We start from the raw sequence: 115,343 nt of genomic DNA, 5'->3' as shown, positions 1-115,343 counted from the left end.
ATCGTACAGTACTAATGACTTAAGAATGAATGGGTCAGCTACTAGCATTTCTAGTTAAATACCGCGCATTCTTCATCTTTCTATTTCTAGAGTTGATATGCATCTCGCTTATTGTCTCAAACAATGACTATCAGCGAAGTGCTTATCTTAAATCATCTGCAAACGTTATAGGTTCGGTTACCGAGTCTTCCGATAACATTGGCGACTACTTTGGACTCAAACGAGTTAATCGAGAATTGGCTGAAGAAAATGCTAGGCTCCATGAGTTATTACTTGCTCAACCTAGGATTCCCCTTGATTCGTTAAGCAGCTACAGCATTGAGGCTGACACAGCAGACTCTATGGAGTACATCTTAAGATATGCTGAAATTGTTAGGAACAATGTTCGGCTGGCCAATAACTTCTTCATGATTAACAAGGGCAGTAAAGATGGTATTACAGCTGAAATGGGAGTGGTTAGTCCATTCGGAGTTGTTGGAAAGATCAGATCCGTTTCAAAAAACTATTCTGAAGGCATTTCATTGCTTAATACTAGGAACTCTTTCTCTGCAAAGCACAAAGGCTCAGATAGGATTGGTACTGTTCAATGGGATGGTCGTAACCCAAAGATCGCAAAGCTGCTTTTTATTACTCCAGATGTAAATGTCCAAGTAGGAGATACAATCGTTACCTCGAGCTTCAATGCAATCTTCCCAAAAGATATAATGATCGGTACAGTTGAAAGCAGTAAACGTGACGCAAACAACACCTACCTCAATATTGATATAGACTTGAGTGTAGATTTTGGCCGACTGTCATATGTCTATGTAATCGAAAATGTGCGCAAGCAAGAACAGGATTCATTGAGTAATTCTAACCCAATAGATATCCAATGAATAGGAGCATCATCACATTGATCGTAAGTCTAGCTGTATTAGTGCCTTTACAGGTATTGGTGTTTAGAAACTTTGTGTTCTTCAACATGGGGTTTTGCTTCATCTATCTTCTGTTCTTATTGAGTCTTCCTAGAGAAGTGAGTATCGGCCTAGGAATGGTCATTGCCCTAATCATTGGGATAGTAGTTGACCTTTTCTACCAAACCATTGGCATACATGCAGCTGCTGGTGTTCTTATCATGTTCTTAAAACCTTACTGGCTTAACCTCAACGTGCCTAGAAGTGGCTATGAAGTAAACCACCTTCCCATAATCCCAAATTACGGCCTTGGATGGTATATGATTTATTCGTTACCTCTGGTTTTAGTCTATTCATTGACTGTACTTTTCATCGAGGCAGGAAATACTGGGCTTTTCTGGATCATATTATCCAAAGCACTGATAACTACTGTAGTTACACTTTTTTTTGTGGTGATTCTGCAATATCTTTTCTATTCAAAAGCGAGGTAGGCCATGTTGGAGAATAGACGATATATCATACAAATTTTCTTCATCTTCATTGGGCTGGTATTTCTTGTGCGATTGTTCGCCCTTCAAGTGGCTGACGATACCTACCGCACTAAAGCTGAGCGAAATATTCTTCAAAGAATTGTTGAATACCCTTTTAGAGGTTTAATCTATGATAGAAACCAAGAACTCATAGTTTACAATGAGCCTATCTATGACCTAATGGTAGTCCCAAGGGACGTCCACATTCCTGATACCACAGAGTTCTGCAACCTCTTTGACATTACCCGCGAGGAATTTGATGAGAATATTAAAAGAACAAAGCGCTACTCTCGGGTCAAACCATCCGTGTTTTTGAAGAAAATCTCACACGAGAAATATGCTCAAATTCAAGACCAACTTTATAAGCTCAATGGGTTCTATGTTAACCCAAGAACAGTCCGGAGATATTCTCAACCCATACTAGCTAATGAACTTGGTTACATTGGTGAGATCAACCCTTCACAGTTAGCAAAAGACTCTTCTGGCTACCAAGCGGGAGACTATATCGGGGTTACGGGTCTGGAAGAGTACTATGAGCCAGAATTGAGAGGAGAAAGAGGTGTTAGCTATAAGATGGTGAACGTTCGGGGAATTGACAAAGGATCCTATAAAGACGGAGCCATAGATACATTATCCATTCCTGGGAAAAATTTGATTAGCACAATTGATCTCGACCTACAAGCATATGCAGAAAAGTTATTAGCGGGAAAGCGAGGTAGTGTGGTTGCCATAGAACCATCTACAGGAGAAGTACTTGTAATGGCCTCTGCCCCTACTTATGATCCTAACCTATTAACAGGGAAGTATCTGGGGGATAATTTTGAGAAGATCAGATCTGATACCACCTCCCCACTATTCAACCGCCCCATTATGGCGACTTATCCTCCCGGCTCAATCTTCAAAACTGTACAAGCGCTGATCGCATTGGATGTGGGGGTTACTACTACAGATGAAAAAGTTAAAGTAGACCTGACGAAGATTGGAGACCATGCTCCTGCCGGAACTTATGATGTTAGGAAGGGGCTTCGCTATTCTTCCAATAATTATTTCGTTGAAATAATGAGACGCTTAATCACCAGAGGTGAGTCCCAAAGTTATTTTGTCGATAGCAGGTTAGGCATGGAAAAGTGGACCAAAGCAGTTCGGCAGTTCGGCTTTGGAAGTAGGTTGGGAATTGATGTTCACGGAGAAGTGGCCGGTAAAGTTCCGGATGTTGAATACTATGATGGAGTATATGGAAGGAATCGTTGGGCCTACAGTAATATACAGTCATTGGCTATTGGCCAAGGCGAAATGCTTGTCACACCCTTACAAGTGGCCAATCTAGGAGCCACAATTGCTAACAGAGGTTATTATATAAAGCCACATCTAATAAGAGCCGTTGAGGATAACGGAGTCATTACACCTTTTGAACATGAGAAGGTCTACGTGGGTAATGGAAATGAATATTATCCTGAAATTATTGAGGGCATGGCCCAGGCCGTGAAGCAAACTGCACCTCGAGCTATAATTAATGACATCGAAATTATTGGTAAAACAGGTACTGCCGAGAATGGCGTTAAAGACGAAAGTCTTGATCATTCAGTCTTTATGGCTTTCGCACCTCGAGACAATCCTAAAATAGCCATAGCAGTATATGTTGAAAACTCAGGAATGGGAGGACGAGCAGCTGGAATGACAGCAAGTCTTATCATCGAAAAGTTTTTGCGTGGCTACATCAAAAAGAATTGGTGGAATCGAGAAGCGTATGTCTTAAAGGGTGACTTTATAGACGAGGACGAGGAGGTCAATTGAGTAGAGAGGGTGGCTTTTTCGCGAACCTAGATTGGCTGACAGTCTTTTTGTATTTCATACTAGTTACGCTAGGTTGGTTCAACATCTATGCCTCCATATACGACCCGGTTGCTGACCTGAGCATACTCGATATGAGTATCAATTCTGGCAAGCAAGTTCTTTGGATCGGCACTTCCATAATTCTGATTATAGTCATTCTTCTCTTAGACTTTAGGATTTATGAGTCTGTGGCTCCATTGCTTTATGGCGTTTTCATTCTTTTACTTATAGCTGTGGTTATAGTCGGTAAGGAGATTAATGGTGCAAAGGCCTGGTTTCAATTTGGATCATTCAGGTTGCAGCCGTCAGAGTTTACCAAGTTCGCCACAGCTCTGCTATTAGGCAGGTACATTTCTACCAATAGTGTAAAGCTCACCGAGTTCAAAAGTCAATTGACCGCATTTGTGATAATGCTCTTTCCGGTGTGTCTCATTATGCTACAACCAGACCTAGGTTCTGCGCTCATCTTCTTTTCATTTGTCATTCCAATTTTTAGAGAAGGGCTCCCTCCCATTTATCTGGTTGCAGGCCTGTCTTTAGTTATTATTGGTGTTCTTACCATTGTCTTACCCATTCATATCATTGCTATAATACTCGGATCTGTAGGAGTGATTTGGATTTTACTGACCTCAAAATCCCTAAAGAATATTCTACTCACCCTGCTCATCGTTGGAGCCGGAATCGGCTTTTCTTCAGGCTTTAACTATGCATTTGACGAGGTGTTGCCTAAGTATCAACGAGACCGCATTCTGGTAATTTTCTATCCAGACACTGTCGATCCACAAGGGGCCGGTTATAACCTGAACCAATCCAAGATTGCTATCGGTTCAGGAGGGTTTTCAGGCAAGGGGTTTCTGGATGGTACACAGACGAAATTTGATTTCGTTCCTGAGCAAAGTACCGATTTCATCTTCAGTACGCTTGCCGAGGAGCACGGCTGGTTAGGATGCGCCTTCATCATTGCCCTCTTTATAGCACTGATGATGAGAATAGTATTCATTGCCGAGCGACAAAAGTCACAGTTTGCAAGAATTTACGGTTATAGTATTGCAGGGATAATCTTCTTTCACTTCACCATTAATATTGCGATGACGATTGGGCTCTTTCCAGTGGTAGGAATACCTCTTCCTTTCTTTAGCTATGGTGGTTCTTCTTTGTGGTCCTTTACCATTATGCTCTTTGTGCTGCTGAAGATAGATATGCACAGAACACAAGTACTAATGAGGGGTTAGTCAGGCAAAACGTCTTTCTAAAACGTTCATAAAGGCTTCCACCTCTTCACTATCCATATCCCAACCCGTGTTGAATGCATTCGCCCGATTTAGAGCATCAGTAAGATCCACGGCTTGGTCAACACTAGCAAAGGCCTCCCGCATTTGAGCATTATCGCCACCGAATAGGTTGTTTTGGAACATGAACTTTTCATTCAGTGTTAAGGTCGCTTCAATAGACTGATTCATTTTGCGTTGCAGCTTCTCAGCCAAAGTCATTCCCTTCTGTTGTGGGTCAAATTTGTCGTTGATGGTAACAGGCTGGTCAGGGTCAGTAGGCTCTTCGCTATCAACAATAGTCTCGACTTCTACCACAGGCTCTACAATAACAGGTTCGGGTTTTGGCTCTTCAATCACCTCGAACAGTTCATCCATTCGGCCTTCAACTCCAAGTTTTTGCAAAAACTCATTAGCGTCAACTGATTCAAGTTGAGTAAAGTCTAACTCATCATATGAATGCATGATGCTCGCCTTAGTATCAAAATCACCGATCTTATCTACTAATACTTTGAACAAGTCACGATTGGTCTTAATGTATTTGAACTGTAATCTAAAATCTTGAGGCTTCTCTATTCGATCCAAGATACTTTCCAAATAACTCTTAGGTTGGAAAGAGATTAGTATAGCATCTTCAATTGCCTTTACCAGCAGTGGCGTTAAATGCGCCTTATCAATACTGATATGGTTTGAAAGTACATTCATGAAAGCCTTCAGTGCCTCTTTAACTCTTTCATGGTTAAAGTCGAAGTAGGGACTTTCGAGTCTTTCAACTTCGTTTCTCCATTGGTTGAAAAGCGATCGAATAATAAAGGAATTTACCTGCCTCGAGTTGGTCAGTGAGATCAACCTTTCCCCATCAATTTTATCAAAACTCTGGAAGGATTGATCAACTATGTCTTGGCCAATTAATTCACTTATTTCACTAACTGCTTCGTGCTTTAACTTGTAGCGCATCGCTTATTTCTTTTGATTTGTAAATTAAGCATTATGCCCAAAATCCTGATTCGAAATCTGAACAATAAAGTCATCATTGCTAACGACAGTTCGTCCAGCATATTGAATGCTATTCATAATGCCGATGTAGATTGGATGCATGCTTGCGGTGCCAAAGGTAGATGCACAACTTGCAAAATGGTTGTACATTCAGGAATAGAAAGCTTTGACCCTGATTCTGAAGCCGAGACTAAATTCAGAGCACTGGGCAAATTGAAAGACAATGAGAGATTGTCTTGTCAGAATAAGCTAAAAGAAGACGTAGAAATCAGTGTTGCTGAAGTCAACAAGTTTCCTCACATGAACTATACCGACTGAAATGTTTCTAGAACCACAATCGAAGATATCAGGTGAACATACCTCAGGCAGCATTGAGGTGATATGTGGATGCATGTTTTCGGGAAAGACTGAAGAGCTTATCCGAAGGCTCAGACGTGCCGATATTGCCAAACAAAATGTGGAAATCTTCAAACCAGCCATAGACACTAGATATGATGAAGAAGATGTGGTGTCCCATAATAAAACAGCAATTCGCTCGACACCTGTCCAATTTGCTTCTGACATTCTACTGCTAGCAGGTGACAGTGATGTCATTGGCATAGATGAGGCGCAGTTCTTTGACGATCAAATTGTTGATGTGAGTCGAAAGCTGGCCAACAGTGGAAAAAGAGTAATTGTAGCTGGTCTCGATATGGATGCCAGTGGTAAACCTTTTGGCCCTATGCCCTATCTCTTGGCCATTGCAGAATTCGTCACAAAGCTCCATGCCATTTGTACCATAAGTGGGTCATTGGCTTCGTTCTCATATAAACTTACAGATTCTGAAAAGACAGTTGAGGTTGGTGAAGCCGATATCTACGAAGCACGCAACAGGAAATATTTCTATGAAGGACAGAAAGAAAAGCTGGATAAAAAGGAGCACTAGTTTCCTACTGGCTATTTGTCTGTCGCTGGCTTTTTTAAGCCAAAAGTCAATTGCCCAAAGTAGTATACCCATTCTTAGCTGGAGGACTCACTTTAGTTATTCAGATGTAAGAACTGTCACCAGCGGTGACAATAAAGTCTTTGCCTCCACCAACAATGCTATTTTCTTTTATGATTTAGAAGACAACAGCCTCAACTTAATCAACAAAAACAATGGCCTTTCTGGTGTTGGCATTGGCACCATTTTGTTTGATGCAGACACTGACCAGCTGATTGTCGCTTACCAAAATGGTAATATAGACTTCTGGTCAAATGGTAACGTGAAAACAATCGGTACAATCCGTGAATCGAATATCTCCTCAAGTAAACGCATACTTCATATTGAGAAAGTAGGTGGTCAAATCTATTTTTCAGGAGATGTAGGCATCGTTGTTTATGACATTGCAAGGGACGAAATCACAGAGGCCTATCAAAACCTTGGTATCAATGGTGATGAGTTAATCGTATACAAAACAGCATTTACTAATGATAGTATTTATGCTGCTACGGAAAGCGGTATTCTCTCGGCAAGTCTCGCCACCAATATAAATCGTCAAGATTTCAATAATTGGAGGCGAACCTTAACTGGCATTCCATTTCAGCACATTACTCATCTGAACGGCCAAATTTACGCCACCTCAGATTCAGATTTATTTATGTATGATGCTGGCCAGTGGAATTTCAGTCAAAACTTTAATCGACCAATCACTGATCTTGGGCTTTCTAATACAACCGAACTATTTCTATTAACTGAGAACGAACTTTGGCAGGGGAACAACAATGCTCTATCAAAGCAACTCGATGCCGAAAGTGGACAAGTCTTTAATGAATTTGAGCGATTCAACAACCAGTTTTGGTTGGGGAGTTCCGACCAAGGACTTCTTCAGTTCAATAGCTTAAGTACTCCACCCAATAGTCTTAAACCGGCTGGCCCGGCAACAGATGTATTGTTAAAACCAACGGGTTTTGACCAAAGCGTCTATTGGCTTGACAATCAAACACCCTCAACTATATCGAGGTTGAATTTGGCTAACAAAACTTGGTCTTCATTTGAGCCCAGGAATGAAAGCGGCCTGCCAATCAGCAACTTGACTGATCTTGATTTTGGTATAGTCAATGAGAACAATATTTCGGCTCCTGTATTTTCCTCATTCGATCAGGGCTTGTTTTCAGGGGGTAGCACTATTGACAATTCAACAGATTTGATTCAAGCGTTTAACCAAGGATCGATTCCCAGTTTTTTAAACGGATCATATAATGTCTCGTCTATGGCTAGTCAAGACAGAGACCTTCTATGGATCACCACACCGGATAGGTCAAACTCCCTCTACTCTCTCAATACTTCGTCTAATGAATGGACAGCATACTCGCTTCCAGCAACCTTCGGAAGATCCCCAAAGGACCTGTTTATCACACCGGATGGGAATAAGTGGATGAGTATCGATCCGGCAAGAGGTGGGGGTATTGTAGTTTTTGATGAGACAACAAATAGGACAAGAAGCCTCAATACTAATGGTGGACAGGGAGGTCTTCCCGGCTCGGAAGTGACTGATATGGCCATCGACCAGAATTTCTTTCTCTGGGTGGGCACCAATCAGGGAATTGCCTTCTTTCCGAACCCTTCAATAGTTCTTGAAAACAGAGCGTTGACTGCCAATGTGCCCATCTTTGAGAATAGATTATTACTTCGTGATGAATTTATCACTCAAGTGGTTATCGATCCTGCGAATCGTAAGTGGTTCGGAACAAAAAATAATGGCCTTTGGCTTTTTAGTGAAACAGGAGAAGAGCTCATTTATCACTTCACTGTTGACAATAGTCCACTTCCCTCGAACCAAGTGAATGCCTTGTTTCTGGACCCACCGTCAGGCGAACTTTTTATAGGAACTGACAAGGGAACTGTCTCTTTCAGAAGTGACGCTACATTAGGAACAGAACAACATGTGAACGTAGAGATTTACCCTAACCCTGTAAATCCATCGTTCCAGGGAAACATAGTGATCAACGGACTGGCCAATAATGCCTTTGTAAAGATTACGGATGTTTCAGGTAAACTGGTAAGGGAAATTCGATCAAATGGAAGCACATCTCTTTGGAATGCCAGAGATGCTAACGGAACGCGGGTTAAGTCTGGTGTTTACTTATTGTTTAGTTCAAGTGCCGATGGGTCAGAAACATTTGTAGGCAAAATTGTGGTGATCTGATGCTCTATCATACAAAAGGAATAGTCTTCAATGCAGTTAAGTTTAAGGAGACTTCCATCATTGTGAAGATTTACACCCGTGACTACGGTATGCAGTCATATATAATCAATGGTGTAAGAAGTCAAAGATCAAAAGGCAAAATCGCTATGTATCAACCCCTCTCCTTACTTGACATGGTGGTTTATCAAAAACCCGGGAAAGATATCCAGCGAATATCAGAAGCCAAGTTTGCCAAAACCTATTCCCAAATCCCATTCGATCCATTAAAACGAACCATTGGGATTTTCTTAACAGAGATTTTTGGCAAAATCTTAAGAGAAGAATCTGAGAATTCAGACATGTTCGACTTTCTATTCCACTCACTCGAGCTCTTTGATCATCTCAATGAAAACACGACAAACTTTCACCTTCAACTACTTTTAAAAGCCACTCAATACTTAGGCTTTGGACCAGGAAGTGCTGAGGACTTTATCCATCAACTAAGTGAATCAGGCTTTCATTTCAGTACCCTTTCTGGTGAAAAAGAATGCATTAATCAACTGATTAGTGATAACTATGGCAGTCAGATTGAAATGAGCAATGACTTTCGAAGGGAAGTGCTAGACCATATTATAAAGTTCTATCGAATACACTCTGGTAGTCTTCGTGAAATCAAATCTCTCAACATACTCAAAGTGGTTTTGAGTGATTAATTCTCCCATATAATTATTAATTTCGGACTAAACCGATAGAAAAATGAGTACGAAGCTATATGATGAAGTCCCCTCGTTGGACCTTGCAGATTTCACAAGTGGAAATCCCGAAAAAAAAGCCGCCTTCGTTCAAGCACTTGGCGAAGCATATAATAATATCGGTTTTGTAGCCATAAAGAACCATGGTCTGACTGATGAAATGACCACTAAGCTATATAGTACTATTCAAGAGTTCTTCGGGTTAACTGATGAAGTAAAACAACAATATGAAGTTCCAGAATTGGCTGGACAAAGGGGCTATATTGGCAAGGGAAAAGAGCATGCCAAAGGGAGAACTACAGGTGATTTAAAAGAGTTTTATCACGTAGGACAAGAGGTGACTGATGGCGATGCTATCAAAAATGAATACCCCGATAACATTTGGCCTGCGGAGCTCCCAGAATTAGAAAAAGTAGGCTTAAAAGTTTATCAAACTTTAGAAGCCACAGGGGTGAAAATGCTTCAGGCCATTGCCATATACCTAGGCCTAGACGAAAACTACTTCGATAGCAGGGTCCACAATGGGAACAGTATTCTCAGACCTATTCACTACTTCCCAATTGAGAACCCAGATGAAGTTCCTGCTGATGCTGTTAGAGCAGCTGAGCATGGCGACATTAATTTGATCACCCTCTTAATGGGTGCCAGTGCCGATGGATTGCAAGTGCTTAGACGTGACAATAAATGGATACCTATAACGGCCCTACCAGATCAAATCATTGTGAATGTAGGTGATATGCTATCCAGACATACGAACAATAAACTGAAGTCTACAATACACCGAGTGGTGAACCCTCCAAAGGAACTAATGAAGACATCAAGGTTCTCTATTCCATTTTTCATGCATCCGAGGTCGGACATGGACTTAACAGTTCTGCCAAGTTGCGTAGATGAGAACAATCCTAAATTATATGATGATATCACAGCCGGGCAATTCTTGCAACAGCGTCTAGCTGAAATAGGGTTAAGCAAAAAGTAATTCTTAATCATGGCGATTAAGAGAATCAGATACTTCATTTTCCTTAAGGACGTGATGCTTCTTGCCGTCAGTGCCTTTGGTGGGCCGCAAGCTCATGTGGCAATGTTTATCAAGGTGATGGTTGAGAAAAGAGGTTATCTAACCGAAGCTGACCTCATAGAATTAAACGCTCTCTGTCAAATTCTACCTGGGCCTACCTCCACACAGACAATTACAGCGATAGGATTTAGGATCGGAGGAGCCAAATTGGCCTATCTCACGCTTCTAGTCTGGATGATACCAGCCGTAACCGTTATGACTACGGCCGCAATACTCATCAACTCATATCAGACAAAAAACCTTAGCCTTGAGTTCACAAAGTTTATTCAACCCATGGCGGTAGGATTTATTAGCTATGGTGCCTTTACAATTGCCAAGAAGGTGATCAATACCAAAACTGCCATCGTATTGATGATTCTATCCGCGGTTGTCACCTACTTTATCTCTACACCGGCAGCCCTGCCAATCGTATTGGTCATTGCCGGTTCCATCACAGCATTCAAGTACAAAAAGCAGGAAATCGCGGTTAAAGAAAAGGTCAAAATCAAGTGGGGAAATTTCACGCTTTGGGGACTTGTTTTAGTAGCTGCTGCCTTGCTAGGTGCCTTCACCCAAGATCGTTTTGTGTTATTATTTGAGAATTTCTACAGGAATGGAAGTTTGATTTTTGGTGGTGGGCAGGTCCTAATTCCCTTCCTCAATACTGAATTTGTTGAATTCAAAGGCTATCTATCTTCAGAAGAGTTTCTTTCCGGATTGGGTTTGGTACAGACTGTTCCAGGACCCGTTTTCTCCGTAAGTTCATTTGTGGGTGCACTATCGGTTAGGGACCTAGGCATTGGAGGCCAAATACTTGCTGGTTTCATTTCTGCATGTGGTATATTCTTACCCGGTACATTCCTGATCTTCTTTGTGATCAGATTTTGGGATAGTCTAAAGACCTATCGCGTAGTACGCGCATCACTTGAGGGAATTAATGCGGCTAGCTCCGGAATGGTAGCCGCTGCGGCCTATATTCTTTTTCAGCCTATACAAGGTTCGGTTATGGACGTTTCGGTGGTGATTGGAACCTTTCTATTATTAACTCTTACCAAAATACCTCCTCCATTTATAATTCTAGCAGGTCTCTTGGCTGGTTTTCTTATTTGATATAAGTAATCGAAAGGGTTTTTTCAGAAACCTCTAACTCACAATTCATACCTATAATCAAGGGGTAGTTTCTTTTTTCGTGCCCCGCTTCTAGGCCAAACACAAGAGGAATATCTAAATGTGAAAAATATGACAATAGCATCTCCTCAACGCTCTCTTCAAAATAGGATTTCTCATCAGAAATAGAGCTAAAACTACCAATAATCACACCTGAAAGATAATCCAACTTGCCCGATCTTTTGAGTTTAGTCATTAGCCTATCTACACTATACTTTGCTTCGCCTACTTCTTCCAAAAACAGAATATTTCCTGTCGTATCTATTTCATTCGATGCACCTAAAGACTCACAGATCATATAGAGATTACCACCTACGATTTTACCTTGGCAGCGGCCTGAATTCGTATAAGTTGATTCAACTAAAGGTAGAACTGAATTGCCGTGTCCAAAAAGAAGATCCCTAAGTGCCAAATCTGATTTTCCGTCTTTGCCGATAGTGACTCCTACTGGGCCATGGATACAGGGAACCTCAATCACCGCAGACTTAAGTAGAATACTCGTCAGATCGCTAAACCCTACAAGCCATTTTGGTTGATTTAAGTAGTTGGAAAAATCTAAGCCATCCAAAATTCTGGTTGTGCCATAACCTCCTCTTGCAAAGATTATTGCCTTAACCGAAGAGTCATCAAGAGCTCGTTGTAAGTCATGGATTCTTTCCTCATCAGTCCCAGCAAAATAGCCAAATTGGTTATGAACATGTTCACCAACACTCACTTCTAAACCCCAGTCTTCTAGGGCCTTAACACCATTAGAAATGTCGCTTTCTAACCGTTTAGCCGTGGCAACAATAGCAACCTTGTCTCCGTCTTTCAGAAAATATGGTACGTTCATAGACCTAAAATAAAAAAACCTCTTCCAAGGAAGAGGTTTAGATATGAATTTACACTAATTCTTAGTTTCCGTTTCCGCTGTTTGCCGTAGCCGGATCTGAAGGGCTCGGAGTAGTTGGCATAGGAACACCTAACTTCTCAAAAACCTTCTCGGTAATATTTAAGTCTTCCTCAGCAGCTAGCACAATACCGTCATTTGAAGATGTCCTCATGTTCAGAATAATCTGATAACCCAACTCCTTACGAACCTCATCAATGGCAGTCTGAACTTTCGAAAATACAGGGTTCATCAAATTCGATTCTTTTGCCGCCAAAGATTGCTGCGCTTGAGCAGTCCAAGTTTGGAAGTCCTGGTCCATTTTTCTCACCTCAGCATCTTTCGCCTGAAGTGCTGCCTGACTGGCATTAGGCTGTTGTGCCATTTGCTGTAGTTCGTTGACCTTCGTTTGTAGTGTAGCTCTTTTGGCTTGTGCTTGTGATGCCAATTGATCTTCAAAAGTCTTTAATTCTGATCTAATCCCAACCATCTCAGGCATGTTATAAACTATAAAATCGATATACGTATATCCAATTTTAAAATCCTGAGCCTGAGCAGCACCATACACAAAAAGTGCTGCTACCATCACCAATAATTTACGATTCATGATTCCTCTATTTTAATGTTTCAGTTTCTTATTCTTGTTTTAAACCTAATTCTTCTAATACGAACTCGGTGTAGTCATGTACCGGATTTGTATAAATCATGCCGATACTTTCGGCCTTGTCAAAAATGTAATCCAATCCATACCTTCTAGCCACTACCTCCACGGCTTGACTTACTTTATTTCTTAGTGGAAGTACCAGCTCATCTATTTTCTTATAGTAGAGTCCGTCATATCCAAAGAGCTCGGTGTATTTCTTTAACGCTTCTCCTTGCTTATCCTGAATAGCTTTTTCCCTATCTTTTTTCATTTCTGGGGTTAGAAGTACTTCGCTAGCTCTTAGTTCCGCACGCATCTTTTCCAGCTCATCATACAAACTCCGTACCTCTTTGTCATAAGTGCCTGCCAAAGCCTCTATTTCCTTCTGCTTTTCGGCATAATCGGGCATTTTATTTAAGACAAATTCCGAGTCAAAATGCCCAATTTTCTGTGCTGTCGCATTTTGAGCAGCGGCAAAGTTAAAGATTAATGCTAAGATTACTACGCTGGGAAAAATTTTGTGCATACTACCTAATTTGTTGTCCAATTGTAAAATGCACTTGGTTTCCACCGACAATTGCTGGTGAAAAAGAAGGGTCTTGATCAAACCCGTGGGCCCAGTCAATTCCAAGCAAACCAAATGCAGGCAAGAAGACTCGAGCACCTATACCAGCAGATCTAAATAACTTTCGAGGAGAATATTGTGAAAAATCAGTCCATGTATTCCCTGCTTCTCCAAAAGCCAACAAGTAGATTGTAGAAGAAGGTTTTAATGAAATAGGATACCTCAATTCCGCGACAAACTTATTGTAGACTACTCCACCTCTGAAGCCAGTATTTGGATCAATTGGATCAATTACGTTGTCTTCATATCCTCTTAACGCAATAATATCCTGTCCAATTATAAAATTATTACCTCCATTTAGACCGTTTCCTCCTAAGAAAAACCTTTCAAACGGACCTGAATCTGTTTTGCTGGAGTACGTACCAATAAAGCCCATATGCGCTCTAGCATTAATGACTAACTTCTTACTCAAAGGCACAAACAAAGAGAAATCCATCATCCACTTATGATATTCTACAAATCGATATCGCTCTTGTTCAGTCAATTCACCCTCGAACCTCCCTGGGTTTAACAATGACCAAGGTGGTGTCGCATTGATGGCCAAAGTAAATTGAGAGCCATATCTAGGGTAAGTTGGCTGGTCAATATTACTCCTTGAAATTGTAGTATTAAACGTCAAACTATTGGACTGGCCTGTAGAAAAACCAAGGGTGTTTCCAAAGTTGAATACGTCATAAAGTTGGTATGAAAGAGTATTTTGTATTTGGAAATAATCATCTGGCCACCTCAATCTTCGACCCAAACCTACAGTGACACCCGTGGCCTTAAGGAATCCTAACAGATCGTTATTAGTAAAGTTGATCGTTCTATTAGAGGTTCTATTCAAACTAACAGTAAAATTGTTGGGCTTTCGTCCGCCTAACCATGGCTCGGAGAACACCAAGCTATAACTTCTAAACCTTCGTCCATTTGACTGAAGCTGTAGCGACAGCTTCTGACCATCACCACTTGGGTAGGGTCTCCATTTATCCCAATCTTTTATATTCCTAATAGAGAAGTTATTGAGGGACAGCCCCACCGTACCCACAAAGCCAAATGGTCCACCAAAACCACCTGATAATTGTATTTGGTCTGAAGACTTTTCAACTAGATCAAAAAGAATATCTACAGTCCCATCAGCAAGATTAGGCACTGGCTGGGGATTAATTTGCTCAGGATCAAAGTATCCTAATTGACCCAGTTCCTGTATAGTTCTGATCAGCTCCTTTCTACTGTATTTTTGACCAGGCAGGGTTCTGATTTCACGTAAAACCACATGGTCACTCGTCCGGTTATTTCCTTTGAGAATAATTCTTTTAATGACGGCTTGCTCTCCCTCATACATTCTCATTTCGATATCTACAGAGTCATTTTGAGCTCTTACTTCGACTATATCAATCTTAAAGAAAAGATATCCATCATCTGTGTAAAGGGAGCTGATATCATCACCAGTCCTTCCGTCATACTGCGTTCTTTCATCAAACTTCTGACGGTTATAAACATCTCCCTTTTCAATGCCTAGCTTCTCAGTCAGAAATTCATCCGAGTATTTGAAGTTACCTACCCAATCAATATTTCTAACGTAGTACTTAGATCCTTCATCGACTTTAACCTTTAAATCGATATAGTCATCATTCACTTTAATTACCTCGTCATCTACAACTTCCGCATCTCTGAATCCTCTTGAGTTATAGAAGTCAATGAGGGATTGTTTATCATCACGAAATTGATTCTGAATGAACTTCGACCCATTCAGAAAATTAAGCTTTACGTTATCATTTAGAAACTCCTTGAACTTTTTATCGGAAACGGTATAAGATGAGTCCACATAATTTCTAATGGACTTCGGATTAGTCTTAAATACCTCATCAAATAATTTTGAAACCAACCAAAAACGAGGCTTCTCATTGGTTTTTCTAAAAGTTCTTTTTAATCGTTTGGCATCGAAAGAGTCATTCCCGTCAAAGTAAATTTTGTTAATCTTAACTTTCGATTTTCTATCTACCTCGAATCTTAGCCCAACGCCATCGGTAAGAACCGTATCTCTATCTTGTATGGTCTTTACAGTAGTGTTTAGAAAGCCCTTTTCAATGAAATATTTGCGAATTACTATTTCTGAGTTCTTGATTAAGGCGGGACTGGCAACTTTACCTATAATACCAATTTGTTCTTTTATCTCCGTTTGCTGAGTCTTATTGATACCAGTAATGTCAAACTGCCGAATTCTAGGTCTTTCAACAATCTTTACTTCAATAAAAGCTCTATTACCGTCCGTTCTGGTCAACCAGAATTGGACATCAGCAATGATACCCTCTGTCCAAAGTTTTTTAATTGCATCGGAAATTTGTTGACCCGGTATGGGTATTTGATCTCCTACTTTAATTCCAGCAAAGGATATCAGTGCTTTCTCGCTCAACCCACTTAAGCCAGTAAATTTGATGTCTGCTATTTCAAAAACCTTTGGGTTAGAATAATCTATTTGAACGCCCTCTCCAGCATTCACACCATATCTATTCTGCCCGAATACACTCACACAAGTAAATATGGCTATGACAGCTACCAATAACTTTCTCATCCGCTTTCTCAACTCTTTAATTGTTCGCTTGTCATTCCGAATCTTCTTTCTCTTTCCTGATATGATATTAAAGCCTTGTACAGATCTTCTTTTCTGAAGTCTGGCCAAAGTGTATCGGTTATGAAGAATTCTGTATAAGCCATTTGCCAAAGCAAAAAATTACTTATGCGCTGTTCTCCGCTAGTTCTTATCAACAACTCAGGATCAGGAATACCTGAGGTGTTCAAATACTTATCTATTAAATCTTGACTAATATTTTCAGCATTCAATTTTCCCTCGGCCACATCTTTAGCGATGGCCTTGGTGGCTTGTGTCATATCCCAACGACCGCTATAGCTTAAAGCCAAAACAAGGGTCATTCTGGAATTTTTAGAGGTCTTTTCCATAGCCTCTTTCAATTCTCTCTGGCATTTCGCAGGCAAACTTTCAGTATCACCGATAGTCTCCAGCCTAATGCTATTGTCCATCAATGTTTTCATTTCCGAGCTTAGAGTAGACACTAAAAGCTCCATAAGAGCGGTCACTTCCAATTTTGGTCGAGACCAATTCTCTGTAGAAAATGCATACAAGGTTAAATACTCAATACCCAGTTCGGCAGAGCCTTCTGTGACATCACGTACAGCCTTAATTGCATTTTTATGCCCAAATACACGCGCAGCGCCCTTTTTCTTCGCCCAACGACCGTTGCCATCCATAATGATCGCCACATGTTTTGGGAGGGATTCTGCTTTGATTTGTTCCTTCATTCTACCAGCTTCTCAAAAATCAACCGCGAAGGTACAAAAATGGAATTGGTTTTTAAATGTCCTAATCAACTCTTTATCAGAGATTAAAAGAATGGTTTTGGGCAGACAATTCTAAAGAATGTATAGCTTAAGGAGAATCCAGTAAAAAACATGACGTCATCGTCATTGGGATTCCCACCTCGATAGTCTTTAATATTGGGTGTGGCCAAGGACACGTTGTCCAAAACATCAGAGTTTGTCTTGATTACAGAAGCAGACATTCCCAAGGTCCATCGTCTATCCAGTTTTACTTTAATACCTACTCCTACAGGGATTCTAAATTTCAAACCCGAAGAGTACACATTAGACAATTGATCTTGACCTTCGAACCTATAGGCACCAATACCAAATAAAATATACGGTGTCCAATACTGGTCTAGTTTTGGGTTGCGATAGTCTAGAAAATGATATTCAAAAAGCATGTCAGTATTGACAAAATCTCCTTGAAAAGAAGCTCTTCTATTTGCTGAAAATACGTCAAAAGCTTCATCATCTGCACCTTCCAACTGGCCTGCTCCGACTGAAAACCGGACACTCAAGCCATTGTCAATATGCTTTCTGATAAAAAACTGACCTCCTAACGAATTATTACTGAATTGATAACTCCGAGCAACATCGCCTAAATAGCTGTATCCGCCAAGTTCCATTCCTATCTCAGTATTCTGAGCTTTCAGGTTAGTCCAAGACAGTCCAAGACATATCAGTATCAACCAAAATACAGGTTTGATCAGTTTATCCGTATGATATGAGTGCAAGCTAGATAACAATGTAGTAACGTTTTTCAGGGTGCGAGTTAAATATTGTTAACTCAATTTCTGGCATCCAAACCCCAATTTAATTTGTGGCGCAAGGTATCAAAATACTTATGGTTGTTAAAACGAACGAGTTTTGCCTCGAATTCTTCTCTCCTAACGGAAATTTTTACACTATCGTCTACACTCTGAGAACGAGAGTCCAAAGAAACCATGAATTGTCTTGATCTACCCTCTATTTCAAAGGTGATAACACTCGTGTCGGATACTATAATTGGGCGGACATTGAGGTTATGAGGGCTAACCGGAGTGATTATGAAATTCTTCATGCTCGGATGCACCAAAGGACCTCCACAACTCAATGAATAACCAGTAGAGCCCGTTGGTGTGGCTACAATGATGCCATCGGCCCAATAAGAGTTTAGGTAGTCTCCATCTACGTAGGTATGGACCACAATCATCGAAGAAGTTTCTTTCTTGACAATAGTCAGTTCATTAAGGCCAAAATTATGAGGTTGGAATAGGCCCTGATTTGAATCCACATGTACCAATGAGCGGGATTCAATACTTAAATCGTTAGATATGAGTCTATCAAAAATCTCGCTTATCTCATTTCTAGGTGTTGTAGCCAGAAAGCCCAAACGCCCAAGGTTAATACCAATAATTGGTACTTCAGCCTTGCTCGTATAGGTGATGGTGTCAAGTATAGTCCCATCCCCACCCAAGCTAAAAATGTAATCAAACGCAGAAAGGTCATCGCCCAATTGAAAAGTACTCAGCTTACCAGAATCGAAGTTCTTTTCATTGAGGTCTAATTGATAACTACTCGAGATAGCTGCCTCAATATTATGCTTTTCTAATAGCTCGAATACATCACGAATGCAGCCTTGCGCTTCAGGACCGGTACTTTTACCATGTATTGCAATTCTCATGAATGAATTAAATATTGAGATAACGCATCAAAAGATCAAACCTCTCCTGATCATTAGACTTTATCTCCTCTTCCTGAAACCTACCAATTATGCGGTAAGCAAATCTTTCCAGTGAGGCAGTAATATGAGAAATCTCTGTTTTATTGAGTTTGAGCGTCACTCGAAGCATAGCCATGTCCTTTGGGTCTGGATTGACTGTACTACTCAGTATCCTGGCGCCTTCGGCTTCAACCAACCTGCTAATTTCCGCTAAAGAGTAGTCTCTCTGGTTCATTAAAAGTACCAGAATAGCTCCTGGTTCTTGGATTGCAGTAGATTCAGCAAAGGCATTAATAGTATCTTCGATAGCAATTACACCTTGAAACACTCCTGTTTGGGACAAGACAGCCACCATTTGAAAATCGTGTTCTGTAGCGATCTTGATGACATCATAGAAGTGTTGGTGCTCCATAACAAAACACTCCTCACCATCTAGATAATAATCTCGAATCGGCTTTTTAGAGTCATTCTCTTCCAGAATTATATCCTCAGTGATGAAACCTAAAAATTTGCCTTTCTCAATTACTGGCAGCTGATTGGTACGAAGTTCTTCCATCCACACAATCGCCTTATGACCATCATCAGATGGTTTCAAAGGTGGGATCATATGATTTATTAATTCAACTGCTACCATTATCATTGGGCTTTGACGTAAAACGATGCCGTCAGCCATTTAGTTCTTAAAACTATTTCTACAGGACTAAACAATATTATAAAATGTCACCCAATTTCTAAGCATTTCTAATCCATATTGTGTCAATATAGCCTCAGGGTGAAATTGTAGCCCCCAGACCATTAAATCTTCATCACTCTCAAACGCCATCAATTCACCCGACTCTGTATATGCCGTGGGATTCAACACATCTGGAAGTTCTTCCACCAACAGCGAATGATATCGCACTACCTCAAACTGAGTTGGCAGGTCTTTGAAAGCCTCACTTCCTCGAGTGACTAATTTTGAAATCTTGCCATGCATAGGGTAATCAGCCTTGGCCAACTTTCCTCCCAGAAACTCAGCAATGGCTTGATGCCCCAAACATATGCCTAACATTGGGCATTTTCCTATGTAATGATTAACTACATGCAGCAAGTTTCCTGCAAGTGAAGGGTTCTCAGGCCCAGGTGAAAGGACTATACCACTATAATCGAAATGCTTAATTTCTTCGATTGGAAAATCATTTCTGAACACTTTAGACTCAATACCTAATTGACCAAAGTAGTCGACCAGATTGTAGGTAAAAGAGTCATAATTATCTAGCAACAAGATCAAACCGGAGAGATTAGCTCTTTAATAGAATCAATCATTTCCTCGGCAAAAGGCAGGATGATATCTAAAGAAGTAATTAGGTTAGGCCCTAGCTCAGATAGAAATGGATAGAGTACCAATTCTTCATTTTGACCTGGAAGTTCAATTCCAAAGTTATTTGTTAGCCATAGCACTATACTCAGGCCGATTGCCCATTTCACTATACCTACAATTGCTCCAGCAAACTTGTCTACCCCGCCCAGAAGTGTCATATCCACCATCTTCTTCAACAGTTTTCCCAACATATTGACCAACAGTATGATGGCAATAAAAATCACCAGAAAAGATATAAACGGCAGCAAATGGTCAACACCTTCCAAATAATCAGATAGGTAAGACATACCCAGTTCCATTAGTTTGAAGCCTCCGATTATTGCCAAAATGAACGCAAGAATACCGAAAAGCTCTAACAGGAGACCTTTTTTATAACCCATTACAGCTCCAAAAACCAGTGGGATAATCAATATGATATCCAGTGTTTTCAACCTAGCCTACCAAAATTGACTTGACGATTCCAGAAATGGTTTTGCCATCAGCCTTACCAGCCAAAGCTTTCGAGGCCATACCCATAACCTTACCCATATCTTGAGGTCCGGCAGCTCCGACTTGAGCAATTATCTTTTCTAATTCTGCTCTTATTTCTTCTTCTGACAATTGTTTAGGAAGGTATTTTTCGATCACGGCAATCTCCGTCAACTCTGTCGCCATAAGGTCTTCACGCCCCTGATCTTTATATATCTGAGCAGAATCCTTTCTCTGCTTCACTGCCTTCATTAGTAATTTAAGCTCTGCATCCGCAGAAACAGACCCGTCATTTCCTTTTTCTGTTTCTGCCAATAGGATCATTGACTTAATAGCTCTCAGTGCCTGTAACTCGCTCTTTTGCTTCGCCAACATGGCTGTTTTTATGTCCGACTCTATTTGTTGTTTTAAGCTCATATCAGAATAATTTCGATTTTTTTAATCGCTAACTTGCGCACAAAGTTATGCAATAAAGGGAATTTGAATGACTAGACTGAGTGTTAACATAAACAAAGTAGCTACTCTGCGAAATGCACGTGGTGGAGATAATCCCAATGTGGTTAAAGTTGCAATTGATGCCGAAAGATTCGGTGCCGAAGGAATAACTATTCACCCGCGGCCTGATGAAAGACATATTACCACTAAAGATGTATACGACCTGAAAGAGGTAGTAACTACTGAGTTTAATATTGAAGGATATCCAGATGAAAGGTTTCTAAAAATTCTAAAGGATGTGAGGCCTGACCAAGCTACGTTGGTGCCAGACCCTCCACACGTGCTTACTTCAAATGCGGGTTGGGACACCGTTCGGCATGAGAACAAACTAAAGGGCATTATTGATGAAATTAAGTCAATGGGTATTCGGACTTCAATTTTTGTGGAGCCAGGTACTTCGATTATCGAAGGCGCTGCCAAAGTAGGTACAGATAGAATAGAACTATATACTGAGATGTATGCCACTGGATTTATGCAAAACCAGGAAGTTGCCATTTCTCACTACAAAGAGGCTGCCGAAAGAGCTCATGACTTAGGGCTCGGAATTAATGCTGGCCATGACCTTGATTTGACGAATTTGAGCTATCTAAAACAAGGACTAATCCACTTAGATGAAGTCAGCATTGGGCATGCTTTATTTTGTGATGCCTTATATTATGGACTCGAGAATACAATACAACTATATTTACGCGAACTGAAATAAATGCTACTCAATTATAAATCCTTTGGTGAGGGGCAGCCTCTTATTGTTCTTCATGGACTTTTTGGTTCTCTAGACAATTGGGTAACCCTAGGGAAAAAGTTTGGTGAGAGACACAAAGTCTACTTAGTTGACCAAAGAAACCATGGACAATCTTTTCATGCTGATTCATTTTCTTACGAAGTAATGGCCGAAGATCTCTGCCAGTTTATGGGCGAACTTGGCATTTTAAAAGCACATATCATTGGTCATTCTATGGGCGGAAAAACGGCCATGGAATTCACTAGACAATACCCTGAAAAAGTGGATAAACTGCTTGTCGCAGATATTGGCCCTAAATTTTATCCTGTTCACCACTCTCAGATTTTAAAGGCTTTCTATTCCGTACCAATTGCTTCTCTTTCTTCAAGAAAAGAAGCTGATGATATACTGGCCAACTCCATTTCAGACTTTGGCATAAGACAATTTCTACTAAAGAATTTAAGCCGAGGTGGGGAAGGCTTTAGTTGGAAAATGAATTTAGATACCATTGCAAATAACATTGAGGAGGTGGGGAAAGCACTAAATCAAAATGCACTTATCAAGAATAAAACACTCTTTCTTAGGGGTGGTAATTCAGATTATATTTTAAACGATGATTTTAATCTAATACACTCTGTTTTTCCCAATAGCAAGGTAGACACAATAGATGGCGCTGGTCATTGGCTTCACGCAGAAAAGCCAAGCGATTTTTATCAAAAGGCATCTGAATTTCTTTCATAAATGAGTGCAGGAAAAGTCTATTTAATTCCGAACGTCATCTCTGAGAACACTCAGGAAGAAGTAATCCCTAATCAAATCCGTCAAGCGATTCTGGCCTGTGATATGTTCCTTGTCGAAAGTGTTAGGACTGCTAGGAGATATATCAGTTCCTTGAAGCTTGGTTTGGTAATTGAAGACTTAAAGTTTGAATTACTTGATAAGAACACTTCGTTCGAAGACTGCATAGACCTTATTCAACCAATCTTAGAGGGAAAAAACGCGGGCATAATATCAGAGTCCGGTTGTCCTGGAATTGCTGATCCAGGTGCAAGGCTAGTCCATATTGCGCATCAATTTGGGATTGAATGCCAACCTATTGTCGGACCATCCTCAATTCTGTTGGCCTTGATGGCAAGTGGTATGAATGGACAATCCTTTGCCTTTCATGGCTATTTACCCATTGATAAAAAAGAGCGTCAGCAGAAGATTAGAGCACTTGAAAAGGAATCCAAAGAAAAAGATCAGACTCAGATATTCATGGATACTCCTTATAGAAATGAACAGTTGCTTTCTGACATTCTAAAAGTGGCCAGAAAAGACACTTTTCTATGCGTTGCACGTGATGTCACTGGACAAAAAGAAATTGTTTTGACCAAGTCTGTGAGCAAATGGAAGGTTGGAGAAATAGACTTGAATAAAGTCCCCACCATCTTTCTGATGTACTCCAATTAGGACACAACAAAATAAGTTTTCTTTATTCCAGTCATACTTCTATTTTTGTGCCCTCAAAACATTTGAAGTATGCCTTATTTATTTACGTCAGAGTCAGTTTCGGAAGGTCACCCAGATAAAGTGGCTGATCAAATATCTGATGCCCTTATCGATAACTTCTTAGCCTTTGATGCTGAATCAAAAGTGGCTTGTGAAACCCTTGTTACTACTGGCCAGGTAATCTTGGCTGGAGAGGTTAAGTCTAACACTTATCTTGACGTACAAAGAATCGCCAGAGAAACGATTCAACGCATCGGATATACTAAAGCTGAGTATCAATTCGATAGCAAATCATGTGGTGTGCTTTCGGCCATTCATGAGCAATCAGATGATATCAACAGAGGTGTAGATAGAGCTTCTAAAGAAGAGCAAGGAGCTGGTGACCAAGGAATGATGTTTGGTTATGCTTCTAAAGAAACAGAAAACTATATGCCCTTGGCATTAGATCTTTCGCACAAAATACTTCAGGTATTAGCAGATTTAAGAAGAGAAAACTCTGACATCACATATTTGAGACCAGATGCCAAATCTCAAGTAACCATTGAATACTCTGATGATAACACTCCTCAGAGAATAGAGGCAATCGTTGTTTCAACCCAGCATGACGACTTCGATACTGACGATGCAATGCTTTCAAAAATCAGAGAGGATATTGTCAAAATTCTTATCCCTAGGGTTAAATCACAACTTCCTACTCACATTCAGTCGTTATTTAACGATCAAATAAAATATCACATTAACCCTACAGGCAAGTTTGTGATCGGTGGACCTCATGGAGATACTGGCTTAACAGGCAGAAAAATTATTGTGGATACTTACGGTGGTAAGGGTGCACATGGTGGGGGTGCTTTTTCCGGAAAAGATCCATCAAAAGTTGACCGTTCGGCTGCATATGCAACGAGACATATTGCCAAGAATCTTGTCGCAGCTGGAGTTGCAGATGAAGTATTGGTACAGGTCTCCTATGCTATCGGAGTGGTTGAACCTATGGGCATTTTCATTGATACTTATGGCACCGCCAAAGTAGACATGAGTGATGGAGAGATAGCAGAAAAGGTGTCTCAAGTATTTGATATGAGACCATTTGCTATAGAAAGTCGTTTAAAACTAAGAAACCCAATGTATACCGAGACTGCCGCTTACGGCCACATGGGTAGAAAAAATGAAACTGTCAGCAAGACATTTATTAACTCTAGCGGACAACCTGAAACATTCCAAGTAGAGTTATTCACTTGGGAAAAGCTGGACTACGTTGATAAGGTAAAAGAATCATTTGGACTATAATAAAAAAGCCCCGACAAGTCGGGGCTTTTTTATTAGTGCGATACTAGTTTGTCCTTATGCTTTTTGATTTGCCGCCTCAAAGCTTCAGCGCAATGATCAGTCGCGGCTTCAAACGAACCATTAGTTTTATTTGCAAAAAGCTGATCGCCCGGTACGTTAAGTTTAATCTCGACTGTCTTATTCTCAATCCCCTCATTATTGAGTTTAAGTATCACTTCAGCATCAATAGTCCTATCATAGTAGGTATCCAACTTGTCTAATTTTCTCTGGATGAAATCAATGAGTTTAGCATCTGCATCGAAGTGGATTGATTGAACTTGTACTCTCATAATTCTAAAATTTAAAGGGTTAAACTTATGCTTTTGGATGAGCCTGATCGAAAACAGACTTCAATTTCTCTAATGAATTGTGTGTATACACTTGTGTTGCGGCCAAACTACTATGACCGAGCAAGTCCTTCACGGCATTTAAATCGGCTCCTTTATTTAGTAGGTGTGTCGCAAACGTATGTCTAAGCGCATGGGGGCTTTTCTTATCTAATGACGATACTTCATTTAAATACTTCTTAACCGTTCTATATACCAACATCGGATATGCCTGCCCTCCATCCTTGTTTACGATCAAAAATGAATTTTGGTCGTGAGAAAACTCATGATTTTTCTCATGAATGTAAACATTTACGATTTCCAACAAAGATTGGGAGATAGGAATTATCCTTTCTTTATTTCTCTTGCCAAGCACCTTGATAGTAGACTGGTTCTGATTAATGTCTAAAGCCTTCAATCCAAGTAATTCGGCAAGTCTTATCCCAGTCCCATAAAGCATCTCCAATATCACTTGATCTCTTTTTCCTTCGAAGGAGTCAGGAAAACGAATATTGTCAAGGAAAGCCGAAAACTCTTGTTCATCAGCAAAGCTGGGTAGCTCTTTGCTCGTTTTAAGCGATCGAATTTTTGAAGTTGGATCTTTGGTAATTACTTCCCGCTTCAATAGATATTTGAAGAAGGATCTTAGGCTAGCAATTTTACGATTCACAGTTCTGGACGATAGAGAATCATCCATTAGTGATAAGACCCACGAACGAATCATCAACTGAGTAGCATCTGCCAACTCACTTGCTTGAAAATTTACGCGAATAAATGTTTGAAATTGATCGAGATCGCTTTGATAGGAACTAACAGTGTGCTTGCTGTAACGTTTCTCGAATGATATGTATTTCAGGAATGAATTTACCATGCTAGCACTGCGTATTACACACAGTACTAACATAGCAATTTAAAGGCAAAATAAGAATGCCTTAGTAGTTATCTTTGGCGTACATCTTTTGCTTGTATGCCGCCTTAATCTTTTCAGTTCTTCGACTGACAGAAGGCTTTTCGTACGCAGTTCTAGATCTAAGCTCTTTTAAGACTCCAGTTTTCTCGAATTTCTTCTTGAAACGCTTAAGGGCTTTATCAATAGACTCGTTTTCTTTTACATTAATGATGATCATAATATATTAAACACCTCCTCTCAATTCGGACGGCAAAGGTACAACCTTTTCGGAAATACAATAACTATCTGAGAAAGAAAGAATAAGCGTTTTAAGTTTATCTTAAAATTTGTCTAGCGATCACTAGTTTCTGAATTTCAGAAGTGCCTTCTCCGATTGTACAGAGTTTAGAATCACGATAGTACTTTTCCACTGGATAATCCTTCGTATAACCATACCCACCAAATATCTGAACGGCTTCGGTTGCACATTCAACCGCACATTCGGAAGCATGATATTTGGCCATAGCAGATTCCTTAGTCATTGGTTTACCCTCATTCTTTAATTGGGCCGCCTGATGTGTGAGGAGCTTAGCTGCCTCGAGTTTGGTAGCCATATCTGCCAGTTTGAAGGAGATTCCCTGAAAATTAAAGATGGGTTGATTGAACTGCTCTCTTTCTTGAGCGTATTTCAATGCCTCATTAAAAGCACCTTCCGCAATACCTAAACTAAGAGCCGCAATAGAAATTCTTCCGCCATCCAAAACTTTCATTGCCTGAACGAAGCCTTCCCCAACATTACCCAACATATTTTCTTCTGGAACTCGGCAGTCCTCAAAAATCATCTCTGCTGTTTCCGAAGACCTCATTCCGAGTTTATCTTCTTTCTTCCCAGCTTTGAACCCTGCAGTTCCTCTTTCTACAACAAAGGCCGTCATCCCATGTGAGTCGCCAACTTCTCCAGTTCTTACAATCACAACCGCAACATCACCAGATTTACCATGCGTAATCCAATTCTTTGTTCCATTGATTACCCAATCATTACCATCCTTTTTAGCGGTTGTTCGCATATTGCCAGCATCAGAACCTGTATTTGGCTCAGTTAAACCCCAAGCTCCAATCCATTCGGCAGAGGCTAACTTTGGTAACCACTTCTGCTTTTGAGCTTCAGTCCCGAACTGCAAAATATGCCCCGTGCAAAGAGAATTGTGTGCGGCAACCGATAGACCTATCCCTGGATCTAACTTAGCTACCTCAGATACAGCAGTGATGTATTCGTGATACCCAAAACCCGAGCCTCCATACTCTTGTGGTACCAAAACACCCATCAGACCTAGTTCACCAAACTTTTTGAAGATATGAACAGGGAACTCCTGATCATCATCCCATTGATTTCTAAATGGCGTTATCTCTTTCTCACCAAAGTCTTTGATCATATCTGCGATCATCGATTGGTTTTCATTCATCTCAAAATCCATTCCTATTATAGTTTGTCGAAAATTAGTCAAATTACATTTCCAAACAAACGTTTGTTAGGTAGAATGGTTAACCCAAAATTCGAACAACTTATCCCATTAAAATAAACAGTGGGCGAATGTCGCTTTCAGTGGGAAACCTTAATTTTAGCTTTGAGTAAAATCGAAACATGAAAAGTATACTGATAACCGGAGGAGCCGGATTCATAGGTAATCATGTGGTAAGGCTATTTGTCAATAAATACCACGACTACCAAATCGTGAATTTGGACAAGTTGACCTATGCAGGCAACCTAGAAAACCTAGAAGACATTCACGACAAGGATAACTATACTTTTGTAAAAGGTGATATCTGTGATGCACCATTCATTGACGATCTTTTTATCAAGTATCAGTTTGAAGGTGTAATCCACCTAGCTGCCGAATCTCACGTAGACAGGTCTATTGCTGACCCTTTAGCCTTTGTAAACACAAACGTGTTAGGTACGGTCAACTTGTTGAATAGCGCTAATGCCGCCTGGAAAGAAGATATGGATGGAAAAAGATTCTACCATGTCTCCACTGATGAGGTATATGGTTCACTAGGAAGTGAAGGCTTCTTTTTAGAAGACACCCCTTATGATCCACAATCTCCGTATTCTGCCTCTAAGGCAAGTTCAGATCATTTTGTAAGAGCTTATGCGAATACTTATAAACTACCAGTGGTCATTTCTAATTGCTCAAATAACTATGGCCCAAATCAGTTTCCTGAAAAACTACTACCCCTCTGCATCAACAACATTAAACACAACAAACCACTCCCCATCTATGGAAAGGGCGAAAATATTAGAGATTGGTTGTTTGTAGTTGACCATGCCAGAGCGATAGATGACATCTATCATAAAGGAATAATTGGAAGCACTTACAACGTTGGTGGATTCAACGAGTGGAAGAACATAGACATTGTTAGACTGCTCTGTGACATCATGGATCGAAAGCTCGGGAGGCCAAAGGACAAGTCTAAGGAACTGATCACCTTTGTAAAAGATCGGGCTGGCCATGATATGCGTTACGCCATTGATGCAAATAAGATAAAGAATGACTTAGGTTGGGAACCTTCACTTCAATTTGAAGAAGGACTAGAAAAAACAGTAGATTGGTATCTTGAAAATACCGAGTGGCTGGAACATGTTACCTCAGGTTCTTATCAAGATTATTACGACAAACAATACAAGGCATGAAAGGAATTATCTTAGCAGGAGGATCCGGCACGAGGCTTCATCCTTTAACTATTGCTATCAGCAAGCAGCTCATGCCTGTTTATGACAAGCCGATGATCTACTACCCGCTATCCATCCTGATGCTTGCGGATATTCGAGAGATTCTCATTATTTCTACCCCTCACGATTTACCTCTTTTCAAACAGTTATTAGGAGATGGAAGTCGAATTGGATGTTCTTTCAGTTATGCAGAACAACCGAATCCAGAGGGTCTTGCACAAGCTTTTATCATTGGTGAGGAGTTCATTGGAGATGATAAAGTCGCTTTAGTTTTGGGTGATAACATTTTCTACGGTTCCGGTTTGCCAAGGCTTTTACAAAGTAATACAGATCCTGATGGTGGAGTTATCTATGCTTATAGAGTTAATGATCCCGAGCGTTATGGAGTTGTCGATTTTGATGATGAAATGAAGGCCTTAAGCATTGAAGAAAAACCCTCTAAACCGAAATCCAATTGGGCCGTTCCTGGCCTGTATTTCTACGATAACCGAGTGGTGGAAATAGCGAAAAACCTTGAGCCAAGCCCAAGAGGGGAGTTAGAAATCACTGATATCAATAAGGCTTATTTGGAAATGGGTGAACTCAAAGTAAGCCCCATGGACAGAGGCACCGCATGGTTAGACACCGGCACTATCGATTCACTCATACAAGCCGCACAGTTCGTTCAAATCCTTGAAGAAAGGCAGGGAATCAAAATTTCTTGTATTGAGGAAATTGCCTATCGAATGAATTACATATCGAAAGAGCAGCTCATAGAGATTGCCAAACCTCTTGAAAAATCTGGTTACGGTAAATATCTCAGAAAGTTAGTCATGGACTAACTACTCATTATAAAGAACACTCATCAGAACAGAGGTCACTGCTGAAAGTGTCTCTTTGCTAATATTCTCCATATTGTCATCTGCTGTATGCCATGCCGGGGTAAATGAACCTGTGTTTTCTCGATAATCAATTATATCGATCATCGGAATTCTGGCAATATTATTCACATAGACGTGATCGTCTATAATTCCCTCAAAGCCATTTTGCTTCTTGAACATGGTTCCATATCCCAGTTGGCCTGCGATACCCCAAACTTTATCAAGGGTTCTACCTGCATTCTCACGAGAAACAGAATCATAGAGGAAAGTTGCATTCGGTGCGCCTACCATGTCTAAGAGAATCCCATAATAAGCAGTGTAGCCTGATTTATGCTTGTTTTTACTCCAGTACTGAGATCCCAAACACCACCAGACATCTTTTCCGTCAGGAAGAGGTTTGCTTCCCTCTTGAAAGTGTTCTCCCCAATCTTCTCCATCAAACAAGATAATGTCCACACCAACATTCGGTGCTTGATTTTCACTCAGTAAACGCGCTACCTCGAGTAAAACACCAACACCACTGCCACCATCATTAGCTCCATCAATAGCTGCATAAGTATCATCCGCATCACGGTCTGCAAAGGGACGTGTATCCCAGTGGGCTGCCAATAAGATTCTCTTTTTCTTTTCTGGATTGAAGGAAGCAATCACATTGGTAAGTTCCGCCTTAGTGCCATCATAGATGTACTCTGTAAAGTTTTGCATGATTACACTGGCACCATAGCTCTCGAACTTCTCCTTAAACCACTTTGAAGCCTCACGATGTGCTTGCGTATTAGGAACCCTCGGCCCAAAATCAACCTGCTTTTGAACAAACGTGTATACAGAATCTGCATTGACGGTTGGGGCTGGTTTCAACGCAGCAGGCACATTCGAATTACCTTTGGAACTATCGTTTCCTCCGCACGAGAAAACTAAAGTGACCAAAGTGAGAAAGACTAGTGAATTCTTAAATCGCATGAGATATAGTTCTAGCCTAAAAATAAGAGCCTTTTTCCATAAAATTGGAATCACATTCATATTTGATAAGAAATAAAAAACAGCTATTTTTGCAGAACTTATTTGGAAATATACCAGAGGGGACCTTTAAGTCCCCTCTTTCTTTGTGCAACTATGGACATAACATCAGAAATAAAAGCCCTTGCAGAATCCTTTTTAAAGGATGAGAGCTATTTTATTGTTGATGTAATATCTAAAGGGGTCACAGGGAGAACAAAGCATTTGATTCTGCTAGATGGTGATAATGGTGTTACTATTGATGATTGCGCCTCACTGAGCAGACAAGTGTCGCATCAGATTGAAGAAAGAGATTTAATTCAAGATGCCTTTGTTCTGGAAGTCTCTTCGCCTGGACTTGAACATCCATTAGCTTCTGAAAGACAATTTGCCAAAAATGTAGGCAGAAAGTTGAAAATCAGGTTGACCGATGGAACAATGGTTCAAGGAAAACTAGAGGGTCTTTCCAAAGAAGCATTAGATATTGAAAAAGAGACAACTGAAAAGAAGAAGGTGATACTTGAAAAAGCATCTATTCCTTTCAATACAATAGAAAAAGCAAACGTGATCGTGTCATTTAACTAGAGAAAATGGACAGTGTAGTATTAATCGAGTCATTTGCAGAGTTTGCAAAAAGCAAGAACGTAGACCGACCTACAATGATTAGGATTCTGGAAGATGTTTTCAGAACCATGATCAGAAAGAAATTCGAAGTTGACGATAACTTTGATATTGTAATAAATGCCGATAAAGGTGATTTAGAGATTTGGAGATTCCGAGAAATTGTTGACGATAACTCTGAAGACATTTGGGACCATGACAAAATCTGTTTAACAGATGCCCGTAAGATCGAGCAAGATTTTGAAATTGGTGAAGAAGTAGCTGAAGAGATCAAACTAATTGATTTCGGAAGAAGAGCGGTAATGACTGCTCGTCAGACTTTGATTCAGAGGATCAAAGACTTGGAAAAAGATATTCTTTATCAAAAGTATAAAGACCTTGTTGGCGAGATTATCTCAGCAGAAGTATATCAAATCTTGAGTCGTGAGGTTCTCTTAGTGGATAATGAGGGCAATGAGCTTGCAATTCCTAGAAATGAGCAGATCTCTAAGGATAGATTCAGAAAAGGCGAATCAGTTAGGGCAATTGTTGATCGTGTAGATATGGTTAACGGTAGTCCGAAAATTATCCTTTCGAGAACTTCTGGTCAATTCCTTGAAAGACTTTTCGAAAGTGAAGTTCCTGAGGTGTTTGACGGTCTTATTACTATTAAGAAAGTGGTTCGTGAACCAGGAGAAAGAGCCAAAGTGGCTGTCGAGTCTTATGATGACAGAATCGATCCAGTTGGTGCATGTGTAGGTATGAAAGGCTCGCGAATTCATAGTATCGTTCGTGAATTGCAAAACGAGAATATTGATGTTATCAATTTTACTGATAACATGGAACTGTATATTTCAAGAGCACTTAGCCCAGCCAAAATTTCAAGTATGAAAATTTTGGATGAGGACGGACGTGTATCAGTTTACTTGAAACCAGATCAGGTTTCTTTGGCCATCGGAAAGGGTGGGCAAAACATTAAGCTGGCATCAAAGCTAGTTGGCCTTGAAATCGATGTATTCAGAGAGCTTTCTGAATATGAAGAAGAAGATGTCGATTTGGACGAGTTTGCGGATGAAATTGATAGCTGGATCATTGATGAACTTAAGCGTATCGGTCTTGATACTGCAAAAAGTGTGTTGATGCTGGCTCCAGAAGATATCGTTAGAAGAACTGAATTAGAAGAAGAAACTGTTAAGTTCTTGTTCGAAATCCTTAAAAAGGAATTCGAGAAATAATAGATTTTATTAAAACCTGAAAAAAAGGGATATTTGAGTATGTCAGAAGAAAAAATGATGAGACTGAGCCAGGTTTCGAGAAAGCTGAACGTAGGTAGAAATACCATCGTGGACTTTCTATCAGCCAAGGGCCACTCAGTTGACAGCAGCCCCAATGCCAAAATTAATGGTGAGCAGTATGATTTGCTTGCCAAGGAGTTTGCTGCGTCTGCCTCTGAAAAAGAGGAAGCGTCTCATCTTACTATTGGCACCAAACACGTTGAAGAGTTGGCTCCAGTTACTCCTAGTGCTCCTCCAGTAGAGGAACCTAAAAAAGAAGAAGTAGCCCCTGAGGTAGAAGCTCCGAAAGAAGAGCCTAAACCTGTCGAGCCCGTAGTTGAAGCTCCGGTAAAAGAAGAGCCTAAAGTAGAAGCCCCTGTTGAGGAAGAAAAACCAAAAGAGGAAGCTCCAAAGAAAGCAGAAGAGCCTGTTCAAGAAAAATCTGGTTTAAAAATCTTAGGTAAGATTGATCTTGATAAGAACAAGAAAAAAGAGGAGTCAAAGCCTAAAGTAGAAGAAAAGCCTAAGGCAAGCGAACCAAAAGCTGAAGAAAAACCAGCTGAAGAGGCTGCAACACCTGAGAAGGTTATAGAAGCAAAAGCAGATTCCTTAAGAGGTTTGAAGGTTGTTGGTAAAATTAAATTACCTGACCCTCCAAAGAAGACTAAACCTGAAGACAAGAAAAATCAGGGTGGAGATTCTAAAAGACCGAGAAAACGTATTCAGTCTAAGTTCGAACGTGCTAACAAAGGAGCTTCTCCAAGCGGTGGTGGCGGTGGTCAACAAAGAGGTGGCCAACGCGGTGGCAGTGCGAACAGAAATAGAGTTCCTAAGGAAGAACTTACTGATAAGCAGATTCAGGAGCAGATCAAAGAAACACTAGCACGATTGAGTGGTGGTGGCAAAGGTGGAGGCAAGAGCCGTTCCAAGTACAGAAAAGAAAAACGTTCTGCAGCGGCTGAGGCGGCTGAAGAAAAAATGCTTCAGGAGCAGGAAGAAAGCAAAACACTAAAGGTCACTGAGTTTATCTCAGCAAGTGATCTGGCGAGTTTGATGAATGTATCTGTGAATGAAGTTATTTCTACTTGTATGTCATTGGGCATGTTCGTCTCCATTAACCAGAGGCTTGATGCTGAAGCGATAACCATTATTTCTGATGAATTCGGATACGATGTTCAATTTACTTCTGCAGATGACGATGTAGACGTAGTAGAGGAAGAAGATCAGGAAGAAGATTTATTGGACAGAGCACCAATTGTGACCATCATGGGTCATGTTGATCATGGTAAGACATCACTGCTCGATTACATCCGAGATGCCAATGTAACAGCTGGTGAAGCTGGGGGTATTACCCAACATATAGGTGCTTATGATGTAATGACGAAGGATAACAAGAAAATTGCCTTCCTTGATACACCGGGTCACGAAGCCTTTACAGCAATGCGTGCTCGTGGAGCGAAAATCACTGATGTTGTAATTATCGTGGTCGCAGCGGACGATAACGTGATGCCTCAGACTAAAGAGGCCATTAATCACGCTCAGGTTGCTGAGGTGCCAATCGTAATTGCGATTAACAAAATTGATAAGCCAAACGCCAACTCTGATAAAATCAAAGAGGAACTTTCTCAAATGAATATCCTTGTTGAGGATTGGGGAGGTAAATATCAATGCCAGGAAGTTTCTGCAAAAACGGGACAAGGCGTTGATGAACTATTAGAAAAGGTATTACTTGAAGCTGAACTTCTTGAGCTTAAAGCTAACCCTGATAAAAACGCTGTTGGTACTGTAATTGAAGCCTCTCTTGATAAGGGAAGAGGATACCTATCGACAGTAATGGTTCAAGGTGGTACAATGAAGATTGGAGATGTTGTTTTAGCAGGATCTCATTTCGGCAAGGTGAAAGCCATGTACGATCATAGAGGAAACAGACTTGAAGTAGTAGGACCGGCCACTCCAGTTCAAATGCTTGGGTTGGATGGAGCTCCTCAAGCGGGTGATCGTTTTAACGTAATGGATACCGATCGCGAGGCTAGAGAAATAGCCACTAAGCGTGAGCAGATACTTCGTGAACAAAGCGTTCGTACCAAGAAACACATCACACTTGATGAAATTGGTAGACGTCTTGCAGTAGGAAACTTTAAGGAACTTAATGTTATCGTAAAAGGCGATGTGGATGGTTCCGTTGAAGCCTTGAGTGATTCTTTACTGAAACTCTCTACAGAAGAAGTTCAAGTGAATATTATTCATAAGGCAGTAGGTCAGATTTCAGAATCTGATGTGTTATTAGCGACTGCCTCAGATGCAATTATCATTGGATTCCAGGTAAGACCTTCGGGAGGGGCAAGAAAGATTGCTGAAACCGAAGAAATCGAGATCAGGCTATACTCCATCATCTATGACGCCATTAATGAGCTCAAGGATGCGATGGAAGGTCTACTCGAACCAACTGAGAAAGAGGTTATCACTGGTAACATCGAAGTTCGTGAAGTCTTTAAGATTTCCAAAGTTGGTACAGTTGCCGGTTGTTACGTGACTGATGGTTTTGTGAAACGAAACAATCAGATCCGATTGATCAGAGATGGTATTGTAGCTTATACTGGAGATATCGGACAATTGAAACGTTTCAAGGATGATGTAAACGAAGTTAAGTCAGGTTACGAATGTGGACTGAGTATTAAGAGCTTCAACGACATTAAAATTGGTGACGTGATCGAAGGATTCGAAATACAAGAAGTGAAGAGAACTTTATAAAAGTTCTAAATCGATATATTGAACCCTGACTTTTTGAGTCGGGGTTTTTTTATGGAAAATATCTTATTGATTGTATTAGGACTAAATATCTCGGGGCTTCTACTCGGACTAATTAGTCCATGGCGCGCACTCTGGTGGATGAGCAAACAGAACCGACTTTTAGTCTTACAGTATTATGGAATCCCGTTATTGATTCTGTTAACGATCTATTTTCTCGCATAAAATCAACTGACGTCCTGCTTGGTCGGTTGTGCCAAACAAGTATTGATTACCTCCTTCTTTCAATCCACTCTTCTGCCTGATTTGAGCTACCGTCATTTGAAAGTTTCGAGTCGTAATATTGGCCTTCATTTCCGGAAAGTATCGTTTAAGCACTTTCTTATTCAATGAGATTTTATCAATCACTCGAAAGGCTCTGCCCGGAAAACCTTCAATAAGTTCTAAAGAAGTATACAGGTGAGAATTAACTTCAAGCTTGCTTAGCCCAAATGAGTTACCGATAGTCTTGAACGCGCCTGCCTTTAAAATGGAAGCATTCGGTTCATATAAGAAGTCTTGAACTTGGCTGAAGTTCACAGTGTTTGTTTCCTCCTGCTCGAAGGTGAATTCAAAGCTCTCCGTATCCTTGTCTTTTATGTTGACACAGTAGATTTTGGGTCGAATATCTGCGTTTTCACTGAGTAAGAAGATGAGTTCTTTAACTTCATTTGATACCGCTACTATGTGGACCGATTCCACAGATTGTAATTGACGGACAGCCCCCTTTATATCTAGCAATGGAGATGTTTTGAGCATCACTCGCTTCGACTTTGACAAGAGCTTCGGCAAGAGATCAATCACATTAGGCTCACAGTCTTCAAGTCTCACCACTTTCTCATTATGATCACCTCGTCTTGCAGGATCTAAATAAATCAAATCACATCTGATTTCTTCCGCAAGAAAATGTTCAGAATCCATGTGGTGAATTTGCACACCAGAGAGGCCCAGTCGTCCAAAGTTGTGCTGTGCTTTGCTCACCAAGACCTCTTGTCTTTCCACATAATGATTGGTCAAAAATCTGCTTGATAAAAAAGCAAAATCAACACCAAAACCACCAGTAAGGTCTACCATGCTTTCCCCATCAGGGATGAGGTTGGCTTTAAATAGGGCTGTGAGTTCAGAGGAGCATTGCTCCATTGACAACATGGGAGGATAAATTATCTCCTCCCTTTTAAACCATGAGGGTAGTTTAATTTTGGCCTTACGCCTAGATTGTATCTGCTCGACAATCAGCCTCATGGGCCAATCTGGATATTGATTGGCTTTAAGCATTAGCGAAGCAGGGTCATCATAGAGATGATCCTTTATAAACTCTTGGATTTCTGGTTTGGTAAGCGTTGAGATCAAACGGTTTGCATTTGCTTCTGCAAATATTCAACAATTTGAACAGCATTAGTAGCCGCACCTTTACGAAGGTTATCTGCCACCACCCACATATTCAAAGTATTGGCTTGACTTTCGTCTCTTCTTAGTCTTCCTACAAAGACTTCATCTTTCTTATGCGCTGTCAAAGGCATTGGATATAAATTCTGGCTTGGATCATCCTGAATAATTATTCCCTCTGTATCGCTCAGAATCTGTCTCACACTATTCAACTCAAAGTCTTTCTTAAACTCTACGTTAATTGCCTCAGAATGCCCTCCAATGGTAGGGATACGGACAGTTGTTGTCGTAATGGCAATAGAGTCATCACTGAAGATTTTCTTTGTTTCGTTGATCATCTTCATTTCCTCTTTGGTATAACCATTGTCTTGGAAGACATCGATATGTGGCAGCGCATTCATATCAATTTTGTGAGGATAACACATGTCTCCGCCTTCACCACTCCGCTCGTTCATCAATTGATCAACAGCAGCCTTACCAGAGCCAGTAACTGACTGATAAGTAGATACCACAATTCTTTTAATTCCGTATTGCTGACGAAGTGGTTCCAAGGCCACAACCATTTGAATAGTAGAGCAATTCGGGTTCGCGATGATCTTGTCATCAGCTGTTAGTTGATCCGCATTTATCTCTGGAACAATTAGTTTATGCTCAGGGCTCATGCGCCATGCTGATGAGTTGTCAACAACTACGGTTCCAACAGCCGCAAACTTTGGTGCCCATTCCAGCGAGGTACTTCCTCCTGCAGAAAATATCGCAAAGTCAGGTGCAAGAGCCAGAGCCTCCTCCATGGTAATAACTGTATACTCCTTGCCCTTAAATGTCTTCTTTATACCTGCTGATCTGGCAGAAGCTACCAAATACAGCTCATCAAATTGAACATTTCTTTCGTCTAAGACTTCTAAAATCTCTCCTCCTACCAGTCCTGTTGCTCCAACAACGGCAATTTTCATTTTTCTCTATTTATCTCTAAATCATTTATTAGACAGTATAATGCAAATTCATTATATTAAAGTAATAATAAATTTACATGAAATTTATACTGAGCACCCTTTGCTTGCTTTGCACAAATATACTGCTAAGTCAGGTGAACAGTTTTCCATATACAGAAAGTTTCGAACAAGCATTCAAAATTGGCTCAAATATCGACTTTATTCCGAATTGGCTCGGCAATACGATCGGCACGAGGAATAGAATCTTTGTAGGAAGTGACCCTCGAACAGGTAATCAATCTCTTAATATAATTCCCACTTCTAGTTTCAATGGCACCATTGAAATCTCTTTAGACCTAAGGAAAATCAATAATCCCAAAATCTCGTTCTATGCCTTCTCTAAGAAAAATGGCTCATCCTCTAGCAGTAGGCCTGTATTGCTGTCAATTTCAACGTCTATTGACGGAGGCCTCAATTATTCTTCAAGCATTCAAATCGGTAATGAAAAGACTTTCCCAAACAACGACTCCACATCATATTCCCGTTACACTTATGAATTGCCGTTTGAAGCCAGCGGAAAAGAGCAGGTAAGAGTGAAGCTGGTGGCTGAAAGAGGCAATGGGTCCGGTTCATCGGCTGAATTAGTTTTGGATGACCTTACCATTGAAAGTCAGATCCTTCCATTGGAAATTGTCTCAATTGAAACGAACTCTAAGAATTCTGTCAAAATAGTCTTTAATCAACCCCTTGAGGAATCATCCGTTCAGCAAGTCAAAAACTATTCTATTAACAATGGTATAATCATACATGATGTGGTGCTGTCGAGTTCTACCACTGTCACACTATCAACTTCTTCACTTGAGAACAGCACCTACCAAATCAGCGCCACAGGTCTTAAGGCCTTGTCCGCAAATGTTCCAGCAGGATCATTTGTGGGTGATTTTACCTTTATCGAGCCTTTACAAATACAGGATATTAGGGTCCTTGACAAGCGTTCACTCCTTCTAGAATTTAACCTGAATCTAGCGGATTCTTTAGCCGAAGTATCAGACCATTACATTATCTCATCAGGCATTGGAGGCCCCATAAGAGCAAGACTCGATAGTCAGTTCCATAATCAGGTTTTACTTACTCTACCAACGGAACTCCGAAAGGAATCTTACGAACTGGTTATTAATGGAATCAGAGACAAATCTGGTTTGGCCATAGCAAAGGATTTAACGCAAAATTTTGATTATTTACCATTAGAAGTATCCAATCTATTGGTCATTACTCCAACGGAGATCGAACTTACTTTCAATCAGAAAGTAGATGTTAGTAGGGCTCAAATGTTGGATAGTTATGCCTTCGACTTTGATGTAAAACCCATCTTCATTAGTCTTTTTGATAGCATTGCCAACCTGAAACTCAATCGATCGCTTGTTAACAATACTTACACGCTCGCCATCAATGATGTCGTTAATCTAAGTGGTAATGCAATCGCTGAAAACATCAAAACGGAATTCAAAAATGATACGCCTACCCTTCCAAGACAGATCTTGATCAATGAGATTTTTGCCGATCCTTCAGGCGATCATGAACCAAATCCCACAGTGCTTCCAAATGACAGCCGAGATGAATATGTTGAACTATACAATAACACACTCAGTGCCATTGATATTACCGGGTTTCAACTCACAGGGGGTACTATAGGCGAACTTGTGTTAATGCCAAAGGACTATGTTATCCTGACGGCCCGAAATAACGTAGAGAAGTTTGAGGTATTTGGAAACACCGTTGGCGTCTCATCTTGGAACAGTCTGAGTAATAATGGGGAACGAATAGTACTCTATGACAATCTCGGATATTTAGTCGACAGCTTGACTTATGACAAATCATGGTACAATGACCTGGACAAATCCGATGGTGGCTGGTCTATTGAGTTAGTCAACCCAAACCCATCTTGTATTGGTTCTCACAATTGGAGTAGCTCCATTGACAAATTAGGAGGCTCTCCGGGTGAGGAAAACTCTATTTACAACCCTATTCCAGACATTGTCAGTCCTCAGGTCATTGAGTTTCGCCTGGCAAATGATACCACACTTCTGTTCAGCTTCAATGAAGCCATGGAGCTAAGCACACTAAGAGAAAACAACTTTGCTCTTTCTCAGGGAAACTCCATCAAGGAACTCTATGTGTCCAACAGTCTTGGGACTGAAGTCGAAATCCATTTGTCCGGGAAGCCAATAGAAGGCTTGTTGCATAACATCCGGCTTTCGAATTTGAGAGATTGCTCAGGAAACCTTTTACCAGAATCCACATATGACTTCTATATTGGGGCGACTCCAGCTCCAAATGATGTGATCATCACTGAAATCATGGCATCACCCACCCCCTCTCAAGGTTTGCCCGAGGCCGAATACATTGAAGTCTACAACCGGTCAGACAGGATTCTTCAGATGGCAGGAACAATTCTGGCTGATGCCAATAACTCCACCACCTTAGAAGATTTCGCTCTTTGGCCCGATCAATATCTCATATTGACAGCGAATAGCGCTACTCAAGAATTTGAAAGCATTGGATCGGTTTTAGGTGTAAGCAATTGGGTAAGTCTAAACAATAGCGAAGATCAGCTATCTATTTTTAACACAATCGGCAGCACCGTTCATTCTGTTAGCTATTCAGATACTTGGTATCGATCCTCATCGAAAGCAGTGGGTGGCTTTTCACTCGAGATGATAGACCCTAATTTTCCATGTCTGGAAGAAACCAATTGGACAGCCTCCACCAGTTCAATGGGAGGCTCTCCTGGCCAACCCAATTCTGTCCAAGGGGAAAACCCTGATATGGTAGGGCCTAAACTCTTGAAGGCTGTGACCATTGATCCTTCTACTATCATGCTACACTTTAACGAGAAGCTCAACCCTTCGACAATTGAGCCTACCCGTTTTACTGGAAACTATGGGTTAAGCTTTATTGCTGCGATCGTAAATGAAGATGGAAAGACAATTCAGCTCACAAGCTTAGATGACCTTACTGAAAACACTGTCTATACTATCTATGCTAGTAATCTCACCGATTGTAGCGGAAACCTCATTGGCCAAAACGACAGCTCAATCGAATTAGTCGTCTCTGGACAAGCCGCTCCCCAAGATGTCATTGTCAACGAAATCTTATTCAATCCAAGATCAGGTGGAGTTCGATTTGTAGAGATTTACAATAATTCAGCGAAGTATATTAACCTTAAGAACTGGAAGCTTCAGGGAAATACTAACACTCGCATAATCACTATGGATAACTTCTTCATAGCACCAAGACAGTTCTATACGGTTTCTGATGATTCAAGAGTATTAAAAGCACAATATCCAAATGCCAGATCAGACTCATTTATAGAATTAACGGCTATGCCTAGTCTACCCTCAGATACGGGAACAGTCACTTTGCTAAATTCTAAGCAGCTTAAGATCGATGAATTCTCCTACAGTGAAGATTATCATTCTCCACTTATCACAGATAGCAAGGGCGTTTCGCTTGAAAGAATTCGCTATACCTCACAATCCAATGACCCAGAAAATTGGTTTTCAGCTTCCTCAACAGAGTTTTCTGCGACACCTGGATATGAAAACTCTCAGTCACACCCATCAATCTCACAGTCGGGAGAAATCAAGGTATCACCACTCACTTTCGCGCCAGAATCATCACGAGGAAATAATTTCACTACAATAAATTACGCTTTCAAAAGTCTTGGGAATACCCTTAATGTCAGCATTATTGATTCAAATGGAAAAAAAATCAAAGCACTAGGGCAAAATATAATTGCGGGTCGTGAAGGCTTCCTCACTTGGGATGGTACCACCGACCAATTAAAGAAAGCGCGTGTTGGATACTACATGGTTTTAATAGAAATCATATCACCCCAGGGAGCCATTAGATATTCACGAAGCAAGGTTGCGATTGGAACATTTTTTTAGCGAATGTCCACGGTTTGTCTACAAGATTTTCTGGTTACCAAATTAATTCGAACATATTTGGCAACCTAGGTTACAATTGTTGCGCAAACGTTACCAAAATTAAAACATTCTTGGCTATATTATGGTTAAGACCACAACTACAATCTAAGAGACTACTGAAATGAATTGCTTAATTAATGAAACTGTTGACCGTTACTTGCGAAGAGGTCGGAAAGTTGATGTCATTGCTCGATATATGCGGATGCGATATCGAGTGAGCATTGAGGCATCAGCACTGACCAAAAGAATGCAATTAATGAACATCAACTACTAAGATTTAAAAGACCCCATTGGGGTCTTTTCTTTTTTAAATGAACACGTTTCGCAAAAATCCGTGTACTCAGAATATCTTTGCCTAGTAAAGTGTTTTTTACCAAACGAACGTTCGGATAGTAATACAATCAAAAAACATCTTATTACTTTGCAAATGACTAGCGCAGCCTTATTTTAGCGCAAATTTTTTTCTCAACTAATCAAATCGAAATCATATGAGTACTGCGGAGAAGACACGATATTCTGAGAATGAGCTTCAAGAATTTGAGGCACTTATCCTTGAAAAAATTGATAAAGCAAAAGTTGAGTTAACAGAATTAAAACGCAGTTTAACTAAAAGTGGTGATACTGGTGACGACATCACAAACAACTCTACTAAAGTATTAGAAGATGGTGCCGACACCATGGAGAAAGAAAATCTGAATCAGTTAGCGGCTAGACAACAAAAGTTTATCAACAACTTGGAAAACGCGCTCATTCGAATTAAAAATGGCACATATGGCATCTGCATTGATACCGGCAAATTAATATCTAAGGAAAGACTGAAGGCCGTACCACATACAATGCATTCTATTGCCGCTAAACTTTCCCAAAGAAAGTAGTGGATTTTCTAGCTCAGCATATTGAAGCACTAATATTCTGTGCGCAAAAACCTATCAGACTTATTGAATTAAAAGCCTGTCTTTCAGAAATGTTTGAGGCTGATGTTCCTGAAAAGGATATTGAGAAAGCCATAGAGCAATTGACGGAGAAATTCAGTGCCGATACTTTTTCATTTGAATTGATCAAAAGTGGTGGTGGGTATCAGTTTCTGACGAAGCCATCTTATCAGGCCAGTATTGGCATTCTGTTAAAGCAACAATCTAAAAAGCGGCTTTCGACTTCGGCATTAGAGACTCTCTCCATTATTGCCTATAAACAACCCACCACTAAATCAGAGATTGAACAAATTCGAGGAGTGAATTGTGACTACTCTGTTCAAAAACTTCTAGAAAAAGAACTCATCGAGATTAAAGGGAAATCTGAAAACGTAGGAAGGCCCTTGCTTTACGGCACCTCGGATATGTTTATGGACTATTTTGGAATCAACGATCTTAAGGACTTACCCACCCCCAAAGACTTCGCGACACCAGATAACGAAATAGGATCTCCTGATCAACAAGGGGAGACTACAAGCCCTGATTAATTAGCTACCTTTGTCGAAATCGAGTAGGGATACTCCATCTCATATGGCAAAGAAGAATTTCAACCCCAAGAAGAAGCGAAGTAGTGCTAAGGTGAGCAAGAAGCCTGAGTACAATCATAAGTCACTTCAACAACCAAAAGAACAAACAGAGGCCATTAGGCTGAATAAATACATCGCTAATTCGGGCGTTTGTTCAAGGCGTGAAGCCGATAAACTCATTGAAAAAGGAGAAATCACTGTCGATGGCGAGGTGATTAAGGAGCTTGGGTTCAAAGTACAACCAGGACAGGTTGTGGTTCACGAAAAAAATGTACTCAAGCCCGAGAAGCAAGTCTATATATTGCTAAATAAGCCAAAGGGCTTTTTAAGCACCACCACGGACCCAGATGGGCGCAAAACAGTCATGGAACTGGTAGCCAAAGCTTGCCCTGAGCAAATTTTTCCAGTGGGCCGTCTTGATCGATCTACCACCGGGCTTCTCCTTTTTACCAATGATGGCCAACTTTCGAAGAAGCTCACTCAACCCAAGCATCAAATCAAAAAAATCTATCAGGTCGGCTTGAATAAGCCCATTACCAAGAGTGATTTTGAGAGTATACTGGATGGTATCACTTTAGATGATGAAAAGGTTTTCGTGGATGATCTAGCTATAGTAGATGGAGATAATTCTACAATAGGAATTGAGCTCCATCTGGGTAAGAACCGTGTGGTAAGGAGGCTGTTTGAGCACCTTGGCTATACTGTTACAAAACTTGATCGTGTGGTTTACGGCTCGCTTACCAAAAAAGATCTCCCAAGAGGTAAATGGCGATTTCTGACTGAAAAAGAGGTTCTTTGGTTAAAATAAATAGTATGCATGCATACTATTTTATGTTTCATCCTTATATTAGCAAGGCTTATGCAAACGATTTCAATATCCAATAACAAAAAAAGCCTCTCGAAAAGAGAGGCCTTTGATGTGGTGCTGAGTGGATTCGAACCACCGACTCACGGATTTTCAGTCCGATGCTCTACCAACTGAGCTACAGCACCCTGAAATGGAGCACAAAAGTATATAAAAAGTTAAACCGTGCAAAACATTTTTGATAAATTCAAAACTAGGAATAAGACCAACACTTACTAGCGTATAATATGGAGTTTCTGCCTCAAATAGCATTTCTAATTATTGTTGCCACCGCATCGTTTTTTCTTTATAAACGCATTACCCAAATACGGAAGAATATCTTCTTAGGAAAACCTGCAGGTAGAACCGATAATACCTATGAAAGATGGAAAACAATGCTGTTGGTAGCATTTGGTCAACAAAAGATGTTCAAGCGCATTGTACCAGCGTTTCTTCACTTATTGATTTACACTGGTTTTTTGGTTATCAACCTTGAGGTTTTAGAATTTGTGATTGATGGGTTGGCAGGTACACATCGAATTTTTGCCCCCTACCTGGGCGACTTTTATACAGTTTTGATTAACATATTCGAATTTCTATCTGTAGCTGTCCTCTTCTCTTGTTTTGCCTTCCTGATTCGTAGAAATGTGATGAAAGTCAAGCGCTTTTCTGGTGAAGAAATGCGTAAATGGCCTACACTGGATGCCAACCTGATCTTGGTGATTGAAATCATCTTGATGTTTGCAATCCTAACCATGAATGCCACGGATTCGCTGATTCAAGGTCAGGATGATCACTATGCTCAAACCGGAACTTTCTTCTTTAGCAGTTTTCTCATTCCACTCTTTGAAGGAATGAGTGTTTCGACATTGATTTTTGTCGAGCGTTTTGCTTGGTGGTTCCATATAATAGGTATTCTAGGCTTCGCCATCTACGTGACTTACTCTAAGCATTTGCACATTGCAATGGCCTTCCCCAATACATGGTATTCAAACTTGGAGCAGAAAGGCAAAATTGAAAACATGCCTGTTGTTACCAATGAAGTCAAGATGATGCTGGGTATGCCGACAGAGGGAGTCAATGAGCCTCCTGCTGAAATAGCAAGATTCGGAGCGAAGGATGTCAACGACTTAAGTTGGGTGAACATTATGAATGCCTATTCATGTACCGAGTGTGGCCGTTGTACTTCTCAATGCCCAGCTAACATGACCGGCAAAAAACTATCCCCACGTAAAATCATGATGGCTACGAGAGACCGTGCCGAGGAAGTTGGGGCTAGCCTGGCTAAAGGAGGCAAGGGTTTAGAAGACGGTAAGTCATTACTAGGTGATTTTATTATCAAGGAAGAAATTAATGCTTGCACCAGCTGTAATGCTTGTGTGGAAGCTTGTCCAATCAATATTGACCCATTATCAATCATCTTAGAAATGAGACGGTACGTTTCAATGGAAGAATCGGCAGCTCCTGCTTCATGGAATGGGATGTTTCAAAATATTGAGACGAGTTTCTCTCCATGGAAATTCGCACCAACCGATAGGTTCAATTGGGCACAGGACTTAAAAAAGGAATCATAAGATTGCAGAAAGCCATACTCATATTGTTCTTTATTCCGATAGGTTTATTGGGGCAAGAAAGCTTTACACAGAAGCTTTCAGATGCCGCAATCGCATTGACCAGTGACGCTGTAACATATGACCCTAGCTACTTTTCAATAGCCTACCCAAATGGTGATGTACCCAAAGACAAAGGTGTTTGTACTGATGTTATTATTAGGGCCTATAGACAATTGGCCATTGACCTTCAGAAGGAAGTTCATGAGGATATGGCCGCTCATTTCAATGAGTATCCGAAACTATGGGGTCTCAGTAGGACTGATAAAAACATTGACCATAGACGAGTACCCAATCTGATGAAGTTTTTTGAGCGACATGGCACTGTTAAAGCCATTTCTTCAAAACCAGAAGATTATAAACCAGGGGACATTGTATGTTGGAACTTGGGAGGTGGTACTACGCATATTGGAATTGTGGTAAACAAAAAATCCAATGATAATGAGAGATACTTGATTTCTCACAACATTGGTAATGGACAGGAGCTATCTGACTGTTTATTTTCTTACAAAATCATAGGACATTATTCTTTCAAGCGATAATTAAAAAAGATGAGTGATAATATTAACCAAGTGCCAACCATGGCCGAAATGACGGCTAAAGGAGAATCTCCAGAAGTATTATTTTGGGTAGGTTGTGCGGGTTCGTTTGACGATAGATACAAAAAGGTGACGCTAGCTTTTATCAAAATATTGAATAAAGTAGGTATCTCTTATGCTGTATTGGGGGAAGAAGAAACATGTACTGGAGACCCAGCAAGGAGAGCCGGCAACGAGTTTCTTTTCCAAATGCAGGCCATCGCCAACATTCAAGTATTGGATGGCTACAATGTCAAAAAGATTGTAACCGCTTGTCCACACTGCTTTAATACACTCAAAAACGAATACCCAGAATTGGGTGGCAATTATGAGGTAATTCATCACTCTACTTTTCTACAGCAACTGATTAACGAGGGTAAAGTAGGTTTAAAAGGCGGTGGAGAATTCAAGGGTAAGAAAATTACCTATCATGACTCCTGCTACTTAGGCCGAGCCAATAATATCTACGATGCACCAAGAGAAGTCCTTGAAGCACTGGATGCCGAACTTGTAGAAATGAAGCGCTGCCGGACTAAAGGCCTTTGCTGTGGTGCCGGTGGTGCGCAGATGTTTAAAGATGCTGAGCCTGGAGACAAAGAAGTCAATATCGAGCGTACAGAAGAAGCTTTGGAGACTGGTGCTAATATCATAGCAGCTGGTTGTCCATTCTGCATGACAATGATGCGCGATGGCGTAAAAACCAAAGAGAAAGAAGACAGTGTTGAAGTGATGGACTTAGCTGAGTTAATTGCCAAAAACGAAGGGCTTTAAATTAAAAAGGGACCCCGACTAATCAGGGTCCCTTTTACCTCTCCCCATTAAAATTTCTTATAGCTTCATAAACACGCCCAGAGAATACGCTGGTCTCGCTAAGACTCTTCGACCAGAGGCGGCAAAACCAATACTTCCAGAAACCCCAAACCTTTCATTTAAGGAATAATTGACTTCTGGAGTAATTGCTAAATACTCGATGTTATTTGAAAAGATGCCATTTGCCGGTGTTTCAAGATCACTCCCATTGTTCAACGAATTGACACTAAGTACCTTCAAAGCAGCATTCCATTTGGGAGCAATATTGTAGCCTACTTCTATGCCTAATCTTAATTCATCACTGAAATTCTCGCTACGATTATTGAAGGCTAATAGTGTATTTATATAGCCCTTACCTCCATTAAAGCTGCGACTTGCTTCAAGACTTAGCATCACGTTAAATTCCCCATCTCCGGTCTGCAGGATTTCTGTACTTCCTCCACTTGGATTGCCGAAAGGCAAACCCAGTGTAAGACTTGCACTTACGACTATTGGTTTATTGACAATCAGTCCATATTTAAATGAAATATCAAAATCACCGAGAGAATTAACTGCATCCCCTTCAGCCAATAGGGTTCCTGAGCTAGAGACCTGTTCGTTCAGGGTTGCTCTTGAAAAGAATGGTACATATGCCGATACACCCAAGCGATCGGTAAGACCATATTCACCATAAATACTACTGATGTAAATACCAGCCGTGGCAATATCAATAATCTCTCCGCTAGGAGAATAATATTGATTGGCTTGAAGCACATACTGGCTTAATTTGAAGTAACCTTTTCCCTTAGGGGTGGGCCAACCTCCACCTGCAAAAACACTGCTGGTCATCAGCATCAGCAGGCCAGATAAAATTATGTGATTAGTACTCTTCATTTCTAATTATCAAATTGACCTGTTCCGAAAGCAACACCGAATGGCCTGCAGTAAATCAGTACGTGATTGTAAGTATCTAATTGAGCCTCTGTCAGAGCTATGGTATAGGTCTGCGCACCTGAATTTTGCATCAGTTGACCCATCTCAACCCCACCAGTCACTCTAGTGGCATTATTGCTCAAGTAAACGAATAAGCCTGGCCCTCTTGAAGCCACAAAATTGGACGAGAAAGTGAGCACTAAATTGTCCCCGTCTTCAGTGAGGGTAAAATTTCCGCTTACATTGTAATCCCTCAAGCCAACAAAAGATCCTGATCTCTCAGCTGCCGCGAGGACTGTATTTTGTCCAACAGAAACCATTACGGAATCTCGAGCTGCACCAGACATTGCACTGATCCAAACATTACCCTCGGCTACCCCTGTCGCTAACCCGGAAGTTGTGATAGACATTACCGCTTCATTATTTGAAGTCCATGTTATTTCTGTAGAAGACTGCTCTCCCATCTCATCGAAGAAATTTGCTTCAAATTGATATGAATCTCCTACGGCCAATGTCTCTAGCCTTTGGCTAATCGATACTGTCTGTTCTACTATTATATCTTCGACTACATCAGTGCCGATACAGCTCACTAGCCCCATGCCGGCCAGCAGTAAGATTGCATATGTTTTTATCCTTTTCATGCTTGATGATATGGTAGTTCAAATGAAAATGACGTCCCTTGATTTAGTTTGCTTGTGAGACGGATGGTGGCATCATGGATTTCTAGAATCTTCTTAACTATAGCCAGACCAAGACCAGTATTGTTTTTATCCAAACCAATTCTTTTGTCTCCAATATGGTACCTGTCAAACACAAATGGAATTTGCTCTTCAGGAATCCCCACCCCGGTGTCACTTACCTGAATTTCAACCGCATCGTCAAGTTCATTGGTCTTGATTGTGATGGTTCCACCTTCAGGTGTAAACTTGAGTGCATTATCAATCAGGTTTTGCAAGACTCTTTCTATTAAAGAAATATCAGCGTTAACCAGGTCAATATTATTTGAAATGACGGACTGAATCAGTACGCCTTTTTTACGAGCAAGTATTAGATACTTTTGAACTACATCTTGTAGCAACTCATTGACAAAAAACGGCTCCTTCTTTGGGTGAACTTGTTTTGACTCAAGTTTCGAAAGCTCAAACAGCTCAGAAACCATAGTTTTCAATTTCTCAGTACTTTGAAGAATAATGTCCAGGTATTTATCTCGCTCCTCAGGTTTTAGATTATCCTTCTTGATCATTAAGGTCTCTATATACCCATGTATAACTGCCAATGGTGTTCTTAAATCATGACTCACATTGCCAACTAATTCTCGTCTCAGGTTTTCCATCGACTTAAGGTTTTCAATATTACCTACTATAGTATCTGCCATCTCATTGAAAGCCACACCAAGGGTATTGAACTCCTTACCAGATTTGGTCTCTATCCGAGCCTCCAAATCACCATCTTGAAAACGTCTTACCGTATCAATAATGCCTCTGAGATTTCTGGTGATAAACCATATGGCGATCAGGCCGACAATCAAGGCGGCAATAAGTATGGCTATCATAGTGCCTCCTCCAAGAGCAGTGATGTAGTCATTCCAAAGATTGGACGCTACAGCATAGTAATCTTCACCGGCCAACACGACATAGACATACCCTTGAAGAGTTTCGCCCTCCATAATGGGAGCTGCACTAAATATTTGCTCTTCGCCTGGCTTTCGTGGGTCATCACCCATCACGCATACCTCGCCTTTAGTCTCTATGAACTCCTTAATCGGTTCTAGGCTAACTTCTGTGAGTTTTACCTTTTTGTATGGCGCTACATGATTGAGGATTTCCCCTTCCTTATCCAAAAGATAAACTTCAATGCTTGGGTTCACAGCCATCATATGATGCATAATATCATCTGTGGCAGTTTCACTCAGCTCTCCATCGATAAAAGGTTTCACTTCTTGGATAATGCTCTGAGCAATATTGGCATTCAACCTTTGGTTTCTTTCCAAATAGTATTTCTCACTTGTTGATATTGATAGCACAATATGAAATGCACCAACCATCAACAATAAAACGAGAAAAGTAGCAGAGAGCTTCCAAAACAGGCTGATCCCACCCTTCAAATTTTTCGATTCACTCATTAGTCTTGATTTAATTCGTCATTGAACCTATAGCCCACACCCCATGAGGTCAGAATATATTTAGGGGTAGAAAGATCTACTTCAATTTTGCTTCTTAGTCTATTGATATGAGAGTTAACAGTATGTTCATAGCCAGCAAACTCATAGCCCCAAACTATATTCAAAAGACTCTCCCGACTATAGCTCTTCCCAGGGTTTTCAGCCATTAGGGCTAAAAGATCAAACTCCTTGGGTGTCAAGTCAACTCGTTCATTTCTCAATAGGACCTTCCGCTTGTCTTTGTCGACAACGAGTTCTCCATAACGAAGAATTTCTCGTGATACTGATCCGCTATCAGACTGGTCTTCAGTTCTCCTAAGAATGGCTTTTACACGAGCTGTTAGCTCCCGAATACTGAAGGGTTTGGTCAGGTAATCATCTGCTCCCATTTCTAGACCCAATATCTTGTCGATTTCTTCAGATCTCGCTGTGAGCATCAGAATGGGAGTTTTTAGTTTAGAAGCACGCAGTTCCCGACAAACCTCCAAACCATCTTTTCCCGGAAGCATAATGTCCAGAATGATAAAATCAAAAGCCTCCGTAAGCGCAATTTCCAAAGCCGTGTCACCACGATCGGCAATCAAGGTGTCAAAGCCCATATCTTTCAGGTGAATCTCTATAAGACCACTGATATCGGCATCGTCTTCGACTATAAGTACTTTCTTATTCATAATAATAAGCGGTAAGATTAGCGTTCATTCATCACAGAAGTGTCACGGAAAAGTCAACAATGTGCCTCATTATGCGATTTTTACTTTTGCGGATAATACTTATGAAACAATTCAGTTGAATTTTTGTGCCAACTAATTGGTTACAAAGGACTACGACACGACATTTGATGTAAAATACTAGTCGAATATCAACTCGATAAAAGATAAGCCCTATGCTAAGCCCATTTGAAGAACTAAGTGCTGCATCCAGAATTTGGATTTATCAGGCCGATAGAGCCCTCGATCAAGAAGAACAAAAGGCTTTACTAACAGCTTCTGAGGAATTCCTGCAACAGTGGGCCGCTCATGGTCAGGCATTGATGGCCTCCGCCACGGTCAAACATGACCATTTTCTCATCATTGCAACTGATGAGGGCTTTAATATGGCCAGTGGTTGTTCCATTGATAGTTCTTTCCGTTTTGTACAGGAAATTGGAAGTAAACTTGGTATCAACTTCTTTGATCGAGCCAATCTCGCTTTTTTGTTAGATGATCAGGTACGGTTCATAAACATGAAAGACTTGAAATCATCCATTGAATTGGGTAATGTACACGGCACCTCCTTATTCTTTGATAACAATCTGACCACTAAATTAGAACTTGATAAAAGCTGGATCGTTAAAGCAGAGGAAAGTTGGCTTAAGAGATACTTTCAGGCCGCGAAAAGCGTATTATAAAGTAGCATTTTGCTAATTTACACTCAATGAAGAAGCTCTATTCATTACTATTTATTACTCTTTTGCTCTACGCAAGTGGTTGTGCAACGCAAAAGACCAATTTTTTGGGAGTTCAGGAAGAACCTAAAAAAACCGCCCCTGCCCCAAGCAGCCCGTCTATAGGACCTACTCAAAATGCTGCGAAAATCATCACAGCTGACAAAGAAGAAGAAAAGAAAACACCGAAGGTGTTGAAGAGCTATGTTGAAGATCAAAACTACGTTCAGGCGATTGAAGACTTCAAAAAAGAATTAGAGACTAACCCTGATGCTGGAGACATCAACTATTACACAGCAGAGTCTTATAGAAAATTAGGTGACCCTAAGGCCTCAATACCCTACTATGCAAAGGCTATTGCTGCTGGTTTCGACAATGGCGAATTAGAATTGAATTATGCCCTAGCATTAAAGGCAAACGAGCAATATGATGAGGCTAAACAAGTCTTGGCGGAGTATGCGAATTTCTCAACTATAGAGGTATATAAAGAAAGAGCTGAACAAGAAATTAAGAACTTAGAAAAGCTGGATAGCATTAGTCTGTATGTCAGAAATGTTGATTTAACTCCCCTCGATGGTGTGAACACGCCACAGGCAGAATACAGTCCTACTTTTTTTAACAACGAATTATACTTTTCAAGCACCCGTGAAGCAGAGACTTTCAGCAGGTATAATATACCTTACAGTGACCTATATAAAGTAGGCTTGGATGGACTCACTCCGGATGCATCAACCCTCAGTCAATTGCCTGAATTGTTTAATTCTCAGGGGATCAATGAAGGTTCGGTGGCATTTTCTCCTGATGGCAATACTATGGTTTTTGCTAAAGGAAATACCGATGAGAAGAAAAGCAGAAGAAGTGTAGATCTTTTTATTTCCACAAAGAAGAATGGCAGATGGAGCACTCCTGTTTCCATGTCTATTAATAGCCCTGAGTATTGGGACACTTCCCCTTCATTCAACCTGGCAGGTACCACCATGTACTTTGCTTCAGATCGACCAGGAGGTTTTGGAGGTTCTGATATTTACCGTGCAACATTGAACGACCGAGGTAGATGGGCAAACGTGGCTAACATGGGCCCTTCAATCAATACAGCAGGAGACGAAGTTTTTCCTTATGTGGCTCCTGACAATAAACTTTACTTTGCCTCTGATGGACATGCCGGTTTCGGTATGCTAGACTTATTTTCTGCTGAAAATAAAGGAGGGAACATAACCATAAGGAACTTAGGTCCATCTTTCAACTCATCTGCCGATGACTTTGGACTTATTTACTCTGACTTTCCTTTCGAAGGTTTTTACACCTCTAATCGAGAAGGCGGTCAGGGAGGGGACGATCTCTATAGTTTTGTAGATAATTCAAGTGACCTCAAAAAAATCACTTATGTACTTCGTGGAACTACTTACCAAAGAAATGATGATAGTACCCAGGTGATTCTGGGAGACGTTCGTGTGAAGCTTTTGGATGCCGATGGACAGCTTATAGATGATGTTTTAAGTAGTCGCGGTGGCTCTTATAGCTTCCCGGTTGACCCTGAGAAGGAATATACCTTGTTGGGGGAAAAGGACGCATTCTTTACTGCTAGAAAAATCTTTACAACCGTGGGTCAAGGTATCGCTCAAGAGGACTTAGTAGAAAGGTTTACTGAAAAAGTATTTAACGAAGATGTAACGCTGGACCCAATCGTATTGGATGCAGTGATCCTGTTAGAGAATATCTATTATGATCTGGCCAAGGCTGATATCCGTTCGGATGCTGCCCTTGAACTTGACAAATTAGTTCAGTTGCTTAATGATAATCCTGAAATCAAAATTGAGATAAGCGCTCATACAGATTCCCGAGATGCTGACGATGCCAATATGGATCTGTCGCAAAGAAGGGCTCAGGCAGCGGTTGACTATATCATTTCCAAAGGGATTGCAATGGATCGTCTTGTGGCCAAAGGTTATGGCGAGTCACAATTAGTAAATGGCTGTACTAATGATGTGGAATGTTCTGAAGAGGAACATCAAAAAAATAGAAGAACTGAGTTTAAGGTAATCGAAGTGGATCAAAACTAGTATTTCGATAGAACTTTAAAGTTAAGATACATCAAAGGCCTCCTTATTTGGAGGCTTTCTTATTTTTGTGCCATAATATTCTGAAGATGAACGACCGATACATGCAACGCGGGGTTTCTGCCTCAAAGGAAGATGTACACAATGCCATCAAAAACCTTGATAAAGGATTGTTCCCAAAAGCTTTCTGTAAGGTAGTTCCCGATTTCATGGGCAGCGATGATGCCTACTGTAATATCATGCATGCCGATGGTGCCGGCACCAAATCATCACTCGCCTATATGTATTGGAAGGAAACGGGTGATATCAGTGTTTGGAAAGGTATTGCACAAGATGCCATCATCATGAATATTGATGACCTGCTTTGCGTGGGTGCCACGGACAACATTTTGTTATCATCTACTATTGGTAGAAATAAAAATCTGATTCCTGGTGAAGTAATTTCGGCTTTGATCAACGGTACCGAAGAAGTGTTGCAAATGCTACGAGATAATGGCCTGAACATTATCAGCACAGGAGGAGAGACTGCCGATGTTGGTGACCTTGTGCGAAGCGTGATCGTTGACAGTACGGTCATTGCTAGAATGAAGCGAGAAGATGTCATCACCAATGAGAAGATTCGCCCGGGACAAGTAATTATTGGCTTGGCATCATACGGCCAGGCTACCTATGAAACTGAATATAATGGGGGTATGGGTTCTAACGGCCTTACTTCTGCAAGGCACGATGTTTTTGACAAGTACCTAGCAGAAAAGTACCCCGAAAGCTTCGATCCAAGTGTACCAAATGATCTTGTCTATTCTGGTTCAAAAAAATTGACTGATTCAGTTGAAGGATCACCAATTGATGCTGGCAAGCTGGTACTTTCTCCTACCAGAACATATGCACCAGTCATGGTTGAAATCCTTAAGAAATTCAGAAGTCAAATTGGTGGAATCATTCATTGTAGTGGAGGTGCTCAGACTAAAATCCTCCATTTCATTGATAATCTTCACATCATCAAAGACAATCTCTTCGAAATACCACCTCTTTTCAAATTAATTCAGCAGGAAAGTGACACAGATTGGAAGGAAATGTACAAAGTTTTCAATATGGGTCACCGGATGGAAATCTATGTAGACGAGAGTCTTTCAGACGAGATAATTTCTATTTCGAATGCATTCGGCATTCCAGCACAAGTCGTAGGCCGGGTAGAAGCGTCAGAAAAAAAGCAGCTTTCTATTTTTGCCAAGTCGGGTAAGCACGAATACTAGACTCAGGATAGGTCGTCACAATAGACAAGTAGGACATAAGTATCCACCAATATGGTGATCATTTTTAATACCCAACTCAGCATAAAATTTATATTCCGAGTAGGTCGATTGAAGGGTGATAGTCAGTAGGAATTATGGTTGATAACCAAAGGTCTATTACCAAGCGATTTATCACCCGATAAGTCGGGTTTATGTTCGTATTCATAAATCTCAGATTTCTTAAAAATATATTCCAACAACAAATTCAATGATGTGAAAAACAATTTTATGCGTTTTCTCACTCCTAGCCTAGGTTTTCCCAAAATGGGAATAAATATCTTGCTGAACTTCTTGCAGATTCGTTAAAAAGCTCGATTTTCGCATCCCAATCAACATTCAGAACTCTCTGGCACGATCTTGACTAATGGTTATACTCCATTGGAAAAAGGCCGTGAAAAAACTACACAAAAAAAGTTTAAAAAATTTCTCGACATCAAGGAGGGTATTCTCCTTGATGGGGTTATACACATTTATTAAAGGGGTGAAGGTCTTGGACCTTCAAAGAGACACGACTACTATTAAAAGAAAACAACCCATAGGTTGGCTGGGCTGTATGCTCATGCTTATACTATCCACTACGCTTCATGCGCAGTCGGATATTACTGCTATTACGGTTACCAATGAAACTGCTACAAGCTCTACGGATAATGTCACCTCTCCGAGTGATGCATCTAATTCAGTTAGTGCTAGTGCCGCTTATACACTTAATTACGGTTCTGGTAATGATGTAAGAGTAACATCTTACACTGTTGGAGGACTTACTTACAACAACTTCGTAGCTCCAGATACACTAATACTTCGTAGAATCTCTTCATCGAGGCTAGTAAATATTTGGTATCAAGATAATGGAGTCACTGCCAGTGTGGTAACTATCCAGCCCACCAAGGTAGCCGAGGCAGATGCAATCTATCTGTCCAACTCTTTGAACACCGGCTATGACAATATCCTTGTAAACGATGATGATCTTGCCTCTGGTAGTATCGAGGTGGAAACAGAAAGAGTGGATGTCATCTGGTATTCAGGAATTCAGACGCCTGATCCTGATGAAGCCGTGTTCCCAATTATAGAAAGAGGAGGTAATGACAATATCGTGGTTGCTCCTATTTTGTCTTTAGATGCCAACGGTGATCCTGCAACCTATGGTACTGCTATTGGTATTAGTGAAAATGATTGGCCAGGGGTTGGACAAACCTATACAGGTTATATCATCTTAAGACGGGAAACTGTCGGTGTTGACCCTATCCCTCTTTTGGATATTGGTAGCCAAACTGTTCAAGGAGTGGCTGTTAGCTTTACCAACTTAGACATTGCCGCTGATGAAACAATCTTCGGTTATTCTATTTTCCCTGCCGATGTAGTAAATGGATATACCTCAGGTACCGCACTGAACACAACACCTCCCGAAGTAACTATTGCTGGTGGAATCGACTTGGCAGATATTTCTACTTTTCCTACTACTACTAAATCTTCTGATTCAGGACTTGACCTTGTAGCTGGTGTGGCTGCTGGTGTGGCAAGCTCAGGTAATTTGATTGTGGAAAATAAAGGCCCCGGAGGATATAAAGCAGCGCTTTCTACTTGGTTAAAGGCTAATGAAGCTGATGATGTGACCACTTCCACTGATGGGTCTACTGTCACTGATTGGCAAGACCACTGGATCGGTGATCATGATGCAACTACTGGTACGGCTGCTCCTACTTATAGAAGTACTTCTAGTGCCATTAACTTTAACCCTACGGTTGATTTTACTGCCAGTGCAACAAGCCTTACCATTGCCAACAATACTGATTTCAATACCGCTGCCTCATACACTAACAAAGGCTTAAACTTTGCCTTTAGAACCAGTACCACCGATGTGACTGATCGCCAGGTCATCTATGAGCAAGGCGGTAATACCAGAGGTATTATTGTCTATATCCGTAGTGGAAACTTGCATGTCTCTGCTTATAATAGAAATAATGATGGCAGTGGTTCTCCCTGGAATAATGGAACAAACATCACCACAGTCAGTACTGCTGTTAGCACAAATACTGAATACATTCTAACCTTAGAACTTGACGGAAACAGTGGCACAACCGGTACCTTAACTCCTTACTTGAATGGAGCAAGCTTTGGAACACTTTCTAGTGTAGGGCTTCTCTTTTCTGATACTGATGGTATCGAGTTTGGTGGTTCTGATGGTTCCACCCAGTATGATGATGGCACCAATGCAAGTACCAATTCTTTTGAAGGTGAAATCTCTGAGCTGATCTATTGTAATGAGCCTGGTTCCTTTACCTCTGCTCAAAGAAATAGAATAGAAAGTTACCTGGCCATTAAGTATGGTATTACTCTAGATCAGAGTGTTGCAAAAAACTATGTCAACTCAGGGGGAACTGTAATCTTTGATGCCACTAATGATGAGACTGCAGGGGGATACAAGCAATACAACAATGACATTGCTGGTATCGGTAGAGATGATGACTCCGAGCTAGACCAGCCACAATCAAGAAGTGAAAACTCGGATGGTATAGTCATCATTGACAGAGGAAGTACCATCGGAACAGATGACTCCTGGTTAATCTGGGGTAATGATAATGGCGCATTAACCGAAACCACTGCCCTCACCATGCCTGATACCATTGACGCTAGGCTTACAAGAGTATGGCGCGTGGCAGAAGAAAAAGAGGTACAGACCACCTCCGTTTCTTTTGATTTAACAGGTTTAGGATTAAGTTCCAATGCAGCCAATTTTAGCTTATTGATAGCAGGTACTAATGCAGTAACTGTCAGTGGAAACGATGCAGACTTTAGCAATGCCACAGTAGTAACCGGAGGAACATTCAATGGTAATATCATCACTTTTACAGGCATAGACCTAGAAGATGGGCAGTACTTTACACTCGGCACTGACTTTGAAACCTGTGCTCCTGGCGGAGTTGAGGCCGATTTGGCACTGTGGTTTGAAGCTGACTCAGGTACCAACACCACCACCAATGGTGCGAATGTTACTTCTTGGGAAGATCAATCTTTAAATGGAACCAATGCCGCTGAAGCCAATGGCGGAGGGACACCAGTAGAACCGACCTTTGTGACATCAGGCACAAACTTTAACCCCACAATTTCATTTACCGACCAAAGTAATACCAACAACTCTTGGCTCAGAACATCAACTATCCCGGCAACTGGAGACATGTCATTAATTGCGGTCTATTCCAGTAGCCAAACAGACGCAAGTAGTAATACCGCAGCCTATGATGCTCCTACCTTAGTTAGTACAGATGACAGTAACCCTGGAGCTAATTACTCACTTGGTCAGTCAGCAGGACGCGTTCATGCCAAAATAATCACTGGTGACCAGTATGGTGCACGAACCACTGGTACATTCAATGATGCGAATTCTCATATTGCCCTGGCCACCAGAGTACAATCAACCGCTGCCGGTTCAGTTCAACTATATATCGATGGAAACAATGAAGCTTCAGCGGTTTCAGATGTTGCTGCCCTCAACTTAGGTACTGGTATCGGAATTGGTAATCATTATCAACCATTTAACAATGATGGTCAACTGCAAGGAACCATTTCTGAAGTAATTGTTTTCTCTGATGACCTAACATCAGATGAAAGAAACAGAGTAGAGACTTATTTAGCCATCAAGTATGGAATCACTAAAAACAGTGCCGATGATGGGACTACTGGGTCTGTCGATGAAAGAGACTATCGAGATGCAGAAGGTACCGTAATTTGGGACTTCACAGATCAATCTTCAGGCTATAACAATGATATTGCCGGTATTGGAAGAGATGATGCCCAATGCTTTGAGCAAAGACAGTCTTCAAGCATTAATACCGATGGACTCGTGACCATGGGATTAGGAAGTATAGAAGCTACAAATGCTGCCAATAGCAACTCTTTCACTGCTGACAACAGCTTCCAAGTTTGGGGGAATGACAATGGAGCCACGGCACAGGCGAGTGCAGAAACAGTAGATGTGCCAGGGATTATTACTGAGCGTATGGACAGAATTTGGCATGTTCAGGAAACAGGAACTGTTGGAGAAACGACAATTACCTTTGACCTTACAGGTCTAGGGTATACCGGAACTTCGGCTTCTGACTTTAACTTGATTACTTCAAGTACTTCTACCATGGCGAGCGGTACAATTACTCCTGCCGCTTCATTCAGTAGTAACACTGTTACTTTCACAGGGGTAAACTTTAGCGATGGAGACTTCTTCACTTTAGGCACTGCTAGATCAACTTGCGGACCGGCGGGAGTAACTGATAACCTTGGACTATGGCTAAAAGCTGATGCAGGAACAAATACCACTGTCAATGCGGCTGATGTGACATCGTGGGCAGATCAAAGCGGAAATGCTCGAAACGCAGCAGAGGTAAACCAAGGAGGTACTCCTCAGGAACCAACATATCAAACATCTGCGATTAATTTCAACCCTACTGTCAGGTTCACTGACCCAGGTACTACTTCGAACTCTTATCTAGAAACTTCCTCTAATCCTGCTTCAGGTGACATGACCTTAATATCAATATTCTCTACTTCTCAAACCGATGGAACAACAGAGTTTTGGTCATCTCCAGCTATCATAGGTGCTGAATCAAGTGGGACAGGGAATGATTATGCACTAGGGATTTCAGGAAGCAGAGTTCATGCAAAAATTGCTGCCGGAGACGGGCTTGGAACAAGAAGTTCAGTCAGCCCTACTTATGCTGATGGGATTCCCCATTTAGCAATGGCAACAAGACAACAAGCTGCTTCTGGTCCTTTGGAACTTTATATCGATGCTGAAAATGTAACTTCTGGAACTTCAGATAACGTTGCTTTAATTGACCCTGCTGGTGTTGGTATAGGAAATCACGTGGACCCTGTAACTGGAGCACAATTTGCAGGTGATATTCCTGAAGTAATCATATTCAGTGATATCCTAACCTCAGATGAAAGAACTAAAGTTGAAACTTACTTGGCCATAAAATATGGTATCACAAGAAGTATTGCAGATGGAGATGATATTGGGACCGTTTCTTTTGACGAAAGAGATTATAGAAGCGCAGACGGGACTGTAATTTGGGATTATTCAGTTCATTCAACTTACCATAATGATGTTGCTGGAATTGGACGCGATGATGATGGTTGTTTTATGCAAGTACAGTCAAGTAGTGAAAATACAGATGACATTCTTACCATTGGATTGACCGAGGTGGCCGCAAGTAATATTGACAATGCAAATACATTTACTGACGATGGGGACTATTTGGTATGGGGTAATGATAATGGTGCTACTGCTGAGGCAAGTAAAAACATTGTTGATGTGCCTAACTCTGTCTCTGAGCGTATGACACGTATCTGGAAGGTTGAGGACACTGGCACTGTCGGGGAAACTGAACTACAATTCGACCTGACCGGCCTTGGCTATTCGGTTGCTGATGCTACTGCTTTTACGCTGCTTGTCGGTAACACAGCCACTATGGCTGATGCCACAGTTATTTCGGGAGGTACACTAAACGGTAGTATCCTATCTTTCACAGGAGTAGATCTGACCGATGGGCAGTTCTTTACAATCGGTACAGGAATTACCATTTGTGGACCTGGTGGGGTCAATACCAATATTGCCCTTTGGTTGAAAGGAAATACTGAAGTGTTCTCTGATGCTGGGGTTACTGCTGCTGTTGATGGTAATAATGCCATCCAGTGGAATGACCAAGGTACTGCCAATCTTAACGCCTCAGAAATAGACCTTGGTGGTGGTGGACCAATCGAGCCTACCTACCAAACCAATGAGATCAACTTCAACCCTGTGGTGAACTTCACTGACCCTGGCTCTACCAATAACTCTTATATGAGAACTGGTGCAGCATCTGCTGGTACCGTCAACAATGACTTTACACTTATCTCTGTCTTTAAAACAGGTCAAACATCAGGTACTGCCAATGATAATGTGAACTCTCCTGCCCTACTCAGTACCAGGTCGGGCTCTGGCCTTGACAATGCCATTGGTATGGAAAATGGTACCATATGGGTTAATGCAGATTCAGATGCAGCATTCGAAATAGAAACTAGTTCAACCTATAATAATAACCTTCCTCATATAGCAACGGGGGTAAGAAACGATGCCACGGGCAATCTAAATATTTATGTAGATGCTGCCACTGCAGCTACACAGGTCACAGGAATTACTACTGATTTAACCAATGCCGATGGTGGGTTTGGTATAGGAAACCACTTTACTTCTGATGTTGATGCTCAGTATGCTGGTGACATTGCGGAGACCATTGCCTATAATCAGGTATTAGATTCTGATCAAAGAAACAGGGTAGAATCATACCTGGCCATCAAGTATGGAATCACTCTTGCTGGTGCTGATGACGGGACTACTGGCTCTGTAGATGAAAGAGACTATAGAGCGGGTGATGGTGGTACTATTTGGGACTACAGTGGTAAGACTACTTACTCTAATGACATCTTTGGTATTGGTAGAGATGATCTTTCATGCCTTGATCAAACACAATCTCAAAGTGCTAACAGTGATGCAATGGTAACTATCAACAATACTGGAGGTTTTAGTGTTGACGATTCTTGGTTAGTATCTGGTAATGATAATGCAACCATTGAGGCGACAAGAAACCCTGAAAGACCTGCCACCATCAACAGTAGACTTAACAGAGAGTGGCAAGTCCAAGAAACTGGTACAGTAGGTACTGTTGAATTGACTTTTGACCTTACTGGGGTGACCGGTACAGCCTCTGGTAGTAATAACCTAACACAAACAAGATTGCTTGTTGATGATGATGGTGACTTCTCTAATGGAGGTACTACAATCATCTCTCCTAGTGCTACAAATGGTGGTAGCCAGACAGTAACGTTTAATGTAGACTTTACCAATGGGCAGTACTATACATTAGGTTCTATCGAAAATGATGCACTACCAATCACTTTAATCTCTTTCGAGGCAAACACATACAAAGAAGATCAAGTCAAGTTAGATTGGGTCACGGCCTCTGAAGTAAACAATGCTTTCTATACCGTTGAAAGAAGTACCGATGCGGTAAACTTTGAAACTATAGCCACACTTGATGGGGCTGGCAACAGCAGCGACCTTCTTTACTACTCTTTTGTAGATGCAAATCCAGTCAATGGAATCTCATTCTATAGGTTAAAACAAACCGACTTCAGTGGAGAGTTCGATTATTCGGAAATCAGATCTGTCAAAGTAGAACGACAGTTCCAAGCTACCTTCAATGCATACCCTAACCCGGTGGTCAAAGGAGACAAACTTAGAGTATCCTACAAAGTAGATAGAGATCAGACCCTAAGCTTCACCGTCCTAAATACCAGAGGGCAAGTGATTCTTTCTGAACGTAAAGATGTGCTGGTCACTCAGGACTATGTGGAGCTTGAAACTAGTAAACTAGATAGGGGCCTTAACCTCATCAGAATACTAGATCAAAACAACAATACTGTCACTCTCAAAGTAATTCTCAGGTAGAGGATTTGACCTCGTCCCAAAGCTAGACCTTCAGTTTATGGTAAGATTATGTTTGCCAATTGTAAGCAAACATAAAAAGTCATGTGAACGACAGATTCATATATGTCAAATTCTTTTTTCTGTATTTTAATAACAGATCGTATCACTTTTCTGCGATTGTGAAGGATTTTGTCTACGAATTGTTGTCAGTTTGCCCAAATAGTCGATTTTTGCATCCCCTAACTGCTCAATGCACTTCTCTCACCTTCTCAAATTCAGAAGACTCAGAAGTATCCCTTTACTTTCATCTAAGCACTTCTCACTATCACAATTAGCGGATAGCGTTTAACACAAATTTTATTTGAAGGCTGGGGCCTTCTTACAGACACTACTACTATTAAACTTAAACAACCCATAGGCTTGCTGGGCTTTATGCTCATGCTTATACTATCGCCTTCGCTATATGCCCAGACGACTATCACCACTATATCTATATCCAATACAGCTGCTACCGATTCAGACGCATCAGTAACTTCCCCAAGTGATGCTACAATAAATATTGATGCTTCAACACTCTACACAGTCAACTATGGTAGAGGGAACCAAGTTGCTGTCACATCCTATATCTCAGGAGGTTTAACCTATAGTAACTTCGTGAGCCCAGATACCCTAGTGTTGCGTAGAGTATCTAGCTCAAGAAGGGTAAATATCTGGTATGAAGACAGTGGTATCGATAATGTTGGTGATGTAATCACCATAGACCCCGAGGAAGTAGCCGAGGCTGATGCAATTTATCTTTCACGTACGCTCAATGCAGGTTATGACAATATCTTAGTAAATGATGATGACTTATCATCGTCAAGTATCTCAGTAGAAACCGAGCGAGTAGATGTCATCTGGTATTCAGGCATTCAAACGGCCATTCCTGCTCAGGCCATTTTCCCAATTATTGAAAGAGGCGGAAACGATAACATTATTGTTGCACCTATTTTGAGTCTGGATTCCAATGGTGATCCTGCCTCTTATGGTACTGCCATTGGCATAGGAGAAACCTTTTGGCCTGGTACCGGACAAACCTATACTGACTATGTTATCTTCAGAAGAGAAACTGTAGGTGTTGCCCCTATTCCCTTATTGGATATTACTAGTCAGGTTGTTCAGGGTGTAGGAGTCAGCTTCTCTGATATGGGAGTAGCAGCTGACCAGTCCATCTTCGGCTATTCTATCTTTCCTGCTGACATTGCCGATGAGTTTACAACCAATACAGATGATGTCATTACCTCAGGAGCAATCACCGTCTTTAAAACTGGGGTTGATTTAACAGATATTACAACCTTCCCTACCAATACACTCTCTTCCGATTCAGGGCTTGACCTTGTAGCTGGAGTAGCTGCAGGAGTAGCCAGTACCACCAACATAATAGTCGAGAATAAGGGCCCTGGAGGGTATAAAGCCGCGCTTTCTACTTGGTTAAAGGCCAATGAGGCTGATGATGTGACCACTTCCACTGATGGGTCTACTGTCACTGATTGGCAAGATCACTGGATCGGTGACCATGATGCTACTACTGGTACAACTGCCCCGACTTATAGAAGTACTTCTAGTGCCATTAACTTTAACCCTACTGTTGACTTTACAGCCAGTGCTACAAGCCTTACCATTGCCAACAATACTGATTTCAACACTGCTGCCTCATACACTAACAAAGGCTTAAACTTTGCCTTTAGAACCAGCACTACCGATGTGACTGATCGTCAGGTCATCTATGAGCAAGGTGGTAATACCAGAGGTATTATTGTCTATATCCGTGCTGGAAACTTGCACGTCTCTGCTTATAATAGAAATAATGACGGCAGTGGTTCTCCCTGGAATAATGGAACAAACATCACCACAGTCAGTACTGCTGTGAGCACAAATACTGAATACATTCTAACCTTAGAACTTGACGGAAACAGTGGCACAACCGGTACATTAACCCCTTACTTGAATGGAGCAAGCTTTGGTACCCTATCTAGTGTAGGGCTTCTCTTTTCTGATACCGATGGTATCGAGTTTGGTGGTTCTGATGGTTCCACCCAGTACGATGACGGCACCAATGCAAGTACCAATTCTTTTGAAGGTGAAATCTCTGAGTTGATCTACTGTAATGAGCCGGGTTCATTTACCTCTGCACAAAGAAATAGAATAGAAAGTTACCTCGCCATTAAGTATGGTATTACTCTAGATCAGAGTGTTGCAAAAAACTATGTCAACTCAGGGGGAACCGTAATCTTCGATGCTACTAATGATGAGACTGCAGGAGGATACAAGCAATACAATAATGACATTGCTGGTATAGGTAGAGATGATGACTCCGAGCTAGACCAGCCCAAGTCAAGAAGTGAAAACTCGGATGGTATAGTCATCATTGACAGAGGAGGCACCATCGGAACGGATGACTCCTGGTTAATCTGGGGTAATGATAATGGCGCATTGACCGAAACCACTGCCCTCACCATGCCTGATACCATTGACGCAAGACTTACAAGAGTATGGCGTGTGGCTGAGGAAAAAGAAGTACAGACCACCTCCGTTTCTTTTGATTTAACAGGTTTAGGATTAAGCTCCAATGCAGCCAATTTCAGCTTATTGATAGCAGGTACTAATGCAGTAACTGTCAGTGGAAACGATGCAGACTTTAGCAATGCCACTGTAGTAAGCGGTGGAACATTTAATGGTAACATCATCACCTTCACCGGCATAGACCTAGAAGATGGTCAATACTTTACCCTAGGCACTGACTTTGAAACCTGTGCTCCTGGTGGGGTGGAAGCCGACTTGGCATTATGGTTAAGAGCAGATGTTGAAGTGTTCAATACGGGAACTACCCAGGCAACAAACGGACAAAATGTGGCTACTTGGGCAGACCAATCACTAAATGGATACAACGCCACAGAAACTAATGGAGGGGGTACGCCAGTACCGCCAACGTTTACATCAGTCAGCACAAACTTCAACCCTGCTGTGTCTTTCACAGACCAAGGATCGGGGAACTCCACTAATTCATGGCTAACGACCTCTACTAACCCAGCGACAGACGACATGTCCCTCATCGCTGTATTTACAACAACACAGTCTGATGCCAGTGGCTTCAGTGCTACCTTCGACTCACCTGCATTCTTGAGCAATGAAGACGGAGGTGGTGGAAATCTCTATGCACTAGGGCACTCAGGTGGCCAGGTTCACTCAAGCCTCATAGCTGGAACCGGTTTCGGTGCCCAGAGCACTAGCACCTATAATGACGGAGTACCTCATATGGCCCTTTCTACAAGGGTTCAATCCACAGCTGCAGGATCAATTCAGCTCTATTTAGATGGAGCTAGTGACGGATCGGCAGTATCAGACTTAAACTCATTAAATGACAATAATGGTATTGGTATTGGTAACCATCTAAGGGATGATTTTAACTTCTGGGACGGCCAATTCGCTGGCACCATCTCCGAGGCGATTGTCTTTTCTGATGATTTGACATCAGATGAAAGAAATAGAGTTGAAACCTACCTAGCCATCAAGTATGGTATAACTAAAAACAGTGCCGATGATGGGGCTACCGGTTCAGTTGATGAAAGAGATTATAGAGATTCTGAGGGTACCGTAATATGGGACTTCACCGATCAATCATCAGGCTATAACAGTGACATTGCAGGTATTGGTCGTGATGATGCACAATGCTTTGTGCAAAAACAATCCTCAAGTATAAACTCTGATGGCCTGGTAACCATGGGACTTGGAGAAATTGCTTCGAGCAATGCCACCAATGCCAATTCTTTCACAGCTGACAACAGCTTCCAGGTTTGGGGCAATGACAACGACTTCACCGCCCAAGCCAATGCGAATACTTCTGATGTTATAGGCATCATTACCGAAAGAATGGAACGCATCTGGCATGTTCAGGAAACAGGAACTGTTGGTGCTACTACGGTGACTTTTGACCTCACCGGCTTAGGGTATACTGGAACTTCAGCTTCTGACTTTAACCTCATTACTTCAAGTACTTCTACTATGGCCAGTGGTACAATTACTCCTGCTGCTTCATTCAGTAGTAACACTGTCACTTTTACAGGGGTAAACTTTAGCGATGGAGACTTCTTTACACTAGGTACGGCCAGGTCTACTTGTAGCCCAGGTGGCGTAGGTACTGATCTAGATGTATGGCTAAGAGCAGACGTAGATGCTTTCAATACAGGTACTACACAAGCAACTGATGGACAAACTGTGGCCACTTGGGCCGATCAATCTGGTAATTCAAATAGTGGTACGACAGACGGCAACCCGCCAGTTTATCACAACAATGCTACAGACAATATCAACTTCAATCCAATTATGGAATTTGATGGAACCAATGATCGTCTGGCCATAGACTTGAGTGGTATTAAAAATACCAATTATGCACTTGTTGCAACGGGCGAAAGAGCAGATGGTAATGCCGACAATTATATTCTAGGAGCTGATAGAACCGGAGAAGTCAATAACACAATCATACATTTTGGGTATAGAACAAACACCCAAGCCACTCTTGCCCAGTTTGGTAATGACTTAAATAGTAGCACGCTTGATGCCTTTAACTCTCCGAATGCCTCTCCATACCTTTTATTTGGCGAACTAAATAGTTCAGGGCATGCCTTGGAAGAAACTAGAAATGGTGGTTTTTCAACAGTTACTAATGCTAATACAGTTCAGCTGACTGGTACGCAGCAAGACTATTTAGGCTTCAGAGGGACAAGTTCTTTTTATGGTGGTAAAATTACCGAAGTCATCGCCTACAGCTCAGATCTTACACCAATTGAAGAGTTACAAGTCAACAGTTATTTAGCCATCAAATATGGTATCACTCTAACTAATGATAATGACAATGATGCTACTACCAATGAGATAATCTCTGGTAGTGTTAGGGAGGGAGACTATGTCTCTTCTGATGGTACTACCATCATTTGGACCTATTCTGCCAACTCTACTTACCACAATGATGTGGCCGGGATTGGCCGGGATGACCTCTCATGTTTTAGCCAAAAGCAGGCAACTGCCGATGGTACTGATGATATTCTGACAGTCGGATTGGGTGCTGTGGCAACGGATAACATGGCCAATGCCAATACTTTTACTGACGATAGAGATTATCTAGTTTGGGGTAATGATAATGGCGCTACTGCTGAGGCAAGTAAAAACACTCTTGATGTGCCTAACTCTGTCTCTGAGCGTATGACACGTATCTGGAAGGTTGAGGACACTGGTACTGTTGGTGAAACAGAATTACAATTCGACCTGACTGGCCTTGGCTACTCTGTGGCCGATGCTACTGCTTTCAGCTTGCTTGTGGGTAACACGGCTACAATGGCTGGTGCCACAGTAATCTCCGGAGGAACCTTAAACGGTAATGTGCTATCCTTCACAGGAGTAGACCTTACCGATGGTCAGTTCTTTACAATAGGCACAGGCATTACCATTTGTGGACCTGGTGGAGTCAATACTAATATTGCCATGTGGGTAAAGGCTAATGCCGAAGTATTTTCAAACAACCCTGGATCAACAGCTGCAACTGACGGGAACAACGCACTGTTCTGGAATGATCAAGGTGCTCAAGGTCACAATATGGAAGAAGTGGATCTTGGAGGAGGAATTAATGCAATTGAGCCAACCTTTCAAACCAGCGAGATCAACTTCAATCCGGTTGTAAACTTCACTGATCCCGGCTCTACCAATAACTCTTATTTTAAAACTGACGATGCCTTTAGCGTCCCTGCCAACACAGGTCAAAATGACTTCACGCTTATCTCAGTCTTTAAAACTGGTCAAACATCAGGTACTGCCAATGACAATGTGAACTCTCCCGCCCTACTCAGTACCAGATCAGGCTCTGGTCTTGATAATGCCATTGGCCTTGATAATGGTACCATATGGGTTAATGCAGATTCAGATGCTGCCTTTGAGGCCGAAACTTCTAACGCTTATAACAATAACCTTCCGCACATTGCTATTGGGGTAAGGGATGATGACCCGGGTGATCTTACCATTTATGTAGATGCCGCTGAAAGTGCTACTGCCACAGGGATTACTACAGATTTAACCAATGCCGATGGTGGGTTTGGTATAGGTAATCACTTTACTTCTGATGTTGACGCCCAGTATGCTGGAGACATTGCTGAAACTATTGCCTATAATCAGGTATTAGATTCTGATCAAAGAAACAGGGTAGAATCATACCTAGCCATCAAGTATGGAATCACCCTTGCTGGTGCCGATGACGGAGCTACTGGATCAGTAGATGAAAGAGACTATAGAGCTGGTGATGGTGGTGCCATTTGGGACTACAGTGATAAGACTACTTACTCTAATGACATCTTCGGTATCGGTAGAGATGATCTGTCTTGTCTGGATCAAACACAATCTCAAAGTGCTAATAGTGATGCAATGGTAACTATCAACAATACTGGAGGGTTTAGTGTAGACGATTCTTGGTTAGTATCTGGTAATGATAATGCAGCCATTGAGGCAACAAGAAACCCTGAAAGACCAGCCACCATCAACAGTAGACTTAACAGAGAGTGGCAAGTCCAAGAAACTGGTACAGTAGGTACGGTTGAATTGACTTTTGACCTTACTGGGGTGACCGGTACAGCCTCTGGTAGTAATAACCTAACACAAACAAGATTGCTGGTTGATGATGATGGTGACTTCTCTAATGGAGGTACCACAATCATCTCTCCTAGTGCTACAAATGGTGGTAGCCAGACAGTAACGTTTAATGTAGACTTTACTGATGGACAGTACTATACATTAGGTTCTATCGAAAATGATGCACTACCCATCACTCTAATCTCTTTCGAGGCCAATACTTACAAAGAAGATCAAGTCAAACTGGATTGGGTTACGGCCTCTGAAGTCAACAATGCCTTCTATACTATTGAAAGAAGTACCGATGCGGTAAACTTTGAAACTATAGCCACACTCGATGGTGCTGGTAACAGCAGCGACCTTCTTTACTACTCATTCGTAGATGCAAATCCAGTCAATGGAATTTCATTCTATAGGTTAAAGCAAACCGACTTCAGTGGGGAGTTCGACTATTCGGAAATCAGATCTGTAAAAGTAGAACGACAGTTCCAAGCTACCTTCAATGCATACCCTAACCCAGTGGTCAAAGGAGAATATTTGAAAATTTCTTATGCGGTTGGATCAGATCAAACTTTGCAAGTCATTGTGCTCAATAACACAGGGCAGGTCATCCTAAAACAAGAAAAGGAAATAAAAGCGTCTGAAGGTTTCTTCCAGATGGCGACAGGTCAAATGAAAAAAGGTCTCAACCTATTAAGAATATTGGACAGAGATAACAATGCAACTATTCTCAAAATTCTCGTTCGATAGCCCCTCTAAATGCAATTTTAGAGCCCTTCTCCTGAAACACTATTATTCTTTATCTGCGATACACATCTAAATATTTGGTTTTCAAATACTATTTGATGGCATTCAAGTCTTTTTTAGACATTCAGTTTTATTGAAATAGTTATAAAGAAGAGCAACATGCGTATCAGTCACATACCGTTCATCACAGTACAAAACACCATTATCAAACACTTTTTTCGAACAAAAAAATAAAAAGTAGGGTGGTGATGCCATTAATTTGTACTATCATTAAAGTACAATTGAGCTAATAAGCTCTACACCTAAACATCGCGGTAATTAAAACTAGACTTCACATAGTCCTTCTATGCTGTGCGCTAATGCTCGTCCTACGTCCGAGTGTCAGTGGTCAGACGGGTATCTCTACCATCAATACCTCCACTTCTACAGGTACTACTACAACTACACTAGTTACAGCTCCGAGTGATGCGGGCAACAGTATCATTCCCAATGCACAATACAATATCAATTATGGTCAAGGAAATAATGTAGCTGTTAGCTCATATGTGGTAGGTGCCACAACTTATGATCGCTTTCTTGCACCAGACACTCTTGTTCTACTTAGGCGAGTATCTACAGACAGATTAGTCAACATCTGGTATCAGCTTAACCAGATCAATACAGCGCCCAACCCAGACGCGATAGATATTGACCCAGACATTGTAGCTGAAGCAGACGCTATATACCTATCAGGCAACTTAAATGCTGGATATGACAACATTCTGGTAAATGATGATGACTTGGCCTCTGGAAGTATTGAAGTAGAAACAGAAAGGGTCGATGTCATATGGTACTCGGGGATTCAAACTTCAGATCCTACAACTTCTGTATTTCCAGTGATTGAGCGGGGCGGTAATGATAATATCGCCATCGCAGCAATTACGTCTCTAGACTCCAATGGCGATCCTGCTTCATATGGCACTCTAGTTGGAATTGCGTCCTCTGACTGGCCTGGAACGGGTCAAACATTTAGTGATTATGTAATCCTCAGACGCCAAGCTGTTGGGGATGACCCAATCCCATTGATCGAAATCGGATCACAAGTCGTTCAAGGTGTAGCGGTTAGCTTCTCAGAGCTCGGTATTAGTGCAGGTCAAAGTATTTTCGGTTATTCCCTTTTTGCCTCGGACGTTGAAGGTGTAGGTGGTGCTCCTGCCATTGCAGCTGGCGTAACACTTTCTGATATCACTACTTTCCCGTCTAATACCCTTTCTTCCGTTTCTGGTTTGGACCTTGTTGCAGGAGTTTCAGCAGCCGTAGCCAGTGATGACAATCTAATTGAAACGGTAGGGCCTGGTGGCTACAAAGCTGCCTTGACAACATGGTTAAAAGCCAATGATGGAGCCTTTGTAAGCAACGGAGGAGCTGCTTCAACTGAAGGAACCAATGTAGGTTTTTGGGAAGATCAATCAGTAGGTAATTATGATTTCACCACACTCACCACTGCGCCTACATTTAGAAGTAGTACGAGCAGCATAAACTTTAATCCTTCAGTCGATTTTATCAGTGCCACAGAACGGGGTCTACAATTAGGCGATAACAATGATTATAACACAGGTGGTCCTTTTACACGTAAAGGGTTGAACATAGCCTTCCGCACTGAAAGCTCAGATGTAAGCACACGTCAACAGCTTTTCGAAGAAGGCGGAGGAACAAACGGATTAGGCATATACATAGACGGAGGGATGCTCTATGGTGCTATTTGGAATAGAGGAAACTCAGGTAGCTCTGGAGCCCCTTGGAATGATGGTACACCTACTAATTTTGTAAGCACCTCAATTGGCACAGACACAGAGTACATTCTTACTATGGAGTTTGATGGCAGTAGTAGTTCCACAGGAACAATTACTTTTTACTTAAATGGACAGAGTTTCGGCACCCTCAGTTCTGTGGGCTTACTCTACTCTCATGGAAACGATATTGGACTTGGAGATCAAGATGGTGGGTCTAGGTACCATAATAATACAACGGCCGCTGCATCATTTTATGGAGAAATATCGGAATTTATCTACTGCAACGAACCAGGATCATTCCCTCTTTCGCAAAGACAAAGAATTGAAAGCTACCTGGCCATCAAATATGGCATCACATTGGATCAATCGACACCAATCAACTATGTCAACTCTGATGGAACAATCATTTTCAACACTACTCAAAACGCATCCTTAGGTGGGTTCTTGGAATACAATAATGACATTGCTGGCATAGGTCGAGACGATAATTCTGAGCTTGACCAACCTGCTTCTAAAAGTGAAAATACAGGAAGCTTAGTGACTATTGATAGAGGTGCAACCATCTCAACAGATGATACATGGTTAATCTGGGGAAATGATGCTGGAGCATTAACTGAAAGCGCATCCGTTAGTTCACCAAGCAATATTGATACAAGGTTAGAACGCGTTTGGCGAGTGGCGGAGAGAAATGAAGTACTAACAACTTCAGTTTCTTTCGACTTAACCGGCCTTGGCTTAAGCACAGATGCGGCAGATTTTAGTTTATTGGTGGCTTCCAATAGTTCAGGTGCAGACTTTAGCAATGCCACTGTCCTATCGGGCGGAACGTTTAACGGCAGTGTAATCACTTTTACAGGTGTTGATCTCGATGACGCGCAATACTTTACCTTAGGAACAGCCTTCTTCTTTTGTACACCTGGCCGTTACAACGATGGTATTCTTACATGGCTTCGTGCTGACGAGGGGGTTACTACAGCAACCGAAGGTGCGAATGTCACAGCATGGGTAGACCAAACTCCTGCAGGAAATAATGGTTCAAACATAACTTCACCTGTTTATCGAGCCACCACTAACCTCATCAACGACAACCCGACTATCGATTTTAGCACAGGCAGCACAGGGCTTACCATCGGAGGAGGTGTGGTTACAGGAATCAATAGTGGGGAATCCCTTTCCAAAAAATTTACAATTGCCTTCAGAACAGGGGACATAACTTCAGCCACAAGACAGGTGATATATGAACAAGGTGGTGCAACCAGGGGGCTCAATGTCTATATAGTTTCTAGTACCCTTCACATTTCTGGTTGGAATCAGGCCGCAGGTGATGGTATAGGAGCACCATGGAATACTGCAGGAGCAATTGCTACTGTAAACACAACTAACATTGCTTCCAATACCTCTTATGTACTCACTTTTGATTACGCAGGTAATGATGCTATTACTGGGACAATTACCGGTTACTTAAATGGCCAAAGCTTTGGAACACCACTTGCCAACGTGGGAAGATTGTATGGACATACTGATGCTATAGGCTTAGGAGATGAAAATAGTGCTTCTAGATATGATGATGGCTCAACCTCGGGTGCCAGCTCTTTCGATGGTTTTATTTCCGAAATAAGCTATTATGATTCTCCATCCTCCTACCTAGCCACAGACAGGAATAGAATAGAAACTAGTATGGCCATTAAGTATGGTATTACACTTGATCAAACCTCAGCTACCAACTACACCCGATCCGATGCAACCACCATTTGGGATGCCACAACCAACGCTACCTACAACAATGATATCGCGGGAATCGGTAAAGACGATGATGCCTGTCTAGACCAGAAGCAATCTCAAAGTGAAAACACAGGAAGCATCGTGAAAATGGGGCTTAATACAATCGAGGCTAACAACGCGAGCAATGCAAATACCTTTGATGATGATGGTGACTTCTTAGTATGGGGTAACGATGGCGACTTTGCCGACCAAGCAAATGCCAATACTAGCGACCTTCCAGCAAGTGTTACCGAAAGAATGGAACGCATTTGGAGAGTGGATGATACCGGTGCTGTTGGAGGCACCGAAATATCATTCGACCTCACTGGCTTGGGTTATGGAACAAACCTTACCGATTTCCAGCTGATAGTTTCCAACAGTGCAACAATGGCATCTGGTACTACAATTCCTGCGGCTAGCTACGATGTAGGAACAAATACGGTGACTTTTACTGGTGTAGACCTTACTGATGGTCAATTCTTTACTTTAGCTACAGGAAGAGAACAATGTGGGCCTGGCGGAGTAACTGCTGACCTAGAGCTATGGCTGAGGGCCGACCTTCAGGTTTACAATACTGGAACAACTCAGGCAACTGATGGGCAAACAATAGCCACTTGGGCAGATCAAAGCCTTAGCGGTGCAGATGCTACAGACCCTTCTAACCTGACAACATTCGAAACCAACACCGTCAACTTCAATCCTGCGATTGAATTCAACAATGACGCAACATCTCTAGAGGGTTCTATAACCACTACGGCAGCTGGACTTAGTTTTATTACAGCTGGTTTTATCAATAGTACCTCCGGAACAGACGATGCTCTGTTTGAATTCAGAGGAGGAACTTCTGATGATCGAAGTTTCCTTATCAACTCGAGATATGGTGGCAACACCGCCTACTCCAGCAATTTTAATGAAGATGCATGGAATATTTGGTCAGTAGATCACCCATCAGGAAATACTGCCAACCTCTTTCAGAATGGTGCTTCGTTTGAGTCTAGTTATAACGCAAATTCTTCAGATGCAGGCCTAGGTACTTATAATTATACCCTCGGGGATGATGATACCGGAGGAAACGACTTTGTAGGATTCTTGGGAGATGTGATTGCCTATCAAGGTTCATTCACAGGAACAGAAAGGCAGCAAATTGAGACCTACTTAGCCATTAAGTATGGGGTTACTATAGACCAGACAAGTGCAACAAATTATCTTTTCTCAGATGGGTCTACCGTGATTTGGAATGCCACTACTAACACTGCATACAATGATGATATTGCGGGAATTGGTAGAGATGATGCCTCATGTTTCAGCCAAAAACAATCCGCAAGTATCAATACAGATGATATACTAACTGTCGGTCTAGGCTCTGTGGCTGTAGATAATGCAAGCAATGTCAACTCATTTACTGACGATGGAGACTACCTAATTTGGGGTAATGATGGTGGTTCGACAAACCAAGCAAATGATAATACTTCTGACATCCCTTCTTCCTTGGCAAGTAGAATGGAACGAATTTGGAAGGTTCAAGATAACGGTACAGTAGGTAGTACTGAATTACAATTTGACCTAGCAGCACTAGGATATAGTACTGCTGATGCCAGTGCTTACTCATTGCTTATTGGCAATACAGCTACAATGGCCGATGCTACCATAGTCACTGGAGGTACATTTAATGGAGATGTTCTGTCATTCAGCGGTGTTGATCTTACGGACGGGCAATTCTTTACAATAGGTACAGCTTTCGAAACCTGTGGTCCTGGTGGAGTAAACACTAACATAGCACTTTGGCTCCGTGCTGACCTTGAAGTGTTCTCCGATGTAGGTGTAACAGCTGCCGTAGATGGTAATGATGTTCAACAGTGGAATGATCAGAGCTCACCTCAAGACAATGGTTCTGAGTCAAACCTAGCAGGTGCCAATCCGGTTGAGCCTACTTTTGAAACGAATGAAATCAACTTCAACCCCGCACTAAGGTTCTCGGATCCAAATTCAAACAACGCTGCCTATATAGAAACTACTACAAATACGGTAAGCGGTGATATGACCCTAATCTCAGTCTTCAAAACGGGGCAGGTAGATGGCACAGCTGGAGATTTTGTCAACTCACCTGCACTGATTGGCGCCAGTGAAACGAGCAGTACAGCAGACTATGGATTAGGTATGGAAAATGGCACGATATGGATTAACGCCAATACAGGAACCGGTTTTGACGCTGAAACGCCTTCAACTTACAATGATAACTTACCTCATATAGCCCTTGCCACAAGAGTACAGACTGGTGGGGCTGTCAATATTTTCGTTGACGGAGCCTCGGCTGCCTCTGGCACAGGTGTTACCACAGCATTATCAGGACCTACTTCATTTGGCATAGGCAACCATAGTGACGGAGACGTACAGGCACAGTATGCTGGAGATATCGCAGAAACGATTGTTTTCTCAAGCGCATTAAACGCTAACGAGCGAACAAGAGTTGAATCTTACTTGGGCATTAAATACGGTATTACAAGAGATGTAGCCTCTTTACCTGCAGTAGAGCAGGATTATCTCGCAGCAGACGGAGCAATAATTTGGGATTATGACGGTCAGGGCACCACTTATTACAATGACATCTTCGGCATTGGTAGAGATGACCTCTCATGCTTTGAACAAACCAGGTCGAAGAGTGAAAATAGTGATGCCTTGGTAGATTTTAATCTTCCCCTTGGTTTTGATACCAACGATTCATTCATCCTATCAGGAAATGACAATGCCGCAATTGAACAGGAAGGGAATAATGAAAGGCCTGCCTCAATTAACAGTAGACTTAATAGAGAATGGCGTGTCCAGGAATCTGGTACAGTTGGAACAATTGAACTCACCTATGATCTCTCTACCATTACCGGACCATTGGGAGTTGGCACCAACAACCTGACGCAATTAAGGCTCATGGTAGATGATGATGGCGATTTTTCCAACGGAGGGACAACACTAATCTCCCCAAGCGCGGTCAATGGTTCGGAAAACACAGCAACCTTCGATGTGGACTTTACCAATGGGCAGTATTACACTTTAGGTTCTATTGAGGTTGCAGCCTTACCGATTACCCTTATATCATTTGAAGCAACAGTTCATAATAGCAATCAGGTCAAACTAGACTGGGTAACAGCTTCAGAGGTCAATAATGCATTCTACACTATTGAAAGAAGTACTAATGGAACTGACTTTGAGACTGTTGGTAGAATTGATGGAGCTGGTAACAGCGATGTTCTTCTATATTATACATACATCGATACCAAACCGGTGAATGGGCTCTCTTTCTATCGAATAAAGCAGACAGATTTCAATGGCAAATTCGATGTCTCTGAAATGAGGTCAGTCAGAATAAAGTCTGAGTTTAAATCCTCTTATAAAGCTTATCCTAATCCCGTTCTACAAGGGGAGACTTTACGCATATCCTATAGCATAGAAAGAGATCAAACCCTACGGCTTACCGTCCTCAACTCAAAAGGTCAAATGGTTCTTAGAAAAGAAGAACAGGCCCTCTCAAGTGCTGAGTATATCGAGATCTCAACCAAGGCCTTCCAAAAAGGACTGAACCTAATTCGCATACTTGACGAAAACCAGCAGGTAGTCACACTCAAGGTTTTGGTTAGGTAGACCTTTCATAAACCGCTGAGAAAACGGACCCCTTCCTGAAAAACTGAATGTCGGAAGGTTCAAAACCTGCGAGCTTAGTCTGCTCATGAATGTTAATCAGTCCGTCAGCATCCAACTGGCTTATTACCCTGAAAAACCAATGCATCGTTTTTAAAAGAAGCTTATGCCTCGGCCGATCGCTTGGGTAAAAATCCGTGATAAGGAGGCTTCCTGCCGAATTAAGCTGGTTTTTCACATGCATCAATACCTGCTCAAGTTGAGATGTTGAAAAACAATCAAGAAAAAAATTAGCAATGATCACATCATAACTACCCTCCTGTTCTCTAGCGTCTCCATGGACAAAATCAATCTCATTTCCCTTGGAAAGCCTTGATCTTGCCCTGTCCAACATCCTTCCTGACAACTCCACATAGTCAATCTTTAGGTCAAGCCCCTCAGGAATCCATTGTATAATTTTTCCCGTTCCCCCACCTACGATCAGCAACTTCGAGGCAGGCTCAATTTTATGCAGGTAGGTTTTCTGCGCCCTTTCCAATGTCTTGCCGAAGGCCAAATTTGCCAATAGGTCGTAAAGAGGAGCTATCTTATCGAAGTCGTTCTTCATAGCAGCGCAAGACCTGGTAAGAAGAAGATGCCGTCTCCGATGATACGATATAGATTATACCTTTTTAGAAAAGCAGGAGCCTGTAGCAGTAGCAACAGACTAAGCGACATGGCTAAAATCATGAATTGAGCCTTGTTATCATTAAACCCAAAGCCTATGCAAATAACAATGATAATCTCATTAACGATTGAAGCTAAACGGATAAGCTTCTTGGTAGAGCTAGGTCCTCTATTTAAGGCAATGGATGTCATTCCTTGCCGATTATCAGTATCCATTTCGAATAAGGGGAATAACAGAAGATTCACGTAGGCCAGAAGGAAAAATTGTACAAAGAGAACCAAATACATCCAATCCCAATTTTCTAACATGCTTAATGGCCCAACAAAAATACCTGCCACGTAAACAAAGGCCGCAAAGAGCTCTTTTTGTCTGTGAACCTGACTGACTTTGAGATAGAGAAAATATAAACAGGTTAAAGCCACAAGCCCAAAGCCAAAGCGTATCGTGTCGGATGGCAATTGGAAAGCATTGTAAATGCCCAAACCAAAAACAGCAAGGGCAATTCCCAAGATTAGCTTAAAGTACCGCTCATGAAATGCATGGCGTGGGTTTATGGCCTCTCCTTTAACACGATCAGCATCCCATAAGTGATCTACAGTATAAATTAACCATATGGCAACCGCCAAGCCCAAGACTATTTCATTTGACAGCTCGACATTGAAAACCTTTGCAAGGTAAAGGCTTGAAATCACCGCGCCCGCAGTGATATCAAGGCTTAAATTTTGTACAAAGGCTATGATCTTTTCCATAAAAAAACCCCGACTCTCGTCAGGGTTTCAATATATCTAGTTTCAGATTAATCTTAACTATCAGCAGCCAAAGCCTCTGCACCACCAACGATCTCAAGGATCTCTTTAGTAATGGCAGCCTGACGTGTTCTGTTGTAAGTCAATCGAAGGTCTTTCAATAAATCTCCAGCATTATCGGTTGCTTTACCCATTGCCGTCATTCGAGCACCATGCTCAGAAGCATTAGACTCTAATACTGCTTTATAGAATTGAATCTTCAATGACTTTGGAATCAATTCGTCTATAATAAAGTCCTTAGACGGTTCATAGATATAATCAGTATTCGTTGTAGACTCTGCATCTACTTCGTTTTCAACGATTGGCAAGAATTGCTCAGTTCTTACGATCTGAGTCGCCACGTTTTTAAACTCATTGTAGACCAATACTACCTTATCATACTTACCTGATTCGAAACCTTCCATGGCTTCTTCAGCAGCTGCTTTTACCACCTCAAAAGAAAGATCACCAAAGGCTCCCCAGTGCTTATCATTCACCGGATCGCTCTTTTTCTTAAAGAAATCGAAGGACTTCTTACCGATAGGCAAAATCTCTACTTCAGCATTGGCATACTCATCTGTAGTCAAAGCATTTCTCACTGCTTTAAAAACATTGGAATTGAAAGCACCACACAATCCTCTATCTGAAGTTACAGGAACGAAAAGCACTCGCTTTACCTCTCTTACTTCGCCATATGCATTCATGCCTTCTTCTGAATTTCCAGAAGAGACATTGGCTAATAAGGCTCCTAATTTCTCAGAGTAAGGGCGTAACTGGGTGATTCGCTCTTGTGATCTTCTCAACTTAGCAGCCGCAACCATCTTCATGGCTTTGGTAATCTGTTGAGTAGAACTGACCGAAACAATCCTTTCTTTTACTTCCTTTAAGCTTGCCATAGGCTATTATTAAATGGGCTAAAGCCCTATTATTAATTAGTATTTAGAAGACAACTCTTTCGCAACCTTCTTCAAAGCATCAACTGCTTGATCAGATAGTTTACCAGCTTTCAAGTCATTCATTGCATCTGCATGAGTAGCTCTCAACACAGTAATGAACTCATTCTCGAATTCTTTCACTTTGTCTACAGGCACTTTGTCAATCAAACCTTTTGTAGAAGCGTAGATAATGGCTACTTGGTCTTCAACAGCAGCAGGTGAGAATTGTGCTTGCTTCAATATTTCTTGGTTTCTTCTACCTCTATCAATAGTCAACTGCGTTGCAGCATCAAGGTCAGAACCAAACTTAGCAAAGGCTTCCAATTCACGGAACTGTGCTTGGTCTAGTTTCAATGTACCAGCTACTTTCTTCATTGACTTAATCTGTGCAGAACCACCTACCCTAGATACTGAAATACCCACGTTAATTGCAGGACGTACACCAGAGTTAAATAGGTTAGTTTCCAGGAAAATCTGACCATCAGTAATTGAAATTACGTTGGTAGGGATATAAGCAGAAACGTCACCAGCTTGTGTCTCAATAATAGGAAGGGCAGTTAATGAACCGCCACCTTTTACTTTACCTTTTAGAGACTCAGGTAAATCATTCATTGCTGCAGCGATGTCATCATTGTCATTCACTTTTGCAGCTCTTTCCAATAATCTTGAGTGAAGATAGAATACATCACCTGGGTAAGCCTCACGTCCCGGAGGTCTTCTCAATAAAAGAGAAACTTCACGGTAAGCAACCGCTTGCTTAGAAAGGTCATCATATACCACTAATGCAGGGCGTCCCGTATCTCTGAAGTACTCACCAATCGCTGCACCAGTAAATGGAGCAAAGAATTGCATTGGAGCAGGGTCAGCAGCAGAAGCAGAAACAACTACTGTGTAGTCCATTGCACCACCTTTTTCAAGAGCTGCAACCACACCAGCAACTGTAGATGCTTTTTGACCGATGGCCACATAGATACAGAATACTGGCTCTCCAGCATCATAAAATTCTTTTTGGTTCAAGATAGTATCGATAACTACTGCAGTTTTACCTGTCTGACGGTCACCAATTACTAATTCACGCTGACCTCTTCCGATTGGAATCATTGAGTCAATCGCCTTGATACCTGTTTGTAATGGCTCATTTACCGGCTGACGATAAATTACACCTGGGGCTTTACGCTCCAATGGCATCTCGTAAGTCTCGCCTTGGATAGGGCCTTTACCATCGATAGGGTTACCTAAGGTATCCACTACACGACCAACGACACCTTCACCGATATTTACAGAAGCAATTCGACCAGTTCTTTTTACTGTATCTCCTTCTTTTACTCCTGCAGAGTCACCAAGAAGTACGGCACCTACATTGTCTTCTTCCAAGTTAAGTACCAAAGCATTCAAGCCATTTTCGAACTCTAAGAGCTCACCTGACTGTGCTTTTGATAGTCCGTAGATTCTGGCTACACCATCACCTACTTGAAGTACTGTTCCTACTTCTTCTAATTCGGCTTCTGATTTGAAGTTTGAGAGCTGCTCTCTCAATATTGCTGATACTTCATCAGGTCTTACGTCTGCCATTTTATATTATAGTTAATGTTTAAATCTTCTTTAAAATGCTTTTTCGTAGTAGTTCTTAGTGAACTCTAGCTTAAGCGCTTTCAACTTTGAGCTTACAGAATCATCAATCTGACGATCGCCAATCTTAAGGATGAATCCTCCGATAAGCTCTTCGTCAATAACTTCTGTCAACTCTACTTTCTTCCCAGAAATCTGGGTAACAATATTTTCGAACTCGGCTTTTGTCTTAGCATCCAGTGCGAAAGTTGTTGTAATGGTTGCTTCCTCGATGCCCTGATTGGCATTGTATTGATGGTGAAACTCCACCGCAATTTGATCGAGGTACATCTCTCTATGCTTCCTTGTCAAAATTTGAAAGATTGCCAAAGTTAAGTCGTTCACTTTTCCTTCAAACACCATGTTCAATATTCCCAACTTTTTGTCAGGAGTAATAACCGGGCTCTTTAGCATCAAGAGTAAATCTCTGTTTTCTTCCACAAGGTTAGAAAACATCAACATATCTTTATTCACCTCTTCCAACTGTCCTTTTTCAACCGCAAGGTCTAACAAGGATTTGGCGTATCTGGAAGCAATTCTATATTCAGACATTCGTCAGAATTAGTTTAAGTTCAAATCTTTTACGTATTCGTCTACCAAAGACTCTTGCGCTTTTTTGTCGCTCAATTCTTTGCGAAGTACTTTTTCAGTGATCTCTAATGAAAGTGAGGCCACTAATGTCTTAACATCAGCCAATGCCGCCCTTTTCTCATTTTCGATTACTGCTTTGGCATCTTCGAGCATCTTAGCAGTGATCTTGCCAGTCTCCTCTTTCGCTTCTTCTTTGATGGTATTTGCCGCGGCCATTGCTTCTTTTAACATCGCGTCACGCTCAGATCTAGCCTCTGCCATCAGTTTAGCATTGTCAGCATTAAGCGCTTCCATCTCACTTTTTGCTTGCTCAGCAGAAAGTAAAGCGTTTTCAATAGTTTCTTCTCTTTCTTTTAGCCCACTTAAAATCGGCTTCCAAGCAAATTTACCTAGCACAAAAATTAGCAATAGGAATGCTAATGATTGAAAAATAAATAAGCCGGTATCTGGTAATAAAATCTCCATGTCTCTTTTTTTAAAAGAAAAGCTTCAGACCAGCCTAATGCTAAGTCTGAAACTTCTCAAATACTTCTTAAAGTGCTGAAACGATGCTGTTGTTAGTTGCAAGCAAGAAACAAGCTACCACACCGAAAAGCGCAATTACCTCGATAAGTGCAGCAATAATCAACATACCAGACTGCAATTTACCTGCAGCTTCAGGTTGACGTGCCATACCTTCCATAGCAGAAGCACCAATTTTTCCGATACCAAGACCTGCGCCTATCGCAACAAGACCAGCACCAATACCAGCTCCCATAAGGGCGTAACCAGCAGTTAATAAAATAGATAACATAATTATGTTTGTTATAAATGAAACAATGGTATTCTAACTAATTAATGGTGTCCGTCATCAACCGCCTGCCCGATGTACATCGAAGAGAACAGTGTAAAGACATATGCCTGAATCACAGCCACCAATATTTCAATTAAAGTGATCACTACAGAGAAGAGTGTTCCCACAACTCCCACAGCTACACTATTAAGTATAAAACCTAAACCAACAATACTTAATACTACAATGTGACCTGCTGTAATTGAAGCAAACAAACGTAGGGTAAGTGAAATAGGCTTAGTGAAAATTCCGATAATTTCCACCACAAGGATAATTGGCCTCAAAGGAAGCGGTACACCAGGAGTCGCAAATATGTGACCCCAGTAAGCTTTCTTACCATTAAACTGTGTGATGAAGAATGTAAACAAGGCCAGACTCAAAGTCACCGCAATGTTACCCGAAAGGTTAGCAGCACCAGGAGTAAGCCCTAATAAGTTATTGTATAGAATGAAGAAGAACATTGTCAACAAGAATGGCATAAAGCGCTGATACTTGTCTTCTCCAATGTTAGTCTTAGCTATATCATCTCTAATGAAAACGATGATTGGCTCAAATAGTGATTGAAGTCCCTTAGGAGCAGCAACACCACTCTTATATCTTTTTGCGATGGTAAGGAATGTGATCAACATTAAGAACACACTTAGAAAAAGTGATGCTACATTCTTAGTGATGGAAAGGTTTAAGAAGTCGGCTTGTGCCTCCTCATGATCGTCAGCTGTTGGTGCTCCATGAGCATCATCAGTTTCATGTCCTGCACTTTCACCATGACCAGCCCCAGCTCTTACCAGTTTACCATGAGAGATCATATAACCATCATGTGCAATAGGCTCATGATGCTCGTCATAAAAGTCAGATGACATGAAGAATTTCAACTCACCGTGATCGTAAATAATCATTGGCAGAGGAATGGTTACATGCGTATGTCCGATGGTCACAATATGCCATTGGTAATCATCGGCAATGTGATGCATGATGAAGTCTGTGCTTCCTTCCTCTTTTTCTTCGTCTCCGCTGCCTGAAGCGGCAAATAAATTTGAACTGTTTGAAATACTGAAAAGCATTATTAAGAGGCTTATGATCAGTAAATTGGGAAAGTTAGTTCTGTTATTTTTCATCATGTCTTTTCGGCCTCTGTCGAAATCGCGCGCAAGTTAGACAGAATGCTATATATTTCAAATACTAAGTAGAATAAATAGGCAGCGAAAAAGTTGGCCACCCAAATGATTCTGTCTTCGATTCCAACGAAGAGTACAATACCTACAAAACCCATGCTTAAAAGCAATCTCAAAACGGTTAAACCCAAGAAGAGATTTGGTCTGCTTTGCGCATCCATATTCCTGATGCCCCAATCACCAATAATGACGACTATCAACCCTAGAATTGCAGAAAAAATGACAATAGACCACACTTTTTCGTGAATAAACTGTGCGCTACTTTCCATTTGCTGCAAGCCGAAAACGACAGCGGTTAGTACTAGCGAAACGATTATTGATATGGCGATTTGCTTGCCTAAGCTTTGCATGCCGCAAAGGTAGTTCTTTGATTACTAGAGAAGAAACTTAGTAGTAAAAAAGATGCAATAGTTAACTAGTCCTTTGGCAACGATCGGTAGAGCATATAAATGGCTCCGGTTGTTCCCACTAAAATCATCAGAATAATGAACAAGGGTTTGCCTGAATTCCACCACTCATCCATTTTATATCCGAGCCAGCCACAAATGCCAATGGTGAGGAACAGTTGAATACCCAACTGGGAGTATTTCAAATAGTCATTTGGGTTCTTTTCTTTCATTATTCATTGGCCAATATACTTCATTAGTACGGACTCTAGGCTAGCATTCATTGGTCCAGGAGCATTCGGTTCTGCCAAACGACCTTTCTTGTCAAAGATTAAGTACCTAGGTATCGCATCCATTCCGAGGTTCTTTTTCATCTCTGACTTCTCATGATTAAGCACAAGGTAGTTATGTATATAGCCTCTGAGTCCATCTGACACACTCGCGCGCCTCCAGGCATCTTGTTTATTGTCTATCGAAAAATAAACAAAGGCCACGTCATCTTCTTTGAACCTATCTCTTAACAGCTCAGAGCTTGGCATGGCTTGTCGACAGGGTGCGCACCAACTGGCCCAATAGTCTACATAGATCACCTTCCCCTCGAGTTTATTGAGTAGGCCTGTCAACATGTTTGTGCTGCCGTCTTCTTGCAGGAGATTAACACCAATGCTGCTTTGAACCAGCGCCTCTCGGTTGATTAGAAAATCTTCCTGAAATCTCTGGGTAAACAAAGTATCCTCTGGAAATGTATTTTGGTAATCAGTCGCATAGGCAGAGATTGTTTCATAAGATTCATTTGAATCCACCATCTTTTCAAGACAAAACCACTTGGCCTTAGCCAAAAGTGCTCCTTTAAAATGCTGATCTAACAAATCGTATGCCTTCGGGTAATCAATATATAACTTGTTAGATGTTCTCGTCTTCTCTCCTAACAGAATACCCTCAGTAATATAGAAGTACAGATAGGTTTTACCATACCGACTATTCAAGATGAAATCCTCTTCAAAAAGAGAGCTCTCTAATAGTTCTCTTAAATAAGACTTATCGCCCACTCTTCTCGCGAGAAACGAAAGCCTTAAGTAATGTCTTTTTAACTCAAACTCTTCCATTAAACTCAAACTGAAAGCTTCTTCTGGGTTACCCTCTAAGTTTAGTTTGTTGGTTATGCTCTCTATCTCTGTATAGGTTACATCGGAAAACTGCTTTAGTGCTTCTGGATTGGCCTTATAGAAGTCCTTTTGAAAGAAGATGGGATAAATCTCTGTTCTTGAAAAATCATTCGAGGCCGTCATTTTCTGCGCACTATCAGTAAACACAAGCAGGTCATACAATGAATCTTGTGATATCGATCGATCAGAAGGGAATTGGCTTTTGAGCACGTTTACAAACTGCCTCTCGGGAATAGATTTTAGCACTATACCCTCCCCATTGAAATGAAAAAACAAGGAATCTCCTGGCGAGACAATCAAGTCTTGTTTCAGTGTCAGTTTATTCGCTATGGTTAATAGCCGCTCTTCCGATAATGAGATAATTAGCGTGTCCTTACTTTTTGAGCTTATGAACTGTTGCTGTATAGTATCATTGATTCCTACTTGAAAATTTAAGCTTATGGGCGCGGAGGTATCGTTGTTCAGGCTTACCCAAATGGACTTAGGGATTTCCTGATCAACAGCTTCTTCTATAGGAGGATCAGAAGCGCAAGAAATGCACAGGAAGGCTAAAAGTATCGCGCAAATTAATGCAGGCCCCAGAACCCCTTCCCTTAACTGACGAATTTGTTTATGAGCTGTTCTGATATTGGACATGTGCTAAAGGTAGAGAACACCCTTAACTAATCAAATAGTTATATTAATAGCCTTAGGCCCTTTTGACGATTTTTTCTGAGGCGCGGCTCTGAGGTAGACTGATTACAATATCCTTTGCCAAGTGACCCATTTTACAGCCACCATTAAAAGTTGCTCCTGGCTCTACGACCAATTGATTGGTAAGAATGTCACCGTTAATTACAGCAGTTGGTTTCAAAATCAATAATTCCGAAATCTCAATATTCCCCCTAATGTTACCTGCAACTTCACCAGATCTTGCTACCACGTTTCCATCAACATATGCATCCGACCCCATCACAAATTTGGCCTTCGCTTTGGCATTGCCGTACACCTTACCTTCGACTCGAATGTTACCGGCTGACTCAATGCTACCTTCAAGCACTGTTTCCTTACCAATGATATTACTGGTCTGGCTAAGCTCTTCTGATGATTTTTTTTCCTCTTTTGAAAACATGGCTGAATCTGCTTTTCTGATTAAAACGAAATGAATTCTTCCGGATTTACGGCCGAACCATTGTACCAAAGTTCAAAGTGTAAGTGTGGGCCGGAAGTCAGTTCTCCCGTATTACCAATAATGGCCACAATTTCACCTGCTGTAATAAAATCACCCACTTCCTTAGTGAGTGTAGAGTTGTGTTTATATATCGAGATTAAATTCTCTCTGTGCTGAACCGCAATCACATTACCTTCAGATTGGGTCCAACTGGCCAGAATCACCGTACCATCTGCAATGCTCTTGACAGGCTCATCCTTTTTAGCAACCACATCAATTCCATAATGTTCAGTCTGAGCGTTGAAGGGTTCCGAAATATAGCCCGTAAAGGGTGAAAAGAAATAAAGCTGCCTTAGCTCATCGTTTTGTATTTCTCCAGTTAAAAGAAAGTCCCCTCCTCTCTCAAATTCGGTTTTGAACACTGAATCGGTAATTGCTAACTGCTCTGCATTTCCCGGAACACGCGGTTGTGCGGCTTGGGATTCTGGTACTTCATTTGAAGTTACATCTCCCTCCATTATCTTCTTAAAACTCGTAATGAATTGATCTCTACTTTCTAGCTCTTGTGTCAACGAATCGAGAGATATGCTCATCTGAACTAAGTCTTTCCTAGTTTCTTGTTCGGCATAACGAGGATCAAACCATTGCGCAAGGACCGTATTGACTAGATAAATACTGATTGTGAGAACGACCAAAAAGGCCAAAAAACCAAAGAAGGCTATTTTTGCATAGGTAAACTTATAGGTGGCTTTCTCAGAAAAGTCTTCCTCATTCTGAACGATGAAAATATGTCTGGTATTTAACCAGTTAGAAAGGGTCTTCTTGAATCTTGCCACAATAAAAAATCAAGGGAAACAAAAATATTGATTAAAACCTAACCAGATACCTTTTATTGTATTAATTGCGGCTTATTGTTCGTTCCTATTCAGAAATCACTCTGATTTGAAAATCAGCAATTTACATATCAAAAGATTTTTTTGTCTTCTCCTAGTCGTAGGCCTGGTCGGTTGCAATTCTAAAGGCTATCAGAACATGAATGCCCGCTATAATGGGTATTTCTACGCCAACCAATACATAGACGAGGTTTATCAAAGCCTGGAAGACAAATACGACTACAATTTCAATGATATTCTTAAAGTCTTTCCAGACATAGATTCAGGCACTGTTCAGGGCAATGAAGAAAAGCTTGATGATGCTTTCAAAAAGGCTTCTCAAGTAATAGAATGGTACAAAACCAGCGACTGGGTAGATGACAGCTACATACTCATAGGCAAAATCAGGCATCTAAGGGCTCAGTTCCAATACGCAATCGAGACTTTTCAATTTGTCAATCAAACCAGTAAAGATGATGGCGCTCGGCAAGAAGCTTTGATCGCCCTAATGCGCACTTATATGGATATGGGCGACATGGACAATGCGACAGACGTTTCGAATTATTTGACCTTAGAAGAAGAGTTGACACCTGAAAACAACCTAGACTATAAAGTTTTGCTCGCTTACTATCACCAGCGACAGGGTAATGAAGCCGGCATAGCCACAGCCCTTCAGGAGGTTAATGAATTGATCAGCAACCGGGATCAAAAAGCCAGAACCAATTTTATCCTCGGCCAAATCGCTCAGAAAAATGGTGAAGGACAAGAGGCCTTTGATTACTACGATCTGGCACTTAAGGGCAATCCTCCTTACGAGTTAGTGTTTCATTCTGAGTTGAATAAAATGGCCTTGACCGATTATTCTAAGTCCAGCCCCGACAGAATTGAAAAGGTGTACAAAACCTTTGATAAAATGCTAAAGGATGGGAAGAACCTCGAGTATCAGGATAAAATCTACTATGTAATGGGCCAGTTGGAAGAACAACGAGGCAAATTACTGAACGCCATCACGAATTACCGAACAGGAACTCAGGTAACACAACCTGATCAGCGCCAGCAGGGATTGAATTTCTTGAAATTGGGAGAAATCTATTTTGACCCTTATGAAAACTATCAGCTTTCAAGCAGATACTATGATAGCGCAATAACAAAGTTGCCTGAAGACATTGAGAACTATGAGGCCATTGTTGAAAAGCAGGGGATTTTGAAAGACTTTGTGACTCAGTTAAATACGATCTCACGAAATGATAGTCTTCTCAATCTTGCCGAGATGAATCCCGTTTCCCTAGATGCTTTTCTAGACCAATACCTAAGTGCTCAAGCAGAAAAACAGAAGGAGCTCGACAGGCAAAAGAGGAAAGGCAACCCTATTAACCCATCGGTTACAAATACCAATACAGACATTTCGGATGATGATACTTGGTACTTCTATAACCAAGTGGCCATCAGTCAAGGGGAACAAGAGTTTCAAAGAGTTTGGGGCAACAGACCCCTTGAAGATAACTGGAGAAGATCTAGTAAGACTACAGTTGCTGTTGGAATAGACCCATCATTGTTATCCGACAATAACCCAAACGAAAGTCAAGGAAATGGAGGGTCTGGATCAGGAGATGGCGGTTCAGCAGCAGAAAAACAAAAGCTTCTTGAAACCATACCCAGATCTGCTGAACAGAAGGCAGTAGCAAATGCTGAAATCGAAGAGGCTTTCTTTAATCTAGGTCGTATCTATAGGTTTGGCCTAAAAAGAAATAGTGAGTCTGCCAACAGCTATGAAACCCTGTTAAGTAGATTCCCAAAAACCGAATTTCGCTTAGAGACACTTTTTGCGCTCTATACACTTTTCGAAAACACAGACCCTGGCAGAGCTGAGGATTACAAGCGGCTTATCATAGCCGAGTTTCCAGAAAGTCTGACAGCCAAAGTGCTTATTAATCCCAACTATGTTCAGGAAAAGGAAGCACGAAACTTAAGGTTACAACAGCAGTATGCAGATGCTTACACCCAATATGAGGCCGGCAATTATGTAGAAGCTGATCAAATGTTAAAGGCTGCCCTAGCTTCGTTTGAAGATGTAGACTTTCTACCGACTGTTGAGCTCTTATCGGCAATACTGAAAGCCAAAACAGAAGGACTTTTTCCGTATGAAAAGGCATTGGAAGACTTTACCGCTAAGTATACAGAAGGGCCGCTTTTCGATTACGCCAACAGTTTGCTCTCGGCATTAAAACCAGCCAAAGATGAGATCCTCTCCGACCGAGGCTTCGACTTCAGCGAAGACTTTCAGCAACAACACCTCGTGGCAATAACAATTGATAAAACGCTGAATGATGCTGAAGAAATAAAAGCTGCGATCAATGCATTGAACAGTGAAAGGTTTCCAAACCAAAGGCTTTCTATTGGCAATCTCACTTTAAAAAAGAATGAGAACTTAGAAATACTTTATATCAACTCTTTTAAGACTAAATCCGCATCTCAGCGTTATAGAGATGTGTTATCTGAAGTCTTGTCAGAGGCGATTAATCAAGAAGACACTAATTTTCATAATTTTGCTATCTCTATCGACAACTTACAGTTCTTGTTTGATAGCGAGAAGATTGACGAGTACATGATTTTTCATGACAAATTTTATCAATAGATGAGCCTAAAAAGTAAAATAGCCGAAAATCGACCCCTGCTAAGAAAGCTGACAATTGCAGCTTGGGCGGTTTTTGTATTAGGCGTGGTTGGCCTACCAACTTACATATGGGCGGTCAGTTCCAATATGAATAATTGGTTCGGTGAGCTTCCTTCATACTCTCAATTGGAAAACCCTGAACAAAACCTGACCTCTACTCTATATACTTCCGATGGTGTACAATTGGGTTCTGGTTACTTTAGAGATAATCGAAACCCAGTAACCTATGATGAGTTGGGTGAAAACTTGGTCAACGCGTTATTGGCCGCTGAAGACATTCGCTTTGAAAAGCATTCAGGTATTGACCTCGAAAGTATGTTTCGAGTAGCTTATGGGGTCCTTACATTCAACCGTAAAGGTGGAGGTAGTACCATCAGTCAGCAATTAGCCAAGCAGCTTTTCTCTACGCGGGTATTAGCCGAAAGAGAAAAAGGCAAACTGGAAGGTAAGAACCGAATGCTTGACGAGCTTATCTACAAAACTAAAGAGTGGATCCTTTCTGTTCGACTTGAAAAGTCATACACCAAGCAGGAGATAATGGCCATGTACTATAACACGGTTGAGTTTGGTAATAATGCCTATGGAATTAAGTCAGCAGCAAAGACCTATTTTAACAAACTACCGAGTCAACTTACCGTTCCCGAAGCATCCGTATTGGCAGGAATGCAAAAGGGAGTTACCACTTACAGACCTGATAACAACCCTGAAAACTCTAAGCGTAGAAGGAATATCGTGATGAGTCAGATGGTAAAGTATGGCTTTCTAGATCAGACAGTCTATGATACACTGAAAGTAAAAGACATTGAACTTACCTTAAAGCAGCAGGATCAAAATGCAGGGCTTGCCCAATATTTTAGAGGGGTAGCCGGAGGCGACCTGAGAAGGTTGGCTCGTGAGTTGGGTTATGATCTATATGCTGATGGTTTAAAGATTTATACTACCATAGATAGCCGAATGCAAGCCTATGCTGAACAGGCCACGGATAGTGCCATGCGGACATTGCAGCATCGGTTTGATTCACTATTATCAGTGGAAGATAGAAGCCTCTGGATTGACTCCAAGAACAGAGATATTGATGGATTTTTAGAAGACAATGTAATCCCTCGTACCAAAGCCTACAGAAACTTAGTCAAACAGTTTGGTGAAGAGTCTGATTCTGTTGACTACTATATGAACAAGAAGAAAAAACTGTCAGTCTTTTCATGGTATGGAGATATTGATACAGTAATGAGTTCGGTAGATTCCATACTATACTATAAACAGTTTCTTCAAAGTGGTTTTATGGCTACCGACCCGAAAACTGGTGCAATAAAAGCCTGGGTAGGCGGAATCAATTATACTCACTTTCAGTATGACCACGTGCGCTTAGGGAAAAGACAACCAGGCTCTCTATTCAAGCCATTTGTGTATGCCACAGCCGTGGAACAAGGCTACTCACCATGTTATACTTTCAAAGATGAAGCAGTATCAATCGATATTCCTTTTCAAGATGAGCCTTGGAGTCCGCAAAATGCTGAAAACAGATTCAGTGGTGAGGACATGACGCTAAAGACAGCGATGGCTAAATCGGTAAACTCAGTCACCGCAAGAGTTATGAATATTGTAAAACCTGAAAAGGTGGTAGACATGACCAAGAGAGTTGGAATCAAAAGTACCATCCCTCCTTATTACTCTATCGCACTAGGAACAGAAGTAGCCTCCTTACATGAACTCGTTGGTGCTTATGGAACATTCGTGAACAAAGGGGTGCATATCGAACCTTATTACGTAAGTCGAATCGAGGATAGGTTTGGAAATGTTATCTACAATGAACCCCCAAGAAAGAGTAGAGCCATCAGTGAAGACGTGGCTTACGTAATGCTCAATATGTTGCAAGAAACGGCTAAATCAGGATCGGGAAGAGGACTTTATCATACGTATGGACTAGTTGACGCTAAACAAGAGAAAAACGAAATTGGAGCCAAAACAGGAACCACACAAAATGCATCAGACGGTTGGTTTATGGCTATTACTAAAGATTTAATAGCAGGCGCTTGGGTCGGTGGCGATGATAGATCCATACGTTTTAAGTACTGGGCTAATGGACAAGGAGCAAGAACTGCGATGCCCATCGTTGGGTTATTTATGCAAAAAGTCTATGCAGACACTACCCTAGGCATTGAAAAATCCTTCTTTGACAGACCCGCTGAATTGAGCATGGAAATTGATTGTCAAAAATTCACTGATGTCCTTAGTACATCTGATAGTACCATCATTTTTGATGACGAGATTTATTAATTTCGACCCATGGAGGTCGCCCGGTTTAACCCATCCGAAATATTAAAGCTCCCTGATAGTCCAGGCGTCTACCGCTACTTCAACGAAGAAGGGGTTCTTATCTATGTGGGCAAGGCAAAAAGTCTTAAAAAACGGGTTTCCAGCTACTTTAATAAGAATGCAGGAGTCAATCGCAAGACCAGAAGGCTTGTTAGCGAAATCAAAGAAATTGAGATCACACTAGTTAATTCAGAGTTTGATGCCCTGCTGTTGGAAAACAATCTTATCAAGCAGAATCAACCGAAGTATAACATCTTACTAAAGGATGATAAGACATTCCCTTATATCTGCGTATCGAACGAGCGATTCCCGAGAATTTATAGCACCAGAAAGTTCATTCCTTCTAATGGAACATACTTTGGCCCTTACGCCAATGTAAAGGTGATGAACAATGTGCTCAGACTGATTAATAATCTGTTCACATTAAGGTCCTGTCGCTTCGATCTGTCTGAAGAGAACATAGCGAAAGGCAAGTTCAAAATATGTCTCGAATATCATATTGGCAATTGCAAAGGTCCCTGTGAAGGACTGCAAACGGAAGAGGATTATCTAAGAGACATCGATCAGGCGATCAACATACTCAAAGGAAGTCTAGCTGTTCCTAAGCAGTATTTCAAAGAAAGAATGAGTACTGCCGCTGAAAACCTAGAATTTGAGCAGGCTCAGAAGTTCAAGGAAAAACTGGACATGGTAGATCTCTTCCAGTCGAAATCTATAGTGGTCAGTCCAAAGATTGCTGATCTGGATGTATTCACAATCATTACAGATGAAAAGTGGGCCTTTGTCAACTACCTGCGGATTAAAAACGGAACCATCAACCTATCTCAAACTTCAGAGGTGAAGAAAAGGCTTGATGAGTCTGACGAAGACATTCTCATGCTCATTTTAATTCAGCTGCGTGATCAATATCAGAGCAGCGCGAAAGAAGTCTTGGTGAACAAGCCCATTGACTTTGTATCGGACAATTTCAAAACCATTCAACCTCAAATAGGAGACAAAAAGAAGCTCATTGATCTTTCGCTCAAAAACGCGCTCTTTGCCAAGAAAGAGAAATACGCTTCTCTGGAAAATGTAAAAGACAAGGGAAACAGAGTCTTAAAGCAGCTTCAAAACGATCTCCAATTAAAAGAACTTCCTACCCATATCGAGTGCTTTGACAACTCTAATATTCAAGGCACCAATCCAGTGGCCTCTATGGTCTGTTTCAAAATGGGGAGACCTTCTAAGAAGGATTATAGGCACTATAAGATCAAGACAGTTGTGGGGCCAGACGACTTTGGATCGATGAAGGAAGTCGTTGGAAGAAGGTATAAGCGCCTTTTAGAGGAAAAAGCCCCTCTGCCTAAGCTAATTGTTATTGACGGGGGTAAAGGACAATTAAATGCCGCATGTGACGCCTTAGTAGAACTCGGCCTCTACGGAACTATCCCAATAATAGGTATCGCCAAACGATTGGAAGAGCTCTATTTTCCTGGCGATCAATTCGCCCTTCATATAGACAAAAAATCAGAGTCATTAAGGCTTATTCAAAAACTACGAGACGAAGCTCACAGGTTTGCGATCACCTTCCACCGCGACCTTAGGAGCAAGAACAGCTTCAACTTTGAACTGGAGAATGTCAAGGGTCTCGGGCGAGTCACGGTAAGTAAGCTTCTCAAGGAGTTCAAAACCATGAGCAAGATAGAAGCCGCCTCTGAGGCCGAACTAAACGAGCTAGTAGGAGAAGCCAGAACCCGACTTATCAAGAACTTCTTTCAACAAAAAAAGGAAGCTAAATAGCTTCCTTTTTATTTATCATTAGGCACTTTCTAGTATTCCCAGAGGTTGTGCATTTTCTCTAACAGTTCGAAACGCTTCTTCATGGCCTGCTCAATAATTGAATAGTCATAATCTGCTTTTCCATAAAGCGTCTGGATGTTATCATCTCCAATATTCTGGAACTTAGTGATATAGGTACTGAACAATCGCAAGTCAAAAGCATGTGAGAAGCTCAACTCCTTATTTCGAGGGTTACGATCGTTATACCAATAGGCAGCATCCTTATTACTATCGCCATAGACTTTATCTACATAAGCCTTGAACTCTTGGAATTTAATTCTAACGATCTCTCTCTCAGAACCATCAACAGATGCCTTCGGTGGAGCAATTAGCGTAATGGAAACAATATCCCATTTTGCCAATGACTGATTTCTATCGAAGAGCAAGTCTTCCTCTAACAGTAACACATCAAGATCTCCCTTATTGGTAGGATCCAGAGCCTTAGCTGAAGAGTTTCTAGCAAATTCAGTATCAATGATCGAATCTAATCTTGCATCAGAGTAGCCATTGAATTGGCCCCCATTTCTCAATTTCAACTCTGCTCTATCCGATGGTCTCAGATTTTCATCATAGTTTCCTTGATCAGTGGAGAAATCTTTCAAGTTGTTTCTATAATCCTCTTCCAAAAGAATTGCGTCTTCATCAAAAGACTTAGAACCTGCCTCAAAAGTCACATAAGGTGTAATGCCTACAACCTGATCTAATGCCTCGTTTTGAGCACTGTAGTAAGCTTCAATACCCTCAAGAATAATCTTGGTAACACGAGATTCTTTTGCATTCCAATTTGAATTTTGCTTTTCGTTAAAATTCATTTTCGACCAAAGACGAATGCTAAACATTACATCTTCGTCACGAATTGGACGAATAGAAAATTCATTGTTACGCTTACGAGCACTATTTAGCCCTGCAACCTTGGTAGTGCTTTCGATAGTTTCTAGAAACTTAGCAGGGTCTACGCCAGTCCCTTCTTCTTGTGCCGAGACTAATGTCACAGCAAAAAGCATCAATAAGGTCGCAATTCGTATTCTCATGATCTTCTTAGTTAATATTCATGGTTTTATTACCTGAGAACTGAATTGGAATAAGTTTCTCAGCGTAATTTATCCTTACAATCTCTTCGATTGACACGACTATTCTATCTCCTGAAGCCATTAGGCTTCTAATTGCACTAAGGTCAATGCGATTTGTAGGACCATTAGTCGCAATAGGGATACTTCTCTTTCGGGTCTTACCTCTTGAAAGAATAACTTCCCCTTTGCTTACCAAGAAAGTCGCATCTTCAGGGAATCTTTCTGCAAAGTTCGGATCAGCGGCCAATACAATTTGTAGACTTGTAGGCATTCTATCTAAACCTGCATTTGCATTGTAGGCCTGATTATCTGGCCTTACATCAAAAGTTGGATTAGGCACCCTGCGCGCTTCATATTGTCTTTGACCGATATAGAGTCCTGCACTTGATACATCAATCTTCACTTCTCTTTGTTGAGGGTCAATACTCACTTGGCCCTTTTGAGACCCTTGAGTATATGTTCCACCAGTGACAGTAAAACTAGGCTGATAAGCTGGCCCGAGAGCCGGCACATTAATCGTTAAGGCATTTGCACAATCTAGGTATAGTACGTCAACAGACTGAGACCTTACATCAATTACGGGTCTGGCTACAGAATAAGGGTGGGTGGTGGTTCTAGTAATCTGACTACCAGTACCATCATCAGCAGTAATTTCTACCTCAAAAGATTTTTCAGCAAGTCCATTCGCATCATATTCACTTTCCCCTGCTGAAGCCTTAAAGTTTACAATACCTCTACCATTAACCACGTCAATTTCCTGACCGTTAATCTTCACTGTCGGTTGAAGCGAAGAATTACCAAGTGTCAAGAAGGCTTGCGCATTAAACTCGAGACCAGCTGTGATAATGTTAGACTCTGAAAGTACTGTAGCTTGGGCATAATCAATACCTGCAAAAGCTCCAGTCAAGAAATCTTCAGGATCAATTGCACCATCCGCTGTGGCTGATGGTCTGTTTGGAGTTGTCTGTGGAGTATTGGTAACATTGTCATCAGTAGCTGCAGGCTCTTCAGATTGAGTTGGTGCAACAGAAGCCAAACCTCCAATTTGAGGAACGCCATTAGGATCAACTGAAACAGCCGTTCCAACGAGTGACTTCAACTTGTTAAGTGCCACAGCCTCTTTACTATAAATTTGATTTTTATAAAAAGTTAACTGTGCAAGAACTGAGGCCAAAGGTGCCTTATAGAAGTTAAAGTGTGCATAGTCTTTCTTTTTCTCCTCTTGATTGTTCTCATACATCTTAATGTCATCTGCCTTTAAGGCAATAGACTCCATCCACTCAGTGTTCATACCACCCTTTTCAAGATAGTTGATTAATGCATTCACCTGTTCTGGATATGCATCGAGCTTTTCTTTCAACTCATCTGCGAACCCCTGATTCACCAAATAGTTAGATGGCTCCTCGTATTTCTTCAGTGTCGATCTTTTTCTAAGCTTGGCCGTATCACCTCCTGTGGAAGCTTTGCCGAGTTCATACTTTAGATTATCTAAATAAGCAGCAAGACCATTTGTATAGTCTCTTACGCCTTGAGCAACTGCTGCAACAGCCTGGTCACCCGCCTTGTCACCTTGATTGACAACATCCGATTTAATATCCGATAAAATCGTTTGGTTATAGTCTAAGAAAGATGCGTTTGAAACTTCCAAACCACTTTCCATCAATACGAATTTCTCCAGTACGGAGTCCTTAATCTGTAGGGCAAGAAGAGCTGTTAGCACGAGATACATCATGCCAATCATCTTCTGCCGTGGGGTTTCTTTACCTCCTGCCATTATCCTTCAGCTTAAGAGTTAGTCTGTTTCATTGCAGATAACATCGCTCCATATACCTTATTAAGCGAAGTAACATTCGAATTCAGTTTCGCCATTTGATCCTGGAACTCTTCTGTTTGCTTAGCGGTATTCATAGCTCCTTTGATCATGGTTTCCATGTTCGATAGGTAGCCTTTCATATATTTTGCTACAGATTCAGTATCTGCTAATTCCGTTTTATATGCACCACTCAAAGCCTGAAGTTGAGTAGCAGCATCTTTCAACTGCGCTTGGTAAGCTTCAGTTGCCGCTTTTAATTGTGTTTGATTTGAACCAGAGCCTTTCACAGTATTGGCTACTTCACTAAAGGCAGTAGCTGCCTGCGCACTTGATTGGTCAATTCTAGCTAAAGAAGCTGCTGCAGTTTTTGCATTTTTGGTGTACTCATCCGTGGCCACAGATGCATTAGACATACTAGCCATTTGCTTAGCATTATTAGCCAAGTTGTCCATTCCTGCTTTCAGGTTTTGAAGGCCTTCTTTATTCATGGCTGCTTCTTTAAGCATTTTCTGCAAAGAGATGTCTCCCTTGTCAGATGCCGCTCCATTGCTGTCTTTGGAATGATCGTATAGTAGTTTGGTATAATCAGTACTCTTAGGTTCAAATGCAGAGAAAGCAAAAATTAGTGCTTCCACACTTAGACCTGTAACAAGCATTACCGTTGCACCTGCCCAGCCCTCAAGCTTAAACATAGCACCAACAATTACTACAGAAGCACCAAGACCATAGATCTTGGGCATTACGTTGCCATAAAAGTTGTTAACGAATTTACTAGCCATTTTTTTTCTTAGTTAGGTTGAAGTTCAAATTATTCATTAGGTGAAATTACTGTTGGCCAAGGTAGTCCATGGCACATCTGAAACCGATAGAAGCCGAAGCCACATCACGATATTCAAAAGATCTTGTTCCCGTCTGCAAATAGTAGGATACATCGTTCCATGCACCACCTCTCACCACTTTCTTACCAAAGTGTGGGCTATCGCTATCTGTTTCTGGGTTGTAGGTAAACATTGGGTTCAAATCCCAAACCAATGGATTATAAACCGGTGAGAAATCATCTCTACACCATTCTGCAACATTACCTGACATATTGTAGAGGTTGAATGGGTTCGGCAAGAAGGCATTCACAGGTGCGGTATAGGGATAGCCGTCATCAGCGTAAGCACCTCTACCAGGCTTGAAATTGGCCAAGAAACAGCCATCTTTATTTCTGGTATAAGGATTACCCCAAGGGTACTTAACGATTTCTCTACCGCCTCTAGAGGCATATTCCCACTCCGCTTCAGTAGGTAGTCTAAAGTCAGGATATCTAGTTTCGATTGGGGAAGTATCTACAAAAGTGCTTGCAGCAGCTCCGTTAGCTGTACCAGCTGGTCCAACAGCACCAAGGACAGGTCCTGCATCAGCGGCTGCAGCAGCAGCTTCTCTTTCCTTTTTCTTCCCTCCGAAAGAAAATAGACCTCCGCCTCCTTCATACTTTATTTGTTGACCATTATTTAGATTAATGGTTCTCCACTCTGCGAACTTCTCGGCAGCTTCCCAGCTTACACCAACCACAGGGTAGTTATCAAAGGCAGTATGCTTCCAATAGTATTGTGTCATACGATCGGCATAGTGATAGGTAAACTCTTCTTCCCACACCTTAGGATTGGGCATCACCGATGCAATCAAAGTGGCATCCCAGTATCTATCTCCATTTTGCGCTAGCTCAGAAACGTGATATAGGAATTGACGATATTCGTTATTTGTGATTTCTTCAGCGTCCATGAAGAATGGACTCACTGTGATTTGTCTATTCGAATTTATTTGAGAGGCAGCTACATCTTCATCAGCTTGGCCCATAAAGAATGTTCCAGCGGGGATGGCAACCATACCATAAGGGAGTTCTTGATACCAACCTTCTCTATCGAGAACACCAAGTAGCTGACCTTCCTCAAGTAGCTTTCCTTCTTTCCCTCCTCCTGCTAAGAAGCCATCGAACATACTACAGCCCGCGGTAGCGCCAAGCAATAGTACAATCATAAGACCCAGTACAGACTTTCTCATCATAGTCAGTTTTTATAGTTTTCCTGGCCATTTACCTCCTCAAATGTTGCCAGTAGTACGCTTAAAGCGCGAAAATTAATATTTTATTGTTAGTAATTCGCTGAGACTTGAAAAAATTCAATTTTTCACTCTCAAGCAAACTTTTGTTTAGTAACGGTATCTTGGAGTTCTTATGATGTTTCGTCCAAGATTTCTTACTCTCGTTTTTGACTTAAAGGTGTAAATGAGCATGATTTCCTGAGAAGTCGGCTCCTTACTTTGCCTATCTGTCAAAACAATGTCAACTGCATATGCCAACGACAAACTCCGATCTTTTAGTACTTTATATCCAATCATAGCCGAAGCTGATTCTGATTGTCTATAGGATACTCCACCCCATAATTGGTCTCTAAAACGACCAATAACACTCAAATCCCAGTTATAAGAATCGAATCCTACAGACCTAAGTAATAAAGTTGGAGTGATTGTGAGTTCGGGAGTTAACGCGTAGTCATACCCTGCTGTCAAATAGTAGTGTCGAAGTAATTGATTGGCTATTTGATCCTGACCGAAGTCGAATTCGGGTTGAATTAAGTGATTTGTGCTGAAACCACCAAAAAAATTTCCATTTCTATATAGAATTCCTACCCCAAGATCTGGTCTCAATTGAGACTCTTTACCGGATAAATTACCCACACCGTCTCTTGGATCGACAACCACAATCTCGTCAAAATCAATACTGCTCGAGAACATTCCAGCTTTTAAACCAATACTCAATGAGGCTCCATTGGGTAGGTCTAAAAAATAGGATCCCGAAACCTGAAATTCCAGGTTAGAAGATGGACCCAGATTATCATTCACAACATGGAAGCCTAAACCCCCATTCCAGAACTTAGAGCTAGTGTTATAGCTAATCATTTGAGTGCTCGGAGCACCTCCACTGTTTATGGTTCCGTCATAACCAAACCATTGTGATCTATGGATAGCCGTAAGGGTGTTGCCATTAGAGAGTCCGGCAAATGCAGGATTGTAATATAATTGATTGAACATATAATGAGTAAACTGCGCATCTTGTTGCGCTCGCAAACTCAAATGACAACACAAGCATAGAAGGGTTAGCAGAAAAGCTCTTGTCATAATGTGGTAACGCGAAATATATCCCATTTATTTAAACCGCGCGAATATATTACAACAAAACTAGCAAGTGCCCTTATAGGTTTCGCTAATCTTATAGTTTGTTCGCCTTCTTAATATATAACTCCAATGCTCCGGTCATTGATGGAGCGTTAGGCTGTGGTGCCTCGATATCTAAAACAAGATTTGCCTCTTTAGCAGCCTTGGCTGTTGTAGGGCCAAAAACTGCTATTCGTGTATCGTTCTGCTTGAAGTCAGGAAAATTCACGAAAAGTGAGTTAATTCCACTAGGACTGTAGAATGCAATAATGTCGTAGTATACATTATCAAGGTCAGACAAATCACTAGCAACTGTTTCGTAAATAGTAGCTTCTGAGAATTGATATCCGCTTTCTTGCAAGAACCTTGGAATATCATCCTTGCGAATGTTTGAGCACGGAAACAGATATTTCTCGTTCTTATGCTTCTTCAGAATTTCAATTAAATCTTCAGCCGTCCTAGAACCTGTGAAGATTTTTCTTTTTCTGACGACAATATATTTCTGAAGATAGTTAGCCGTCTGTTCTGAAATACAGAAGTATTTCATGTCAGCTGGAATATCTACTTTCAAATCGTTACAAATGGCAAAGAAGTGATCAACAGCATTTCGGCTTGTAAAAATGATAGCCGTATGCTTAAGAATATCAACTTTCTGCTTTCTAAACTCTTTTGCTGCGATAGGATCTACCTGAATGAAAGGTCTAAAGTCAACCTTTATTCCGTACTTATCGGCTAGTTTATAATATGGTGATTTCGGATCAGACGGTTTTGGCTGAGATACGAGTAAACTCTTAACTTCTTTCAGCCTCTCCTCAATGATGCTATTAGACATATACTTCCCTACTTTTTACCCGAATGTGGCTTGTTATGACAGTAATTTAATCCCTACAATAGCAGGGATGATTTCCGTGCTGCAAAGGTAAGAAAATATATATAACTTACTATATAGCTTGAGTTGTTCTAGCTTCATGTAAATGTTTAACAACCTGTAAAGCAAATAGATGAGTGTAACCCCAACGATGGCCTTAATTAGTAAATCAGGGATGACAAAATTGCTATAAACTACAATAGCACAAAGCGAAGTCATAGCCAACACAAAACAATTGTTCAGACTTTGCACCTCTTGAAAATGACGACTTGTAGAAGCTGGAAGATTAAAAAGGGTGCCCATCAGGAAGATGAACAAGTATTTAATGAGAAACAACAGTTGAAAAGAGGCTGTCATCCCTAGCCAAATCAATATTCCTGCGCCAAAACTTTCCGGAACCAGCCAACTGAACAAAGCCAGTTGACCCATTTGGCTCAGTCCGAAGACAAGGATTAAAGCAACAAAGCTTAAGGAAGCAGATAGAATTACAGTGAAGTAGAAGCTCTCTGTGCTTAACAGTCTAAGGTTGGAACCAAATTCATCTTTGAGCTTGAAATTTAGAAACTTGGAGAAATCGTATACAGCGGTAAACATCTTTGGGAACACTATTCGCGACACCGCATAAGTAGCCAACAGTAACAAAGAAATTGCAATCGCTATGTTGCGAAACAGAACTGCAGAAATTTCAGTGACACCTTCCATTTTAAAAGCGGGTGGTAAACCCAAAGTGAATTTTTGATTGATTGAAGTTCAAACCTCCTGAACTTTCAGATGTGCTTAAGGCATAGACAAAGTTAAAGATACCATTGTTAGTAGAAAAGTTAATGCCGGCTCCTAAACCTAGGGCAAACTCATTCTTATCACCCACCCGATCAACTATATCACTTCTGATAAAACCAATATCTGTGAAGAGGGACAGATAGGACGACTGATCAAAAAATACTCTAGACTCAACCGTTGAGTAGGCATATGCTGTCGCAAAGAAAAAATTCTCGCTAAAACCTCGAATAGTATTGAGCCCCCCTAGACGATAAGCATCATTTTGAAACAGCTGATCGTTGGAAAGAAATCCACCATTCAATTCTGAGTATAGCACCATGCGTTGACCCAATGGCAAATAATTGCTGAATTGAAGATCATATTGATATTGCAGCGTCTTAAGGTCTACTCCCTGATAAACTTCTGAGGGTAAATCAATATTCTGATCGATAGTCTTATTACCGACAGAAGCAGACAATTTTAAATGCAAACCCCTTCTAGGTAGAAAGGCATTATCCAATCGATCAAGGTTCAGACTAAGTCCATACCTAGTTAAACCAAAGTCAACAATGTCAGGAAGGCTAGTGGCATTTGCAAACTGCGAAGTAGCTAACAGGTCAGTGTTTCTAAAATCTGTAAAAAAGCTAAGGGCGCTGTTCGCACCTAGGTTAAATGAGAAGTCAATTCGAAAATCTCTTCTGGTAAAAGTGGTGTCCTGCTTTAAGAACTCAAAGTCTGTCTCAACGGACAATGGACTTCTGAAAATATTTGGGTGATCGTACTCTATGCTTATTGACTGTGTCTCTTCACTTAGGCGTCTCCAATGGAGTCCAATCTTTTTCCCTGTTGCAAAGGGGTTGTATAACTCCAGATCAAATTGACCTGTGATCAGCAAACCGTTATCTCGGCTCGTGTTGGGTAAAAAGCCGATGATGCCATCGATGGTATTAATAGGTCTTTTTTCGAGGTCTAAAGTCACTTTAGCCTCGCTGTTTTGAAAAGATAGTGCTGGGCTTTTAGAAAGCCTCATATATCGCAGCCGTCTCAGCTTGCTTACAATGCCATCTACTACTACCTGATCATAAGGATCGCCCATGTGTATCCCTAAGTAAGCCGTGGCAAAGCGCGACTTTAACACCTTACTGCCTACTACATGTACGGAATCAAAGCGTATTAAGGGACCAAGGTCTAGATTAAGTGTCGCATTGAGCTGATTTGCATCAATACGGAGAGAATCGTACTTAAGGGATGCGAACGGATAGCCGTTTCTTTCAGCATAACTTAGCATACTCCCTTCTATTTTTCGAATCGCATTGAGGTTAAAGCGCTTCCCTTCAAATCGGCTTTCCTTGAAACCAGATTTGCGAAGTACATCGCGAGCTATGTTTCCAGCACTTAAGGATAACCACTCAAAAGGCGAACCTGGATCTAGAAAGACAGTCATTTGATCGTTAAGAATTACTATGCTATCATATGTTGCGAGCAGGTAACCATCGATGTGAAGTTGATTCACTAAAGACTGAATGGTTTGGATGGCACTTAAGGAGTCGCTGTGATTTTGACTATACTTATACTTTCTAATCAACTGTTGATGCTCAGGGCTGCTCTTAATTGATAGCTCAATCTCTTTCTGAGCAAAAGAGGAATTAAGTATTAAGAAATTTAGGCCGAAAACGACCAATATGGCACCACGAAAGCCTGACATTTATTAGGTTTGATTTTAAAATAACGAAACTTTGGCCGGATTATACATCCACATTCCTTTCTGTAAAAAAGCATGTCACTATTGTGACTTCCACTTCACTCAATCCGTTGGTCAAATAGACGCAATGGTAGATGCAATTGCAGACGAATTGGTCATGCAGAGTGACTTCCTAGGCAGAGATACTGTTTACACTGTCTACTTTGGGGGTGGTACACCTTCACTGCTCGAAGGCCCTCATCTCAAAAAACTGATGCGCATCATTCAGCATGAATATGCGCTGTCAAGCAACCCGGAAATTACGATTGAGGCCAATCCTGATGATCTAGATAAGGAAAAGCTTTCTACTTTTTTTGATCATGGGGTCAATCGGTTGAGCATTGGAGTGCAGTCCTTTAATGATGATCAACTGAAATGGATGAACCGACAGCATTCTAGCTCACAGGCCATGGATACTTTCTACTTGGCACGCCAAATGGGTTTTGAGAATATCAGCTTAGACTTGATTTATGCCTTGCCAAGTGAGAATCATGACAACTGGCTTCGTGATTTGAAAATGATAACGACCCTGAGGCCAGAACATATTTCGTCTTACTGTCTTACCATTGAACCACAAACGGCATTCGGAAATTGGCTGAAAAAGGGCAAAATAAAAGCCATAGATGAAGACTTTGCAGCTGACCAATTTGAAATACTCTTGGAGATTATGTCTAAGTATGGTTACGAGCAATACGAGATATCCAATTTTGCGCAACCCGGTTATGAGTCTCAGCATAATAGTGCTTACTGGAAGGACGAAAAGTACTTGGGTATTGGCCCATCCGCTCATTCATATAATGGCAAGTTCCGCAAAGCGAATGTTGCCAACAATGCCAAATACCTAAAGGGAATAGAGGAAGGTGAAATTCCTTTCGAGGTGATCACTCTTTCTCTGGAAGATCAGGTAAACGAATACATTTTAACCTCATTAAGAACCAAGTGGGGTTGCGATCTTAGTCTATTAAAAGCCAAATATGAGGTTGACCTTTTAGCAGAGCAAGAGCACTACCTGAATAAATTGGCAGGTAAAGGTCTAATTTTCGAAGATGAAGGCTTTTTGGTTTTAACTGATCAGGGAAAACTTCTTGCAGATAAGATAGCTTCTGACCTTTTTATTGAGTCCGATTAGTAGAAGCCTTCAGCTCTATTTCCTCAATCATTTTGTCAAAATCTTCATCAGAATATTGTGGGAAGTACTGATCAAATATCTCTTTCACAAAGTCTATCTGAATACCTCCAGTCACATACCTCTCAAGGAGTCTAGCATCTACTTCCTTCGATCGCTCTGGTCCGAGTTCCTCATTAATCAATCCGATAATATTTGATGAGGCACTCCATACACGTCCTAGCACTCCTGCCCTGTCGCGAGCAAAATTCTTGAACTTATAAAAGTGGAACCTATTCTCAGCGGCCAACACAGCCCCCTGGCCTTTTTTAGGGTCTAGGTCTTTAGGCAGGATGTTGTAATTCATTCCCAGATCAGTCATCAAACTTTCGGTATGCTCAAGCTTCTTAATCTCGTTGTACAGTTCTGATAGCTTTGAATAAAGCTCAAAATCAACTATATCCGTTCCTTTCTGATTTAAGGCATACTCAATAATCATGAAGTTGTATTGAGGTTCTATATATCGCCAATCATAGTAGGCAGTTATCTCTCCTGCCTGAAAAAGTGAGTCCCATTCCTTTACCTTTCCTCTTTGAAAATCTGCAAAACGTTCGAAGGTTGTTCTGAACTCCTCAAGTTCTAATTTGAGGCCCACCAAAACCTTTTCCTTCTCCTTATCAATCTTGTTGCCTTCAGCATAGCTCTGAAACAAAAAAGCTAAGTAAACTCCGATAAATACTATCAGCAGTTCGAGGGTAAGCCACTTGGCCTTGTCCCCTATCTTAAAGAGTTTGCGAATGAACATTGTAAACAACTTTGCAATAAATATTGACTAATTTCAATCCATTGCCAAACCACTTCTACTGAATTGGTACTTTTGGCATCCCAAACGGAAGTAAATGAGACGAAGATCAACCCAAAAAGGAAGAAAGAGCGAACCCGAGACCATTGGGGATGCTATTGGGGAAATGCTCAAAGCTTTTCGGATAGACGGAAAGTTCTATGAAACGGATCTCATCAACTCTTGGGAGCGCGTTATGGGTAAACCGATCGCGTCAAGAACTTCCAAAGTCTACATTCGAGACAAAAAACTGTTCGTCCATATTTCCTCAGCCCCGCTGAAACATGAGCTCAATATGTCTAGAGATAAGATTCTAGTACTACTTACAAAAGAGTTTGGTCAGCCGATTGTCAATGAGGTGATCATAAAATAGCATCATCTTAAAAAAGAAAACGTCATCCTGAACTTGTTTCAGGATCTTTCCAAATTTCGTTTCGAAAAATAAAAGATTCTGAAATGAATTCAGAATGACGTCAGTTTAAGAAAAACCTAGTCTTAATTCTTCTTGATCTCTTGTTTCAAGTCACCTTCTTTTCTGTTTTCAGGTAGTTTAACCACTTTGATCATATTTTCATCTGTCAAATACTTATTGGCCGCGGCCACTATGGCTTCTCTGGTAACAGCATCTGCTCGCTCGTTTCCTTTAAGGATCATCTCAAAGTCATCGCCACTTTTTAGATAGGCGCCCATCATAGCGGACCAATAGTTATTCTGCTTAATAGACTCCTCAAAGTTCTGCTTCCTAGCGGTGACAATTTTCTGTAAATCCTCATCAGTAAACTCTCCATTCTTGATTTTCTCAAGTTCTTTGAGTGCTGCCTGTGTTAATGCTTCTACATTCTCTGGCTTACAAGGAAAGGATATTGAGAAAAGGAAGCTTGGATTTGGGTATTCTGTAGGCCGAGCACTGGCTCCGGCACCATAAACACCGCCCATTTCTTCGCGTAAGGTTTCTATCATTTTGTTACTGAGAATACCCGCAATAGCATTCATTAAGCCATTGTTTTCCATCGAGTAGTCATAGTCGCCACTGATGGTGATGTTTACCTGACTCTTCTCATCAACCCCTACATAAACGTTTTCGCTGATCTGTCCTTTGCGCACCTGAAGCCCCACATCTTTGTAAGACTCTTTTTTGTCTGAAGCTGGCAGGGTAGCAACGTATTGCTCTAACAGAGGCTTGAAGGTGTCCATATCTATATTTCCAACAAACACAAACTGAAAGTCGGCTGCATTGGAAAAACGTTCCTTGTAGATTTCGATGGCGCGATCCAAATTGATCTCATCGAATTTCTCAGGCGTGGGGAATCCAACCCAAGGATTGTCCTCTCCATACATAATCTCCTGCATTTGAATTCGGTATTGAAAATCCGGACTGGAAGTAATATTCGAGTACACGTTTTTAGTCCTAGTCAACCAGCTGTTATATGCCTTTTCATCCTTTCTGACAGAAGTAAACTTAAGGTGTAGCAACTGCATAAAAGTTTCAAGATCCTTGACACTCGAAAATCCAGAAACACTTTCTTCGTATAGGCCGATACCTGCATTGACCGAAGCTGTCTTTCCTGTCATGAACTTGCCGAGATCAACTGAAGAAAACTCTCCAATTCCCATTTGGCTAATGATTTGTCCAGCATTTTGAACAGACATTAATTCATCAGGACCATAAAGTGAGGCTCCACCAAAGCTGAACCCTGTCATCCTGACTTCATCATTCTTGAAGTCTGTAGGTTTGAGATATACATTAACACCATTAGAAAGTGTCAATTGAGTAATACCGGTTTTATCATTGGTTGATTCACCTGTAACTTTACCCGGAGCCGGCAATGAAGTGATAAGGCTACTCGCCAGTTTCTCTTCTTCATATGGCTTTATCGAATTGTCATTTCTAGCATTATCCAAAATGCTAATCATCTCTGCTTCTGTTGGAATCTTATCGGCATCGGCAGCTTTAGCATTAATCTCAATTGTACGATTGTCGTCACGAATCCAGCCATCCGCTAGACTATTTACCTCTTCAAGTTTTAGCGTAGGCATCACTTGCTCAAAATATTCTAGTCGTTGTTGCGCGCTCAGCAATGAGCCCCCATTCAAGAAATGGCTAACGTATTGGTTGATAATTCTCCAAGACTCTGTCTTGTCAGCCTCTTTCACGCTTCGCTCGTAGCTATTCTTGTAGGAAGCTAAAGCTCTTTCAAATTCACCTGCTGTAAAACCATACCTTCTTACCCTTTCATTGGCAGAAACAGCGGCCTGAAAACCTTCCTTAAACTTGTCCTCTTTAACACTAACATACATCCTGTAGGCAGATTTGTCTCTTCCCAGTGTCCCTCCGTAGTTGCTAAAACTAAACTGGAACGGAGGATTTTCAGTCTGTACTAATTCATTCATCCTTTGGTTGATCATTCTGGAATAAAGACCTCTAAGCACACCCTTTCTAAATGACTCAAGCGTATTTTCAGTTTTTGTAGATCCTGGTGTAATAAAGTCTACAGAAATAGTATTTCCTGTCGCTTCTTCATCACTGGCTACCGCTATTCTTGTTCCCTCAAAATCTGGACGAGAGTAATAAACTCTTTCTTTAGGATCTTTAGGCCCTTCTATCTGACCGAAGAATTTCTTAATGTCCTTCTCCATCTGTTGGGCATCAAAATCCCCAACAGCTATTAGACTCATTAGACTTGGTCTATACCAGTCACGGTAAAACCGTTTGGCTGCATCATATTCGAAGTTCTCCAGTACTTCTGGCTTACCAATTGGCAAGCGTTCAGCATATCTAGATCCCGCCAGGGTGACGGGCCAAATTTGCTGTCTCATTCTTTCGAAGGCGCCTAGTCTAAGCCTCCACTCTTCCATAACAACACCACGTTCTTTGTCAATCTCCTCATCATCAAAAGTGGCCTGATGTGCCCAGTCACTAAGTACGGTGAGTGCCTTTCCAATATTTTCAGGATCGTCTGTTGGAATTGGAAGTATATAAACCGTTTCATCAAAACTGGTGTAAGCATTCAAATCTCCACCGAATTCGAGCCCCATTTTCTGAAGAAAATCTACCAGATCATTCTTTTCGAAATTCTTGGTTCCATTAAACAGCATGTGCTCCGCAAAGTGAGCCAGACCCTGCTGGTCTTCGTCTTCAAGAATTGAACCGGCTTTGATGGCTAGCCTGAATTCTACTCTATTTTCAGGTTGCTTATTTTCTCTTAGGTAGTAAGTAAACCCATTATCAAGGGTTCCGATCTTTACAGAAGGGTCGGTTGGCAGCTCCTGAAAACCACTCACAGTGAGTGGTGACAGCACAAAGAACAGTGCGATCAGGCCGAGCAAGTATTTTGAGTTTTTCATTGGATTGGAGTTTTATTCTAAACTATTGAATTAGTTAATATATGAGTTAAACGATAAAACGAGAAATATTTTCACTTTATTTAACGAAATATTAATACTTAAGAAAGTAGAGAGGAAATGAGACTACTTTTTGAGAAACCTCTTCTGGAAGATGAGAATAACAAATACCCCGATAAAGATGGCGGCATCGGCTATATTGAAGATTGGCCAAAGGGCTACTTTCTTTCCGCCCCAAATGGGTATCCAGTCCGCTGCGTAACCTTCCCAAACATCGAGATAGAGCATGTCGATAACTTGCCCATGAAACCATGGTGTAATCACGTCATAGGGAGCATTGTCTAATAACACACCGTAGAAGATACTGTCAATTACGTTGCCGATCGCACCTCCCAAAATGGCAGCAATACTCCAAAGCAACCCTGGGTGATACTTTTTCTTGGCCATTCGATATAGCACAATACCGATGACAACCATGGCTAACATCCGGAAAACGGTAAGGCCTAACTTGCCATAGTCAGAACCGAAGCGCAACCCGAAGGCCATGCCTCGATTAAGGATGTAATGGAGTTTAAACCAGTCACCGAACACGCTGATTTCGCCTGCTGGGCCCATGGCCATATTGAAATGCACCAACATTTTTACCACCTGATCGATGATAATTACTCCCAGGGTTAAGAAGAAGTATTTAAGGTGCTTCAAGCTTTAATTTATCTCACTGAAATGCTAAGATCAATTTTCCAGTCATCAATTTCAACGGTCTGAGCATTGTCTAGTGTATCTACTAAATCTAAGCTCAAGGCTTGCGTCTCTTCGCAAATGTAGTTTTTGTTGGTACTCAAAGCTTGATTGACAATATCCTCATTATTCAAAACGCGCACGTCTATCTTGTCTTGTACATCAAGCCCTTGATCTTTTCTTAAGTTCTGGATTCGATTCACCAAATCTCTAGCGATACCTTCCTGACGCAAGTCTTCTGAAATGGTAATATCAAGTGCCACAGTAGTTTTACCTTCTGTCGCCACCGACCAACCGGGAATATCTTCACTGCTGATTTCTACATCATCAATTGAAAGTTGGATGGTCTCACCTTCTAAGGCCAAATCATATTGACCTTGTCTTTCAATAGTAGCAATATCATCTTGGCCCCACTGGTTAATAGCGCCAGAAATCAATTTCATTTTAGGACCAAACTTCTGCCCCAAAGCTCTGAAATTAGGCTTTACCTTCTTTACCAAAACACCAGATGTATCGTCTAGAAACTCCACGGTCTTTACATTGACCTCTGTCATGATTAGATCGGCAACTGCCTCCACATGATGCTTTGTTACTTCGTCCAAAACCGGAATCATGATCTTAGAAAGCGGTTGTCTTACCTTAATTCTTTCCTTTTTACGAATAGAATGTGTCAATGAAGAAACTGTTTGCGCTAGCGCCATTTGAGCTTCTAAATCATTGTTAATACACGCCTCATCTGCTACAGGAAAGTCTGTCAAGTGTACAGACTTACTCTGATCAAGTCCGCTCACGGCATTCAAGTCATTGTACAGGTTCTCCATGTAGAATGGAGCTATTGGCGCACCAATCTTAGCCACTGTCATTAGGCAAGTGTACAAAGTCTGGTAAGCAGCTCGTTTGTCATCGTTATACTCACCCTTCCAGAACCGTTTCCTATTCAAGCGTACATACCAGTTACTCAACTCGTCAGCCACAAAGTCCATAACGGCTCGAGCAGCACGTGTTGGTTCATATTCGTCATAGGCCGTGTCAACCGTTTTGATCAAGGTATTCAGTCTAGAGAGAATCCAACGATCACTTTCAGGCCTTTCAGTCAAAGAAATAGCAGCTTCTTCAAACTTGAAGCCATCTAAGTTCGCGTACAGCGCAAAAAAGTTATAAGTATTATGAAGTGTGCCGAAGAACCTTCTTTGTACTTCGCCTACACCTTCGATATTGAATTTTAAATTATCCCAAGGGTTAGCATTAGAGATCATATACCAACGTGTGGCATCTGGTCCGTACTCTCCGATTGTTTTGAAAGGGTCAACTGCATTGCCCAATCGCTTAGACATTTTGTTGCCATTCTTGTCGAGCACCAAACCATTAGCGATCACGTTTTTAAAGGCTACTTTGTCATGAAGTAATACCCCTAAAGTATGTAGTGTAAAGAACCAACCTCTTGTTTGATCGACACCCTCTGCAATAAAGTCAGCAGGGAAACTCTTTTTAAAGATGTCTTCGTTTTCAAATGGGTAATGCCACTGAGCATAAGGCATGGCTCCTGAATCGAACCAGACATCAATAAGATCAAGCTCACGCAACATTTTCTGGCCAGAATCACTCACCAGGATAATATCATCTACATAAGGTCTGTGCAAATCGAAATCGTCCGAAATCTGCTCATCCATAAAACCAGCATCTACTGATTTTTGAACCTCAGCCTTCAACTCGGCAATTGAACCGATACATTTTTGTTCTTTCTTATCTTCAGAAACCCAGATAGGTAATGGCGTTCCCCAGTACCTCGATCTACTCAAGTTCCAGTCTACAAGGTTTTCTAACCAGTTACCAAAGCGACCTTCTCCTGTAGAGGCAGGCTTCCAGTTGATGGTCTTATTCAGTTCGACTAACCTGTCTTTATAAGCTGTGGTTTTGATAAACCATGAATCCAATGGATAATAAAGAATCGGTTTATCTGTTCTCCAACAATGTGGATAGGAGTGCTCGTACTTCTCTACCTTAAAGGCTCTGTTCTCTTCTTTTAACTTAATTGAAATAAGAACGTCCAATGATTTTTCTGGAACTTCACCGTCTTTGTAGTACTGGTTTTTCACGTACATGCCGGCAAAGTCTGTGATCTCTTTCACGTACCTTCCTTGCTTGTCAACGATCGGCACTTCCTTACCTTCATCGTCTTTCACAAAAACGCCAGGCAAGTCATATTGAACCGATGTTTTAAAGTCATCCGCACCAAAAGTCTTAGAAATGTGAACGATACCTGTACCGTCTTCAGTGGTCACAAAATCGCCAATGACAACCGTGAAAGCTGGTTTTTCCAATGGAATATATGGCATCAGTTGCTCATAATCCATCCCCTCCATATCCCTTCCTTTGAAGGAATCAATCACTTTGAAAGGGATTAGCTTATCACCAGGCTTATAATCGTCTAGTGCAATGTCTTTTGCCTTGTCGTTAAAGTAAGCGCTCATACGATCCTTTGCCAAAATCACATTGATTGGTTCAAATGTGTATTGGTTAAAGGTGCTCACCTTTACATACTCAATTCCCGCTCCAACAGCAAGGCCATTGTTTGCTGGCAAAGTCCATGGGGTAGTGGTCCATGCGAGGATAAAATCATTTTCAGTCCCAGTCACCTTAAATTGAGCCACCATGGAGGTGTCCTTAATGTCTTGGTAGGTTCCTGGTTGGTTAAGCTCATGAGAACTAAGACCTGTACCAGCAGCCGGAGAGTAAGGCTGGATGGTATATCCTTTGTAAATCAAGTCCTTGTCATAAAGCTGCTTTAGCAAGCTCCAAACCGTCTCAATGTATTCTTTTTCAAAAGTGATGTATGGGTTGTCAAGATCTACCCAATAGCCCATTTTTTCAGTCAGGTCATCCCAGATGTCTTTGAAACGCATCACCGTTTCACGACACTTCTGATTGTATTCATCAACAGAGACTTTCTTGCCGATGTCTTCTTTTTTGATGCCCAGTTCCTTTTCTACCTGCAGTTCGACAGGAAGTCCGTGAGTATCCCACCCTCCTTTTCGCTTTACCTGAAAGCCTTTTTGAGTTTTGTATCGACAGAAAATATCCTTGACCGTTCGTGCCATAACGTGGTGGATACCAGGTGTTCCATTGGCAGACGGAGGTCCTTCAAAGAAGGTAAAAGTCGGTTTTCCTTCTTTTTCAGAAACCGACTTTTCAAAAATCTCATTGTCTTTCCAGAATTGAAGTATGTCTTCACCAACCTTCGCAAATTCCGGCTTCTTGTACTCTTTATACTTACTCACTTTAATTCCTTTCAATACTTATTACCTATCGGTAGAACCCAAGAATGGGTCGTCTTTCTTAATCAATAAACTATCTGTATCTATTTCTTCGTCATCATCTTCTATATAGAACTCATAGTGCTCTATTAGAGGGTGAATTTTTTGATTTCGTTTACCACTGTCAAACACCATCAATAGTGCAGGAAGCAATGTTAGGTTGGTAATCATTGCAAAGAACAATGTCAATGAGGTCAGTAATCCCAGAGCCACTGTCCCTCCAAAATCCGAAAACACAAAAATCACAAAACCGAAGAATAGAATGATCGAAGTATATAACATACTTGACCCAGTTTCTTTAATACTGTTGCTAATCGCAACCGGAACGAAAAAGTTCTTGGCGAAGAGCTCTTGTCTATATTTTGCCAAAAAGTGGATAGAGTCATCTACGGAAATACCAAAGGCGATACTAAAGATCAAGGCGGTACTTGGTTTTAGCGGAATGCCAAAAAAGCCCATGATTCCTGCCGTCATAATCAGTGGAATGAAATTCGGAATCAACGAAATAATGATCATCCTAATATTGGCAAACAGAATGGCCATGATTACCGCGATGATGGCAAATGCCAGCAGCAATGAGAACCGTAGGTTTTCAATCAAAAACTTGTTGCCCTTAACAAAAAGTAATGTCGAACCTGTTACGGCCGTATCAACACCTTCATCGGCTCCAAAAACCTTGTCAATCTCTGGTTGGACCACATTATTAATCAAGGAGTCCATTTTCTGAGATCCGATATCCGCTATCTTCAAAGAGACACGCATCACCTGGCCTGTAGAATCCACGAAAGAGTCGAGCAAGCCTGCATCTCCATCACGATTACTCAAATAGCTCAGAATTACATTCCTATCACTAGGGCTTGGCAAGCCATAAAATCTTTCATTGCCATTATAAAATGCTTGCCTCACCGCTTTCGCAAAGGACACTATCGAAATAGGTGATGAAATGTTTTCCAGCGGTTCTAAAGCTTTTTCTAAACGATCAACCTTTCTAAGGTTACGTGCATTGATCGTAGACTTCGGCTTACCAAAGTCTATAATGATCTCGAGTGGCATTACTCCGCTGAAGTTGTTCTCAAAGAAATACAGGTCTTGTTTGAGCTCTGACTTTTCTGGAATATCATCAACCATATAGGCGACAGAGTACAGTTTCGTTAGCCCAATAATCGCAAAAGTTAGGATCACGCCCGTCACTGCAAAAACTCGATAGCGATGCCTGTGAACTATTAGATCCAGCAAACCGAGGAACTTGCCGACCGCCTTGAACTCCAAATGCTTCAACTGATTCTTCTTAGGTCCAGGTAAGTAGGAAAGGATACCCGGTATCAGGATAATACTCACTATAAAGGTTGCTAGAATATTGATCCCGGCCACTAAACCGAACTCCTTGAGAAGTTTGATATCGGTGGTCACCAATACCAGAAACCCGATCGCTGTAGTGAAATTAGTAATGAAGGTCACTAAGCCAATCTTTCTCACCATTCGGCTCAGCGCCTTTGGTTTGTTTCCATGCTTAGCATATTCTTGATGATACTTATTAATAAGATATACCCCATTCGGTATCCCGATCACCACAATAATCGATGGAATAAGTCCCATCAGAATGGTGATGTTATAGTTGAGCAAACCAATTGTTCCAAGTACCCAGACCACTACTACACTGATAACAATCAGTGGCACAAACACTGAAGTGAAAGACCGGAAGAAAAGAAACAGAATGATTGCAGTGATGCTTAAGGACAATACGATGAAGAGCCTCAACTCTTTATTCGTCTTCTGCTGCATGATGGTCCGCACAAAAGGCATTCCTGAATAGTGAAGATCGATACCTGTCTCAGCAGCAAATTCTTCTCCTATCCGCTTGATCTCGTTGACAACATCATTTCGGCCTGCCGAGTTAAGTACTTCCCGTTCCATATTCACAAGGATCAGGGTTGCTCCATTATCAGGGTTGAGCAACTGTCCGGCATAAAACTTTAAACCCACAGCTTCTTGTAGCAAGCCATTCAACTCTTCTTGACTCTTCGGAGACTCTGTCATCAGAGGCTGCAAATCGAAACTTCGATTATCCTGATTCTTGACAATCTTTTGCAATGCAGGAAGTGAGATAACGTTGCTGATACCTTCAAGATCTGCAATCGTTTCGCTTAATTCCTTGTATTTATTGAAGTTCTCTAGCTGAAATAATGAGCTATCCTTTGCACCAACTACAAGGATATTTCCATCCTCTCCGAACTTTTCTTTGAAATTCTGGAAATAGCGATAGCTCTCATCCGTGCTTGGTACAGCGGTGTTGAAGTTGAATGCCATCTTGACATTCCTTGCCTGATAACCCATGAAGGCAGTAAACAGGAAGATCGAGATGATCAATATAAGCCTGTGTTTCAGTACAATATGGGGGAGTTTAGACCACATTTTCGAACAAGATGACAAAGGTAATATTTTCCCCTTTCTATCATATTCGAAAGCCTTCTTATTAATAGCTCCAAATTGGCTATCGCATACTTGGTAAGGATATACCCATTAATTTTCTGTATAGGCTCATAGCATTTGAATCTGTAAGGCCAGAAATGTAGTCCAGCAAAGCGCGCAAAGCTGTGTATTGATCGTCAGAGGCTTCGATTTCTGCCTTCAAATCTTCTGGGAGCAGTCTAAATGCGACAGATTGCTTTTTAGACATTTTAGTCTTGGTGAGCACTGCTGGCACAAAGGACTCTAAGAGCCCATTCAATACATTAAACCCTGCTGCCTCGATTTCAACTACGTGCTGAGCGCGATATATTTTTTGGACAGATACATTCTTAATCTCTTCAAGCGCTGAAGTGGCTCGTATATCGTCAGTGAGAGAAATGTCATAGTCGCCAGACAGAATCCCCTCTTCATTGGCAAGAAAATGTTCGACACTCTGCTTG

General features: G+C 41.3%; 89 protein-coding genes and 1 tRNA gene (2 of these 90 cut by a window edge). 39 read left to right on the top strand and 51 right to left on the bottom strand.

Going from position 1 to position 115,343, the window contains the following annotated elements; all coding sequences use genetic code 11:
* The 5 genes in view from J4E76_RS10890 to rodA are tightly spaced (at most 6 nt apart) and all read left to right on the top strand, a layout consistent with a single transcriptional unit that may run on beyond the window.
* Positions 1–23, top strand: partial view of a rod shape-determining protein gene (locus J4E76_RS10890; RefSeq protein WP_208504068.1) — the 3' end only. The gene continues 1,006 nt to the left of window position 1, outside the view; only the last 23 of its 1,029 coding nucleotides appear in the window; its start codon lies off the left edge, out of view; the stop codon is at positions 21–23.
* Between the two features lie 6 nt (positions 24–29).
* Entirely contained in the window at positions 30–875 is an 846-nt protein-coding gene (mreC, locus tag J4E76_RS10885) for a rod shape-determining protein MreC (protein ID WP_208504066.1), read from the top strand.
* On the top strand, positions 872–1,384 hold the full coding sequence (locus J4E76_RS10880; RefSeq protein ID WP_208504064.1) for a Rod shape-determining protein MreD: 513 nt from the start codon (positions 872–874) through the stop codon (positions 1,382–1,384). Before mreC ends, J4E76_RS10880 begins: the two co-directional genes overlap by 4 nt.
* Before the next feature lie 3 nt (positions 1,385–1,387).
* Positions 1,388–3,217: a penicillin-binding transpeptidase domain-containing protein gene (locus J4E76_RS10875; RefSeq protein ID WP_208504062.1), complete on the top strand. Its 1,830-nt coding sequence runs from the start codon at positions 1,388–1,390 to the stop codon at positions 3,215–3,217.
* Positions 3,214–4,488 carry a rod shape-determining protein RodA gene (gene rodA, locus J4E76_RS10870; protein WP_208504060.1) on the top strand — a complete coding sequence of 425 codons (1,275 nt, stop codon included), beginning with the start codon at positions 3,214–3,216 and terminating at the stop codon, positions 4,486–4,488. The genes J4E76_RS10875 and rodA overlap by 4 nt, the downstream gene beginning before the upstream one ends.
* On the opposite strand, the gene J4E76_RS10865 is transcribed toward rodA, so the two are convergent.
* Positions 4,489–5,481, bottom strand: coding sequence for a hypothetical protein (locus tag J4E76_RS10865; RefSeq protein ID WP_208504057.1), 993 nt, complete (start codon positions 5,479–5,481; stop codon positions 4,489–4,491).
* Positions 5,482–5,514: 33 nt separating this feature from the next.
* Here J4E76_RS10865 and J4E76_RS10860 point away from each other — a divergent pair, with 33 nt between their 5' ends.
* From J4E76_RS10860 to chrA, 6 genes are read left to right on the top strand one after another with little or no spacing between them, the layout of a single operon-like run.
* Positions 5,515–5,838, top strand: coding sequence for a 2Fe-2S iron-sulfur cluster-binding protein (locus J4E76_RS10860; RefSeq protein WP_208504055.1), 324 nt, complete (start codon positions 5,515–5,517; stop codon positions 5,836–5,838).
* Position 5,839: 1 nt separating this feature from the next.
* Positions 5,840–6,445 carry a thymidine kinase gene (locus J4E76_RS10855; RefSeq protein ID WP_208504053.1) on the top strand — a complete coding sequence of 202 codons (606 nt, stop codon included), beginning with the start codon at positions 5,840–5,842 and terminating at the stop codon, positions 6,443–6,445.
* Positions 6,405–8,687 carry a T9SS type A sorting domain-containing protein gene (locus J4E76_RS10850; protein WP_208504051.1) on the top strand — a complete coding sequence of 761 codons (2,283 nt, stop codon included), beginning with the start codon at positions 6,405–6,407 and terminating at the stop codon, positions 8,685–8,687. The genes J4E76_RS10855 and J4E76_RS10850 overlap by 41 nt, the downstream gene beginning before the upstream one ends.
* The gene (recO, locus tag J4E76_RS10845; RefSeq protein WP_208504049.1) at positions 8,687–9,379 is read left to right on the top strand and encodes a DNA repair protein RecO; all 693 of its coding nucleotides are present in this window, start codon (positions 8,687–8,689) and stop codon (positions 9,377–9,379) included. The genes J4E76_RS10850 and recO overlap by 1 nt, the downstream gene beginning before the upstream one ends.
* Positions 9,380–9,422: 43 nt before the next feature.
* A complete protein-coding gene (locus J4E76_RS10840; protein ID WP_208504047.1) occupies positions 9,423–10,397 on the top strand; it encodes an isopenicillin N synthase family oxygenase in 975 nt (324 codons plus the stop codon).
* Positions 10,398–10,406: 9 nt separating this feature from the next.
* Complete coding sequence (gene chrA / locus J4E76_RS10835) at positions 10,407–11,585, top strand: chromate efflux transporter (RefSeq protein WP_208504046.1); 1,179 nt, start codon at positions 10,407–10,409, stop codon at positions 11,583–11,585.
* Here the strand turns inward: chrA and J4E76_RS10830 are convergent.
* From J4E76_RS10830 to J4E76_RS10780, 11 genes are all read right to left on the bottom strand, one after another.
* Positions 11,578–12,474: an LD-carboxypeptidase gene (locus tag J4E76_RS10830; protein ID WP_208504044.1), complete on the bottom strand. Its 897-nt coding sequence runs from the start codon at positions 12,472–12,474 to the stop codon at positions 11,578–11,580. The genes chrA and J4E76_RS10830 overlap by 8 nt on opposite strands.
* Before the next feature lie 61 nt (positions 12,475–12,535).
* The gene (locus tag J4E76_RS10825; RefSeq protein ID WP_208504042.1) at positions 12,536–13,117 is read right to left on the bottom strand and encodes an OmpH family outer membrane protein; all 582 of its coding nucleotides are present in this window, start codon (positions 13,115–13,117) and stop codon (positions 12,536–12,538) included.
* Between the two features lie 28 nt (positions 13,118–13,145).
* Positions 13,146–13,679: an OmpH family outer membrane protein gene (locus J4E76_RS10820; RefSeq protein ID WP_208504040.1), complete on the bottom strand. Its 534-nt coding sequence runs from the start codon at positions 13,677–13,679 to the stop codon at positions 13,146–13,148.
* A 1-nt stretch (position 13,680) separates the two neighbouring features.
* Positions 13,681–16,440: an outer membrane protein assembly factor gene (locus tag J4E76_RS10815; RefSeq protein ID WP_236017386.1), complete on the bottom strand. Its 2,760-nt coding sequence runs from the start codon at positions 16,438–16,440 to the stop codon at positions 13,681–13,683.
* Complete coding sequence (locus J4E76_RS10810) at positions 16,341–17,078, bottom strand: isoprenyl transferase (RefSeq protein WP_208504038.1); 738 nt, start codon at positions 17,076–17,078, stop codon at positions 16,341–16,343. The genes J4E76_RS10815 and J4E76_RS10810 overlap by 100 nt, the downstream gene beginning before the upstream one ends.
* Before the next feature lie 83 nt (positions 17,079–17,161).
* A complete protein-coding gene (locus J4E76_RS10805) occupies positions 17,162–17,827 on the bottom strand; it encodes a DUF6089 family protein (RefSeq protein WP_208504036.1) in 666 nt (221 codons plus the stop codon).
* 98 nt (positions 17,828–17,925) lie between these two features.
* Positions 17,926–18,801, bottom strand: a complete 876-nt coding sequence (locus tag J4E76_RS10800) for an NAD kinase (protein ID WP_208504034.1) — start codon at positions 18,799–18,801, stop codon at positions 17,926–17,928.
* A 7-nt stretch (positions 18,802–18,808) separates the two neighbouring features.
* Positions 18,809–19,513: a CBS domain-containing protein gene (locus tag J4E76_RS10795; RefSeq protein WP_236017381.1), complete on the bottom strand. Its 705-nt coding sequence runs from the start codon at positions 19,511–19,513 to the stop codon at positions 18,809–18,811.
* Between the two features lie 27 nt (positions 19,514–19,540).
* A complete protein-coding gene (locus J4E76_RS10790) occupies positions 19,541–20,110 on the bottom strand; it encodes an aminodeoxychorismate/anthranilate synthase component II (RefSeq protein WP_208504032.1) in 570 nt (189 codons plus the stop codon).
* On the bottom strand, positions 20,107–20,631 hold the full coding sequence (locus J4E76_RS10785) for a CvpA family protein (RefSeq protein WP_208504030.1): 525 nt from the start codon (positions 20,629–20,631) through the stop codon (positions 20,107–20,109). The genes J4E76_RS10790 and J4E76_RS10785 overlap by 4 nt, the downstream gene beginning before the upstream one ends.
* Position 20,632: 1 nt before the next feature.
* Entirely contained in the window at positions 20,633–21,085 is a 453-nt protein-coding gene (locus J4E76_RS10780; protein ID WP_208504029.1) for a GatB/YqeY domain-containing protein, read from the bottom strand.
* A 67-nt stretch (positions 21,086–21,152) separates the two neighbouring features.
* Here J4E76_RS10780 and J4E76_RS10775 point away from each other — a divergent pair, with 67 nt between their 5' ends.
* From J4E76_RS10775 to metK, 4 genes are all read left to right on the top strand, one after another.
* Positions 21,153–21,866, top strand: coding sequence for a pyridoxine 5'-phosphate synthase (locus tag J4E76_RS10775; protein ID WP_208504027.1), 714 nt, complete (start codon positions 21,153–21,155; stop codon positions 21,864–21,866).
* Positions 21,867–22,625 (top strand): alpha/beta fold hydrolase, encoded by a 759-nt coding sequence (locus J4E76_RS10770; RefSeq protein ID WP_208504025.1) that lies wholly within the window; start codon positions 21,867–21,869, stop codon positions 22,623–22,625.
* A complete protein-coding gene (locus J4E76_RS10765; RefSeq protein WP_208504023.1) occupies positions 22,626–23,336 on the top strand; it encodes an SAM-dependent methyltransferase in 711 nt (236 codons plus the stop codon).
* Between the two features lie 69 nt (positions 23,337–23,405).
* Positions 23,406–24,659: a methionine adenosyltransferase gene (metK, locus tag J4E76_RS10760; RefSeq protein WP_208504021.1), complete on the top strand. Its 1,254-nt coding sequence runs from the start codon at positions 23,406–23,408 to the stop codon at positions 24,657–24,659.
* Between the two features lie 32 nt (positions 24,660–24,691).
* Here the strand turns inward: metK and hpf are convergent, their stop codons facing one another.
* The 4 genes from hpf to J4E76_RS10740 all read right to left on the bottom strand — a co-directional run bounded on the left by hpf (position 24,692) and on the right by J4E76_RS10740 (position 27,388).
* On the bottom strand, positions 24,692–24,988 hold the full coding sequence (gene hpf / locus J4E76_RS10755) for a ribosome hibernation-promoting factor, HPF/YfiA family (RefSeq protein ID WP_208504019.1): 297 nt from the start codon (positions 24,986–24,988) through the stop codon (positions 24,692–24,694).
* Between the two features lie 25 nt (positions 24,989–25,013).
* Positions 25,014–25,895 carry a tyrosine-type recombinase/integrase gene (locus J4E76_RS10750; RefSeq protein ID WP_208504017.1) on the bottom strand — a complete coding sequence of 294 codons (882 nt, stop codon included), beginning with the start codon at positions 25,893–25,895 and terminating at the stop codon, positions 25,014–25,016.
* 61 nt (positions 25,896–25,956) lie between these two features.
* Positions 25,957–26,151: a 30S ribosomal protein S21 gene (gene rpsU / locus J4E76_RS10745; RefSeq protein ID WP_208504015.1), complete on the bottom strand. Its 195-nt coding sequence runs from the start codon at positions 26,149–26,151 to the stop codon at positions 25,957–25,959.
* Positions 26,152–26,248: 97 nt separating this feature from the next.
* Positions 26,249–27,388: an acyl-CoA dehydrogenase gene (locus tag J4E76_RS10740; protein ID WP_208504013.1), complete on the bottom strand. Its 1,140-nt coding sequence runs from the start codon at positions 27,386–27,388 to the stop codon at positions 26,249–26,251.
* A 167-nt stretch (positions 27,389–27,555) separates the two neighbouring features.
* Here J4E76_RS10740 and rfbB point away from each other — a divergent pair, with 167 nt between their 5' ends.
* Both rfbB and rfbA read left to right on the top strand, forming a co-directional pair.
* A complete protein-coding gene (gene rfbB / locus J4E76_RS10735) occupies positions 27,556–28,605 on the top strand; it encodes a dTDP-glucose 4,6-dehydratase (RefSeq protein ID WP_208504011.1) in 1,050 nt (349 codons plus the stop codon).
* Positions 28,602–29,465, top strand: coding sequence for a glucose-1-phosphate thymidylyltransferase RfbA (gene rfbA, locus J4E76_RS10730; protein ID WP_208504009.1), 864 nt, complete (start codon positions 28,602–28,604; stop codon positions 29,463–29,465). Before rfbB ends, rfbA begins: the two co-directional genes overlap by 4 nt.
* Here the strand turns inward: rfbA and J4E76_RS10725 are convergent, their stop codons facing one another.
* Positions 29,466–30,464 carry a M28 family peptidase gene (locus J4E76_RS10725; RefSeq protein WP_208504007.1) on the bottom strand — a complete coding sequence of 333 codons (999 nt, stop codon included), beginning with the start codon at positions 30,462–30,464 and terminating at the stop codon, positions 29,466–29,468.
* A gap of 153 nt (positions 30,465–30,617) precedes the next feature.
* Here J4E76_RS10725 and rimP point away from each other — a divergent pair, with 153 nt between their 5' ends.
* From rimP to infB, 3 genes are read left to right on the top strand one after another with little or no spacing between them, the layout of a single operon-like run.
* Positions 30,618–31,085, top strand: coding sequence for a ribosome maturation factor RimP (gene rimP, locus J4E76_RS10720; RefSeq protein WP_208504006.1), 468 nt, complete (start codon positions 30,618–30,620; stop codon positions 31,083–31,085).
* 5 nt (positions 31,086–31,090) lie between these two features.
* Complete coding sequence (nusA, locus tag J4E76_RS10715; protein WP_208504005.1) at positions 31,091–32,335, top strand: transcription termination factor NusA; 1,245 nt, start codon at positions 31,091–31,093, stop codon at positions 32,333–32,335.
* 39 nt (positions 32,336–32,374) lie between these two features.
* A complete protein-coding gene (gene infB / locus J4E76_RS10710; protein ID WP_208504003.1) occupies positions 32,375–35,125 on the top strand; it encodes a translation initiation factor IF-2 in 2,751 nt (916 codons plus the stop codon).
* A 198-nt stretch (positions 35,126–35,323) separates the two neighbouring features.
* Here the strand turns inward: infB and J4E76_RS10705 are convergent, their stop codons facing one another.
* Entirely contained in the window at positions 35,324–36,511 is a 1,188-nt protein-coding gene (locus J4E76_RS10705) for a hypothetical protein (protein WP_208504001.1), read from the bottom strand.
* Positions 36,508–37,500: an aspartate-semialdehyde dehydrogenase gene (locus J4E76_RS10700; RefSeq protein ID WP_208503999.1), complete on the bottom strand. Its 993-nt coding sequence runs from the start codon at positions 37,498–37,500 to the stop codon at positions 36,508–36,510. The genes J4E76_RS10705 and J4E76_RS10700 overlap by 4 nt, the downstream gene beginning before the upstream one ends.
* A gap of 77 nt (positions 37,501–37,577) precedes the next feature.
* On the opposite strand from J4E76_RS10700, the gene J4E76_RS10695 reads away from it, so the two are divergent.
* From J4E76_RS10695 to J4E76_RS10675, 5 genes are all read left to right on the top strand, one after another.
* Entirely contained in the window at positions 37,578–41,429 is a 3,852-nt protein-coding gene (locus tag J4E76_RS10695) for a lamin tail domain-containing protein (RefSeq protein ID WP_208503997.1), read from the top strand.
* 160 nt (positions 41,430–41,589) lie between these two features.
* Positions 41,590–41,742: a hypothetical protein gene (locus J4E76_RS10690; protein ID WP_208503995.1), complete on the top strand. Its 153-nt coding sequence runs from the start codon at positions 41,590–41,592 to the stop codon at positions 41,740–41,742.
* Between the two features lie 214 nt (positions 41,743–41,956).
* On the top strand, positions 41,957–42,343 hold the full coding sequence (locus J4E76_RS10685; RefSeq protein WP_208503993.1) for a TraR/DksA C4-type zinc finger protein: 387 nt from the start codon (positions 41,957–41,959) through the stop codon (positions 42,341–42,343).
* The gene (gene scpB, locus J4E76_RS10680; protein WP_208503991.1) at positions 42,343–42,927 is read left to right on the top strand and encodes an SMC-Scp complex subunit ScpB; all 585 of its coding nucleotides are present in this window, start codon (positions 42,343–42,345) and stop codon (positions 42,925–42,927) included. The genes J4E76_RS10685 and scpB overlap by 1 nt, the downstream gene beginning before the upstream one ends.
* Before the next feature lie 43 nt (positions 42,928–42,970).
* Positions 42,971–43,774 carry a pseudouridine synthase gene (locus tag J4E76_RS10675; protein WP_208503989.1) on the top strand — a complete coding sequence of 268 codons (804 nt, stop codon included), beginning with the start codon at positions 42,971–42,973 and terminating at the stop codon, positions 43,772–43,774.
* Positions 43,775–43,886: 112 nt separating this feature from the next.
* Here J4E76_RS10675 and J4E76_RS10670 read toward each other — a convergent pair.
* Positions 43,887–43,959: transfer RNA gene (locus J4E76_RS10670), tRNA-Phe, on the bottom strand.
* Between the two features lie 99 nt (positions 43,960–44,058).
* Between J4E76_RS10670 and J4E76_RS10665 the strand changes: the two genes are divergently transcribed.
* From J4E76_RS10665 to J4E76_RS10655, 3 genes are read left to right on the top strand one after another with little or no spacing between them, the layout of a single operon-like run.
* Positions 44,059–45,384 (top strand): 4Fe-4S dicluster domain-containing protein, encoded by a 1,326-nt coding sequence (locus J4E76_RS10665; protein WP_208503987.1) that lies wholly within the window; start codon positions 44,059–44,061, stop codon positions 45,382–45,384.
* Positions 45,385–45,386: 2 nt separating this feature from the next.
* Positions 45,387–45,962, top strand: a complete 576-nt coding sequence (locus tag J4E76_RS10660; protein ID WP_208503985.1) for a DUF1287 domain-containing protein — start codon at positions 45,387–45,389, stop codon at positions 45,960–45,962.
* 9 nt (positions 45,963–45,971) lie between these two features.
* The gene (locus J4E76_RS10655; protein WP_208503983.1) at positions 45,972–46,769 is read left to right on the top strand and encodes a (Fe-S)-binding protein; all 798 of its coding nucleotides are present in this window, start codon (positions 45,972–45,974) and stop codon (positions 46,767–46,769) included.
* A gap of 57 nt (positions 46,770–46,826) precedes the next feature.
* On the opposite strand, the gene J4E76_RS10650 is transcribed toward J4E76_RS10655, so the two are convergent.
* Genes J4E76_RS10650 through J4E76_RS10635 form a run of 4 tightly spaced genes read right to left on the bottom strand, consistent with a single transcriptional unit; the run spans position 46,827 to position 50,552 of the window.
* Positions 46,827–47,681 (bottom strand): hypothetical protein, encoded by an 855-nt coding sequence (locus J4E76_RS10650; protein ID WP_208503981.1) that lies wholly within the window; start codon positions 47,679–47,681, stop codon positions 46,827–46,829.
* Positions 47,682–47,683: 2 nt separating this feature from the next.
* The gene (locus J4E76_RS10645) at positions 47,684–48,361 is read right to left on the bottom strand and encodes a DM13 domain-containing protein (RefSeq protein WP_208503979.1); all 678 of its coding nucleotides are present in this window, start codon (positions 48,359–48,361) and stop codon (positions 47,684–47,686) included.
* Positions 48,358–49,842, bottom strand: coding sequence for a cell wall metabolism sensor histidine kinase WalK (locus J4E76_RS10640; protein WP_208503977.1), 1,485 nt, complete (start codon positions 49,840–49,842; stop codon positions 48,358–48,360). Before J4E76_RS10640 ends, J4E76_RS10645 begins: the two co-directional genes overlap by 4 nt.
* The gene (locus tag J4E76_RS10635; protein ID WP_236017379.1) at positions 49,842–50,552 is read right to left on the bottom strand and encodes a response regulator transcription factor; all 711 of its coding nucleotides are present in this window, start codon (positions 50,550–50,552) and stop codon (positions 49,842–49,844) included. Before J4E76_RS10635 ends, J4E76_RS10640 begins: the two co-directional genes overlap by 1 nt.
* A 212-nt stretch (positions 50,553–50,764) precedes the next feature.
* On the opposite strand from J4E76_RS10635, the gene J4E76_RS10630 reads away from it, so the two are divergent.
* From J4E76_RS10630 to J4E76_RS10605, 6 genes are all read left to right on the top strand, one after another.
* Positions 50,765–51,268: a hypothetical protein gene (locus tag J4E76_RS10630; RefSeq protein ID WP_208503975.1), complete on the top strand. Its 504-nt coding sequence runs from the start codon at positions 50,765–50,767 to the stop codon at positions 51,266–51,268.
* A 26-nt stretch (positions 51,269–51,294) separates the two neighbouring features.
* Entirely contained in the window at positions 51,295–53,364 is a 2,070-nt protein-coding gene (locus J4E76_RS10625; protein WP_208503974.1) for an OmpA family protein, read from the top strand.
* A gap of 86 nt (positions 53,365–53,450) precedes the next feature.
* Positions 53,451–54,614 carry an AIR synthase related protein gene (locus J4E76_RS10620; protein ID WP_208503972.1) on the top strand — a complete coding sequence of 388 codons (1,164 nt, stop codon included), beginning with the start codon at positions 53,451–53,453 and terminating at the stop codon, positions 54,612–54,614.
* Between the two features lie 529 nt (positions 54,615–55,143).
* The gene (locus J4E76_RS10615; protein WP_208503970.1) at positions 55,144–62,133 is read left to right on the top strand and encodes a hypothetical protein; all 6,990 of its coding nucleotides are present in this window, start codon (positions 55,144–55,146) and stop codon (positions 62,131–62,133) included.
* A 417-nt stretch (positions 62,134–62,550) separates the two neighbouring features.
* Complete coding sequence (locus J4E76_RS10610) at positions 62,551–69,513, top strand: hypothetical protein (protein ID WP_208503969.1); 6,963 nt, start codon at positions 62,551–62,553, stop codon at positions 69,511–69,513.
* Between the two features lie 356 nt (positions 69,514–69,869).
* The gene (locus J4E76_RS10605) at positions 69,870–76,676 is read left to right on the top strand and encodes a hypothetical protein (protein ID WP_208503967.1); all 6,807 of its coding nucleotides are present in this window, start codon (positions 69,870–69,872) and stop codon (positions 76,674–76,676) included.
* On the opposite strand, the gene J4E76_RS10600 is transcribed toward J4E76_RS10605, so the two are convergent.
* The 13 genes from J4E76_RS10600 to J4E76_RS10540 form a co-directional block, all read right to left on the bottom strand.
* The gene (locus J4E76_RS10600; RefSeq protein WP_208503965.1) at positions 76,669–77,280 is read right to left on the bottom strand and encodes a class I SAM-dependent methyltransferase; all 612 of its coding nucleotides are present in this window, start codon (positions 77,278–77,280) and stop codon (positions 76,669–76,671) included. The two genes, J4E76_RS10605 and J4E76_RS10600, sit on opposite strands and share 8 nt — an antisense overlap.
* On the bottom strand, positions 77,277–78,089 hold the full coding sequence (locus J4E76_RS10595; RefSeq protein ID WP_208503963.1) for a hypothetical protein: 813 nt from the start codon (positions 78,087–78,089) through the stop codon (positions 77,277–77,279). Before J4E76_RS10595 ends, J4E76_RS10600 begins: the two co-directional genes overlap by 4 nt.
* A 53-nt stretch (positions 78,090–78,142) precedes the next feature.
* Positions 78,143–79,021, bottom strand: coding sequence for an ATP synthase F1 subunit gamma (gene atpG / locus J4E76_RS10590; RefSeq protein WP_208503960.1), 879 nt, complete (start codon positions 79,019–79,021; stop codon positions 78,143–78,145).
* A 36-nt stretch (positions 79,022–79,057) separates the two neighbouring features.
* Entirely contained in the window at positions 79,058–80,632 is a 1,575-nt protein-coding gene (atpA, locus tag J4E76_RS10585; protein ID WP_208503958.1) for a F0F1 ATP synthase subunit alpha, read from the bottom strand.
* A 30-nt stretch (positions 80,633–80,662) separates the two neighbouring features.
* Positions 80,663–81,220: an ATP synthase F1 subunit delta gene (gene atpH / locus J4E76_RS10580; protein WP_208503956.1), complete on the bottom strand. Its 558-nt coding sequence runs from the start codon at positions 81,218–81,220 to the stop codon at positions 80,663–80,665.
* A gap of 9 nt (positions 81,221–81,229) precedes the next feature.
* Complete coding sequence (gene atpF / locus J4E76_RS10575; protein WP_208503954.1) at positions 81,230–81,724, bottom strand: F0F1 ATP synthase subunit B; 495 nt, start codon at positions 81,722–81,724, stop codon at positions 81,230–81,232.
* Between the two features lie 67 nt (positions 81,725–81,791).
* Positions 81,792–82,055, bottom strand: a complete 264-nt coding sequence (gene atpE / locus J4E76_RS10570) for an ATP synthase F0 subunit C (RefSeq protein ID WP_208504099.1) — start codon at positions 82,053–82,055, stop codon at positions 81,792–81,794.
* Between the two features lie 38 nt (positions 82,056–82,093).
* Complete coding sequence (gene atpB / locus J4E76_RS10565) at positions 82,094–83,206, bottom strand: F0F1 ATP synthase subunit A (protein ID WP_208503952.1); 1,113 nt, start codon at positions 83,204–83,206, stop codon at positions 82,094–82,096.
* On the bottom strand, positions 83,206–83,613 hold the full coding sequence (locus J4E76_RS10560) for a hypothetical protein (protein ID WP_208503950.1): 408 nt from the start codon (positions 83,611–83,613) through the stop codon (positions 83,206–83,208). The genes atpB and J4E76_RS10560 overlap by 1 nt, the downstream gene beginning before the upstream one ends.
* A 65-nt stretch (positions 83,614–83,678) precedes the next feature.
* Positions 83,679–83,882, bottom strand: a complete 204-nt coding sequence (locus J4E76_RS10555) for an AtpZ/AtpI family protein (protein ID WP_208503948.1) — start codon at positions 83,880–83,882, stop codon at positions 83,679–83,681.
* Positions 83,883–83,885: 3 nt separating this feature from the next.
* Positions 83,886–85,451: a TlpA disulfide reductase family protein gene (locus tag J4E76_RS10550; RefSeq protein ID WP_208503946.1), complete on the bottom strand. Its 1,566-nt coding sequence runs from the start codon at positions 85,449–85,451 to the stop codon at positions 83,886–83,888.
* 52 nt (positions 85,452–85,503) lie between these two features.
* A complete protein-coding gene (locus J4E76_RS10545; RefSeq protein ID WP_208503944.1) occupies positions 85,504–85,926 on the bottom strand; it encodes a polymer-forming cytoskeletal protein in 423 nt (140 codons plus the stop codon).
* Between the two features lie 20 nt (positions 85,927–85,946).
* Positions 85,947–86,801, bottom strand: coding sequence for a M23 family metallopeptidase (locus J4E76_RS10540; RefSeq protein WP_370592801.1), 855 nt, complete (start codon positions 86,799–86,801; stop codon positions 85,947–85,949).
* A 196-nt stretch (positions 86,802–86,997) separates the two neighbouring features.
* Here J4E76_RS10540 and J4E76_RS10535 point away from each other — a divergent pair, with 196 nt between their 5' ends.
* Genes J4E76_RS10535 through uvrC form a run of 3 tightly spaced genes read left to right on the top strand, consistent with a single transcriptional unit; the run spans position 86,998 to position 93,606 of the window.
* Positions 86,998–89,472 (top strand): lipopolysaccharide assembly protein LapB, encoded by a 2,475-nt coding sequence (locus J4E76_RS10535; RefSeq protein WP_208503942.1) that lies wholly within the window; start codon positions 86,998–87,000, stop codon positions 89,470–89,472.
* A complete protein-coding gene (locus J4E76_RS10530; RefSeq protein ID WP_208503940.1) occupies positions 89,473–91,788 on the top strand; it encodes a penicillin-binding protein 1A in 2,316 nt (771 codons plus the stop codon).
* Between the two features lie 9 nt (positions 91,789–91,797).
* Positions 91,798–93,606 (top strand): excinuclease ABC subunit UvrC, encoded by a 1,809-nt coding sequence (gene uvrC / locus J4E76_RS10525; RefSeq protein ID WP_208503938.1) that lies wholly within the window; start codon positions 91,798–91,800, stop codon positions 93,604–93,606.
* Positions 93,607–93,635: 29 nt separating this feature from the next.
* Here uvrC and J4E76_RS10520 read toward each other — a convergent pair whose 3' ends face one another.
* The 8 genes from J4E76_RS10520 to J4E76_RS10485 form a co-directional block, all read right to left on the bottom strand.
* Positions 93,636–94,676, bottom strand: a complete 1,041-nt coding sequence (locus tag J4E76_RS10520) for a hypothetical protein (protein WP_208503936.1) — start codon at positions 94,674–94,676, stop codon at positions 93,636–93,638.
* Between the two features lie 7 nt (positions 94,677–94,683).
* Positions 94,684–96,489: a GldM family protein gene (locus J4E76_RS10515; RefSeq protein ID WP_208503934.1), complete on the bottom strand. Its 1,806-nt coding sequence runs from the start codon at positions 96,487–96,489 to the stop codon at positions 94,684–94,686.
* Between the two features lie 11 nt (positions 96,490–96,500).
* On the bottom strand, positions 96,501–97,307 hold the full coding sequence (gldL, locus tag J4E76_RS10510; RefSeq protein WP_208503932.1) for a gliding motility protein GldL: 807 nt from the start codon (positions 97,305–97,307) through the stop codon (positions 96,501–96,503).
* Between the two features lie 46 nt (positions 97,308–97,353).
* Positions 97,354–98,574 carry an SUMF1/EgtB/PvdO family nonheme iron enzyme gene (locus J4E76_RS10505; RefSeq protein WP_208503930.1) on the bottom strand — a complete coding sequence of 407 codons (1,221 nt, stop codon included), beginning with the start codon at positions 98,572–98,574 and terminating at the stop codon, positions 97,354–97,356.
* A gap of 147 nt (positions 98,575–98,721) precedes the next feature.
* A complete protein-coding gene (locus J4E76_RS10500; RefSeq protein WP_236017400.1) occupies positions 98,722–99,690 on the bottom strand; it encodes a type IX secretion system membrane protein PorP/SprF in 969 nt (322 codons plus the stop codon).
* 91 nt (positions 99,691–99,781) lie between these two features.
* Positions 99,782–100,558 (bottom strand): uroporphyrinogen-III synthase, encoded by a 777-nt coding sequence (locus tag J4E76_RS10495; RefSeq protein ID WP_208503926.1) that lies wholly within the window; start codon positions 100,556–100,558, stop codon positions 99,782–99,784.
* 33 nt (positions 100,559–100,591) lie between these two features.
* The gene (locus J4E76_RS10490; RefSeq protein ID WP_208503924.1) at positions 100,592–101,320 is read right to left on the bottom strand and encodes a DUF4271 domain-containing protein; all 729 of its coding nucleotides are present in this window, start codon (positions 101,318–101,320) and stop codon (positions 100,592–100,594) included.
* Positions 101,298–103,058 (bottom strand): BamA/TamA family outer membrane protein, encoded by a 1,761-nt coding sequence (locus tag J4E76_RS10485; protein ID WP_208503922.1) that lies wholly within the window; start codon positions 103,056–103,058, stop codon positions 101,298–101,300. The genes J4E76_RS10490 and J4E76_RS10485 overlap by 23 nt, the downstream gene beginning before the upstream one ends.
* Before the next feature lie 31 nt (positions 103,059–103,089).
* On the opposite strand from J4E76_RS10485, the gene hemW reads away from it, so the two are divergent.
* On the top strand, positions 103,090–104,223 hold the full coding sequence (hemW, locus tag J4E76_RS10480; RefSeq protein WP_208503919.1) for a radical SAM family heme chaperone HemW: 1,134 nt from the start codon (positions 103,090–103,092) through the stop codon (positions 104,221–104,223).
* Here the strand turns inward: hemW and J4E76_RS10475 are convergent.
* Positions 104,207–105,004 (bottom strand): hypothetical protein, encoded by a 798-nt coding sequence (locus J4E76_RS10475; protein ID WP_208503918.1) that lies wholly within the window; start codon positions 105,002–105,004, stop codon positions 104,207–104,209. The two genes, hemW and J4E76_RS10475, sit on opposite strands and share 17 nt — an antisense overlap.
* A gap of 94 nt (positions 105,005–105,098) precedes the next feature.
* On the opposite strand from J4E76_RS10475, the gene J4E76_RS10470 reads away from it, so the two are divergent.
* Positions 105,099–105,413: a DUF721 domain-containing protein gene (locus J4E76_RS10470; protein WP_208503916.1), complete on the top strand. Its 315-nt coding sequence runs from the start codon at positions 105,099–105,101 to the stop codon at positions 105,411–105,413.
* A 122-nt stretch (positions 105,414–105,535) separates the two neighbouring features.
* Here J4E76_RS10470 and J4E76_RS10465 read toward each other — a convergent pair whose 3' ends face one another.
* The 5 genes from J4E76_RS10465 to J4E76_RS10445 all read right to left on the bottom strand — a co-directional run.
* On the bottom strand, positions 105,536–108,385 hold the full coding sequence (locus J4E76_RS10465) for a pitrilysin family protein (protein WP_208503914.1): 2,850 nt from the start codon (positions 108,383–108,385) through the stop codon (positions 105,536–105,538).
* Between the two features lie 123 nt (positions 108,386–108,508).
* Positions 108,509–109,084, bottom strand: a complete 576-nt coding sequence (locus J4E76_RS10460) for a lipoprotein signal peptidase (protein WP_208503912.1) — start codon at positions 109,082–109,084, stop codon at positions 108,509–108,511.
* Between the two features lie 8 nt (positions 109,085–109,092).
* Positions 109,093–112,398, bottom strand: a complete 3,306-nt coding sequence (gene ileS / locus J4E76_RS10455; protein ID WP_208503909.1) for an isoleucine--tRNA ligase — start codon at positions 112,396–112,398, stop codon at positions 109,093–109,095.
* Positions 112,399–112,419: 21 nt separating this feature from the next.
* Positions 112,420–114,846 (bottom strand): RND family transporter, encoded by a 2,427-nt coding sequence (locus J4E76_RS10450; RefSeq protein WP_208503908.1) that lies wholly within the window; start codon positions 114,844–114,846, stop codon positions 112,420–112,422.
* Between the two features lie 79 nt (positions 114,847–114,925).
* On the bottom strand, positions 114,926–115,343 hold the end of the coding sequence (locus tag J4E76_RS10445; protein WP_208503906.1) for a deoxyguanosinetriphosphate triphosphohydrolase. Its footprint extends 893 nt past the window's final position; only the last 418 of its 1,311 coding nucleotides appear in the window; the start codon falls outside the window, past its right edge — the gene reads right to left on this strand; its stop codon occupies positions 114,926–114,928.

Source organism: Roseivirga sp. E12, assembly GCF_017592825.1.
In the GTDB taxonomy this organism is placed as follows: Bacteria; Bacteroidota; Bacteroidia; order Cytophagales; family Cyclobacteriaceae; genus Roseivirga.
The sequence above is the reverse complement of the archived record's forward strand: the minus strand, read 5'-3'. Positions and strand labels throughout refer to the sequence as shown.

What these genes read in the sequence shown, in the direction of transcription:
- mreC (WP_208504066.1), top strand. Translation starts at nt 30, where the DNA reads ATGGGTCAGCTACTAGCATTTCTAGTTAAATACCGCGCATTCTTCATC.
- J4E76_RS10880 (WP_208504064.1), top strand. Translation starts at nt 872, where the DNA reads ATGAATAGGAGCATCATCACATTGATCGTAAGTCTAGCTGTATTAGTG.
- J4E76_RS10875 (WP_208504062.1), top strand. Translation starts at nt 1,388, where the DNA reads ATGTTGGAGAATAGACGATATATCATACAAATTTTCTTCATCTTCATT.
- J4E76_RS10865 (WP_208504057.1), bottom strand. Translation starts at nt 5,481, where the DNA reads ATGCGCTACAAGTTAAAGCACGAAGCAGTTAGTGAAATAAGTGAATTA.
- J4E76_RS10860 (WP_208504055.1), top strand. Translation starts at nt 5,515, where the DNA reads ATGCCCAAAATCCTGATTCGAAATCTGAACAATAAAGTCATCATTGCT.
- J4E76_RS10855 (WP_208504053.1), top strand. Translation starts at nt 5,840, where the DNA reads ATGTTTCTAGAACCACAATCGAAGATATCAGGTGAACATACCTCAGGC.
- J4E76_RS10850 (WP_208504051.1), top strand. Translation starts at nt 6,405, where the DNA reads ATGAAGGACAGAAAGAAAAGCTGGATAAAAAGGAGCACTAGTTTCCTA.
- recO (WP_208504049.1), top strand. Translation starts at nt 8,687, where the DNA reads ATGCTCTATCATACAAAAGGAATAGTCTTCAATGCAGTTAAGTTTAAG.
- J4E76_RS10840 (WP_208504047.1), top strand. Translation starts at nt 9,423, where the DNA reads ATGAGTACGAAGCTATATGATGAAGTCCCCTCGTTGGACCTTGCAGAT.
- chrA (WP_208504046.1), top strand. Translation starts at nt 10,407, where the DNA reads ATGGCGATTAAGAGAATCAGATACTTCATTTTCCTTAAGGACGTGATG.
- J4E76_RS10830 (WP_208504044.1), bottom strand. Translation starts at nt 12,474, where the DNA reads ATGAACGTACCATATTTTCTGAAAGACGGAGACAAGGTTGCTATTGTT.
- J4E76_RS10825 (WP_208504042.1), bottom strand. Translation starts at nt 13,117, where the DNA reads ATGAATCGTAAATTATTGGTGATGGTAGCAGCACTTTTTGTGTATGGT.
- J4E76_RS10820 (WP_208504040.1), bottom strand. Translation starts at nt 13,679, where the DNA reads ATGCACAAAATTTTTCCCAGCGTAGTAATCTTAGCATTAATCTTTAAC.
- J4E76_RS10810 (WP_208504038.1), bottom strand. Translation starts at nt 17,078, where the DNA reads ATGAAGGAACAAATCAAAGCAGAATCCCTCCCAAAACATGTGGCGATC.
- J4E76_RS10800 (WP_208504034.1), bottom strand. Translation starts at nt 18,801, where the DNA reads ATGAGAATTGCAATACATGGTAAAAGTACCGGTCCTGAAGCGCAAGGC.
- J4E76_RS10795 (WP_236017381.1), bottom strand. Translation starts at nt 19,513, where the DNA reads ATGGCTGACGGCATCGTTTTACGTCAAAGCCCAATGATAATGGTAGCA.
- J4E76_RS10780 (WP_208504029.1), bottom strand. Translation starts at nt 21,085, where the DNA reads ATGAGCTTAAAACAACAAATAGAGTCGGACATAAAAACAGCCATGTTG.
- J4E76_RS10775 (WP_208504027.1), top strand. Translation starts at nt 21,153, where the DNA reads ATGACTAGACTGAGTGTTAACATAAACAAAGTAGCTACTCTGCGAAAT.
- J4E76_RS10770 (WP_208504025.1), top strand. Translation starts at nt 21,867, where the DNA reads ATGCTACTCAATTATAAATCCTTTGGTGAGGGGCAGCCTCTTATTGTT.
- J4E76_RS10765 (WP_208504023.1), top strand. Translation starts at nt 22,626, where the DNA reads ATGAGTGCAGGAAAAGTCTATTTAATTCCGAACGTCATCTCTGAGAAC.
- metK (WP_208504021.1), top strand. Translation starts at nt 23,406, where the DNA reads ATGCCTTATTTATTTACGTCAGAGTCAGTTTCGGAAGGTCACCCAGAT.
- hpf (WP_208504019.1), bottom strand. Translation starts at nt 24,988, where the DNA reads ATGAGAGTACAAGTTCAATCAATCCACTTCGATGCAGATGCTAAACTC.
- J4E76_RS10750 (WP_208504017.1), bottom strand. Translation starts at nt 25,895, where the DNA reads ATGGTAAATTCATTCCTGAAATACATATCATTCGAGAAACGTTACAGC.
- rpsU (WP_208504015.1), bottom strand. Translation starts at nt 26,151, where the DNA reads ATGATCATCATTAATGTAAAAGAAAACGAGTCTATTGATAAAGCCCTT.
- J4E76_RS10740 (WP_208504013.1), bottom strand. Translation starts at nt 27,388, where the DNA reads ATGGATTTTGAGATGAATGAAAACCAATCGATGATCGCAGATATGATC.
- rfbB (WP_208504011.1), top strand. Translation starts at nt 27,556, where the DNA reads ATGAAAAGTATACTGATAACCGGAGGAGCCGGATTCATAGGTAATCAT.
- rfbA (WP_208504009.1), top strand. Translation starts at nt 28,602, where the DNA reads ATGAAAGGAATTATCTTAGCAGGAGGATCCGGCACGAGGCTTCATCCT.
- J4E76_RS10725 (WP_208504007.1), bottom strand. Translation starts at nt 30,464, where the DNA reads ATGCGATTTAAGAATTCACTAGTCTTTCTCACTTTGGTCACTTTAGTT.
- rimP (WP_208504006.1), top strand. Translation starts at nt 30,618, where the DNA reads ATGGACATAACATCAGAAATAAAAGCCCTTGCAGAATCCTTTTTAAAG.
- nusA (WP_208504005.1), top strand. Translation starts at nt 31,091, where the DNA reads ATGGACAGTGTAGTATTAATCGAGTCATTTGCAGAGTTTGCAAAAAGC.
- infB (WP_208504003.1), top strand. Translation starts at nt 32,375, where the DNA reads ATGTCAGAAGAAAAAATGATGAGACTGAGCCAGGTTTCGAGAAAGCTG.
- J4E76_RS10700 (WP_208503999.1), bottom strand. Translation starts at nt 37,500, where the DNA reads ATGAAAATTGCCGTTGTTGGAGCAACAGGACTGGTAGGAGGAGAGATT.
- J4E76_RS10695 (WP_208503997.1), top strand. Translation starts at nt 37,578, where the DNA reads ATGAAATTTATACTGAGCACCCTTTGCTTGCTTTGCACAAATATACTG.
- J4E76_RS10690 (WP_208503995.1), top strand. Translation starts at nt 41,590, where the DNA reads ATGAATTGCTTAATTAATGAAACTGTTGACCGTTACTTGCGAAGAGGT.
- J4E76_RS10685 (WP_208503993.1), top strand. Translation starts at nt 41,957, where the DNA reads ATGAGTACTGCGGAGAAGACACGATATTCTGAGAATGAGCTTCAAGAA.
- J4E76_RS10675 (WP_208503989.1), top strand. Translation starts at nt 42,971, where the DNA reads ATGGCAAAGAAGAATTTCAACCCCAAGAAGAAGCGAAGTAGTGCTAAG.
- J4E76_RS10665 (WP_208503987.1), top strand. Translation starts at nt 44,059, where the DNA reads ATGGAGTTTCTGCCTCAAATAGCATTTCTAATTATTGTTGCCACCGCA.
- J4E76_RS10655 (WP_208503983.1), top strand. Translation starts at nt 45,972, where the DNA reads ATGAGTGATAATATTAACCAAGTGCCAACCATGGCCGAAATGACGGCT.
- J4E76_RS10650 (WP_208503981.1), bottom strand. Translation starts at nt 47,681, where the DNA reads ATGAAGAGTACTAATCACATAATTTTATCTGGCCTGCTGATGCTGATG.
- J4E76_RS10645 (WP_208503979.1), bottom strand. Translation starts at nt 48,361, where the DNA reads ATGAAAAGGATAAAAACATATGCAATCTTACTGCTGGCCGGCATGGGG.
- J4E76_RS10640 (WP_208503977.1), bottom strand. Translation starts at nt 49,842, where the DNA reads ATGAGTGAATCGAAAAATTTGAAGGGTGGGATCAGCCTGTTTTGGAAG.
- J4E76_RS10635 (WP_236017379.1), bottom strand. Translation starts at nt 50,552, where the DNA reads ATGAATAAGAAAGTACTTATAGTCGAAGACGATGCCGATATCAGTGGT.
- J4E76_RS10630 (WP_208503975.1), top strand. Translation starts at nt 50,765, where the DNA reads ATGCTAAGCCCATTTGAAGAACTAAGTGCTGCATCCAGAATTTGGATT.
- J4E76_RS10625 (WP_208503974.1), top strand. Translation starts at nt 51,295, where the DNA reads ATGAAGAAGCTCTATTCATTACTATTTATTACTCTTTTGCTCTACGCA.
- J4E76_RS10620 (WP_208503972.1), top strand. Translation starts at nt 53,451, where the DNA reads ATGAACGACCGATACATGCAACGCGGGGTTTCTGCCTCAAAGGAAGAT.
- J4E76_RS10610 (WP_208503969.1), top strand. Translation starts at nt 62,551, where the DNA reads ATGCTTATACTATCGCCTTCGCTATATGCCCAGACGACTATCACCACT.
- J4E76_RS10605 (WP_208503967.1), top strand. Translation starts at nt 69,870, where the DNA reads ATGCTCGTCCTACGTCCGAGTGTCAGTGGTCAGACGGGTATCTCTACC.
- J4E76_RS10600 (WP_208503965.1), bottom strand. Translation starts at nt 77,280, where the DNA reads ATGAAGAACGACTTCGATAAGATAGCTCCTCTTTACGACCTATTGGCA.
- J4E76_RS10595 (WP_208503963.1), bottom strand. Translation starts at nt 78,089, where the DNA reads ATGGAAAAGATCATAGCCTTTGTACAAAATTTAAGCCTTGATATCACT.
- atpG (WP_208503960.1), bottom strand. Translation starts at nt 79,021, where the DNA reads ATGGCAAGCTTAAAGGAAGTAAAAGAAAGGATTGTTTCGGTCAGTTCT.
- atpA (WP_208503958.1), bottom strand. Translation starts at nt 80,632, where the DNA reads ATGGCAGACGTAAGACCTGATGAAGTATCAGCAATATTGAGAGAGCAG.
- atpH (WP_208503956.1), bottom strand. Translation starts at nt 81,220, where the DNA reads ATGTCTGAATATAGAATTGCTTCCAGATACGCCAAATCCTTGTTAGAC.
- atpF (WP_208503954.1), bottom strand. Translation starts at nt 81,724, where the DNA reads ATGGAGATTTTATTACCAGATACCGGCTTATTTATTTTTCAATCATTA.
- atpB (WP_208503952.1), bottom strand. Translation starts at nt 83,206, where the DNA reads ATGAAAAATAACAGAACTAACTTTCCCAATTTACTGATCATAAGCCTC.
- J4E76_RS10560 (WP_208503950.1), bottom strand. Translation starts at nt 83,613, where the DNA reads ATGCAAAGCTTAGGCAAGCAAATCGCCATATCAATAATCGTTTCGCTA.
- J4E76_RS10555 (WP_208503948.1), bottom strand. Translation starts at nt 83,882, where the DNA reads ATGAAAGAAAAGAACCCAAATGACTATTTGAAATACTCCCAGTTGGGT.
- J4E76_RS10550 (WP_208503946.1), bottom strand. Translation starts at nt 85,451, where the DNA reads ATGTCCAATATCAGAACAGCTCATAAACAAATTCGTCAGTTAAGGGAA.
- J4E76_RS10545 (WP_208503944.1), bottom strand. Translation starts at nt 85,926, where the DNA reads ATGTTTTCAAAAGAGGAAAAAAAATCATCAGAAGAGCTTAGCCAGACC.
- J4E76_RS10535 (WP_208503942.1), top strand. Translation starts at nt 86,998, where the DNA reads ATGAATGCCCGCTATAATGGGTATTTCTACGCCAACCAATACATAGAC.
- J4E76_RS10530 (WP_208503940.1), top strand. Translation starts at nt 89,473, where the DNA reads ATGAGCCTAAAAAGTAAAATAGCCGAAAATCGACCCCTGCTAAGAAAG.
- uvrC (WP_208503938.1), top strand. Translation starts at nt 91,798, where the DNA reads ATGGAGGTCGCCCGGTTTAACCCATCCGAAATATTAAAGCTCCCTGAT.
- J4E76_RS10520 (WP_208503936.1), bottom strand. Translation starts at nt 94,676, where the DNA reads ATGAGAATACGAATTGCGACCTTATTGATGCTTTTTGCTGTGACATTA.
- J4E76_RS10515 (WP_208503934.1), bottom strand. Translation starts at nt 96,489, where the DNA reads ATGGCAGGAGGTAAAGAAACCCCACGGCAGAAGATGATTGGCATGATG.
- gldL (WP_208503932.1), bottom strand. Translation starts at nt 97,307, where the DNA reads ATGGCTAGTAAATTCGTTAACAACTTTTATGGCAACGTAATGCCCAAG.
- J4E76_RS10505 (WP_208503930.1), bottom strand. Translation starts at nt 98,574, where the DNA reads ATGAGAAAGTCTGTACTGGGTCTTATGATTGTACTATTGCTTGGCGCT.
- J4E76_RS10500 (WP_236017400.1), bottom strand. Translation starts at nt 99,690, where the DNA reads ATGACAAGAGCTTTTCTGCTAACCCTTCTATGCTTGTGTTGTCATTTG.
- J4E76_RS10495 (WP_208503926.1), bottom strand. Translation starts at nt 100,558, where the DNA reads ATGTCTAATAGCATCATTGAGGAGAGGCTGAAAGAAGTTAAGAGTTTA.
- J4E76_RS10485 (WP_208503922.1), bottom strand. Translation starts at nt 103,058, where the DNA reads ATGTCAGGCTTTCGTGGTGCCATATTGGTCGTTTTCGGCCTAAATTTC.
- J4E76_RS10475 (WP_208503918.1), bottom strand. Translation starts at nt 105,004, where the DNA reads ATGTTCATTCGCAAACTCTTTAAGATAGGGGACAAGGCCAAGTGGCTT.
- J4E76_RS10470 (WP_208503916.1), top strand. Translation starts at nt 105,099, where the DNA reads ATGAGACGAAGATCAACCCAAAAAGGAAGAAAGAGCGAACCCGAGACC.
- J4E76_RS10465 (WP_208503914.1), bottom strand. Translation starts at nt 108,385, where the DNA reads ATGAAAAACTCAAAATACTTGCTCGGCCTGATCGCACTGTTCTTTGTG.
- J4E76_RS10450 (WP_208503908.1), bottom strand. Translation starts at nt 114,846, where the DNA reads ATGTGGTCTAAACTCCCCCATATTGTACTGAAACACAGGCTTATATTG.